This is a genomic window from Capnocytophaga catalasegens, assembly GCF_026005215.1.
GTDB lineage: Bacteria > Bacteroidota > Bacteroidia > Flavobacteriales > Flavobacteriaceae > Capnocytophaga > Capnocytophaga catalasegens.
In genome coordinates this window covers 1-94,164 of record NZ_BPMA01000028.1, presented here as the reverse complement: position 1 = coordinate 94,164, position 94,164 = coordinate 1, and the positions used below count along the sequence as shown (strand labels likewise).

The following is a 94,164-nucleotide window of genomic DNA, read 5'->3' as shown; positions in this document are numbered from 1 at the left end:
TTTTAATTACGGATATACAAAATAACGAATAACGATAATAGATAAAACAATAACTATGACTATGTTTATTTTATTTTGGGTATTTGCAATAATGGCTACCTATACAAGTTTTGTAAAAAATAATAAAAAAATAGATGTTAAAACATTGCTTTTAGGTGGTATTTCTGTAAGTATTGCCTTGTATCAGATAGGATATGCTATTGGTAAAGTAATGGCGATAAGTTAAAAGTGTTTTTTAGAGTTTGTGCTTTGACTCTTGCAATTATATACTAAATTTATAACAAAAATTTAGTTTTGTTATATGAAAAGGAAAAAAATATGAGCTTAATATTAACACATTGTGCCGATAGTCTTATCTTTACTTTTATAACTATTCTTGAAAAGGATAAAGATTTAAGAAAAGTTCTATATATCGTACTTGCAGTTCTATTCGTTTTTATGATACTTTATAATACGTTATTAAAAGAAATTTTTCTAACCTAATATTCTAAGAATAGAGAAAGCAAAGAAGATTATTGTAGATAAAACTTTATGGAACTTGTATTCAAAAGTTTTATATTGATAGTTCTTTGTGCAAAATTTACAACTCTTTATCAAAGCGGTTTCTACCGCAGAAACCGCTTTTTTAAAAAAGATAATAAAATAATAAGTAATATAATTGTTTTTCCAAGAGATACAATTAGTTATCTTTTAGTTTATCCATACAAAAATCTCAATCTATTAAATTAAAAAGAGGCTACATAGCTAACCTCTTACTTTTCTTATGCCTAACAATATCATTTACAAAACCGTACTAACTTGTGTAATAGCTGTTTTTATTGCCTTACCGCTAATAAAAATTCCTATTTCGGTTTCGGCACGTGGGCAAGTAAGGTCAGAGCTCGAAAATACGGCTATTACTTCGCTTATAAGTGGTAGGATAAAGGCTATTTCGCTTGTCAAAAACAATCAAATAATAACCAAAGGAGATACGCTTTTGGTTATTACTACCGAAGTTTTGGAAACACAAAAAGAACTTCTACAATCACAATCAACGGACTATCAACTGCAACTGGCAGACCTTACTCAGTTGGTCAAAAACAATTTTACCAATCTCAAAACAGGGCAATATCAGAAAGAGGCTACCTCTTTCGAGGAAAAAAAAGCCCAAATACAGGCACAACTTACCTTGGCAGAAAAAGAACTTGAACGAGCAGACGAACTCTATCAGAAAGATATTATTTCTCACGCCCAATACGAAAAAAATTTCTATGTACATCAAGAACTTCAACGCCAGTTATTTAGCCTTCGTGAGCAACAGTTAGCCACTTGGCAAACTCAAAAAAGAGAGATAGAACGCCTTGTCAAAAATTTGTATTCTGATAAAGAAAAACTCTTACAAGAAGAAAAAAACTATTTCATAGTAGCCCCCATTTCGGGTCGGTTAGTTAATTTTTCGGGGCTTCAAACTGGCAATTTCTTACAACAAGGACAACAAATAGGTGAAATTTCTCCCGAAGAGCATCTCATCACCGAGTGCTTAGTATCACCCAAAGATATAGGTTTTATCAATTAAGGTCAAAAGGTTAATTTTCAGATAGATACATACAACTACAATCAATGGGGCTTGGCACAAGGCATCGTTACAGATATTGACCAAAATATCAGTGTAAATCAGCAAACAGGAGAGTCTTTTTTTCGTGTTCGTTGTACGATACAAGAAAATTTTCTGACACTGCGCAATGGTTATCAAGGGCAAATCAGCAAAGGAATGACTTTGACAGCTCGTTTTTACCTGCAAGATAGAACACTTTGGCAGCTTCTTTTTGACAGAGCCGACAATTGGTTTAACCCGAAACTAATGGATAGTTAAAATGAATGTCAAACAACACGATATTTGCGATTGTGGAGCCGCTTGTTTGGCTTCGGTGGCGGGACATTATGGGCTGAAAATGCCTATTGCAAAAATTAGACAATTATGCCATACTGACAAGCGAGGGACAAACGCTCTGGGCTTAGTAGAAGGTCTTGAAAAAATGGGCTTTAATGCCAAAGGTGTAAAAGGAAACTTGGACGCACTTACTGAAATTCCGCTACCTGCCATAGCTCACATTATATTACCCAATCAGCTACAACACTATGTGGTGATTTACAAGGTTTCCAAACAGAAAATTACCATAATGGACCCTGCTTTTGGCAAAACCGAAGAGCATTCTATTGACGATTTTTCAAAAATTTGGACAGGAATTCTCATCTTGTTAGAACCCAACCAATATTTTGAACAAAAAGACGAAAGCACAAGCCTTTACACTCGTTTTTGGCATCTGGTAAAACCTCACAAAAGCATTTTTTTACAGGCTCTTATAGGAGCTTTGATTTACACAATTTTAGGGCTTTCAACCTCTATATACATTGAAAAAATAACCGATTATGTACTTATTGACGGAAATGTTCGTTTGCTTAATTTACTTTTCGTTGCTATGGTTTTAATTCTTTTAGTTCAGGTATTTATTTCGGTGATAAAGAGCATTTTAGTCTTACAAACGGGGCAAAAAATTGACAAATATTTAATTTTGGGATATTACAAACACCTATTAAAACTTCCCCAGCGTTTTTTTGATACGATGAAAGTCGGAGAAATTATCTCACGAGTGAATGACGCCGTGAAAATACGGGTTTTTATCAATGATGTTTCCATACAGATTTTTGTTAATATATTTATTGTTATTTTTTCCTTTGCACTAATGTTTACTTATTATTGGAAGCTGGCTTTAATCATCGCATTAGTCATTTCGTTTTATGCGTTGGTTTATTGGCTAACCAATCGATTAAACAAAAAGGTAGAACGAAAAATGATGGAAGAGAGCGCCGAACTGGAATCACACTTGGTAGAGTCGTTAAACGCTGTAAAAACAATAAAACAATTCGGAACAGAAACTTTTGCTAACAACAAAACCGATAATCGTTTTTCTATCTTGCTCAAAACCATTTACAAATCGGTTCTCAATTCATTATTTTCGAGCAATTCTTCCGAATTTTTATCGCGTCTTTTTACTATTATTTTGCTCTGGGTGGGGTCTTTTTATGTGATAGAAAGGGAAATCACACCCGACGAATTATTATCGTTTTACGCACTGATTGGGTATTTTACAAGTCCAGTTTCTCAGCTTATCACAATGAATAAAACCATTCAAAATGCCCTTATTGCAGCCGACCGTCTATTTGAAATTATGGATTTAGAGCGTGAAGAAATTACTGAAAAAATAGAGCTATCGGCGCAGGATATCGGAGATATACATTTTAAAAATATATTTTTCAGCTACGGCACTCCACAGATGTTTTTCAAAATTTTACTTGTGTTATCGAAAAAGGAAAAACAACGGCAATTGTTGGAGAGAGTGGCTCGGGCAAAACTACCTTAGCCTGTTTGTTACAGAATTCGTATCCGCTCAAAAGTGGTAAAATCACTATAGGAAATTATGATGTTTCACAAATTTCAAACTATTCGTTACGCTCATTTGTTTCGGTTGTTCCCCAACAGATTGATTTATTTTCAGGAAATGTAATTGAAAATATTGCTATGGGTGATGATTTTCCAAATTTGCAGCGCATTATTGATATAACAAAAAATTTAGGAATTCTTGATTTTGTAGAAAAACTACCTAACGGCTTTCAAACCTATTTGGGCGAAAATGGCTCACAACTCTCTGGCGGACAAAAACAGCGAATAGCCATTGCACGTGCTTTGTACAAAAATCCTGAAATTTTGATTTTGGATGAAGCTACTTCTTCTCTGGATACGGAATCGGAACAAGTTATACAACAAACACTTCAAGATTTCAAAAGTCAAGGCAAAACAATGATTGTCATTGCTCACAGACTAAGCACTATTGCTCACGCAGATACTATTCTAGTAATGCACAATGGACAAGTTGTTGAACAAGGTTCGCATCACGAACTTTTGCACAAGCAAAATCTTTATTACACGCTATGGAATAAGCAGAGTTTGATTTAAGTCTAAAAAATATTTAGTCATATTTCAAAATATTTTTTTTTTGTTTTTGCCAAAGATTGAAAAAAAATTTATAATTTTAGGGCATCGTACAAAACACTCTAATTTTTAGCAAATTATGGAAAATGCATATTCGGCAGAGGAAAGTAAAATTATTACCCAAGAATATAAAGAACTCCTAAGAATTAGCTACCAAACGCTATCTGATGATGACAAAAAGCTCATTCGTAAAGCATTTGACATGGCAGTTGATGCTCACAAGTTTCAACGACGTAAAAGTGGCGAACCTTACATATATCACCCTATAGCTGTCGCCAAAATAGTAGCCTCTAAAATAGGATTAGATGCCATTTCTATTGCATCAGCTTTGCTCCACGATGTGGTTGAAGATACCGAATACACCATTGAAGACATACGAAATCTTTTTGGAGAAACTGTTGCCAAAATTGTACAAGGTCTGACCAAAATATCTCATCTGAGTCGAGATACAGATGTTTCGGTTCAGGCAGAAAACTTCCGAAAAATGCTTCTAACGCTCAATGATGATGTACGTGTTATTCTTATCAAAATAGCAGACCGCTTGCACAATATGCAAACGATGGAGTCAATGCCAATGTACAAACAAGAGAAAATTGCCTCTGAAACCTTGTATATTTATGCTCCATTGGCTCATCGTATCGGGTTGTATAATATCAAAACCGAGCTGGAAGATTTGGGACTAAAATACACCAAGCCCAAGCGTTATTTTTCCATTCTTAGCAAAATTGAAAATTCAAAAGAAGAACAAAATACATATATTGAAGAATTTTCACAAATTATCAAGCAAGCACTTGACAAAGAGGGGATTGATTGTTACATAAAAGGACGCCCCAAATCAATATTTTCTATCTATAAGAAAATGAAAGCCAAGGATATTTCGTATGAAGAAGTGTATGATAAGTTTGCAATCCGTATTGTTTATAAAAGTGATGCTCATAACGAAAAATTTTTGGCTTGGAAAATATATTCTATCGTAACAGACCATTTTCAACCAAATCCTACTCGTTTGCGCGATTGGATTTCAGCACCTAAATCTACGGGATATGAAGCCCTACATATTACCGTTATGGGACCCAAAAGTCACTGGGTCGAAGTTCAAATACGCAGTAAACGAATGCACGAAATAGCTGAAAAAGGATACGCTGCACACTTCAAATACAAGCATGGAGAGCAGAAAGAACAAGGAATAGATGCGTGGCTGAATCGCTTGCAAGAAGTTCTTGAAAATAGTGAAGGCAATGCAGTTGATTTTGTTGAAGATTTTAAATTAAATCTCTACGCGAAAGAAATTTTTGTTTTTACTCCCAATGGAGAATTAAAATCGCTTCCCAAAGGAGCTACTCCCTTAGATTTTGCTTTCAGTATTCACTCTGAAGTAGGCATGCACACACGAGGAGCAAAGGTTAATAATAAACTTGTTCCGCTGAATTACAAGCTCAAAAGTGGAGACCAAGTTGAGATTATTACTGCTGAAAATGCAGCTCCCAGTCAAAGTTGGCTTGATTATGCAACAACGGCTCGTGCATTGTCAAAAATCAAATCGGCACTACGCGAAACCAAAAAAGAAGTTGCCGAAGAAGGCAAGGAAATACTTCGGCGCAAGCTCAAACAACTTAAAATTGTTCTTACAGAAGATGTTGTTAATGAGTTAGTTACGTATTTCAAAGTGAAAACAAGTTTGGATATATTCTATCAAGTAGCAACCAATGATATTAACAATCAGATGCTTAAAGACTTCGCTTCGAGTCGCAATACGTCTATTTTCAGTTTTAATTTCTTCCGAAAAAAATCAGCAGGACAAGAAGTAAAAGATAAAGCGAAAGACAAAAAAGATTACGATTTAATTGTTTTTGGGAAAGATGGAGAAACTCTTGATTATAGTTTTGCCAAGTGTTGTAATCCGATACCAGGTGATAGTATTTTCGGATTTATAACTATCAATGAAGGAATAAAAGTACATAAGAAAAATTGTCCCAATGCACTTTCGATGCATTCAAACTATGCATATCGTATTCTACCCGCTCGATGGATAAAATCAAGTGAACGCGAATATGAAGTTTCTGTAAAGCTGACAGGCATCGACCGAAAAGGATTAGTTGGAGATATTACCAACTACATTCATTCGCACCACAATATTACTATTACAGATATACATTTTAACACTTCGGGAGGTGTTTTTCAAGGAGAAATTACCGTATCGGTTAATAATAATGTAGCTCTTAATTCCCTAATTGATGGACTTTCGGAACTAACAGGTGTTGATAAAGTATTTCGTATCTAAATTTTCAGTACAAACTTAAATTATAATTTAGTATTTTCAATACTCATAACTATTTCATTAACAATAGTTTGTGTAGCATTGGGTAGTGCTAGTTTTTTAATTTCTTCAGACAATGATTTCTGTTTTTGAAGTGAAAAAATTAGTTCGGAAAATTCTGAAACAAAGCGTGCTGTAAGTTCATTTTCTTTTATTAGAATAGCAGCATTATGTTGAGCGATAGCTTGGGCATTTTTGGTTTGATGGTCTTCAGCTACATTGGGCGAAGGGATAAAAATAACGGGTTTGCCAACAATACACAACTCACTTACAGAACTTGCTCCTGCTCGCGAAATGATAACATCAGAAAGGGCATAGGCTTGGTCTATTTTTCTGACAAAAGGAAGCACACGTACATTTTGGTTATCGTATTTTTTGTATATTTCGTAGTACATTTTCCCACATTGCCAAAGTACTTGTATACCTGATTTTTCAAATAAATCTAACTGATTTTCAATAAGTTGATTGATAGCTCTTGCTCCTAAACTTCCTCCCAAGACAAGTAGTGTAGGTTTTTCTTTTTGCAAGGAAAAATGAGCAAATGCTTGTTCTCTTTTTGCTTCTATTTGAAGTAAATCTTGCCGAACGGGATTTCCTGTTAAGAAGATTTTTTCTTTTGGAAAAAAACGTTCCATTCCTTGATAAGCAACGAAAATTTTTTCAGCTCCCTTAGCAATCCATTTGTTAGTAACTCCTGCCAACGAATTTTGTTCTTGAATAAAGTATGGAATTCCTGTCCATTGAGCCATTTTGAGCATTGGAGCAGAAGCGTATCCGCCTGTACCGATAACCACATCGGGGCGAAATTTTTTGATAATTTGCCAAGCTTTCCATAAACTGCTTACAAGTTTCAGAGGAAAGAAAAGGTTATCCCACGTAAGTTTTCGTTGTAATCCTGAAATCCATAAACCTTCAATGGCGTAGCCCGCTTCGGGAACTTTTTGCATTTCCATACGTCCTTTTGCTCCTACGAAAAGGAACTGGGCTTCGGGATAGCGCCGTTTAAGTTCGTCAGCAATGGCTATGGCTGGGTAAATATGCCCTCCTGTTCCTCCTCCTGAAATGATAAATTTTTTCATAAATAAAAGTATTATTTAATCTTGTAATGCGATTTCTTCTATAGTTTCTCTTGCAAGATTATTTTCCGAAGAAATATCTTCACCTTGGTCTGTATGAGTTGGTTGTTTTCTTTTAATATGAGTATTAGTATTTTTTGTCTTGGATTGTTCTCGTGCACTTACCGAAAGAATAATACCCATTGATAAGCACGTCATCCAAATAGATGTTCCTCCACTAGTTATAAAAGGAAGTGTTTGTCCAGTAACAGGAAGTAATCCTACTGAAACCCCCATATTGACAAATGCTTGAAAAACAACAGGAAGACCTGCTCCTAAGACTAATAATTTACCAAAAATTGTAGAGGCTTTGTGAGAGATAACAATGATACGTAAGAGCATCATACAATAGAGGAGAATAAGACCAATTCCTCCAATGACAATTCCAAATTCTTCTATGATAATTGCAAAAATAAAATCTGATGAACTTTGCGGAAGGAAATGCTTCATTACGCTTTTCCCAGCACCTACGCCAGTAAGTCCGCCCGAGGCAATAGCCATTTTGGAGTGGTCAATTTGATAAGTATCTTTATCATCTGGATTGTCCGAAATGAAATTTTCTATACGACTTATCCAAGTATCTACCCGATTGGGAAAAGCATCAGGAAAGGCTTTGGCTGTTAGTACAAACAAAGTCATTAGTAGCGCTCCAATCATACCAATATTAAATAAATATTTGATAGGATATTTGCCAATAATAACAAGGGTAAGAACCATAGAAAATATTATTACACCTGTAGAAAGATTGGCAATTACAACTAGTCCTACTATAATAAAAGTTGGAAGCCAAAGTGCGTAAAAACTCCCTTGGAATGTAATTTGATTGTTGTAATTATCTGCTAAGTATGAAGCAACGTACATCATCAAAAAAATAAGTGCCAATGCCGAAGGCTGAAAGGAAATACCGAAAATATATAACCAACGGCTGGCATTGGCTCCTTCAATAGTGGTTCCTTTCATTAGGGCAACAAAGAGTAAGATTATTGAAATCATTATTCCAATACGCGATATGGGGCGAAAAAAACGATATGGAAAACGATGTACTACAAAAATAATAGCTAATCCGCACAAAATAAGGATAAAATGTCGAGCCAAATACTCCGAAGGTGTACCTTTGCCCACTACATATGTTAAGTTACTACTGGCACTATATACAGGCAAAAAAGAAATAAAAGCAAAGAGAAAAATAATTCCCCATAGTGCCAAATCTCCTTTTAAATATTTTGAAATAAATTGCATTTTGAATATTTTCAATCCGTTGCAAAAATACTATTTTATATTTAAAAATGAGATATTTTTAAATTATTTCGATGTAAAAAAGAATAATATAAGTAGGAGTTTTATCATTTTTTCATCGTCAAAAGAAAAGTTAAATGAATTCATATATTTTTTATAAAGATATTCTAAGAAGTGACATTTTTATTTCAAAAACAAGGTAAATGTTTTTCTGAAAATAAAATTGACAAAAAGTAGCCTTTTATATATAAAGTTTTGATTACAAACATACACATCAATTCATTATTTTTTTGTAACTTGCGACACTTTTAATCACCATTGATTTATGGACGAACAAGAAGAAATAACACCACATACAGAAGAAAATCACCCACAAGAAGTCTCTATTACCAAGATTACAGGAATGTATGAAAACTGGTTTTTGGACTATGCTTCGTATGTGATTTTGGAGCGTGCTGTTCCTGCTCTTGAAGACGGATTCAAACCCGTACAGCGTCGTATTATGCACTCTCTCAAAGAGTTAGAAGATGGACGTTATAACAAAGTTGCCAATGTCGTAGGGCATACTATGAAGTATCACCCTCATGGTGATGCCAGTATTGGTGATGCGATGGTACAAATTGGGCAAAAAGAACTTCTGATTGATACGCAGGGAAACTGGGGAAATATCTTAACAGGCGATGCTGCTGCTGCGCCTCGTTATATCGAAGCCCGCTTGTCTAAGTTTGCCCTTGATGTAGTTTATAGCCCGAAAGTTACTCAATGGCAAAAAAGTTACGATGGACGTAATGACGAACCGATACACCTACCTGTCAAGTTTCCTTTGCTTTTGGTACAAGGTGCCGAAGGTATTGCCGTGGGGCTTTCTACCAAAATTTTGCCTCATAATTTTAATGAACTTATTGATGCATCGATAAAACACCTCAAAGGACAAAATTTTGAATTGTATCCAGACTTTCCAACTGCTGGGATTATTGATGTTTCTAATTATAATGATGGGGAAAGAGGAGGGCGCATTCGCGTACGTGCCAAAATTTCGCAAGAGGACAAACAAACTCTGAAAATCAGTGAGATACCTTTTAGCACAACCACTTCTTCATTGATTGATTCTATTTTGAAAGCCAATGAAAAAGGCAAAATAAAAATTAAAAAGGTAGATGATAATACTTCGGAAAATGTTGAAATTCTGGTACATCTTCCTCCGGGAATTTCTCCTGATAAAACCATTGATGCTTTGTATGCTTTTACTGATTGTGAAACGTCTATCTCACCGCTTTGTTGCGTGATTGAAAACAACCGCCCATTGTTTATCGGGGTGTCTGAAATATTGCGTCGTAGTACTGAGCGAACACTCGCTTTGCTCAAAAAAGAACTCGAAATACAACTGGCAGAAGAGCAAGAAAAATGGCATTTTGCATCATTAGAAAAGATTTTTATCCGAGAAGAAATGTATATTGACTTTAAGTTATATTCGGATAGAGAAACATTGTATCAATATTTGTACAATCGTTTTGAGTCTTTCAAAGCCAGTTTTGTACGAGAAATAAACGATGATGATTTGCAACGTCTTACACAAATTCCGATGATTCGCATCACACGTTTTGATTCGTATAAAGCAGATGAAAATATTGCCAAAATTGAAGAAAAAATAGCCGAAATTAAAGCACACTTAGCAGCTTTAATTCCGTATGCGATTGACTATTTTAAACGTCTGAAAGACACTTATGGAAAAGGGCGCGAACGCAAAACTGAAATTCGTCCATTTGATGATATTGAAGCAACCAAAGTGGTTATGCGCAACTTGAAATTGTATGTTAATCGACAAGAAGGTTTTGTAGGTACATCACTCAGAAAAGACGAATTTGTAGCCGATTGTAGCGATATTGACGACGTAATTGTCTTTACCAGCGAAGGAAAAATGATAATTACCAAAGTTTCTGAAAAAACATACGTGGGTAAAGATATTCTTCACGTAGGAGTTTTCAAAAAGAATGACAAACGTACCGTTTATAATATGGTATATAAAAACGGAAATGACAATTTTGCATATATAAAACGCTTTACCGTAACGGGAATTATTCGTGACAAAGAGTACGAGGTTGTTGAACCAATTCAAGAGCAAAAAGAAGATGACAAAGGCAAACTTTTTTCAGCAAGTAAGCGTGAGAAACAAAAATCATCAGTGCTTTATTTCTCTGCTAACCCCAATGGAGAGGCTGAAATTATTACCGTGAATTTGCGTCAAATGGGTAATATCAAAAAGCTCAAATGGGATATCAATTTTGCCGATATTCTCATCAAAGGACGTTCTTCTCGAGGAAATATTGTTAGTAAATACCCTGTTAAGCGAATTGATTTGAAAGAAAAAGGCGTTTCAACTTTAAAACCTCGTAAGATATGGTTTGACCCTATTGTGCATCGACTCAATACCGACCAACGAGGCAATTTGCTCGGAGCGTTCAAGGGAGAAGACCGCATTTTGCTCATTTCCAAAGAAGGAAATATAAAAACGGTTGTTCCTGATATGTCATTGCATTTTGACCCCAATTTGCTCATTATCGAAAAATGGATTCCCGAAAAACCCATTTCTGTTATTTATTACGAAGGAGAAAAAGACCGAACATTCGTAAAACGATTTTTGGTTGAAAACCCCAATCGAGAGGAAAATGTTATAGGTGAAAATGCCAAATCACAGTTGCTTTTCGTCTCGACAGAATGGCGACCAATGGCAGAAGTTGTTTTTGCAAAAACAAATAAAGCACCTTTGGCAACAAACTTATCAGTCAATTTGGAAGAATTTATCTCAATAAAAGGAATAAAAGCTCTTGGAAATCAATTGACTACGGACAAAATTAAAGAAATTATCTCCTTAGAACCGCTTGTATATCAAGAGCAAGAAGAGGAATTTTCAGAAGAAATTGTAGAAGGAATAATTCAGGAAGAAGAAAATAATGAAACTGAAACCTCGCAAGATATACAAACAAGTTTAGATTTTTAGTATTGTGTATAAAAACTCTCATTCTAAAAATAATAGAATGAGAGTTTTTATAAATTACTTGTAATCAATTATTTAACAATCATTTTTTGTGAGAGTACATCATTGCCTGCTTCTAACAAGATAATGTATTGCCCAGCAGACAGATTGGATTTGTTGAAAGGCAAGATAAACTCAGATTGTGCGGGAAAATCTTCTGGAGCAAAAAGTTCTCGACCAAGCATATCAATCAATCGCACTCGTATAGCAGTAGCTTTACTTAACTTAATGTGTAATTGGTACGAACCTGAATTGGGATTGGGAACAATCAAAAACGATTCGATATTCTTCTGAGCAACAGGTTCTTTTTGTATTCCGATACGATCTTTTTCAACAAATAACGTTTTGTAAATCACTTTATTACAATCACCCAAAGAACCTTTGAGTCCTACTTTATAAGTACCTTCTTTTGAAAAACGTACTTCGGCTTGCTGATCATCTTGCTGAACAATTATCACATTATCAGGGAATTGCCATTGTAGAGCGTCTGTTTTTTTAGAAAGATTGATAAGTTTGAGCGTATAATCATAATATGAAGTAGTAGCTACTAGAAAATCAATATCCAATACTTGTGAGCTTTGTTTTACAACAATTTTTTCGGCAGTTTTACATCCTGCCAAATTGGTTGCCTCTACATAATAATCACCCGCATTGTCTGTCCAGCGATAGGTAGCATTGGGTATTTGTCCTTCTAAATCGAAGGTGTAACTATCGCCTTGGCAAAGAGTAATTTCTCGCTCAATTGATAATTGCAGTTTTTGAGGTTGTACAATTTCAAATGTTTTTTCAATAGCAGGACAATCTCCCTCGTCGCGAAGTACGATTTTGTAAGTACCTGCTGAGAGATTTTTGATGGTTTTTCCGTTTTGAGAAACGCCTTGAGTAATTATATTACCCGAAGCATCGTACCAAGTATGAGAAACACGACCTTTTCCTCCCGATGTTGTTACAGAGACGCTTCCATTTTGGTCGCCATAGCAAGTAAGTTGTGTAACTTGTTCGTTATCAATTTTGGCAGCATCCGGGTACGAAAGCACTACTTGCGCTTGCACGGAACAACCTTTGCTATCACTTACCACAACAAAATATTTCCCTACGGAAAGTCCTGTGGCCGTTTGTGAGGTTTGCCCATCGCTCCACTGGTAGGTATAGGGTGGAGTACCTCCTTTGGGGTGTGCTTTGGCTGTTCCTGAGGTAGGTGCTGAACAACGAATTTCCGAGCTTTCTGTGGTAAGAGATAATCGTTCGGGGAATTTTAGTGTAATGGTACCTGTGGTTTTATTTCCTTTTTTGTCTTCAATAGCTACTTGATAAACACCTTCGGTTAGATTTTCTATCGTTTTTTCTTCACCAAATAGTCTTTGAACCTGCGACCCTTCCAGACGATACCACACATATTTGTATACACCGTTCTTAAAAGGAACTCCTCCACTTACCGTTGCAGAAATCTCACCATCGTTGTTGAGTTTAGAATCGTTATTAGGGTCATCATTGGCTGGATTACACGAAATGGATTTTTTTTCTGATAGAGTAACGATTAAAGGGTCAGGTTCATCAATAAAAATATTACGAGATTCTGTACAGCCATTGCTATCTGTAATAGTAAGGGTATAGTTTCCTTTTTCTAATTGGTTGTAATGAACAATAAAATGATTTTGGATACTGATTTCTGTCAAAGCCGAAGCAACAGTAACTCCTTTGTCAGTAGTTAAAACTACTTGATAAGGAATAGAAGGATTACTAAAAGGCGTGCCTTCGGTTATTTCGGCGCGGATTTTTCCATTTTTCAGTCCAAAACCAGAAACATTGGTTTTGAACGCTCGTGGATTTTCGTTGCCATTGGCATCTTCTTCGGCTATATTTTCATTGACAATCTCAATAGGTGTAGGCTCAGTAATGGTAGCAATAACTTCTACCCCGTCTGGCTCTGGACAATTTCGGCTGTCTTTGATACGGAACTTATAAGTACCTGCCGCAAGAGAGTTAATAGTAAATGACTTGCCAGTAAAGTGTATTTCTTCGTTAGTACCTTCTTTTATATACCGGTACGAAGGTGTCCCTCCAGAAACGGTAACCTTTATAGAACCTTCTTTTGCTCCATAACAAAGATTGTTTGTGATGGTTGGGGTGGCGGTTAGTTCAGCAGGGTCTTTAACCTCAAAAATCTTATCGTAATTATTTCCATCTGAATAAGTTGGTAAATATTTATCAAAAATAGATAGGTCATTAGTTTGTTTCTTCTGCTCGATAGCACCTATAGATTGAAATACATATTCTCCAACAGGGATATCTTCAAAAATGAGTTTTGTATCATTTTCTAACATTTTTTTGGTTTCATTATAATCATACGATTTGAATACTCCTGTGAGATTTTTATAAACCAAAGAAACTCTAAAATATTCATTTGGAAATAACGTTCTATCAAAATTTATTTCTAATTTGCCTTTTCCATTAGGGCAATCAGGGTTGGATAAGTTAAAATCAACTATTTTAGGAGCAGATTGACCAAACGGTTAAATCAAGTATATTGGACGACGCACAAGCATTACCATTGTTATCTTTTGATACAACTCTAAAATAAACTTTCTCTCCTGCCATTTCCAAAGCATTCTGCTTTCCTTTGAGAATTTCTTCTACTGAAACGGATATTGATAATTTACTCCCTTCATCTGTAATATTAGAATTTATATATTTCCAATCTTTATATACTCCATTTTCAAATTTTATAGTATAGAAAATAATACCAACTTCTATCAGGAAAATCATTTTTGGCTGATATTTTTATTTTATCTCCTATGGGTAAAAAAGTATTTTCACCTCCATTAGAGGTTTTAGATTCTATATAATGTATTGGATGAATTTTGTAACGCCCACTTACCCTTATCACGACTTTCTCCCGAATCAAAATATATAGGAGTTTCTTGACAAAATCTTAAAGGATATTTGTCTTTTGGAAATAACGTAACAGTCCATTCCCTTCTTGTTTCATATCCACTACCACAATTACCCCATTCACTTTCTTCACCAAGATTATAAACAGCATTAACATACTCTATGTTCTTTTTCAAACGAAAATCGAACGCAGAAATTTTATTATCTATATACCAATCAGCATGAATACAAGCTCCCAAAAAACAACCATACTTATGTTTTGTAACATAATTTGATAAATTTTCAGAATAAGGATTAGTTTTTTCAATATTTTTAGATTTTGCTTCTATATGAAAACGTGAATAACATTCTCCATCATCAAAAAAACATGAGTTTTCATTTCTTCTACATGAAAAATATAAGCATTTTCTTTCCGTTCTTCATCACTGAGTTTCCAAGGTAAATATTCTTGTCCGAGCAGAGAGTAAGAGAATGTAGCAACAACAATGGAGAGTAAAATTTTTTTCATAAAATGAAAATTTTCTGCAAAATTAAAAAATTTTTAAAAACATTTGTTTATTTTATAAAATTTTTTATCTTATGCGCCATAAAAATAAAAAAACATTTTAACATGAAAAAAATCTTAATTTTAGCAACCGCTATTTTAGCAGTATCATTTACGTCTTGTAGCAAAGACAAAGATAACAAAACAAACCCTCTAATTGGAGAATGGGCACTACTATCAAATGTAGAAAAAGGAGTAGATATCAAAGGTGTTTGTGGAGAATATTCGTATATTATTTTTACTGAAAAAGAAATAGAAGTACACTCTTTTAAAGAGAGAGTGGGGTGTATAGAACAAATCCAAAAAGGGGGTTATACATTATCAAACAACAAAATAATTTTTGAAGCAAATGGAGAAAAATCAAGTGCTTCTTACGTTGTTAATGGAGATTCTTAACAATAACATCAGAGAGTAGTGGAGTTGTTACAACTTACAAGAAAAACGCTCGAAAAACACCACCTCCCTTAGTAGATCCAGATCCTGATACAAACCCATTTGTTAGGAACTTGGGCGTTGGAAACTATAAAAATAAATGGAGCTACAGCGCATCTTGACAAATGTATGATACAAACAACGTATGTTTTTACAGATAAAACATTCCAATTTAATGCCGTTCAAGAAAAGGATAAGTCATCTGATTGTGAAACAATAACAACAAATGGTTCTTATACCGTCTCAGGAAATAAACTTATTCTGAACCAAGGAAATAAAACAGACGAAATGACTTTTTCACTTAAAAATAACGAATTAGCCCTTGAAGGTATTACAGAAGATACTAAAGAACCTATTACAATGATATTCAAAAAACAATAATCATTTTATTAAAACATAAAAACTCCCGTATAGTACGGGAGTTTTTTGTTTTTTGCAGAAAGCCGTAGTTGTCGTATATCGACTTTGTCAAAGTTTCCGACTTTGACAAAGTGTAGTGTGGTTGGTTTAGGGGTAAAAGATTTTTTGCCCCTACGTGGGTGTAAATATTGCGAGGAAAAAATCAAAATAGAAAATAGAATTATAGTTCGGTGTTTTTTACAAAAACGTCAATTTTTTCAGTAGGTGTAGGGGTTTGGTCTTTTAAGATTACTTTTATCAAGTACTGATACGTCGTATCGGGTACAAAATCGGTGTCTTGTACCGAGGTAATGTTTTGTGAAAAACTTCGCCAAAGAGTAGGTTTCTCGCCTTTGATAGCCTTGTAAATCAGAATTTGATCAATCGCTACTTTAAATTCACTCCATCTAAGTTCTATGGCTTGTTTTGTAACACGGCTATTTAATCCGCGTAGTACGCGTGTATCTGAGAGAGGCTTGTGGTCAATATGAATCACTGGTGAAAACTCTGATAGGTTTTGGCTAAGGTCTTCTGCCTGAACCGCATATACATACATTCCCGAAAGGGTAGCAAGTTCTTTATAGGTGTAGCTTTCGCCTCCGTTATTTTTTTCAGAATGAATTTTTGTCCATTGGGTAGCGTCTTTTTCTTTCCGATAAAGGTGATAGCGTGCTACATCATCATCAAAACTTTTTCGCCAAGTAATCTTCCAATGGTTTTTTTCTTGAGAATAGGCTGTAAAAATGGGTGTTGTGGGTGGAATTTTATCTGGTTTACTCAGTTCCAAAATATCCGATTTGGAAGATTCGTTCTTACGAAAATCAATAGCGGTTACATAGTAATACACTTTTGCATTTAGGTTTTTGAGAGATATGATGTCTGTAATGTAGGGTGTTGTGATATGAGAGCCTGTAATACGCATCATTTCTTCTGTTTTTTGATTGCCACGAAACACGTAATAGCCCATCAAATCAGCATCGGTATTGGCTTTTCAGTGCAGTTGTACCACACCAAGTGAATCAATTGTTCCGCTAAGTTCTTGTACAATAGCAGGAGGTGTTTCATCTTCGGGCTGTATGAGCATAGCAAACGAATCTTGCTTCGAGCCATCTTTGCCAAAGGTACGTATTTTATAATAATTGGACGAAGAAAAAGGCAAATGCAATATCTCTCGTTGCGAAACAGGAATATTATCGGTTATTATTTGATAATTCTTATCATCAGAAGCGTGTAGTAGTGCAAAATGCGTGATTTCGTGTTCATTTTCTTTAGGGAAATTCCATAAGATACGATATTGTTTCTTAGTAGTGGGTTGTATTTGTGAGAGCTGGGCTGCTGCACTAAGTGCTTTGAGTCCTTTTCCTGTAAGTGTTTCAGAATAAGGACTATATGAACCAAAAATAGTTTTTCCTCGCAGGCGATACGAAAATTCTTTATTGTTTTCTGAAAGCGAATCAATATAAATCATTGCAGGCGAATTGGCATTTTGATTCATATTGACCACCGGAAGTTCGCTAATAGGTTTAAAAGGAGCTTTTTCTTCGGATTTTTCCAAAAAATAATAACTATACAGATTGCTTAATATTTTATAATCCCACGTAAGAAGCACTTTTTGGTCTTGAAAAAAAGCAGTAAAATCAATCGGAGCGGGCAGTTGTTCGTATTCGCCTAAGCTCCCTATAACCGTAGCCTCATCAAGAGAAAGTTTTTCGCTGGGTAGCAACCGAATTTTGTATAAATATTTTTCGTTGTTTTTGACTTGTTTATCTACATAGCCCCAACCGGCAAATTGAGCTACATCAAAATCTAAATCGGCCGCCATTAGTGCAAACGAAAAACGCTGTTCTATTTCTTTGGCTTTATTGACAATTCCTTCGATAGCATTTTGTCCTGATGCCATTTCTACCTGAAAATCTTCTCCATAAATGGCTTGTGCTACAATGGCAGCATTGTCATTTTGTTCAACCAATGTTTTCCAAGCATTTAACGAAGGGACAACAAAAGTTCCTAAATCCAAGCGTTCGGCAGGAGATAAAAGTGTTCCATTACGCAAAATAGTATAGCGTTCTAACTGAAAACCAATGGTATTAGACTTCTGCCAAGCCACAGGAGAATCGACCGCCCAACGCAAACAAATAGCATCTTTACGGATTTCTCTCACTAATTGCAAAGATGGTTTCTCTTGCGAAAAACAAAGAAAAGTAACTAAAAAAAATAAAAATGAATAAATCTTTTTCATAAAACCTGTCTAACCTTTTCTAAAAAGTAAAAATTCCAAGAAAATTTAGTGTTTTTTGTTTTATTAAGAATTTAAAAATCAAGAAACTTTGGGCAAAGATACAATTAAAAAATGGATTTTACTATATTTGAATATTGGAAAAAGAGGTTTCAAGTCAAAATAAGACTATTATTTACTATCCTTTTGAAAAACTGAAAAAATATTATCAATTGAAAGAAATACCAATGAAAGTCTATTTCAAAAAGCAAAAATCAGTAGAAAAAGTTTAAATAAATCCTATATATTTTTAAAAGACTAATTTCGTCCCATAAACTCTTCAATTTTGGTTACCATATTGGTACTTCCACAAAAGAAAGGTACTCGCTGGTGAAGCTCTTTGGGTTCTATTTCTAAGATTCGGTTAAATCCGTCTGAAGCCTTACCTGCGGCTTATTCCGTTAGAAAAGCAATCGGATTACATTCGTATAAAAGACGTAATTTTCCATTGGGCGATTGTGAAGTAGAAGGATACATGTAAACACCTCCTTTTATCATATTGCGATGAAAATCAGCTACTAATGAACCTATGTATCGAGAAGTATAAGGGCGGTCTGCCTCTTCTTTTTGACAGAATTTGATATAATCTTTTACTCCTTGTGGAAATTTGATATAGTTTCCTTCATTGATAGAATAAATGTTTCCATCGAGTGGGAATTTCATATTGGGGTGTGAGAGATAATACGTTCCGATCGAGGGGTCTAACGTAAAACCATTTACGCCATTACCCGTAGTATAAACTAGCATTGTTGATGAACCATATACGATGTAACCACCGCTACCTGATGTATGCCTTTTTGCAGAAAATCCTGTATTTGCACCTGAGTTCCTGCGGGAGTTATTCTCCGATAGATAGAAAAAATAGTTCCGACCGAAATATTAACATCAATGTTAGAAGAACCATCTAGAGGGTCCAGTAAAACAACATATTTGCTCAATTCGGTGTTTTCACCGCTTTTTATTTCGATAAAAGTGTCGTTTTCTTCGGAGGCTATTCCGCAAACAACCTCCCGTTGCGAAAGGGCATTGATAAAGATTTCATTGGCCAAAACGTCTAATTTTTGTTGTTCTTCGCCTTGTATATTTTGATTGCCTACTTGCCCTATAATATTGGCAATTCCCGCTTTATTTACTTCTCTATTTACAATTTTGGAAGCAATCCGAATGGAACTTATCAGACGTGTCAATTCTCCAGTTGAATATTTGAAATCACGCTGTTTTTCGATGATAAATTCGCCTAATGTTTGTAAAGATTCGTGCATTGTATTTGTTTTTAGAAGATGTTTCAAATATACAATATTTTTTAATAAGCAAATACAATTTTGTACAATTTTTTTGGAGTAAAATTTCTTTTATCTCCCCAAAGTAAATCTTAGCCCCAAACTAAAATTAAAATTAAATGGTTTGTCGGTATAAATGGTTTCTACGGGGGAATTATTTTTGAAAAAATAACTTACACCTGGTTCTGCATAAATACCCCATAGAGGAGTAAAATTATATTGCACGCCCACCGATGTATTTGCCGACCATTGCCAAGGATTTATTTTGACTTTTTCATTTTCGGTCTGCGTTACTTGATTGTCAAAGAAATACGTTTTTTTTGATGTCCCTGAAATATTTTTTTCAGAAAGAACCCCTAGCGAAGAATATAATTCAAAACCTCTTGTATCAAGTATTTTGTATCGGACTTTGAGTGGAATACCTACATAGTGTAATTGTTGTCGGCTTGTAAAATACAGATTATCATCGCCCTCGCGTATATCTGATGCCAAAAAGGTATATGTAACGCCACTCTCTATCCCAAGTCGATTACTAATTTCATAACTGAATAACAATCCTGCTCGAATAGGCAATTGGTGCTTTGTTTTGGTTTCTATTTCTCTACCCTGAGTGGCAAGTGCTCCTAACAACGGGCTATCTTTCCAAGTTGATTCGTCAGAACCAATGCTTGGAAACACATCTTGATTTACTGATTCGCTATTTAAAGACGAACTTGCTCCTCCTGAGGTAAATACTCCAAAAGCCATACGTTTCGGAGCTTTATCAGTGGTTACTTGTGCCATTTCTTCTGGAAGTATTTCTTCACTTGTACGTGATTGAGGTTCATTTTCTAGATTTTCGGTCAAAGTATAATCTGTTTTGATAGTTGCCATTTGCATATTTTTTTGTATCAGAACTACTTTTGAAGTATCAAAATTTGATTTATTTTGAGGCTTTTGTTTTGTGTTTTCCAATGATTTTTTTTCTGCTGAAACGATTTTTTCTGATGTGTTTTGGGTTGTATTTTTTTCAATAAAAATGTTTTTGTTTTTTACAATCGAAGGTGAAGACAGATTATTATTAACATTGTCTTCTTGTTTAGAAACTATTTTTTTTGGCACATCAACCATTTTTATAGTAGCAGAGTCTGTATTTTTGCCCAAATACTGACCGATTGAAAACAAAAGAAATACAATCGCTACTGCCGAGGCTAAGCGTTTTGTCCATAGTAAAGCAATTGTTCGATTGCGTTTGTTTTTTTCTTCTGACATTTTGGTTTGAATTTGTTCCCACAAGTTGTCGGGCTCATCCAGTTCATAGTCAGTCATTTGTTTATGTATATCTTTTAGCCATTCTTCTTTCATAGTGATACGGAATTAAATGTTCGATATTTTCTAATCTTATCCGCCAACAAAGCTTTGGCTCTATGCAATTGAGAGGCAGAAGTACTTTCTTTGATATTAAGCAATTCTGCTATTTCTTTATGACTTTTTTGTTCAATGACATAAAGATTGAAAATAGTTCGATAACCATCAGGAAGGTCTTTAATCATCTGATAAATAAAAGAAGATGGAATACCTTCTGTATTAGGTTCTTCATCAATAATATTCATTTTTTCTTGTCTGAGTTCTACAAACAGAAATTGATTGTTTCGTTTTATAAACCTGAGTGTTTCATTTACCACTATTTTTGTCATCCATCCTTTTAACGAACCTTGTCCTCGGTATTCAAATGCGTTTATTGCCGAGAAAATTTTCAAAAAACTATCTTGAAGCACATCTTTAACATCTTCGCTATCAGTTATATAACGAGAACACACCGCTGTGAGGTATCTGATATAGGAATCATATACCTTTTTCATAGCCTGTTTATCTCCTTTTTGTACGAGGCGTAACAATCTATGTTCGTTCTCGTTTTCTATCATTTTTATTTTTATTGGTTTATTTATAATGAAGTGAGCCTACAAAGCCCACTTCATTTTTTCAAAAAGAACTATCTTTGGAAAATATATTTAGAGAGTTTTTTACCCTCGTCGGTACGAGTATAAACACTTACTTTTGTTAAAAAACAAATTATTTTACAAATAAATGAAAAATATTTGTTCTTGGCAAATTCTAATTTGTAATAATGATCTTTTAGCAACTTTTATATTATAAAATACAAGCATAAAATACTCGCACCAACGATTGGTAAAGTCCCCAAAAATATTTATTTTATTTAACCCATTGTGCATTTTACAAGCTAATAAATTGACTGATAGTTTTTAGATTATTTTATTATAAAATACAACTTCTTACTATCAATTATATTAGAAACTGCAATTTTAATTAAAGAATTATTAGATTTTGTGGAATTTCTATATATTATTATCAAAATATATAAGAAATATAGAGTTTAATAAAATGCAAGTTTATACAAAACACACAATGAGTTAAAAAATTAATTGTTTTACTTTCCTATTTATAGCTATTGGCTTCTCTTTTTTGAGAAGAAAAAGTAGTTAGTTTTTTTTGTATTTCATTTTAATAAAAATAAAAAAGTAGTTAGTTTTTTTTACATATTCAATTTTTATATTTCAACAACCTATAATATTATTGTGAACGAAGTTTTAGGTCAAATTCTATAGATTTGTTACCACTATATGATTTCCAATTGAGTTTTATTTTTACTTTCGATGTATTATCTTGTCGAGGTAAATCATTTAGATTGAATGCTATCAGAACATCTCCTGTATTTCCTCCCACGTTTCCTTTGGCATCATGTCGGAGTTCAACTTCGTAAGGATTTTCAGGGTTAACATTGGTTAGTAAGTTTATGACATGTTTAGCATTTGTTCTTCCCCATCGCGTACGAATTCGCAGAGTTAAGTAGCCGTCTTCTGCTATTGTTACCCAGTCTCTTACAATTTCAAGAGCATCGTTTCCATATATAGAATCATTGCGTGTACCAAGACTTTTTACAGATTTTTTAGTTCTGATACTGTCGATCCAATTGATATGGATATTGTTATTAGTCTCGTTAGTATAATTTACCAAAGCACGCACTTCCTTCGTCCCAAAAGGAGACGATTTTACATTGGTTGGTTTTAGTCTTACTGAATCATTCAGTTGAAGAAAAAATGTTCCATCGGCTTGCGGACGAACAGTTACCAACGCTGTGGGGCGTCTTAGTTCAATAGAATTTTCATCTTTAAGGCAAGATTGTAGTGATACAATTGAGACTAAAATCCCCAATACATAGATTGATAATTTAAACTTATTCATAACTATTTGCTTTAAAGTTAATTCATTATAGTAAATCCCAATATTTGAAAATCTTGCATCAAAAACATAAAATTTTTTTTATTAAGTGCATTTTTGTACAAAAAATAAAGTTTTACTCTTTTTAAAGATAATGAAAAAAGCTACCTTTTTGGTAGCTTTCACGTGTTTAACTAAATATTTTTAATATGACAAAAAATAATTTTTTTAATCTCTTCGACCTGCATATATACGAAAAATCCAGTATAAAAGCATAGCTAACGAACCCAATGCGGCAACAACATAAGTTCTTGCTGCCCATTTGAGAGAATCTTCGGCTCCTGCATATTCTTGTTGAGAAACCATATTTTTGTTTTTAAGCCAAGCCAAAGCTCTATTACTGGCATCATATTCCACAGGCAATGTCACAAAACTGAACAACGTTCCTAACCCAAAGAAAATAACACCTGCTACAGCAATATACCAGCCCCAAATTCCTATTCCTTCGATGCTTCCTAAGATTAAGCCTCCAATAATCATCCATTGAGAGAATTGTGCAGAGATATTTACCACTGGAACTAATTTGGAACGCATTGTAAGCCACTGGTATGCTTGTGCATGTTGTACAGCATGTCCACATTCGTGTGCAGCTACGGCAGCAGCAGCAGCATTTCGTTGATTATAAACAGCTTCACTCAAATTAACAGTCTTGTCCAATGGATTGTAGTGGTCTGTAAGTCTTCCTGGTGTTGAAACAACTTTCACATCGTAAATACCATGGTCGTGTAACATTTTTTCAGCAATTTCCGCACCACTCATTCCGTTGCGAAGGTGTACCTTTGAGTAATGTTCAAATTTGCTTTGTAAGCGTTGGCTAACTAACCAACTAAGGAGAGCAAAACCTCCAATAATAATGTAGTAAATTAACATGTTTATTTCAAAATTAAAATCCAATTTTTTTCAAACTTTGCTACGGCCATTTTTTTGACATTCGCTTTGATTTTAGCTCTATAATCACAATTTTCGTACCAAATTTGCATGACTTGTTCTCGAGCAAGATTTTTTCCGCTTAGCTCGGTCAAAATATAATATCCTTCTGATTGCGTAACTTCTTCTCCTGCAATAATTTGCTCTTTGTATTCGTTCAATTTTTCTTTTAAAGTAGTACAAATATTTATTTCTTCAATAGGTACAAAAAAACGATCACCACATCGATTTTGCGTAATGCGAATTAAGTTAATTGCCTTAAGAAAATATTCATCATCAGAATCGTTTGTGATTGCTTTTTTCAATTGTTCTGCCAATTCTTCATATGAATTGATATTTGAAAAATACAATCCTTGCGAAGAATCTTTTTTACAATTGAAGAAAAAAAGGCACATCAAACAAAATAAAATAATCTTTTTCATAATTCTCTGTTTTAGAGTGCAATATTAAACATTTTAATTTGAAAAAAAAATTTTTACTAGAAATATTTACAAAAATCTTATAATAAATAAAATAAAAAAGCCTTCCCTAAGGAAAGCCTTTCATTGGTTTAACTACTAAACCTGTGTAAAAACAAATATTACACAAAACAACACAACTAAATTTTAAACTTTGCAAGTTTTGCGGTCTGGACGGGACTCGAACCCGCGACCTCCTGCGTGACAGGCAGGCATTCTAACCAACTGAACTACCAAACCTAGTATCGTTTTGCGAGTGCAAAGATATAACAAATTTTAATATTGACAAATTTTTTTTTAAAAAAAGATTCTTTTTTCAAAAGAAATATTGTAATGTATTGAAAATCAATGATTTTCTGTGGTTTATTGTATGTGAAATTTTAAAAGAATAATAAAGATAAAATCAAAGAAGAGATGGTTTGTTTTCAAAATTTGTCAAAAAGTTGTAATTTTGTCCGCAAAATTATATCACACGTATGGAATTAAACTGGAAAGAAATAGGAGCAGTAGCTATTGCACTTTTCCCTATTATTGATATTTTGGGCAATTTACCTATTATTTTAAGTCTTCGACAGAAAATAGGAAGTGTTAATTCAGAAAAATCGGCAATTGTAGCAGGTTTGCTAATGATAGCCTTTTTGTTTGTAGGACAAGCCATTCTGAATTTTATGGAAATACCAATACAAGCCTTTGCCGTAGGAGGAGCGTTTATTTTGTTCATTTTGGCAGTGGAGATGATACTTGGCGTAAGTTTCCACAAAACAGAAATTCCCGATAGTGTATCAATTATCCCGATAGCATTTCCTCTTTTGGCAGGCCCTGGCGTACTTACTACGGTTTTGTCAATGCGTTCGCAATATCTGATAGAAAGTATTATTATAGCAATTGTTATTAATATTGTTATTGTATATGTGGTAATGAAATTGGCGGCTCCAATAGAAAAAATGCTTGGAAAAACAGGAATTATCATTGTACATAAAATATCGGGGGTTATTCTTTTGGCATTGGCTATCAAGTTATTTGCTGAAAATTGGAAAATTCTTCTTCCGTAAAAAATATTATTCAAAAAACGTATGAAATCTATTTTTATTTACTTGATTATCAGTATTGTTTTTGTTTTTTTAATCGGATTTAATAGTACATTTTTAGATTTTAAAAATCTGTTATATGGACAAAGTTTTGTAGCATTGATGTCTATTATTGCTACACTTTGCGCCCTTGTTTTACTTTGGATATTATATTTGGTAAGGAAAATGAGATAATTTTTTTAAGATTTTCTCCAAGGGTTTGTTTCCGAAAAAAATTGTATCTTTACCCCTGAAAAAAATATTTATGAAAAGATTTTTTATTTATTCGTGTTTGCTTATTTTGTTAATAGGGTGCAAAACAAAGAAAGTGGTTTTGACTACTAATCAGATTGATTTTTCGCTCAAAACCAAAGAAATAACGCAATTGCATAAAGAATCGTGTCCGGTATTCAATACTCTTTCGGGAACTTTTTTAGTGTCGTTTGACAACGGAAAAGATCAGCAATCGTTTCCACTGACTTTTCGTATCAAATCAGGAGAAACCATTTGGCTTAGTGCTCCTTTTGGGCTTGCCAAAGTTATTATTACCCCGCAGCAAGTTCAGTTTTACAATAAAACAGAAAATACATATTTTGATGGTGATTATTCGTTTATAAAACATTTTCTAAACCTTTCGTTAGACTATCAATCGGTTGAAAATATGCTTATTGGACAGATTTTTACCAATGAAACTAACAATTGTGTGCCATCAAACGAAGGATATGTGTGTCAGGGGCAAGAAAATATTACGAAAACAAATTTTCTGTTAAATCCGTCTTTTCGAGTGAAAGAAGTTTCGGCATCACAGGCAGTTAATCAACGCTATTTCACGGCAAAATATTCATATCAATCGGTTGAAAATCAATTTTTTCCTTATGAAATATATATTGAAACCCGTAGCGAAGAGAGCCAAGCCAAGATAAACATTCGGTTCAATTCGATTGAACTGAATCAGCCTTTGGGTTTTCCTTACAAAGTTCCTTCGGGATATAAACGCTTAACTTTTGATAACTAATGAAGTTACATTTCTTTTTAATTCTAAGTATTTTCTTTGTGTGGAATGAAGATTTTTGGGCGCAAACCAAGCAACAAAAAGAACTTCAAGACCGCAAAAAAGTTCTTTTGGAACAAATAAAAGAAATGTCAGTATTACGTTCTAAACAAACTCAAGCACGAAAGTCCGTTGCTACTCAAATACAAGAAATAAACGATAAAATACAAGCTCGTACGGAACTTATTCGTATTACCAATCAGCAAGCCAATCTCCTTAATCAAGAGATAAATGGAAATCTACGTCATATAGATGCTTTACAGAAAGAATTAAAGCAATTGCGCAAAGAATACGCAGCTATTATTCGTCAGTCATACAAAAATCGTTCATCAAAGAGCCAAATGCTGTTTTTGCTTTCTTCCGAAACCTTTACGCAAGGTTATAAACGACTTCAATATATGAAGCAATATACAGAATATCGTAAAAAACAAAGCACTCAAATACAGCAGAAGAATGATGAATTGAAAAAAATAAATGAAAATCTTGTTTGGCAACGCAAAGAAAAAGAAAAAATACTTGCCGAAAATAAAATCGTTCAAAATCAACTCACCGATGAAAAAAAACAACAAGAGATTTTGATAGCATCTATTCGCAAAAAAGAAAATGAATACGAAATACAAATTCGCAAAAAGCAAGCACAAGCCAATGCTATTGACAAAGAAATAGAGCGATTGGTACGTATTGCTATTGCAGAAGCCAATGCAAAAACCAAAGTCGAAGCTAAAACAACTTCAACCAAGACCTCTGTTAAAAAAGAAACGCCTACGATTGAGCTAACCCCAGAAGGAAAAACTATATCCAGTAATTTTGAAGCTAATAAAGGTAAATTGATATGGCCTGTGGCACGCGGTTACAAATCACAAGGCTTTGGTACGTATAGCGACCCTGTTTATCCAGATGTAAAACACAATAATAGCGGAGTAACTATTGTTACAGCAGAGAATTCTGATGCTCGTGCTATTTTTGATGGCGAAGTTTCAGCTATTATTGCTGTACCAGGAGGTAACAAAGCTGTACAGGTACGACATGGTAACTTTATCTCTATTTATTATAACTTGACAGATGTTTATGTGAATAAAGGACAGCAAGTTTATGCCAAATCTCCTTTAGGAAAAATATTTACAGATAGTGATGGAAAGACTGAAATGAAATTTTTTCTTTATAAAAATACTACAAAACTTAATCCTGAATATTGGATACATAAGATGTAAAATTTTTTTTATTATTCCTTAATTCTATAATCCAATTTTACTTATGAATATTACCACAAAATAGAAAATACACTCTAATCTAATATATGAATTCATCAAATGAAATTACCCAATGGGTTGATATGTATGCAGATAAATTGCTTAGTCAAGCAAATTTCTTGCTTTCGGACAAAGAAGAAGCTGAAGATGTGGTTCAAGAGGTTTTTATGACAGCTTTCATGTCAATCGACAAATTTCAACGAAAAAGCAATCCTCTTACATGGCTTAAAAGTATTCTGACACATAAAGTAGCTGATTTTTATAGAAATAAATATAAATTTCAACAGGTAAATTTTGATTATTTCTTTGATGATGAAGGCTCTTGGAAGGATAATGAAATAACCAAAGAATGGGAAGATAGTGAGTTTTCATTAGGAACACTTCTTGACGATACAGAGTTTAAAAATGTCTTTGATAAATGTTTTGAAAAACTACCTGAAAAATGGGCAGTCTTAGTAAAAATGGGCTATTTGGAAGAAAAAAAATCAAATGATATTTGTCAGGAAATGCAAATTACAAATACTAATTATTGGAAGATTATGCAGCGTAGTCGCTTGCAACTTAGAAAATGTTTGGAACTAAATTGGTTTGATAAATAATGGCACGTGTGGTAAGTAAAATATTTCATTGGTTTTTTCTTTCGTGTAAAGAAGCAACTTTTTTGATTGAAAAACAACTTGATGGTAGGCTTTCATTCGTAGAAAGAATGCAACTTAAAGGACATTTGTTTTTTTGTAAGATCTGTGTAGCATACAATAAAAAAGCCAAGATTTTGCATAAAATATTACAAAATTATATAAGAAAAGATTTTCAGTATAAATCAGAATCTTGCGAAATGGAAAAATTCAAATATTCTCTCAAAGAAAAAATAAATAACTTTAATACATAAAAAATAGTGTTTTGTTGATTAGAAGTGAATTATAACCAGATAGAAAAGGTATCTAATTCGCTTTTTTTTAATAATAATTGTCAGGTTTTGAAAAAATAAAAGACTAAGAATATGAAAAAAGGTTTTGTTTGGTTAATTTAAGTTGAGTATGTTTATTTAAGCAAAGAAAAGGAAGTTGTAATTTTCACGCTTCCTTTTCTTAAAAGTTATCAAATTTAAAAATTTTATCATCTTAAATAGTTTGAGTTGCAAGAAGACTCCCGCTCCCTTTTACTAATTATTACCACAAAATAAAGTAATTTGTACGAATAAAAAAATTGATTTTATGTTAATAGGGAGTCTTTTTTGCAACTTTTTCAAAAATGGTTGGTATTTTATTAGGTTAAATTTATCAAAGGTTAAAATTTGACAATAAAAAAAATTTTTTACGAAAAAAATTGTATCTTTGTACAAGTTTTCTTAATAATTAACCTTAATAAATAAAATAATGAAAAAAATTATCAAAACAATTCTTCTTGGAACGATATTTATATCGTGTGCCGGACAACAAAAACCATCATTAAATCTGTCCAACAAATCTCAACCAATTGAAATACCTGTTCCTCCTCGACCTACTGGACAACAAGATGTTATCAAACTTACTGCGCCTAAGCTTGATGTTGTACGTGTGGGAGTTATTGGACTTGGTATGCGAAACCCTGTAAAACGTTTGGCACAAGTACCTGGCGTAGAAATTGTAGCGCTTTGTGATCTTGAAGCAGAACGTGTTGAAAAAACACAAAAAGCACTAGAATCACTTAATCTTCCGCGTGCCAAAGGAGAATATTCAGGTAGTCAAGATGCTTGGAAAAAACTTTGCGAACGTAATGATATCGACCTTGTTTATATCGTTACAGATTGGAAAAATCACGCCAAAATGGGAGTTTATGCAATGGAACAAGGCAAACACACAGCTATTGAAGTACCTGGCGCAATGACATTAGACGAAATATGGGCACTTATTAATACTTCTGAAAAAACTCGAAAACATTGTATGCAACTCGAAAATTGTGTGTATGATTTCTTTGAAATGACAACGCTTAATATGGCTCAACAAGGAGTTTTTGGAGAAGTTTTACACACCGAAGGAGCTTATATTCACAATTTGGCAGATTTCTGGAAATATTACTATAATAACTGGCGATTGGATTACAATCAAAAATTTCGAGGAGATGTATATGCTACGCACGGAATGGGACCTGCTTGTCAATTGCTTGATATCCATCGAGGAGATAAAATGAATTATTTAGTTTCTATGGATACTAAACCTGTAAATGGTCCAGAAGTAGTAAAGCAAATGACAGGAAAATTCCCAACAGATTACAAGAATGGAGACCATACAATGACTCTTATTCGTACCGAAAAAGGAAAAACAATCCAAATACAACATAATGTGGTAAATCCACGTCCGTATTCGCGTATGTATCAACTTACAGGAACAAAAGGTTTTGCCAACAAATATCCTGTCGAAGGATACGCCTTAGAGCCTTCACAAGTAGGAAATGATGTTGCCCCCAATCATGAAGATTTGAATTCTCATGGATTTGTTCCCGAAGAGGTTAAAAAGTCGTTGATGAAAAAGTATAAAAGTCCTCTTTTGACCGAAGCTTTAGAAGCTCAAGCTAAAAAAGTTGGCGGACATGGAGGTATGGATTATATTATGGATTATCGTCTTATCTATTGTTTGCGAAATGGACTTCCTTTGGATATGGATGTATATGATTTGGCAGAATGGTCTTCGCTTGCTGAACTTTCAAGAATTTCGCTCGAAAATAATTCTGCTCCTGTCAAAATTCCTGATTTTACACGTGGAAGTTGGAATAAAGTACAAGGGTATCGTTATGCTTTTACCAAAGAAGACCAGAAATAAGACTTCTTAGAGTTTAAAGATCAATAGAAAAGAGAAGTATCAAAATACTTCTCTTTTTGTTTTATCTCAATATCTATATTTCATTTTTCAGCATTTTCGTATCAAAATTTTCTAATTGATAAATTGTAATATTTCATACGATAGAAATGTGATAAATTTAATATAATTCTGTTTTAACTTTTAATATTTGATAACTATTTTTTTAACATAGTACCAAACTAAGCAAAGAGAATCCTTTATTTTTCAAACTTTGCCCAATCAAAAGGCAATATCGTTTTTAATAAAAAAATTTAATGTATCTTCGTTATTACTAATAAAAGAGTATAATTGCTAAATTTTATAAGTCAAATGTAAAAATATATAACTGAAAACCAAATAGTTATATTTTCATATTTTTGATAAATTATTACAAAAAAAAATCATATATTACACTAAACGGACATACAGAAAAAATTTAGATAGGATAAAGTGTTTTAAAGTTTTGAATAATCTAAAAAATTCTTATATTTGAAATAAAGAAAGTCGAATAATTACTACTATTCGGCTTTCTTTATAGATTGTTATGTAATTTAGGTTTAATAGCCTGTTAAATAAATTGAGATTTCTTGTTTAGGAGCATTTTGTTTTTTAACGATTTGCCCGCCTACCAATTCTCCTTCGTAAGCATCAAAGAAATGTAAGGTTTTCGGTGGTAGGTTTTGAATTCCATCTTTCAAAGTAATATTTATTTTTCCTTTCTTAGTTGTATCCATAGTGTAGCTTTCCACCAAATCGATATTTGGGTTATCTATAAAAATATAAGCAGTTTTTTCTCCGTTGAGATACAGTTGTAATTCAGCATTTAGTATTGTATCTGTTTTTATGTCTTCATCATCTTCTGAATCATCTTCGTCATCCTCTCCATCGTCAAAGGAAAAAGAAGAATATCTGTAAACGTTTAATTTAGAAGAAGATTCTTCTTTATCAAAGTAATACGGAGCTTTGTCTGCTTTGAAAACAAGTTCGCTAACTTGCGTTCCTTTTTGCATTTTATTTATTGAATAAATGGGAAGAATGAGTTCTTCTTTTTCTATCAGTTTATCAGAAGAAACAATAATTTTGTACACATCTCCTTCCCCCATTTTTTCTACTTTGATAAATTCTTGATTGTTTTCTACCAAATTTTCCATAAAAACAGGGGTAAGAAAAGTAAGTTCCATCTGTGCATTTGTATTATTTTTATTCACATTCAGAATTGTAATCGTTTTCTTGTCTGGATTGGGAACGATTAGATTATTTTGAGGAGCTGAAAGAGATTTAAAAGTTTTATAAAATTTTGCAATCAGTTGCTCCTGTACTATTTCCAATACAAAATCTTGATAACCTTGCTTTTTGAATACTACTTTTTCGTTAATTTCATTCGCATTTTTTCCGTAAAAATCAGCATAAAACTCTCTTTGGTTTTTTGTCTTCATTTTCAGAAATTCTCCTTTTTGCAATTCAACATCTTCATCAAAAATAACTTCAATATTGTACTGCTTACCTTCTTCTAATAAAATTTTATTGTCTTTGACAATGTCTTTTAAAACCTCATTACCTTGTTTTACTACTATTGAAGTTGGTTTTAATACTTTTTCAATAGGGTCTACAATCGGTTTTCCTTCCTGATTATTGTCTTTGGTACAATTCATCAAAAACAAAAGAATGGGTAAATAAAAAAATATCTTTTTCATCGCTGTAAAATTTTAATTATCTTTAGGTCCTTTATGGTATTTTCCTTCAAAAATACACTTTTCTCCATATAAAAATTCAGTAGCACTGCTAAGCTGTGGAGCAGCATTTCCATTTTTTATCTGGTTTCCATTGATGCTGAAAATCATCATTAAACCATTGCAAATTTGTAAATTTTGGTTTGCTACAAAAGCAGTATTTCCTAATCCTTGTTGAGCGGCTTCTATTGATCTATTCCCGTAACGCTCATTGGGCAAACCTATCATAGATTGATGAACTCTATTATAATCGGACCATTCGTAATCTATGTAATCGGAGGCTTTTTTACCAACATCATCAGTTTCATTAGCTCTTAAAGTATGTCCATAATCATATAATGTTAATAGTTTATCAGGCATTACTTCTTTTATTGCACGCATAAACCAAAGAACAGATATATTCCCTTTTTGTGGCTTTTGTGGTAATTTTTCGTATTTTGCATATTCTTCATCTATATCCCAACCATCTATTCCCAATAGGTCGGCGTATCTTTTGCATTCACGAGCAAATTCCAAGGCTTCGTCATAATTTTGAAAATTATAATAGCCAACTCCTTGGTGATTAGGCAAAATGTCCAAAATTACTTTTATCCCTCTGTCTCGTAAAGGTTTTATGTATTTATCAGGGTCATTTACAATAGGTTGCAATTTTTCATTAAAATAAAGATACCGCTTTCCTGTTTTTGAATTATAATTCATATTAGCAGCGAATAAAACCACCATATCAAAAATAGGTTTTTTGCTATCTTTCAAAATGAATTGACCCATATTACGTATGTCCCAATCGTTGGTTTCGACATAGGCTACCATTTTCATAGGTTCAGTACGATTAGGGCAATTATAAGTTCCAGGCGGCATAGGTTTTTTACTTGTTTCGGAAAGAGCCACATAATCAGCATCTTTACGAACAATTACTGGATGCAACAATGTTTTTCCTTCTACACTAACCGCCAAAGGCAATATATAATTACCTTGTTCTAAGTTCCTGTAATCCTTTATTTTTAATTGAACTTCGCTTGATGTAGCACCTTTTTTGAACGTACCTTTTACAAATTCATAATTTGTATCGGGCAGGAGCAAATAATCATTAGCTCCTTTAAAATCATTGTATTGCTGCACCAATTTTTCAAAATCGGATTTCATCAAAGATATTTCTCCATCTTCTTTCGCCTGATGTCCCAATTCTGCCACAAAAGTATATTCACCATCTTGCGAAAAAGTAGATACAGAAGCCTTAGGGTCTTGTTTGTTTATAAGCGAACTTTCCATAAAAACTCCCGAAGAATTATCAGGTTTAGGCAACTCAAATTTTGGGTCAAAATCATCTTGACAGGCTCCCAAAAAAGCCATAGATAGTATTGTTATAAATATTTTTTTCATTTTAGTTAATTTTAAAAAGAGTTAATCAATTTTTAAAGGACTGGGTTCTTCAAAAATGGTAATTTTCTGGTCTCCGCTTTTACCTGCTTGTCCTTTTAGTTTTAAATTAAATCCATTTCCCGAAGCATCCATAATTTTACTATTAACAACTTCGTTCATTTTCCAATAAGCGTATAAATCAGTATCTTTTTTATCAACTTCGTAAATATTTTCTTTGATTTGTTGTGCTGAACGAGCTGTTTTCCAAACTCTTAATTCAGAAAGTCGGGCTTCAATTCCCCTGCCATCACTATAACTACGTCCTATGTAGAAATTATTTCCTCCTGAAAGGGCACCACTTTTTGTAAATTCAGTTACTTTCTCACCATTTACATAAACAATTGTTTTGCTTCCATTAACTACCAAAGCTATGTGATACCATTTTTTGGTTTTAAACTTCACACCTATATCCACACCATTAGCTTGTAAATGGTCGGGGTCTACTCCTGAATCGCCAAAACGTAACAAAGTTTGTCCTTCAACTCCCATAAAAGTACTAATTCCTGCTTCTCCGGTATCACCGGTACCTCTAAATTTTTCAACAAAAATTAACCCTTCAAGCGTAAAAGATGTATTAGTAAATTTTCCCTTTTCTAACTCGAAATATTCATCGCGAGTTATTTTCACCGTTTTATTTATCAGTCCTTTTACAACTTCAACGGTATAAAATAATGTTTTGGAAGTATTCAAAATGCTCGCTCCGCTTGCGGAATTCATCGTTACGGCAAACATATAGGGCGTATTTTCTTTCAATTGCGAAGAAATATCAACTTTTACACTTCCTTCATCAGATGTTACGCTTCCCGCTTTGATATTCAGCTGCGAAGTCAATGTTATATTCTCTTCAGGAAATGGAAGAAAATTTGTTTTATAAACTTTGTTATACTTTTCAACTTCCTGAGGATTGAGTGTCATCGAAACAGAAACGTCTTTTGAATTTTCTTTGACCAAAGCAACAACAAATTTTTCTTCTTTTTGAAGACCAATCTCATCAGCAGAAGCAGAAATAGTTGTTTTTTGAGAAAAATCGGCTTGTTTTCTGTTTGTACCTTCCAATTTGTAAAGAATCGCTTGTTGGTCGAACAATTCGCCTCCTTCTTTTTCTTCGCTTGAACAGGCTATCATTGATAAAAAGCCTATTGCTATCATTGATAATTTTATAAATTTCATTTTCATTTCAGTTTAAAATTTATTTCGTTAATTGTATTTTACCGATTGCATTTCGCAAGGTTTTAAAGGAAACATTTCCTACAATATCGTGATAATTTTTCTCGATGTGGTAATATGCTACTCCTCCCTTATTAGTAGCGTTCCAGTTAATTACATCGATGGTTCGAGGAAGTCTTCCACTAGGAGCAAAGATTTTGGTGTCTGCAAAGCCTTCTGCCAAATCTTCTTCGCCGAAGTCAACCGAAGGTAAATATCGGAAAGAAGCCCATTTTTGAGCCTGCTCATCAAAATTTTTGAATAACGCTTTTCCTTTTTGGCGATATACAATCCAATTTGCTGAATCAATGGGTTTAACGTCTGTTGTTTCTCCTCTTTCTCCGTATGGATTTTCAATCACTAAAAGAAGATTTTTTCCTTTGCCCGCCTCTTTTGTAATTTCGGCTAAAAAATTATCAAGATTTTCAGCAGAATATACTTCATTCAAATTTTGTGGAAATTCGATACTAACGCCATCAAATCCGTTATTTTTTGCAAATTGAACAACGGTAGTGGCTTGTTGCATTAGTTTTTCTTTTGCTTCTTTAATCAAATTATTTGTAATAGTTTGTTCAATTTGTTGCAATATTTCTTTTTTCTCATCAGCAGAAAGGCGTTCGTTGGTAACCTTCCATTCTTGCTCTTTTTCGGCTTTGCTTGTAGTTATTTTTTGTTCTTTTTCAGCCTCATATTCCTGATAAAAGGTTTCCAATTCAATTCCTACAAGAACTTTGGTTGCTTTTTTCTCTTGAACAAATTTTAAATCATTTTTTAAAATATCATTCATTTGCAAATAATTGTTTTTCAGAACAATTACATCTAAACTATCTGGCGTACTTTTCAGAAAAGCACCACTTTCTTGCCCCCAATTGTAAAACATTCCCATCGTGATAAGTCTGTTTTGCAATTGCGATTTGTATTGTTTTAGTGTCTGAGTATCAATATCTCTTTCAGGTGCAACAATTTCAATCGGTTCGATTTTATTACACGCTACGACAAGTAAAGCTAAGATACATATTATATTTTTCATCGGTAAATGTATTTTTGTTTGTGAATAAACTATTTAGCCCACCAAAGGTCAGTGGCTCCATTGTCAGCTCCTCCTAACAGACTGACAGCTTCTTGAATATTTTTCAGATTGCTTCCTTCATATTCTTTGGTTGAGAAAGGCAATCTACGCATTCCGCCTGTATCTTTTCCGCCATTTTGAGTGATTGATTTGATAAGTCCCCCACTTTTATTTTCAACAGAAGGAAGTAAGTTCGGATATCCTGTTCTTCGCCATTCAGCCCAGCCTTCGTGAGAACCATAAGGGAACATAGCAATCCATTTTTGAGTAATAATTCGAGCCAATTGTTTTTCTTTATCTCCATTGGCATCTGCCCAATTTACTGTAATTGGAGATGAAAAAGATGTGGCATTATACTCTGCTTTTAGCTCATCTACGAAAGCTCCCCGCTGATTGGAATTTGTCAAATAAGTGGTAGCATCGCCAGCTCCCCATTGCTCAAAAGACAATTTTATTCCTTCTTTGTACAAATCCTCCGCAGAACTTCCCATTGCCCAACCATTCAAAGCTCCTTCGGCTTTAAGGAAAGCAACCTCAGCAGCAGACATCCATACGATAGGCGAATTTTTTTGCAAATTAGGCAATGAATAATTAGCTATTACAAAGCCAATATTAGGAGCTCCTAAGCGACATCCGAAGAACTTTTTACCAGCAGTTCGGGTAGAAACTTCTGTGAAATATTTGGCTCGGCGTGGGTCAGAAAACGCATTCATATATTCGGTAATATCAGCACCCACACGAGAGTCTCCCCAAGAGGCACTTACTTTGAAAGTAGGATTGTCTATCGTTTGTAGTTGTGCATTATCAGCATTGGCTACAATTACTCCCTGTGCTACTGCCAATTCGGCATATCTTTGAGCCTCTGCTGGAGCAGCTTTTGACATTCTGATAGCAATTCTTAAAAGAAGAGAATTAGCATATTTTATCCATTTTTGCATATCTCCCTTATAAACATTATCAAACGGGGCATATTCTCTATCGGTAACATCTACTTTTTTCAAACCTTCAATGGATTTTACCAATTCATCACAAAAGCCCAAGTACAAATCCTTTTGAGAATCGTAAGGAACTTGCGATTGTCCCTCTTTCATTTTTGAATAAGGAAGTGGTCCATAAGTATCTGTTAACCAATGTGTAATAGCCACTCGATAAATACTTCCCAAAGCAAAATAAGGCTTGTCATAATCTCCTTTGGAAATCTTTTTCAATTCGTTGTATGCTTTATAGATTTTTGGATATGTATCATCAAAAGGATAGTTTACCCAACCACTACGCGGATTATATGTTTGGTAATCTCCTGTAAATTTGGTGGTTGCATATCCTGAATAAACCGTTGCATACATATCAAAACACATCTGATATGAGTTTTCTTGTTCAGGAAGTACCAATTTTTGCAAGTCAATCAATTGGTTACCTCCCTGTGGAATTCTATCTAATTCTTTACCAGTTATGCCATACTGGTCTCTATTCAAACTCTCAAAATTCTTGGTGCAACTTCCCAAAATAAGAGTGGCAACCATTACTATTATAGTCTTTTTCATTTTTTCAAATTATAAAATTAAAAATCAGCTTTAACACCCAATCCAAAACTACGCTGACTAGGAATCATAAAGTAGTCTAATCCTTGTACATAGTTTCCTGTCGATGAAACGGACTCTGGGTCGAAAGGAGCTTTGTTATAAATCATAACTAAGTTGCGTCCAACTACCGAAAGTGTAAGTCCCATTTGGTCATTCAATATTTTTTTAGGTAATTTGTAAGAAATATATGCTTCTTGCAAGCGGAAATTTGTAGCTGAATAAGTATAATATTGAGCCAATTGATTTTTACCTCGCACCTCAAAATAATTTTTAGGATTTACCCGTAGACCTCCTATCAAAACACCTCCTGCATCACGCGCTAATCCCGAATTTTTAGAAACTCCGTAGTGGTCTAAGGCAGCTTCAGTCATAGAAACGGCAATTCCGCCGATACGTCCAGAAAGCATTGCTCCAAAACTAAAATTCTTGTAAGTAAAATCATTACGCCAGCCTAATGTAAAATCAGGAAGTACACTGCCCAATTTCTCGAAATGCCCATTAGAGAAATCACTTTTAGTTATATTTCCATTTGCATCAACATAAATATTTCCATCAGAATCACGAGTGAAATCGGCATTAGTATATACATCACCCAGAGAACCTCCTTTTTTAAGGACATATCGTAAGGATCCAAATGAATTTTTTACCAGCGATTCCTTACCTTCTTGTTCTCCCGTTACAGGGTTTACGTAATCTTCAACCAACGACATTATTTCGTTTTTGTTGTAACCCATTGTAAAATGGCTGTTCCAATTAAAATCTTTGGTCATTTGAAAATCATATCCCAATCCTAATTCGATACCTCGGTTACGAACATCTCCCGTTTGCAGATAAATTTTATCATATCCTGTTGAAGGAGAAATCTCGGAACTGATAGTTTGATTTTTGGTATTTGTTTGATAGAAAGTAACATCTAATGTTAATTTTCCTTTTAGCCATTTGGAAGCAATTCCTGCTTCGTATGAGTTGGTACGTTCAGGATATAAAGAACCAATAGGGAAGTGAGAAACTGTTTTCCAAGTTTTGGTATCTTGATCAAAACTATAAGTAGGTGTAGTCAATCCTCTATCAAAAGGAGACCCTACAGAACTAAACGCTAATCGAACTTTCATAAAAGACAAAATTGGGTTAATTTTAACTTTTGTATCAGATGAAAGCATATCCGTTACTACAGCAGAAAGTCCCACAGACGGATAGAAGAACGATGAATTGGGAGAGTTTGCTAATTGCGAAGCCCAATCATTACGACCTGTTAAAGTTAAGTATAAGTATCCATTATAACCAGCTTCAAAACTACCAAAAACAGATTGTGTTTGTTCTATCCAACCTGCTTGTCCTGCTTTTGTTTTTTGAGCTCCTTGGTCAATATTAAACGTATTGAATACATTAGGTATACCATTCTCACGAATAGGGCCTGTGTATTGAGAATCATCGTAACGAGTATCTTGTAGCGAAGCTCCTAAGTTGGCCGTAATTACAATATTTTGTTCTCCTAAATTAAAGCGTTTTGAGAAGTTTGTTAAAATATCAGTATAAGTTTGTCTCTCAGTTCCTTGCAATAATCCAAAATAACCATTTTTGCTAACATCTAATGTAGCAGCCGTAGTAGCATAGCGTTTGTCGGTTGATTTGATGTGAGAATTATCTGTGCGTACACGCCCTGCGATGTCCCATTTTTCGGTTTCTGACCATTTTCTCAAATCGTAAGAAACGCCCAATGCAATCATATTACGCTCTCTTTTGACATCACGCAAATTACGATAAGCAACCCAATACGGATTTTGAAGTGTATAATCTCCTGTACCATAACGCCACTCTTGCTCGTAGATTTTTCGTGCAGGATTATATCGTTCAAAAGTACGAGTACTTGCAAGACTCTCACCACGAGGAAGTAAATAAGCTCCTACCAATGGGTTCATATACTCTCCCTGATTTATCATATTTCGATGATCTTGCAAGATATAATTTACAGAACCATCAATTTTCAATTTGTCATTCAACAAATGAGCTGTATTTCTGAATGTAAAATTATAACGATTATATTGGTTGTTAGGAACAATGCCTTCGGCTTGTGTGCTACTTGCCGAAAAATAAGTTTGATTTTTTTCATTTCCACCTGATAAGGAAATATTATTTGTGAAAGTATATCCTGTTTTGAAAAAATCTTTCGGGTCGTACTTTTCTACATTATCAGGAAGTTTAGCTCCCCACGAAGTGATAGTTCCATCACTTCCGTATGTGTTCTGAAATTTAGGTAAGATAAGGGGTGTAGAAATTTCTGTATTTGAAGAAAAATTAACTTGTAGTTTTCCCTCTTTCCCTTTTTTAGTAGTGATAAGAATTGCTCCATTGGCTGCTGCCGAACCATAAAGAGCTGCCGCAGAAGCTCCTGTAAGTACGGTCATACTTTCAATATCTTCTGGGTTAATATCGGCTATACCTTCTGTAGAACCTGTTGATTGAAATCTTCCGCTTCCTTGTGTCATTGTTGTAGAAAATAAAGGAACTCCATCAATAACATACAATGCATTGTTCGATTTTTCAATGGATTTGGCTCCCCGCATTACTACTTTGGTTGCTCCACCAATTCCCGATGAGCTTCTCTGAATAGTAACTCCAGCTACTTTACCACTAAGGCTATTTACAAAGTTTGCATCTTTAACCTTGGTAAGCTCCTCGCTATTTACCTGTTGTACATTGTAACTTAGTGCTTTTTCTTGACGTTTGATACCCAGAGCAGTAACTACAACTTGTTCAAGTTGTTGAGTTTCTTCTTGTAAAATAATTTTTACATTGGAACGAGATTGTGTTACTTGTAGTGTTTGCTCTTTGAAACCAATGAACGAAAATACAATTTCATTTTTGTCATTTGGAACATTGATTTCAAATTTTCCATCAAAATCGGTAGTAACCCCAATATTCGTTCCCTTTACTAAGATATTGACACCTGGCAAAGGCACACCAGAAGCATCGGTTACTTGTCCCGCTATTTTTTTGCTTTGTTGTTGAAAAATACTTGTTTTTAAAGAAAAATCATCAGTTGCATAAACTGAAGATGTTCCCAATCCATACAAAAGAGTGCAAAGTAAGAGCCATCTCACGCCTTCTTGTTTGATTTTTATTAACAAATCTCCCATAAAATAATTAATTAGTTAATGATAAATTATAATTTATAAATGTAGGACAAAATTACGAAAATATTTTCTTTTGACAAAAGAAAAAGTAATAAAAAAGTAATTTTTACCTAATTTAAGTTAGTTTTTATGAGAGAGTGTTGTAAAAATAAAAGACTTCAAGAATTTCCTTGAAGTCTTCAAAAAATTTATAAATGAAAAAAGAAAATTATTATCTACAACTTGCTTTCAAATACTCACGATTCATACGTGCTATATTTTCCAACGAAATTCCTTTCGGACATTCTACCTCACAAGCTCCCGTGTTGGTACAATTTCCAAAACCTTCCAAATCCATCTGATGAACCATATTCATCACACGGTCAGCAGCCTCAATACGCCCTTGCGGAAGCAGTGCAAACTGAGATACTTTTGCTGCAACAAATAACATCGCTGAGGAATTTTTACAAGTAGCTACACACGCTCCACACCCGATACACGAAGCAGCATCCATCGAAAGGTCGGCATCCAGTTTCGGAATCGGGATAGCATTAGCATCTTGCGTATTCCCCGAAGTATTTACCGAAATATATCCGCCCGCTTGTTGGATACGCTCAAAGGCAGTTCTATCTACAATCAAATCCTTAATCACAGGGAAAGCGGTTGCTCTCCACGGCTCGATAGTGATTGTATCACCGTCGTTGAACATACGCATATGCAACTGACACGTAGTAATTCCACGGTCAGGCCCGTGAGCTTCTCCATTGATGAAAAGCGAACACATTCCACAGATTCCCTCGCGACAATCGTGGTCAAAAGCCACAGGCTCTTCACCTTTGGCTACCAAATCTTCATTAAGTACATCCAACATTTCCAAGAATGACATATGCTCGGAAATATCAGTTACTTTATATTCTACCATACGACCTTGGGATTTTCCATCCTTTTGTCTCCATATCTTCAATGTCAAATTCATACTTATTTTTTTTAGGCAATAGGGATTAAGCAATAGCACCTTCCTTATCCTTTTTGCGATTTTACTTTTTTTTTAAGACAAAGTCCGCATTGCGGAGTATGTAAGGGTTAGATAATAGACCGATACTAATAACTAACCCATTTTACATTTTTATTTTCTGAGTTTTATAATTAAAGAATTAAGCATTTTACCTATTTCCGAAATCAAATTTTCAATCAATTGACTATTTTCGTTTGAGATAAATTGCTATTCTCTGGCGATATAGAGTTGGCTTTCCAATTCAAACAATGAACCTCGTGCAACAGACAAAAATTGCAAATAACTTTTGGAAGAACCTCGCCCATAACCTTCCGCTATATTTGACGGAATGGAAACTGCACTCCGGCGAATTTGATTTGTTAATCCAAATTTTTCTTCCTCTGGGAACAAACGAGTTATGCCGTATATTTGCTTAACTAAAATAATTGCCTTTTGCCAAACAATCAACTCTTTGTATGATGAAATTTTGCTCATTGCTATTATTTTTGTTATTATCTATTCCCTAAATTCTATTGCCTATTGCCTAACTCCCTATTGCCTACTTATAACTTCTCTGTGCTAATTTTATATCTTTAAATTCTAATTGTTCTTTATGCATTATTTCTTCGCTTGGGTTGTAGGTACATTTAATCTCATTCGGATTTCCCGTATATTCCCAAATCGATACGTGTGCATAGTTCTCATCATCACGAAGTGCCTCACCATCAGGAGTTTGATACTCTTCACGGAAGTGTCCTCCGCACGATTCATTACGCTCCAACGCATCTTTGGCGAATAGCTCACCAAGTTCTAAGAAATCGGCTACACGACCTGCTTTTTCAAGCTCATTGTTCATTTCGTACATTCCCCCTGGAACTTTTACATTTTTCCAGAAATCTTCACGAATTTCACGAATTTCCTCAATAGCCTCTTTCAATCCTTGTGCATTTCGAGCCATACCTACTTTGTCCCACATTACTTTTCCAAGTTTGCGGTGGTAATAATCTACCGAATGCGTACCTTTATTATTGATGAAAAATTCCAAACGCTCTTTCACCACTCGCTCAGCTTCTTCGAACTCAGGCAAATCCGTAGAGATTTTTCCTGTACGGATGTCAGCTGCCAAGTAATCACCTATGGTATAAGGCAATACGAAATATCCGTCAGCCAAACCTTGCATCAATGCCGATGCTCCCAATCGGTTTGCTCCGTGGTCAGAGAAATTTGCTTCTCCAATACAATAACACCCTGGTATTGTGGTCATTAAATTATAATCTACCCATACGCCACCCATTGTATAGTGCGTTGCTGGATAAATCATCATCGGAGTTTTATACGGATTTTCATCTACGATTTTTTCATACATTTGGAAAAGGTTTCCGTATTTTGCCTCAACGATTTTCTCTCCTCGTTTGATAATTTCTTCTTTGGAAGGATTTTCAATTCCGTGGATTTTACACTGCTCTTTTCCGTAACGCTCAATAGCTGATGAGAAGTCCAAATATACGGCTTCACCCGTAGCATTTACTCCGAAACCAGCATCGCAACGCTCCTTGGCGGCACGTGAGGCAATATCACGCGGAGCCAAGTTTCCGTAAGCAGGATAACGTCTTTCCAAGTAATAATCGCGGTCTTCTTCGGCGATTTCGGTTGGTTTTTTACGTCCTTCGCGGATAGCATACACATCGTCCATTTTTTTAGGAACCCAAATGCGTCCGTCATTACGAAGCGACTCGGACATCAAAGTCAATTTTGATTGATAATCGCCCGAACGCGGAATACAAGTTGGGTGAATTTGCGTAAAGCAAGGATTTGCAAAAAATGCTCCACGTTTGTGAGTTTTCCAAGCCGCAGTTCCGTTACAGCCCATCGCATTGGTCGAAAGGAAATACACATTTCCGTAACCTCCCGTTGCAATTACCACAGCGTGAGCCGAATGACGTTCGATTTGTCCTGTAATCAAATCACGAGCGATAATTCCACGAGCTTTTCCTCCAACGATAACCACATCAAGCATTTCGTGGCGGTTGAACATATCAATTTTTCCACGAGCAATTTGTCGGTTCATTGCAGAATATGCTCCTAAAAGAAGCTGTTGCCCTGTTTGTCCTTTTGCATAGAAAGTACGAGAAACCTGCGTACCACCAAACGAACGATTGTCCAAAAGCCCGCCATAATCACGAGCCAACGGCACTCCCTGAGCCACACATTGGTCGATGATATTTCCTGAAACTTCCGCCAAGCGATATACGTTTGCCTCTCTGGCACGGAAATCCCCACCTTTTATTGTATCATAAAAAAGTCGATAGCTTGAATCTCCGTCTCCTTGGTAGTTTTTAGCGGCGTTGATACCACCTTGTGCTGCAATTGAGTGAGCTCGACGTGGCGAATCTTGGTAAGCAAATGCCTTTACATTATAGCCCAACTCAGCCAATGTAGCTGCTGCCGAACCTCCCGCAAGCCCTGTCCCTACAACGATAATATCAATATTACGCTTATTGGCAGGGTTTACCAAATTGATTTTATCTTTATACTTCGTCCATTTGTCCGCTATTGGACCTTCTGGTATTTTTGAATCTATTTTCTTCATATTTATAAATTATGAATGTGAGAAATTACTAAAAAAATGAAATAAGGCTATAAAAATAAAGCCTCCACAAATGATATAGGAATACCATTTTCCGATAGAAACCAATGTTTTTTGCCGGATTGTGAGAATTCCAACCGATTGCATTGATGATTTGAATCCGTGAAGCAAGTGCAAGCATAAGAAAATAAAGCTAAGCACATATACAGCTACAGTAATAGGATTACTTAGTGTAGCTATAAGGTCTGCATAATAGCGAAAACCTCCATCTATTCCTAATCCTGTCATATCACCTTGTACATATTTTACGTTCATTTCGTGAATCCAAAAATGTTTCAAATGAAGAATTAGGAACATTAGTACGACTCCACCGCTGTAAATCATATTACGTGACATCCAAGTAGAGTTAGCTCCGCCATTGTATTGTACGTAAGCATTTGCTCCACGTGCTTTTCGATTTTGGATTTCTAAAACGAACCCCATTACGAAGTGGAAAATAACTCCCAAAAGCAAAATAGGTTGCATTGCAAACTGAATAAGTGGATTGGTTCCCATAAAGTGGGATAGCTCATTGAATAAATTTTCGCTAAACACCGAGGTCAGATTCACTGCAAAGTGAATAACTAAGAAGATGACCAAAAAGATTCCTGAAAGTGCCATAGCGACTTTTCGAGCAATTGATGTTTTAAATAATTTTGCCATGTAAATATATTATTTTATAAAATTTAAAATTGCGAAACAAAGGTACTACATATTATACGTTTTTACCAAATTTCTATTGATGAAAAAAGGTTTTTCAATCTAATTTATATTTAGTATAAAAAAGGAAAATCAAAATATGATATTTATCAGAAAAACAAGCAGATACTCTATCGTTAAAGTGTTAAAAATGAGTTTTGTAGATAGAAATAATTTTATAAATCATGAATTATTCCTTCTGGATATTATTTTATGGAAGAATAGAATTTGAAAAACGACTAAAAATTTACATTAAAAATTAGATGAAAATATTTAAGTTTATTTAGTTTTCTGTTTTGTTATTTTTAAATATTTGATTATCATATATTTATTTTTTTAATTATAAAATAAAAAAAACGAAAACTTTTTTGTTTTTAAAAGTTTTCTGTGTATCTTTGCACCCGAATTAAAGATATGAATTATGAAAGAGCAAATCATAAAACAAGCCGCAGAAGATTTTATATTGTATGGGTTTAAAACTTTTACAATGGACGATTTGGCAAGTAAAGTCGGGATTTCCAAACGTACACTTTATGAGCATTATCCTTCAAAAACGGATTTGGTAGATGCCTGTGTAACACACTTTTTGACGAATGCCAAAGAGGATTGTTCTTTCGTTGAAGGCAAGGGAAATGTGATTGAAAACTGGTTTGCTTCCAAAGAAAATTTTTTTGAACAATATAAAATCACAAGCAATCGTCCTATCTGGGAACTTAAAAAATACTACGGAAAGATATATGACAAATTGGAAAATCAATTCAGAGAAATTGATGGGCAACGAGTAGAAATATTAGTTAAGAAAGGACAAGAACAAGGGTTTTTTCGAGAAAATATCAATGTGAGTTTTGCTAAATCCTTTTTCTTTGGAATAATGAGTAAAATGCGTGAAGATCCCAATATTTTCCCAGAAACAGAATATTCATTTAGAGAAACTCTTGGGAATTTAATAGAGAGTTTTATCCGAATTTTAGTAAATGAAAAAGGACTTTGTGAGTTGGAACGGATTCTGAAAGAAAAAAATATTTAGACATTTGATTTTTAAAATGAATTGGATTATTTTGATTATTGCAGGGATTTTTGAAATGGCTTTTACATTTTGCTTAGGAAAAGCCAAAGAATCAACCGGGAATGACATGTATTTATGGTATGTAGGTTTTGGAATATGTACTCTAATTAGTATGTGTTTGCTAATGAAAGCTACTCAAACACTTCCTCTGGGAACTGCCTATGCTGTATGGACGGGTATTGGAGCAGTTGGAACAGTTTTGATAGGAATTTTAGTATTCAAAGAGCCAGCTACGTTTTGGAGAATATTTTTTATTGTAACTTTAATAAGTTCAGTTATCGGTTTAAAATATGTATCAAGCTGATTTTTAATAAATTGTATTTTAAATTGAGAAAGAAATATATATACGAAAAGTTATGCCAAATGATTGGCAAAAATAGGAAAAGAAACTTTTTCAAAAAGTAATATTGATGAAATATGGAAAGACATTTATCTGAAAATTTCAATCAAAAGATTTTATATCAGAAATTTAGTAATCTATAGTTTTATAAAAACAAAATAAAATATCATTTTTTAATAATAAAATAGTAAATGAAAAAAATAATATTCAGTGTTTTTGTGCTGATGGGAATGCTGTCTCAAGCACAAGAATTATCTCTAAAACAGGCTATTAGCTATGCTTTGGAACATAAATCCGATGCAGAAAAAGCACGTTTGGCAGTTGAAAAGAGTAATTACCAAATTCAAGAAGTTCGTGCCAATGCGTTGCCAAATGTCTCAGCGACAGGGGCTTTGATGTATAATCCTAAATTACAGGCTACGTATGTAGACGGAAGCAATTTTGGAGCTCCTGGCATTGTGAAATTCGAAATGGGACAAAAATGGAATTCGCAGGTAAATGCACAACTTACGCAAGTGCTTTTTAATCAGTCGGTTTTTATGGGGCTTAAAGCCGCTCGGACGACTCGTGAGTTTTATCAATTAAATCAAGAACTTACTGAAAATCAAATAATTGAAAAAGTAGCTTCGGCATATTATCAAGTATATCAAACCCGAGAAATTCTGAGTAATATCGAAAGTAATTTGGCTTTGACAGAAAAAACAGTTGAAGTAGTTAAAGGGTTGTATGACAATGGATTAGCTAAAAAAATCGATTTGGATAGAACAACGGTAGCGATGAATAACTTAAAATCGGCTAAACAACAGGCTATCAATGGATTACAACTGGCAGAAAATGCACTCAAATTTATGATAGGAATGCCTATTGAGCAGTCTATTTCACTTCCGAAAGAAGGTTTTGAGGTGAATTATGACGTATCTTTTTCAAATAAAGACACTTCGCATCGTATTGAAATTCAAGCTCTTGAAAAACAAAAAGACTTGCTTGAAATCAATACAAAAGTACAAAAAGCAGCTTATTATCCGTCGTTGGCATTGGTAGGGAATTACGGTTGGCTTGGAATGGGACCTAAAAATCCATTGTTTTTTTTCTGAAAAAGATAATGTGTATTGGTCTGATTTTTCGTCAGTTGGGTTGAGTTTGAACATTCCAATATTCAAAGGTTTTGGAACAAAAGCTAAAGTCAGACAAGCACAGGTAGACCTCAAAAGTTTGGAAGCTGAGCTGAAAGATGTGCGTTTGGCAATGGATTTGGCTTATGAAAATGCTCGAAATCAGATAACTAACAGCCTTTTGACAATCGAATCACAGAAAGAAAATGTCAAATTAGCCGAAGAGGTTTTGCTCAACACTCAAAATAACTATCAGCAAGGATTGGCATCACTGACCGATTTGCTCGATTCGGAACGCTCACTATCCGATGCTAAAAATAGCTATACCAATGCTCTGTTAGAACATAAATTAGCTGAAATAGAGCTTCTTAAAGCAAAAGGAGAATTAAAAAATTTAGGAAAATAGATTAAAAAAATCAATATAAAAATTTAGAAAATTAAACAAATGAAAAAGATAATTACAATTTTAGCAGCGGTAGGTGCAATCGGATTTGTAGCTTACAAATTATATGCAAATAAAGAGAAAAATGCCCAAGAGGTAGCTATCGTAGCTGAGAAAAACGCTCAGGTGGCTGTTCGTTCGCAAAAAGTAATCAAAGAAAATGTGAACGATTTGTTCATCGCCAACGGAACTTTTGTGGCGACACAAGACCTCAACGTAGCTGCCGAAATGGGAGGACAAGTGGTGAAAATCTACGTAAAAGAAGGCGATGTAGTAAGTGCAGGACAGACTTTGGCACAAATCAAAGCCGATGCAACAAACGTGGGGTTAGAACAAGCCAAAGCCGTATTGGACAATGCTCAAAATGAGTTAAAACGCTTTGAAAGTGCTTACCAGACGGGGGGAGTAACGCAACAACAACTGGAGCAAATCCGTTTGCAAGTAAAAAATGCACAAGCGAACTATAATTCGGCTCAAATCAATTCAGGATATTCGGTGGTTCGTTCCAAAATCAGCGGTATTGTTAGTAGTAAAAACATCGAAGAAGGTACTTTTGTTGGAGCAGGAACAACTCTTTTCAATGTGGTGAATATCAATGATTTGAAATTGAAAGTAACCGTCGATGAGCATCAAATTTCGCAAATAAAAGTAGGCGAAAAGGCGAAAATCACCCCGAGCGTAGGCGGAAATACCATTGAAGGAAAAGTAACTTTCGTAGCACCAAAATCCAACGGAGCCTTGAAGTTTCCAGTCGAGATTACCGTATCGAACAAAGATAAATCTCTCAAAGCAGGAATGTATGCAACAGTGCAATTTGAATCGAGTGTAGGCTCAGAAAATCAGGTGCTTACGATATCAAGAACTGCTTTTGTAGGAAGCGTAAGTCAAAATAAAATTTTCAAAATCGTAGAAGGCAAAGCCGAGTTAGTAACCGTGAAAAGCGAACGTAATTTCGGAGATAAAGTCGAAATTTTAGAAGGACTTTCCGAAGGAAATGAGGTGGTTACCAGCGGGCAAATCAATTTGGATAACGGCACACCTGTAAAAGTTATTCAGTAATCGTTTTGTCTGATTTTCAAAAAATTGTGTTCATTTTTGTACGTTTGTGGTTAAGTTCAAACTACAAAAGCACATAATTTTTCACAAATATTTTAGTAACTCAAATAAGTAAAATAATCGAATAGAGGGCAAATTACTATTTGCCCTACGAAAAACAAAAATGAAATTAGCAAAAGAACTTGAATTTATCCTAACCTTGGATAAGTTAAAAAATGTACAGCGTCGTAACTATATTTTGGACGATTCGCGTAGGGAAAATTCAGCAGAACATTCGTGGCAAGTGATGGTTTTGGCTCAAATAATGTATCCGTATGCCAAAAATAAGGAACAAATTGACCTATTTCGGGTGATGAAGATGCTTTCTATTCACGATGTAGTGGAAATAGGTGCTGGAGATACATTCGTTTATGACGAAAAAGCGATGGAAGGCAAGTATGAACGCGAATTAGCTTCAGCAAAACGCATTTTTGGCATATTGGACAAGCCTTTGGCATCTGAATTTTTGGCGTTATGGGAGGAATTTGAAGCGGAAAAGTCGCCCGATGCCGTTTTTGCTTCGGCTGTGGATAGAGTAATACCTTTTATTCTGAATGCTCATACTTCGGGTAAAAGTTGGAGAGAAGCCGATGTTAGTGCTGAAAAAGTTCGTAAAATCGTAGGAACAGCAGTTGAAAAAGGTTCAGAAGAGCTGAGCGAATTGTTCGAAATTTTATTGCAAAAAAGCATTGACGAAGGGAAACTCGTGGAGAATAAGTAACAAGTTTTCAAGTAACAAAATCCAAGTTTTAAGTTCTAAGTAACAAGTGAAAATCACGCTGTAAATGAAGAGGTAAAGAAAATATTTTGATAATGGAAGTAAGTAATTATGAAAATAGGTTATTTAAAAATCTGAAAATGATTATTCGTCAAACAAAGGATGCTGTTGCAACACAGGTGAATTCGGCTTTGACGATGATGTATTGGAAGATTGGTAAGACCATAAATGACGATGTTCTGAAAAATGAGCGAGGAAAATATGGAGAGCAAGTAGTGAAAAAAATAGCTTTGCGACTTGTAGAAGAATTTGGAAGCTCATATAGTGAAAAAAATCTTCGCAAGATGATGCGTTTTGCCTTGATTTTCAATGAAGAACAAATTGTCGTGTCACTGATGCGACAATTGAGCTGGACACATTTTACGCTTATTATTCCGATTGAAGACCCATTAAAACGTGATTTTTATATTGAATTTTGTAAAATTGAAAAATGGAGTGTTCGTACATTGAAAGAGAAAATTAACTCACTTTTGTATGAACGAACAACAATAAGCAAAAAACCAGATGAATTAGCACGAAAAGAATTGGATTTGCTTAAAAATGAACAGAAAATGTCTCCTAATTTAGTTTTTAGAGACCCTTATGTATTAGATTTTTTGGAATTAAAAGACGTTTTTTCTGAAAAAGATTTAGAAGAAAGCATTGTTGTTGAATTACAAAAGTTTATAATAGAATTAGGAAGTGATTTTGCTTTTTTAGCTCGTCAAAAACGTCTTGTCATAGATAATAAGGACTACTATATTGACCTTTTGTTTTATCATAGACGATTGAAATCACTTGTAGCAATAGAATTGAAATTGGGAGAATTTGAAGCGTCATTTAAAGGTCAAATGGAACTTTATTTGGCATATTTGAATAAGTATGAACGTATTGAGGGAGAAAATCCTCCAATAGGATTGATTCTATGTTCAGGTAAAAATTCAGAGCATATAGAACTTTTAGGATTGGAAAAAGATAATATAAAAATAGCAGAATATTTGCTGTTGCTCCCAAAAAAAGAAATCCTTTTGGAAAAATTGCATAAATCAATAGAAATAGCAAAAAACAAAGTAATATAAAAATTACAATCTAATGAACATTGAAACTATATACGAATTCTGTGTGGCATTACCTGATGTGAAGGAAGAATTTCCGTTTGGAGAGGATATTTTGGTATTTAAAATACACGGAAAGATATTTTTTCTTTGTTTTTTGGAAGGAATTCCATTGCGAATAAATCTCAAATGTCAGCCCGATTTGGCATTGGAACTTCGGGATTTGTACCCAAACAAAGTTGTGGAGGGCTATTATATGAATAAAAAACATTGGAACACCGTTTTTGTGGAAGATTTGCCTACGGATTTGGTCAAAAAAATGATAATTCATTCCTATGAAGAGGTTTTGTCCAAATTGCCATTGAAAATTCGCAAGACAATTTTGTATGAATTTCAGAAGCCATTTGAAATATTGTAGTTTGAAAAAAAATATGTAGTCCGAAAAATTTAGACATATGAGATAAAAAATAAAATAGTAACACGCTCTAACCTCCTTCTTCTTGGGAGAGGGTTGGGGAGAGGAAAAAATAGTAACATTATGAAAGTAACCTATTTAGGACACGCTTGTGTCAATATCGAAATTAACGGAAAATATTTCTTGGTTGACCCATTTATTTCTGCCAATCCGTTGGCGAAACACATTGATATTTCGGCTGTTAAGGCTGATTATATTCTGCTGACACACGCTCACCAAGACCATATTTTGGACGCCGAAGCCATTGCCAAAAACACGGGAGCGAAGCTGATTTCTAACCCTGAAATATTGGCTCATTACAGAGCATTGGGCTTGGACGGACACGAAATGAACATCGGAGGCTCGCACCGATTTGAAAACGGAAGCGTGAAAATTAAAATGATTAAAGCCGTGCATTCTTCTTCGTTTCCTGATGGAAAATACGGAGGAAATCCAGCTGGTTTTTTAATTGATATCGACGATTTAACTATCTATATTTCAGGAGATACAGCCTTGCATATGGATATGACAATCATTCCACATCAGTACAAAATCAATTTGGCAATATTGCCGATAGGTAACAATTATACGATGGGCGTTCGTGATGCTCTTACGGCAGCGAAATTTGTAGATGCTTATCACACGCTGGGTGTACATTATGACACGTTTGATGTTATCAAAATTGACCACGAGGCATCAATAAACAAATTTGCTGCAGCACATCGTAAATTGCATTTGTTGCCTATTGGTGAAAGTATTGATGTAGAGCAATTTAGATAATAAATCCGTTGCGAAATTCAAATTACAATAGGAGCGACTGATGGAGTAAAAATCATTCGCTCTGGTAAAGAATTGGGTAAAAATTAGACAAAAAATATTTTGTTCTTATATAAAAAAAATGATTTTGAAAACAAAAATAAAATTCGTTTTGGCATTCCTCCTGCTTTCTTCTGCGAAGACTTTTGCGAGTTTGCAAATCCCTTTGGATTCGATTTTGGTGCCTAATCAAGAGCCTCCGAAGAATAGATTCAGCAATGCACTCTCAAAGATGTTTGAACTTGAAGACGAAGACCAAAGAGGCGTGTTCAAGCCTTCGATGTATAAACCGATGTATGTAATTCCGTTTCGGATAACCGACAATGTGAATCGGCAACCACAAAACATCAATCCGCAAAGGGGTAATCCGCCCTACAAAGAATACCAAAATGTGGAAAGCAAATTTCAAGTGAGTTTGAAAACCAAAGTTTGGCAAGACTTCCTCGGATTTAAAGGCGATTTTTGGGTAGCTTTTACGCAACAGGCTTATTGGCAGGTGTATAACGGAGATTTGTCCAGACCTTTTCGGGAGCTGAACTACGAACCTGAACTGATGTATGTGGTGCCACTTCAATTGTCCATCGGCGATTTTAAATGGCAAATGGCAGGACTTTCTATCAATCACCAATCCAACGGAAAAGAACAATTGTATTCTCGAAGTTGGAATCGCATTATCTTGATGAATGCCTTTGAATATAACGATTTTATGTTCATAACCCGATTTTGGAGGCGTATGTCGGAGAAAACGCAAAGCGATGACAATGCCGATATACTCGATTATATGGGAAGGAGCGAACTGACCGTGTCGTACAATTCTAAAAAACATAGTTTTATATTTCTTATGCGTAACAATTTGAAATTCAATAAGAACAATAAAGGTTTTGGCGAATTTACATATATTTATCCCGTAGGAAAAGGAGGTTTGCGGCTATTTGCACAATTATCAACAGGTTACGGAGATTCGCTTATTGAATATAATCACAGCCAAACTTCCCTCGGAGCAGGGATTATGCTATCGGAATTTTAATCAAAATCTAATTATAATTTAATTCATAAATATAACAAAAATAGGAAAATGAATATCATCAAAGCGTCCATTACCCGCCCAAGTGTTATCATAGTGATACTCTCAATGCTGATTATCGGAGGGATTTATAGTTACAAATCGCTTAACTATGAGTTGGTTCCTAATATCGAGGTGAATATGATTACCATATCTACCGTGTACGGAGGAGCTTCACCAAACGAGATTGAAAGTACCGTAACCAAAAAAATCGAAGATGCGGTTTTAACGCTTGAAAATGTTAAAAAAATTCAGGCGTTTTCTTACGAAAGTTTATCTATTGTGATGGTGCAACTAAACCCTGGAGCCGATGTGGATTTCTTACTGAACGATGCACAGCGTAAAATCAACGCCATTCGTTCGGATTTACCTGACGATGCCGATGAGCCTTCGCTGAGCAAATTCTCGCTTTCGGATTTGCCGATTATCAAATTGGGGGTAACGGCTCAAATGTCTTCGCAAGAGCTTTATGATTTAGTAGACAGAAAGATACAACCCGAACTTTCACGTATTTCAGGAGTGGCTCAAGTGGTGGTTATGGGAGGGCAAGAACGCGAAATTCGTGTGAGTTTAGACCCTAAAAAATTAGAGGGCTACGGACTTTCAATCACGCAAGTACAGCAAATTATTGCCGCTTCAAATTTGGATTTCCCAATAGGAAAACTCAAAACGCGTGAGAATAACACCACCATTCGTTTGGCGGGTAAATTCAAAACGGTGGAAGAGCTTCGTAATTTGACCATTGCCTCTCAAAACGGAATAAATATCCGACTTTCAGACGTTGCCGATGTGCAAGATACCGAGCAAGAAGTGGAAAAAATCGCTCGTATTAATCAAGAAAATACCCTTTTGTTACAAATTACCAAACAAACCGATGCTAATGCTGTGGCAGTGAGTGAGTTGGTTCGTGCCAAAATGGGACAAATCGAAGAAATTTATAAAGAAAACAACCTCAAATTAGATTTGGCAAATGACACGAGTGAATTTACCTTGGCTGCGGCAAACTCGGTGGTATTCGACTTAGCTTTGGCGGTGTTTTTGGTGGCTGCGGTGATGTTGCTTTTCTTGCATAGTTTCCGAAATGCGGTAATTGTGATGGTGTCTATCCCGACTTCGCTTATTGCGACTTTTATCGGAATGTTTTTGTTAGGATTTACGCTGAATTTGATGAGTTTGATAGCCCTTTCGTTGGTGGTAGGAATCTTGGTAGATGATGCCATTGTGGTAATGGAAAACATTCACCGACATATGGAAATGGGTAAAAATAAAGTCCGTGCGGCTTACGATGGAGCTATGGAAATTGGGTTTACGGTAACGGCAATTACGCTGGTTATTGTGGTGGTTTTCTTGCCAATAGCGTTAAGTTCAGGATTGGTTTCGGATATTATCCATCAGTTTTGTGTTACGGTAATTATCGCTACAATGCTTTCCTTGTTTATGTCATTTACAACGGTGCCGTGGTTGTATTCTCGCTTCGGAAAATTAGAACATTTGAGCGAAAAATCCTTATTCGGAAGATTCGTACATTGGTTCGAGGCACAACTCAAACGCTTTACACATTTCATAACCAACATTTTAAAATGGTCATTCCGAAATAAATTCGCAACATTTATACTGGTATTGTTGTTGTTTTTTGGGTCAATTGCCTTAGTGCCTTTCGGATTTATCGGAGGAGAATTTTTTCCAAGATTGGATAAAGGAGAATTTGTGATTCAGTTAGAATTGCCAAAAGATGCTTCCGTAGAACAAGCCAATTTTATGACTCAAAAAGCTGAAAATTACGTGCGTCAGCTTCCAGAAGTACAAAAAATGATTACCACCGTAGGACAAACAAGTTCAGGATTTGGAGGAACACAAGCTACGGCGTATAAGTCTGAAATACAGGTGGTTTTGGTGGATAAAAAACAAAGAGCCGACAACACAACCATTTACGCTGCCAAGTTGCAACGCAAGTTAGAAGAGGTTTTGGTTGGGGCAAAAATAACCACCGCTCCTGTGGGACTTATGGGTGTGGAAGACGCTCCGATACAGCTTACCGTAATGGCTGATGAGGTTGAAATTGCCCAAGAATACGCCGAAAAAGTTGCCGAATTGCTCAAAACTATTGACGGAGCTACGGGGGTTGAACTTTCTTCGGAAGACGGAAATCCTGAAATTACCGTGCAAGTGGATAGAGATAAAATGACTTCTCTGGGGCTAAATGTGGCGGTTGTAGGACAAACAATGCGTATGGCATTCAACGGAGATGATAATAGTAAATTCCGTATGGGCGATTCGGAATACGACATTAATATAGTGTTTGACGAAGCCAACAGAGGCAATATCGAAAATGTGAAAAACTTGTTGTTTACCAATGCAATGGGGCAACAAATCAAGTTAACGCAATTTGCCGATGTATCGTTTTCGTCGGGGCCAAGTAAGTTAGACCGATACGACCGTTCGCCAGCGGTTACAGTAAAGGCGAAAGTGGTAGGAAAACCTTCGGGAACAGTGGCTTCGGAATGGGAAGCAAAATTCTCAAAATTAGACAAACCAGGTACGGTGCGATTTATCTGGCAAGGAGATATGGAAAATCAGAGCGAAGGTTTCGGAACGCTTTTGGTAGGATTGGCAGCCGCAATATTGTTAGTATATATGGTGATGGTAATTTTGTACGATAGTTTTTCGCGTCCGTTTGTGGTGTTATTTTCGATACCATTGTCGTTCATCGGAGCCTTATGGGCATTGGCAATAGCTAACCAAACGCTGAACGTATTTACGCTTTTGGGGGTGATAATGCTCATCGGGTTAGTGGCAAAGAATGCGATTATGTTGGTGGATTTTGCCAACCATCGTAAGCAACACGGCGAAGATACCGTAACGGCTCTGATTCAGGCAAATCACGCTCGTTTGCGTCCGATTTTGATGACTACCATTGCGATGGTTTTCGGTATGATTCCCATTGCGATGGCAAGTGGAGCAGGAGCTGAAATGTTCAATGGATTGGCGATTGTTATCATCGGCGGATTGATTTCGTCATTGTTCCTAACCCTTATCATCGTTCCGTTGGTGTATTTGGTGATGGACGTACTGATGGCAAAATTCAAAAAAGGCGAAAAAGTCAATTACGAAAAACAAATGATTGCCGACTACGAGCATATCCACATCAAAGAAGAACACGAACTATAAAAACGTTCATAAGTATTGATATTTCAATATAATTAAAAGCTGTCTAAATTAGATGGCTTTTTTATTTTAGGCTATTTTAATTTCGAATTGTGTAAGTTCTTTGAATTGTAAAAGACGTTTGAGTACTTCATCTTTGGTTAAGGAAAGCATTCGTTCAGTACCAAATTGTTCAACACAAAACGAAGCTAATGTTGATCCATATATAATTGCATTTTTCATATTATTGAATGAAATATCGTCTGTTTTTGCTAAATAACCTAAAAATCCTCCTGCAAAAGTGTCTCCCGCTCCCGTTGGGTCGAAAACATCTTCCAAGGGAAGAGCTGGAGCAAAGAAAATATCTTTTTCATGGAAGAGCAAAGCCCCATGTTCCCCTTTTTTGATGACTACATAAGTTACTCCCATTTGCATAATTTTTTGAGCAGCTTTCACTAATGAACATTCATTACTAAGTTGGCGGGCTTCTTCATCATTGATGGTAATAACATCTACTTGAGCAATGATTTTCAGAAGAGTATCCCACGTATGATTCATCCAAAACCCCATAGTGTCAAGTACAACAAGTTTAGGACGAGTAGGTAATTGAGCAAGTACATCAAGTTGTATTTGTGGATGCAAATTACCGAGCATTATATATGGAGCATCAGTAAAATATTCAGGAATTTTCGGAGAAAAATGTTCCAAAACATTCAGTTGTGTAGTTAGTGTATCGCGTGTATTCATATCGTTGTGATATTTTCCACTCCAAAAAAAGGTTTTTCCTCCGTTAACTATTTCAATATATGAAATATCAATTTCGCGATCAGTTAAAACTTTGAGATACTCCGAAGGATAGTCATCTCCTATAACCGAAACAACGGCTTGTTCTATGTCAAAAAGTGAAGCTGAAATACCTATGTAATTTGCCGCTCCTCCCATTGTTTTTTCTATTTTACCAAAGGGTGTTTCGATAGCGTCAAAAGCCATAGACCCTATTGTTAACAATTTGCTCATACCAGTATTGATAGCTCTAAATTAGGGGGCAAAGATACATTTTTTTATAATAATTTGCGTTATTTTATATTCAACAAAATTATAAATATAATTTGAGTGGTAAAACAAATTAAGTCTTGCTGAAAAGGTTTTTATTAGTTGTTGAAAAAAATTTTAAAAAAAATCATGTTTTTTTGTTGTAAATATAAAATAAAGTACTAATTTCGCCCCTGAAAAGTAATTCATTTTTAAATTTTAATTTAGTATGAAAAAAACAATGTTAAGCCTTATGGCTGTTACTTCATTTGCAGGTGTAGCGTTGGCTCAAAATTTGCCTGATAACCCAGCACCTGGTAAGTGTTATGTGAAATGTATCACAAAAGATGAGTTCAAAGATGTTGAAGAGCGTGTAATGGTCAAACCTGCATACTCTAAACTTGAAGTAGTGCCTGCTACTTTTAAAACCGTTGAAGAACGTGTAGTAATTAAAGAAGCATCAAAAAAATTGGTGTATGTTCCTGCTGTTTATCAGACAATAGAAGTTCCTTATGTTCAAAAAGAAAAAGCCTCTACATTTAAAGTAGTTCCTGCTTCTTTTGGAAAAGAAACGAAAACATTTGAAATTACTCCTAAAACATCAGGATGGGAATACAAAACTTTGGATAATTGCCCTTCTATCAACAAAGAAGCTTGTGTTACTGCGTGTTTTGTAGAATATCCAGCTCAATTCAAATCGATTGATATTACTACTTTGGTACAAGATGCTTCAGTAGAAGAAACACCAATCAACGAAAATTCAGCTACTTACAAAAAGCAAGTTATAAAAACTCCTGCTCGTGTTGATGAAATCGAAATTCCTGCTGAGTATGCAACTATCAAAAGAACAGTAGTTGATGTACCCGCTTCAACCAAAAAAGTAGAAGTGCCTGCTGAATATACAACCATAACCAAAAGAGAATTGGTTAAAAAAGGTGGAGATACTGTATGGGAAGAAGTTGATTGCCGTTTGTTAGAACCTACATTACTTCCTGTATATTATGAATACAATAGCGCTAAGTTGACAAAAGCATCTGAAAAAGTAATTGATGATATGTTGTTGCCTTTGCTTAGAGGGAATAACAAAAGCATTGAAATAATGTCTCATACTGATTCTCGTGGTAATGACGACTACAATATGTCACTTTCTCAACAAAGAGCAAATGCTGTGGTTAATTACCTTGCTTCAAAAGGAATCAATCGTTCAAGATTGGCAGCTAAAGGATACGGAGAGTCTCGTCTGGTTAATAGATGTGCTAATGGCGTTCAATGTTCAGAAGAAGAACACGCTAAAAATCGCCGTACTGAATTCAGAATTTTAGGAAACTAATTTTTCTATTCATAAGATTATACATGGGAAAACCTCTCGAAAGAGAGGTTTTTTCTTTTTGTATAAGGAGATTATGATACAAAATTTTGTATGATTTTATCGACGATAACTTGTGCAAGTTTGGTTTTACTTTCAATAGTCCAACCAGCAATATGTGGTGTAATAATTACGTTATTGGCATTGAGTAAATACGAAAAATCCTCAGGTAATTCTTCTTGAAAGAAATCTTCAAACGAAGATTTTTCGTATTCTAATACGTCTAATCCAGCACCTTTTATTTTTCCTGATTTTAGTGCTTGAACCAAGTCTGTAGTAACTACACTTTTGCCACGAGCGGTATTTAGAAACCAAAAATTTTTCGAAAACTGACTGATAAACAGATGATTAACCATTTGTACGGTAAGAGGAGTTTGTGGTGTATGAAGGCTCACAACATCGGCTTGCTCTTGTAATTGTTTTAGAGAAACTTGAATGGCATTTTCATCGCCAACATCGGGTTTTATATCGTAACAAATCACTTTACAACTGAATCCTCGAAGTTTTTTCGCAAAAGATTTACCCATATTTCCGTAACCAATAATACCGACAGTTAAGTAATCAAGTTCGTATCCGCGATTTTCTTCACGGAGCCAAATCCCTCGCTGAACCTCTGTGTCTGCTTTTTTTATTTTATTCAAAAGAGAAAGAAGTAAGGCAAGCGTATGCTCTCCTACCGCATTTCGATTACCTTCAGGAGCAGAAATAAGCATAACTCCCTTACTTTGAGCATATTGACAATCAATATTTTCTAATCCTGCACCAACACGTCCGATAAATTTCAAATTATGAGCTTCGTCTAAGAATGCTTTATCTATTGAAAATCTACTACGAATAATAAGTCCATCATAAAGAGCTATTTTTTTTAAAATTTCTTTTTTGCTACTTGTATAATCTTCGTGATTTTCAAACCCAGCTTTTGATAATTGTTCTATCATAAGTGGGTGATTTGTATCAATATGTAGTATTTTCATTTTGAAAAATTTGCGACAAAGATACTATTATTTTATTATAATGAGAATTGTTTTTTCATTTCCTTGATTATCAATGATTTTTAAAAAATGCTCTCCTTTTGTTGTTCGGAAAGTCATTTCGTGATAATGTAGTGTTTGTCCCAAAAATTGATCATCTAAGTACCAAAAAACAGAATCTTTGCCCGTGTAGGCTATTTTACTGACAATAGGTTGTGCTAACCCACCAAATCCTGTAGTTTGATAAATAACGCTTCCGTGTTTGGGATAAATAAAATCAAGCACAGATTGCTTGTCAGACGAAGCACAATCCGTACGAAGCGGAGGCAAACTCTTGTAGTTAATGTGATTTTTCTTGTAATACCACTCCATAATTGGTGGCAAAACGAAATAACTTTCGGTACTGATATTTTGCCAAGAATCACAATCGGTATTTACTTGATATTTTTTATCTTTGGAGAGATGAACTAATTTGTGATAATTGCACAATTTTGCTTCGGGAGCTTTGGCAACAGATTTTATCGTTTGTTTGGGACAGATTTCAGAAGCGAGCAACCCGCTATTGGCGCAAATAGTATATGTTTCCAAATCATCTAAAGGAGGTTCAAACCAATTATGTTTAGGCAAAATACCGAAAATATCGAATAGTATTGGAGATGCATTATTTGCTCCTGTTAGTTCTGGACGTCCTTCTCCCGAAGCATTTCCTACCCAAACACTTACTACATAGCCAGCGGTTATTCCTACAGCCCAAGCATCGCGATTTCCGAAACTTGTTCCTGTTTTCCATGCAATACGCTGCGAAGAATTATAATACCGCCAAGCTGAATCATACAACGGTCTGTTTACTTGTGTGAGTGTTTCAAAAGTACGCCATATTGCTCCTGCACTTAATATATTTTTGGTATGTGAAGCACTGGTGGGAGGTAGTTTTTGTTGCAAATGGTATTGTAAAGGCACAAAATATGGGTTTTTGTACATCTTGTTTTGGTTAAAATAATTCAGCTCTGAAGCCATATTGGTATAAGCTTGAGAGATATCCCATAAATTACTTTCGGCACCTCCCAGTATTAACGAAAGCCCGTAATGATCTGGGTGTTTATTGATATTTGTCAGATGATGTTTTTGTAAATGTTCATAAAATCTATATAAACCAAATTTTTGTAGAAGCAGAACAAAAGGGATGTTTAGCGATTTTGTCAAAGCTTCATTGGCAGGGACAGCACCTTCGTAAGTTTGTTCAAAATTTTGTGGCGTATATCCTGAAATATGTGTAGGTACATCGGGAACAATTTCAGAAGGAAGTAATTCTCCTGTATCAAGCATTGCTCCGTACAAAAAGGGCTTTAAAATACTGCCTGTACTGCGTGGGGCTCGGGTTATATCAACATCTTTCTGATGGTCTTTGTCGGTAGGTGTATTCCCGATATAAGCTACTATTTGATGTGTTTTCACGTCAGTAATGAGCACCGCCATATTATACACTTCAAATTGTTTGTACAATGTATAATATTTTGCAACAATCTCATTAACACGTTGTTGTAAGAAAAAATCGAGGGTAGATTTTAGCAGAGTTCCTTGTTGTTCTTGAGCAACTCGCTCTACAAAATGAGGTGCTTCTTGTGGAAGTGGGTGTGGTTTTTCGGGAAGAGGTTCAAGAATTGCTAATTCGTATGTTTGTAGGTCTATGATTTTTTTCTGATAAAGTTTTAAAAGAAGTTTATCGCGTTTTTCTTTCAGTTTTAATTGTCTTGTACCCGGATAGATAAGTCCAGGCGCATTTGGAAGAACTGCGAGTAGGGTACTTTCTGCCCACGATAATTGTTCGGGGCGTAATCCAAAATACCGCCAAGCTGCCATATCAATCCCTACGACATTGCCTCCAAAAGGGGCGTGTGAAGCGTATAAAGCCAATATTTTTTGTTTTGAATAACGAAATTCTAATCGAGTAGCTTGTATGGCTTCAATGATTTTTTCTATGTAAGTTCGATTTGATTTTTGCCGAGCAAGACGAATAACTTGCTGAGTAAGTGTGCTTCCTCCACGCACGATATGTCCTTGTCGAATATTCTGCCCCAGTGCTTTGCCTATTGAAACAGGATTTATTCCCCAATGGTAGTAAAAATATTCGTCTTCATACAAAAGCAAAGCCTTTTCAAACCGAAGAGGAATGCTATCCCGTTCAGGAAACCGCCATTGTCCGTCTAAGGCAATCTTGGCTCCGAGTAATTTTCCTTCTCGGCTTTCTACTATGGTCGAATAAGTTTGATTGAATAATTGCTTAGGAAGGCAGAAAAAATAAGCAATTAAGATGATTCCCAAAAGAATCCATCGGATTTTGTATGTACGAAATATTTTTTTGAAAGGAATGGTCATTTTGGAAAACTAAGTTTCAAGAAAATTATTTTTAATCAACAAAAACTATTTATTTGGATTTTACAGGAATAGCACTTCGCAAATTATCTCCATCGCGTGGGTGCAATTTTGTGAAAACAAAACTCGAAAGTATTGTTAACATTCCCATTATCCAGAATGTATATCGAAAAGAAAGATGCTCCGAATTGTGCGTAAGCCATGAAGAATTGTCCATAAATCGAAGTATAGAAAAACCCAAAGCTACTCCAAAACTAATTGCTAACTGTTGATTTACAGCCACTAAGCTATTTCCGCTGCTTACTTGTATGGGTCGTAATCCTGCAATAGCTATTGAGTTCATCGCGGTGAATTGTATGGAATTGAAAAATCCCAGTAGAAACATTGTAGGAATAAACCAATATACAGGCATTGTTTCGGTAGGAAGCCCCAGAGAGATAATCAACAATCCAATAATTATTGTATTGAAAATCAAAACTTTTCTATATCCAAAGCGGTCTAATATTTCCATTACAGCGTATTTACCTATAAGTAACATTATTGCCATTGGAGCTACGACCCATCCTGAGACAATTGCCGAAGCCCCATATGCGATTTGAATCATAATAGGGACTAACAAGGGTACGGAAGCAATGCCTAATCGGCAAGCCAAATTACCCACAATACCTATACGAAAAGTGCGTACTTGAAATAGTTTGAGTGAGAATAAAGGTCTTTCGTAATTTTTAGCATGTAGATAATAGAAATAGAGTATCAATATACCTAAGAGTAAAATTCCCACAATATAAAATCCGTTTGTTTTACCTGTTAGTTCTAAGGCTATTGAAATAATAATAGAAGCTGTTCCAAAAATAATAAATCCGCGCAGGTCTATTTTAGCATTAGAATCTTTGAAATTTGGCATATAGCGAGCTGTTAGTAACATTGCTATAATTCCGATAGGAATGTTAATCAAAAATATATAATGCCACGAGAAATAATCAACGAAATAACCTCCTGCCAAAGGCCCTATAATGGGACCTAATAGTCCAGGGACTACGGCGTAATTCATCGCTTTGACAAATTCGGCTCGTGGAAAAGCCCTAATGAGAACTAATCTCCCGACAGGATTCATCATTGAACCGCCAAAACCTTGTATTACTCGTGAAATTATCAGTTGAGTTAAATCGGTTGAAAGAGCACAAAAGAGTGACCCTAAACTGAAAGTAAATAAAGCAGTTATGAAGACTTTTTTTGTTCCAAATTTATCAGCAATATATCCACTTATCGGAATAAGAAGCGCCAAAGCCAACACATAACTGATAATGGCCATTTGCATATGTAAAGCCGATTCGCCAAGGTCTTTTGCCATTTGTGGTAATGCTGTATTGAGTATTGTAGAGTCAAGCATTTCCATGAAAATCGAAACAGCTAAGATATAGGGGAGAATCTGCTTTACAGCATCTTTATCTTTCGATGTTTGTAGAAAATTCATTCTGCAAAAGTACAAAAAATTGCATAATAATGCAATGTAAAAGCTAAAAAAGATTTAAAAAAAACAATTTATTGTTTGGCTACTTCTTGCACGCGTTCTACTTTATCATATTTGGAAAGAGTAAGGCGTACAATGCTGTTTTCCAACGCTTTCAGGTCGTGAGGAACGGCTCCTTCAAGAGTTAGTATATCTCCTTTTTCTAACTGAGAAATGTTGCCTTGTACTCCGAAATCAATTTTCCCTTCGAAGATTTCCACCACAATAGGGTAAGGAGTTTGGTGTTCTTTCATTACCTGACCGGCTTGCATAGTAATGCGTATTTCTTTAGAAAAAGAAGTTTCTAAAAGAACTTCTACATTGGGTTTATCAACTTTGTAAGTTATGTTTTTGGTTAAAGAATTTGTTTTCATATTTTATGATTTATAAATGATTTTCTGTTCGTAACATATTGAGTTTGTTATTGAAGACATAGGCGATAGATTGCGCTCGCATTTTAACTTCTTCGGCTTTTTCACCTTCAAATTGACTATCAATATTTTCAATAAAAATAGCTACCCAACGATCAAAATGTTTCTCTTCGATAGGTAAAGGAATATGTTTTTCAAACGGATTACCTCTGTAATTACCTTCACTAAATAGAATTTTGTTCCAAAAAGCATACATTGTAGGGAGGTGTGTTTTCCAATTTATTTTAGCAAAATCATTGAAAATATAAGACAATTCGGCATCTTGATTGACTTTGTCATAAAACGTATCAACCATTTGTTTAATGTCATTTAGGTTTTGAATATCTTTCATTTGGAATAAAATAAGATACAAAAGTATTATTTATTTTTTGAAAAGCAAAATAAATTTTTTTAATAAATTCATATTCTTTTGATTATCAATAATTTATTATATATAAATAAAAAAGAATATTTTTTTGATTATCATAAAAATATTTGTATCTTTGTCGGACATAAAAACTAAAAGAATGGAAAAAATAAAAGGTCTCATCAATGCTCCATTTACACCTTTTTATTCAAATGGAGAAGTAAATTATCAACCTATAGAAAAATATATTAAGTTACTCATTAACAATGGCTTGAAAGGTGTTTTTATCAATGGTTCTTCAGGCGAAGGGTATATGCTTACCGATGAGGAACGTATGAGGCTTGCTGAAAAATGGGTGGAATATTCTCCGAAAGATTTTAAAGTAATTGTGCATGTGGGAAGCACGTGTGTAAAATCAAGCCAGGTATTGGCGCAACATGCCCAACAAATAGGCGCTTTTGGAATTGGAGCAATGGCTTCTCCGTTTCCTAAAGTAGGACGCATTGAAGAATTGGTCAAATATTGTGAAGAAATAGCCTCAGGAGCACCTTCTTTGCCTTTTTATTTCTATCATATTCCTGCTTTTAATGGTGTGTATTTGTCAATGTTAGCACTTTTACAAGCGGTCGATGGGCGTATTGATAATTTCGCTGGAATTAAATATACTTACCAAAGCCTTTACGAATATAATCAATGCCGTTTGTACAAAAATGGTAAATACGATATGCTACATGGGCAAGATGAAACTATTCTTCCCTGTCTTGCTATGGGAGGCGCACAAGGTGGTATCGGAGGAACGACCAACTATAATGGGCGTAACTTGGTTGGAATTATTCAGGCGTGGGAAAAAGGTGATTTGGAAAAAGCGCGCGAACTTCAAAATTTCTCGCAAGAAGTAATCAATGTAATTGTGAAATATAGAGGAAATATAGTAGGAGGTAAGCGTATTATGAAACTTATTGGGCTTGATTTAGGTCCCAATAGAACGCCTTTTCAAAACATTACAGACCAAGAAGAACAACAACTTAAAAAAGACTTAGAAGCAATTAACTTTTTTGAAAGATGTAATAAATTCCCTCAGTAGGGAATTTATTTTTTTGTAGCTTTTTCAATCTGTAAGCCTACTTCAAGAATTCCTTGCAGATTTTCAACTCCTTTGTTCTGCCCAATAGAGCGGTCGGCTTGTTCGATAGAAAATGTATATGTTCCTTTTGAAGGAAAAATAACATTTTCTTTATACCAAAGTTTACTTTCTTTTATAGACATACCTTCGCCGAGCCATTTCCCATCGGGTGAAGCCATTTCGTATTCTAATGTATCTGTAACTATTTTGTTATCAGGTGTTTCCATTTTGGTGATTAAAAAAATATTGCTATACGGATATTGTTCATCATTGCGTAGCATAATATACAAATGATGTTTAGAAAGTGTGTCAGTTGTCTGATAACGAAATAAAATAGGCTTGTTTTCGTGCCAACCATAAGGCAACGAAACATACTCTTCGTAAAGAATGCGTTGCTCGCATGAAAGGTTTAAAAAACCGAATAAAATAGGTATTAAAAATCTCATTCTTTGGTTTCTTTTGATTTTTTATGCTGATTTTGAGGAACGTTTTTTTGAGGAAAACGCTTTTTGAATTTGTTTGTATTTTTTGGTTTTTGTTGTATTGAATTTTGTGATTCTACTGCAGAATTTGAAGAATTTTTCTGATTCCAGAATTTTTCTTTTTGCTTGTTTGATTTGTTTTTATCATCAAGATGTTTTGTTTGATTTTCAGAAATTTTAGTCTCTGAATTATCTTTTAGAATATCATTGGTAGAAGATTGTCCGTTATTTGCTTTCTTTTTACCTCTTTTTTTCTTGACTTTTGGAGTGTCAAATCGGGTAAGACTCTCTTGTCCTACAGTATCTTTAAAGTCAAGCGTGGGTTCTACTTCGGTGAGCACTTGTGTGTATTCTTCCAAACTTAATACAGGTTTTTTAGCTTCGTTAAGTGCTTGAATTTCTTTTACTTGTTCTACGGTTAGTTTATGCCAATTGATGAAATCATCATCGTATACAAACCACATTAAGCGTTTGAAAATATCAACTTTTTGGCAAGAGGCAATACCTTTTTCAGTATGAAGTTTAATTTCTGTTTTTGGAAAATCTTTTAAAGCGTCCAAATATGAGTCAAGTTCGTAGTTCAAACAGCATTTGAGTTTGCCACATTGTCCTGCTAATTTCTGTGGATTGAGTGATAATTGTTGATAACGAGCAGCGGCAGTAGTAACTGAACGAAAATCGGTTAGCCATGTAGAGCAACACAATTCACGCCCACATGAACCCACACCACCTAATCGAGCAGCTTCTTGCCGAAAACCAATTTGTCTCATTTCGATACGAGTAGAAAATTCTCTTGCCATATCTTTAATTAGTTGGCGAAAATCAACGCGGTTTTCGGCAGTGTAATAAAACGTTGCCTTTGAGCCATCTCCCTGAAATTCTACATCAGATATTTTCATTTCTAAACCCAATGCTATGGCCAGTTCTCTTGATTTTTTTTGTACAATTTCTTCTCGTTGGCGAGCTTCTTGCCATATTTCAATATCTTTTTGATTGGCTTTTCGGTATATTTTGGGAAGGTTCGGATTCAGCGGATTGCTCTTTTTCTTTTGCATTTGTACGCGAACCAATTCGCCTGTAAGGGTAACAACGCCTACATCATGTCCCGATTGTGCTTCTGTGGCAACAACATCGCCCATTTGCAAAGGTAATTTCTCGGTATTTCTAAAAAATTCTTTACGGCTATTTTTGAAACGAACTTCCACACAATCGAATTTTTCTTGTCCCGAAGGAAGTGAAATATTGGCTAACCAGTCGAAAACAGATAGTTTGTTACAGTTATCAGTTGAGCAAGTTCCGTGATTTTTACAGCCTTTAGCAGGTTTCGATGCGTTATTTGTATGTGTTGTGCAATTATTGCAACTCATTATGTATCAGTTTATTAGTGTATTATTTTTTTACTTTTAACCAAAAAACAAAAGCAAAAAAAGTTTTATTCATAAGAAAATTTGGGTGTAAAATTACTATTTTTTTATCAAAAAAAATCCTTCGAAGAATATTTTTTTGTAACAAACGCTAAAACAGCTCTTTATAAAGTATTTTTGTAATCAAATATTTGATAAAAATTTTGTAGAATTGATATAAAATCATATTTTTGATTTATTTTTGATGTAGTCTCTTGGGGATTTTCCATGAAACTTTTTGAAAGCTCTACTGAAATTAGATAACTCTTGATAGCCTACTCGGAAAGCAATTTCAGAAATATTCAAATCGCTATCCTGAAGCAATAAGGCAGCTTGTGTCATTCGTATTTGTAAAATAACATTGTAAGGTGTTGTGTTCATAATGGCTTTTACTTTTCTAAATAACTGATTCACACTCATATTCAAGTCAGAGGCTAACACTTCAATGCTGAATTCTGCTTCACTGATATGAGTCATTATTATTTCACTTATCTTTTCGATAAACTCTTCCTTCCAGGGATTACCAGCGAGTTTCTTTTTATAAACGTTGATATCGCTGGTTGTGTTGTATAGTTCCCATAGTTTTTCACGTGATGCTAATATATTTTGAATTCTTTTTGTAAGAATTTTTGCCGAAAAAGGTTTTGTGATATAATCTTCTACACCCAAGTTATACCCTTCTACAATTTGCGATTCTTTGTCAAGCGAAGTAAGTAAAATGATTGGAATATGATTGGTTTTTTCGTTGTTTTTAAGCTCTTTTACCATCGAAATTCCGTCGCGTTTAGGCATCATAATATCTGACACAATAAGGTCAGGAATGTAATTGATAGCTCTATCGATTCCTTCTTCTCCGTCACGGGCAAGTATTACCTTAAATTCATCAGAGAGAATACTTTTGATATAATCACGCATATCATCATTATCTTCAATAACCAAAATAATTTCTTCATTGGCATCTTTAATAATTTCTTTTTCAGTTGTATTTGTTTTTGTAGAAGAAGAGTCAATTTGTTGCAAAGTAATTGAATTTTCATCGTGTAATTGAGGTACATTTTCGATAGGTAAAAGCACAGAAAAAGTAGCGCCTTGGTTTATTTCACTTTCTACTTCAATATATCCTTTATGCAAATCGATTAGGTCTTTGGTAAAGGCAAGTCCTAGCCCAGAGCCTTCGTTACGCATTAGTTTTTGCCGTTCTCCTTGTGAAAAAATAGTAAATAATAGTTTTTTCTCTTCGGCTGATATTCCGATGCCAGTATCAGAAATTTTTATCTGCAAATACTTGTTTTCATTTTGAGTTGTTACAGAAATAAGCACTGAAATACTTCCTTTCTCAGGTGTATATTGGAAAGCATTACCAATAAGATTGTAGAGAATTTTGTCCAATTTGTCAGAATCAAACGGCATCCATAGGGCAGGAATTGTACTTCTGATGTTATATTGAATTTGTTTTTCCAAAGCAAGGTATGAGAAGGTTTCGCTTACATTTTTGATGAATTTTACCACATCGTCGTATTGTAAATCAAGCTCCAATTTGTTTTTTTCTAATTTTCTAAAATCTAATAATTGATTTATAAGTCGCATTAGTTTTTGAGCATTACGGAGCATCATTTTCATATTATATCGATTTTTATACTCTACTGAAATAGAATCTTCTTCAATTATCTGATTTAAAGGTCCAATAATTAACGACAAGGGAGTTTTAAATTCGTGTGAAATATTAGAAAAAAACTTAGTTTTCATTTCGTTTATTTCATACATTCGCAAGGCTTCTAATTGTGAAATTCGTATATTTTGTTTATCTCTTTCTTTTTCAGTGTAGTATCTTACAATAAGTACAACAATACCCAAAGCCATTAGTAAATATAACAGATAAGCAAATTTGCTTTTCCAAAAAGGCGGAGTTATAATTAGTTTTATAGTGGTGGGAGCTTCATTCCAAATACCGTCATTGTTTGAGGCTCTTACTTTGAAAACATATTCGCCCGAATCTAAGTTGGTATAGGTTGCAATACGTTGTGAGGTATAAATCCAGTTGTTATCAAACCCTTCGAGCATATAGGCATATTGATTTTTGGAAGAGGCTTTGTAATTTAGTGCTGAAAATTTGAATGAAATGACTGATTGTGAGTGTTTTATCTTTATTTCAGAAGTCTGGTCAATTAACTTGGTGAGTATTCCATTTTTTTCCGGTTTTATAGAATGATTGAAAATTTGAAAATCTGAAATGACAACTTTTGGTTTTGTTTGATTCATCGTTAGTTTGTTCGGATAAAACCTATTGAGTCCGTTTTTACCCCCAATAAGCAGTTCACCATCTTTGGCTTGTGTGAAGGCGTTCAGAAGAAAACCTTGGTCTTGTAATCCGTCATATTCGTTGAAAATCCAAAATTTCTGCTCTTTTATATTATATTTTAGCAATTGCGAAGGAGTAGTCATCCAGAGATTTCCTTGATTATCTTGGGCTAAACCAAAGATAGGGTCAGCATATTGAGTATTATTACGTCGAATGAGTTCAAATTCTTGTGTTTTTTTGTCAAAACGATGAAGCCCACCCTTGGTCCCTATCCACAGAATGCCATCTTTGTCTTCAAGAATGGCTGTTATAAAATCATTTGATAGAGATTTGGACTGATTTTCGCTTGTAGTATATATTTTTTTCAGAACTAAATCGCGTGTGTAGAGTTTTAAACCTCTTTCAGTGCCTACCCATAGTAGCATCTCTTGGTCTCTGTGAATGACCCGAGTTTTATCCTCAGGGTAGATAATATTTTTACTTTCAAAAAGCGATGTAAATACCTTTGTATCAGGATTGTAATTGATAGCACCCAATTCAGTAGCAAGCCAAAGAGAGTTATTCCAGTCTATCTTTATATCATATACATTTCGATAGGTATAGGTTGTCCCCGTAGGCGAAGGAATTGTGATTTGGGAAAAAGAATCATTATGAGGATTGTATTTTATCAAATTATTAGAATAATTTCCTATCCAGATGTTGCCTTCAATATCTTCACAAATAGCCTGATATAGAGAAGAGTTTTTGCTGTAAATTTTTCCAATTGATTTTTTCTCAGGGCTAATTATTTCAAGGTTATTAAGTCCGCCAACCCAGATATTATTTTTACTATCTTTAAGTACAGACATTACTTGTTTTTCTGAAAGAAAATTATTTATTTCCAGTTCTTTAAACTGAGGAGCAACTGGGCTGAAATAATAAATTCCCGAAGAAGAGCTAAGCCATATTAGGTCTGAATTATCTTTGTATATATAATATAAACTTTCGTTTCTAATGATAGGATTTTCAAAATCAGTTATTGTATTCGTTTTTTTGTTGAGTATTTTTATACCTTTGTCAGTTACTATCCATAAATTATTTTTTCCGTCATCAGAAACAGATCGAATATTGATGGTGTTTTGGCAATCTCCACCAATTTTACAAATGTCATATTGTTTATATTCCTTGTTTCTTTCATTGAGCATATAAAGTCCGTTATGTGCTGACCAAACCCAAATGTTTTCCTCTCCATCTTTATAAATTTTAAAAATATGGTTGCATAATTCTTTATCTGTTTTGCCTGAATTCCAGTAAGGGTGTAAATGAAATCTTTTTTCTTTCTTATCAAAACAATAAATACCACCTCCCCACGAACTTAAAATTAAAATATCATTCAAAGCTACGATTCCTGTCAAGGCATTATTCAGTGGCAAAGAAGTGCTTTTGTCTTGAATGTCATAATGAGTGAATTCTTCTGTTTGCGGATTGAGCATATCTAATCCGCCTCTATCGACAGAAATCCAAATCATTCCTGCTTCGTCTTCTACAATTCCTGATACATCGTTGTAACTCAGACTGTTACTACCTTTTTTATTTTTGTAAGTTTTGAACTCACCTGTTTGCAAATTTAATCTGCTAAGTCCATCGCCTTTTAAACCAATCCAAAGGTTTCTTTGACTATCTTCAAATAGACAACGAATCGAATTTCCTCCTATCGTATTAGATACCTGTGGATTATATTTGTAAATGGTAATATCATAGCCATCAAACTTATTCAAACCATCGTCTGTCCCAAACCACATAAAACCTTTGGAGTCTTGAAAAATGCTTGTTATTTCGCTATTAGATAATCCATTGCGGGTAGTAATATGAGTCAAATATGACAATTCTTGCGACAGAAGTGAAAGAGAAAAAAATAGGTTTGCTATGAAAAAAATATTTTTCATAAATGAAACTTTGAAAGATTTTCAACAAAGATAAAGATTTTTTTTCAATTTGAAAAAAAATCTTTATAATGAAACAATAAGAATAATTTGTTAGAAAACTAAACTATTTCGTTTTGGGCAGAATAGAAAATTTGTAGATATAAAACGGATTATTTAGCAAAAATTCTTTATGAACTCTGGGTGACCAGCTATCATCGCCACCTACACCCATTTGAGCATAGTCAATATGAATCCACGTTTTATCCCCTCGGTAGAGTTCTTGTGTCTGTTTTGATTCATTTAGAGCTTTGTCAGAGTAATCTTGCACGTTGAAGTTGAACAATTCGCCCGAAGTGATAAAAAGTTCTGTGTTCCCCGATTGAAGTTTTAACCAACGAGTATCGCTTCTATTTCCATTTTCCGAAGGCATCACATAAGGAAAAAACATATCTTTGATTGTGTTAGAATAAATACCAACAAAAGCAGCTTCTTTTCTGTCAGAATACGATTCGAAAGGACCACGACCATACCATTCTACTTTGTTAAAATCTTTATTTACAGCCATTTGCATACCTACTCTTGCCAAAGCGGGTAATTCTTTTGGAATAGTGAAATACGTTTCAACTTCAATTAAGCCGTTACCATTGATCAGATAAGTAGCTTTTTGTACAATGTTTCCACTATTGGTTTTGATGTGATTCTGAGTTAATATTTTTATTTGTGTATCGCCAATTTGTACAGCTTCTATACTGATAGGGACAATAGTTACGTTGTCCAAGCCTGCTTTACGCCACGCCGAAGCATACGACCTGTCAAAGCCGCCTTCGTCGTTGTCAGTAGGTACTCTCCAAAAAGATGGAACGAGAGCCTCTGTGAGTATTTCTTTACCATTGTATCTTAATTGGCTTAAACTTCCATTTGTTTTATCAAATACCAAAGAAAAGTTTTCTCCTGTAATTTCGATATTTCCAACGGTTGAAACTCGAATTGTTTTCGATGATACGGCAACCATCGGGTTAGAAAATTGGTTAGGGAAGGCAATTTGTTCTTTGCCTACTTCGAAATCTTTTGTTGCCCATCGGGTTGCATTTTTTGCTTTAAAGCTGAAATTCATAAAATATTCGTTGCCATTTTTTATCAATTTGTTGTCAAAAGGAATGGTTATGGCTTTTTGAGATTGTGGTTCGATATTTAATTTGTCTAAAACGCCTTTGGTTACAGATTTCCCATTTTCTATCAATTCCCATTGAAGATAAACGCCATCTGTATTTACAAAATAATTATTGTTGGAAACCAAAACTAACCCTGTATTGATATCAATATCTTTCACGTTAAAGTATTGATATACTTTTTTTAGTTCGTGCATTTCGGGTTGAGGAGTACCATCGGCATTAACCATACCGTCATTAACATTAGCTTTGTCAATGTAATTGATGATGTTCCAAAATTCTTTTCCGTTTTTGTCTTTAGTCCGCAGAGCTTGATCCATCCAATCCCAAGTGAATCCGCCTTGGTATCGTATGTTACTGTTGAACAAATTCCAATATTTTCTGAAATTCCCCAAGCTATTTCCCATTGTGTGAGCATATTCACAGACAATAACAGGACGTAAAGGGTCGCTTAGAAACAGGTCGTTAATCTGGTTTAGCCCTGTGTACATATTAGAAATAATATCGTAGCGAGAAAGGACATTGGCATATATCGGATTTTTTGATTCGTAATGAATAGGGCGTTTTTGAGGGTCGAGAGCTCTCATAGCTTTATAAGCGGCATCGAAATTAGTTCCCCAGCCCGATTCGTTACCCATTGACCAGAAAATAATAGATGGGTGATTTTTGTCGCGAGCTACCATATTCACATTACGTTCCACGATGCTTTGTTTCCATTCGGGGCGCTCACCTACGTAGTGTTCTGCTTCCCAAAGTCCGTGGCTCTCTACATTGGCTTCGTCCATTACGTAAAGTCCGTACTCATCGCAAAGGTTGTACCACTCAGGCTGATTAGGATAGTGAGATGTACGAACCGCGTTAATATTGTGAGTTTTCATCAGATGAATATCTCTAATCATCGACTCACGAGTGATAGTTCTGCCGTTATACATATCAAATTCGTGTCGATTGACACCTTTTATTTTGATAGCTTTACCATTAACCAGCAGAAGTCCGTTTTTGATTTCTATTTTTCTGAAACCAACATTTTGAGTAAATGCCTGCAAAGGCTTCCCTGCTGATGTGAGCAATTCTAATCCTAATTTGTAAAGATGAGGTGTTTCAGCTGTCCATTTTAAAGGATTTTGTAATTCGAATTTCATATGTACAGATTTTTCTGCAAGTGATTGAATATCAGTAATATTTTCTTTTTTAGAAGCAATTACTTTGCCTTCGGTATCTTTTAGCGTAGCTTGCAGAATGAAATTGCTTTCGCTCTTGTTATTCAAGTTTTGTACATTGACCTCAATATTCAGCGTAGCATCTTTGTAGTTATTGTCCAATTCGGGATAAACACTGAAATCACGCATTCTTACTTTCGGAGTGGCAAACAGATAGACATCACGGTAGATACCACTTAGTCGCCAATAATCTTGGTCTTCGAGGTAGCTACCGTCTGACCATTTGAAAACTTGCACCATTATTTCATTTTTTCCTTTTTTTAGATAAGGTGAAATATCAAATTCGGCAGGAAGCATTCCGTCTTCGTGATAGCCGACACGTTCTCCATTTACAAACAGATACATAGCCGATTGTACCCCAGCAAAATGAATAAAAACTTGCTGTGAAGTCCATTTTGAAGGTAGTGAGAAAGTTGTTTTATAAATTCCCACAGGAGCATTGTCTTTCGGTACCAAAGGAGGATTCATCTCAAATGGATATTTGATATTGGTAAATATTGGAGGGTCATATTTGTTGCCTTGTAATTGCCAATTGGAAGGAACTTTTATAATATCCCAATTTTTAATAATGTTTCCTTTATAAAAATTATTAGGTACTTGATTAGGGTGTGTAAAATAAGCAAATGACCAATTTCCGTTGAGCAATTTTACCTGTGGCGATTGGCTCAAATCATTACTTCCCCAATTGATTTTTTCAAAAGGAATGTAAGAACTGTGGCTTTTTTCAGTATTTATCTGATTTACAGATTGATTTTCCCAATCGTTTTGAGCTATGGCAAAATGGAAAAATCCTAAAATTAAGCATAATAAATTAAAACGAATTTTCATAATAATATATCAGTTTATATGATTGTTAAAAATTTTTACAAAAATGAATACAGATGAAAATAATAACATATAATTTTATCTCTATTTCAATTCAGTTGTATTAATTTTCTAATACAACAATAATTGAGCGTAAAAAATTAGGAACAACAATTTTCCCATTTTTAATTGGTAAATTGTTTGTCCATTGGTCTGTCCAAGGATTATATAGATTGTAGTGATTATATTTAACATTCACCAAATCAGTTAAAGAAAACGTAAAGTTCGTTTTAGTTTGGGCAGGTATTTCATCTTGAAGTTCTGTTTTCCAGTTATTGGTAGCATCTCGACACCAAATGATGGTTTTATTCTTGCCTTTTAAACCATAACATCTCACATTATCGTGTTCAAAACGAAAAGGTCTGCATCTTTCTTTTATTGGGTCAAATCCTTCAATCGCTGTTTTAAAACGCTGAAAATGGAACCACAGATTCATAGGTTCTATGTAATGATTCCAATGCCAAGTATTTCCTGAACCTGCACTTCCACAGAAAAAAGGAGTAAAAATAAAATCATGAAGCAAAACGCCTTTCGTATCTTTTTTATATAAATTGAAAGCACCTAAGTGATTGGGCTCTACAGCTCCTATTTCATTTATTATTACAGGTTTCATATTACTTTTTGTTAAAAGAAGCCCTTTCTCTATCGCATCAGATATCAAAAGGTCTATTGGTCCTTTGACAATATCATATTGCCCCCATTTGTTACCTTGGTCTAAGTATCTGTGAATGGATAGAAAATCATTTTGAGCAATTTTGGAAAGAGAGAGGTAATGCTCCTCCATATATGGAGCATGCATACTTCCCAAAGATTGTGTAATGAGTTTATCAGGAAAAATGTGTTTTAATGAATCAATTATGATCGGAGTGAAATTTTTCCAACTCGGGTCATCAACAACGGCATCCATTTCGTTCCATAATTCCCAACCGTAAATATATTTATGGTCTTTGTATCGGTCGGATAGCGCTTTAGCTCTTTTAAGGTATGAATTTTTTCCTCTTATGGTATTGACATATTCATCAATATTTTTAAATTGACTACTCAACGCTTGACTATTTGCCCAATTCTCGTTTGGGTGAATTGTTTTGCTAATAGTACGGATGTGTTGTAATGTAAATTTAATGTAAATACCATATTTTTCTGCATATTTCAATAATTGACTTATACGGCTGAATTTTTCTTCACTATAATTACCTGCTGTTGTATCTTCTATTTCCAGAAATTCAGTACTGATCCAAATTCGCATTGAATTACCTCCATTCTCTGAAAAACGCTTGAAGTATTCTTCTACTTGCTGCATATTTCCTTCAGGAAGATAATTAGTAGAAATGGGTATCCACACTTGACCTGCTCTTTCAAAGTATAGTGGATATTTATGACTAACTTTAATTTTGTTATCAACCTCAATATGTGTTTTGCAAGAAACTAAAAAAATAGTAAAAAAAATAACAATTATTCTCATAAATCCTCCGATTTAGTTCCACAAAATAACTAATGTGTCCTCACTATTTATTGTAACATTTTCGCCACTGACTCGGCTATTTTTGTTAGAATATAAAATACTTGGATTTTTATAACGATTGAAAAAACCTTTTAATTTGACCTGCATTGAGGTTTTATTTTTGTTGATAATAACCGAAATTACTTTTTTCCCCGATTTTAAGTTTTTCATCAATAAACCTCTATGATATGTGTCAAAACTAAATTCATTTTTGTTGTCAATATATGGCATAAGAAAAGCCATCAGTGTTTCATAATTATCTACTTTCCTAGCTCCTAAGCCAATGAGAGAGGGAACCCAAACAACTTTGCCTTTGCCGAAAGAATTGACTATACCCAAGTTTTCATTTTGATCGTTTAGGCTTTTTCCACTTTCAACAGAAATGATACCTTTTAGAGCATGAGCAGAAAGATTTTTGTTAGCAAGTTTTAAATCGAAGATATCTTTTTCAAATACAAATTCTGAAACGTTTCCTCCTAACAAATCGGACAACGGGAAATAATTTACCATTTTTGAAATTGCATTTTCATCATAAAACGCCGTAAGTCCATCAACAATCAGTGTGCCTCCGTTTTTTACAAAATGACGAAGTTTGTCATAATATGCCTCAGGAATGGCTATTTGATGAGCCAAAATAATACTTTGTCCTGTATAATCTTTTTCACTAAAAGAAAATTCGTTAAATTCTTTAAAAGCGGGTTGCAATCCTATCTGTGATAAAGCTTCAAAATAACTAATGGCAGATTTGATAACAGCCCCTTGGCTACGAATTTCGAATTTGTTATCTTTCAAATCAGTAGTCATTCGGTTTTCAACCCACATAGATTCCCGATTGTAGAGAATAGTTATAGGGCTATTAACGGGTTTTGCCGTGCTGAATAGTTTTTCGTTCTGCTGAATTATTTTAGCGATTTTGCCAACTTCGACTAACCGGTTTGTGGGTTTATTCTGAAAATCAACCATAGCCCATTCACCAGCTTCAGCACCTGACATGCGAGGATTTAAGCACCAAAAAATAGCTCCTTTACTACCTGTTGCCACCGAAATCCATAGCCATTGTGCAACTTCTTCTTTGGTAGGACAAAAAGGAGCGTAACCGCTGTAAATATTGTTTCCACCTTGGAGTTCTGTCATCAACCAAGGAATTTTTGTTGCTCCCGAAAGAATAATCTCGCTATTTGCTGACATAGCTAGCGCGTATTTTTCACGAGGAAAATAGCCAAAATGCCAACTAGCATGAGCGGAGCCTCCTAAGCTGGTCAAAAAATCGTTCCATGCAGGAAAATCATATTGGGCAACATTGTCAAAAATTTGATGTGTATTGACATGAATAGGATTTTCGGTATCATATTTTCTGATTTCTTTTGTGAGCCATTTCAGATACCAAGTGTTGTAATATAGCAAAAATTGGTTATTATCAAAAGAAAAATGAGGTGTGTCTTTCAACGAATTTTTGACTAAATTTTTTTGAGAATTTTTCCATTCAGAAAAAATTTCTTTTGCAAGAGGATCGTAGATACTACCCCCACCAGGTTCATTGATAGGTACCCAACCATAGAGCGATTTATATTTTTTGAAATGCTCTACCATTGTTTTGATATATTGAGCAATACGCTGCAAGTGATTCTTATCGTAAGGAAATTTGAATCCACCTACATCAGTAAAATCGGTAGCAGGAAATAGATTTGCATACACTTTTATATTGTACTTTTCAGCGTATTTGAATGCTTTGTCAAACAATGAAAAATCCCAATTACCGTTACTATCTTTCATATAGTTTTCAAACATACGAATACGAGTCAATTGCATATTGTTGTCGTTGAGTGTTTTGAACCAACTTTCTATATTTTTGTCCGATTGTCCAGGCTCAATAAAGATTTCTGCACCGAACATAAGTGGGTCATTCTCATTTGTCTGGGCTACAGACAAAGTAGAAAATAATATATTCACACCAAGAATAATAACTTTATAAAATTTTATGTTATTTCTCATAAATAAATTATTTTATTAGTTAAACAAATTTGGATTTATTTCATCATAAATCATTATTGTTGTAAAATCGTTATCGTAGCGTTATTTAATCCCTGAGAAAAGGCTTGGAGCTGTATAGGAGTTTTTGTTTTTCCTGAACGAATAATTACTTGACATTTTCCATTGAAAAGTTTTCTTTGGATGATTTCATTTTTGCCGAAAGTGTCTTTTTCGTGTGAACTTGGGTCGCCATTTCCAACTCCAATAATTTGTGCATCACCTAATAAATTAAAATGAATCAATCCGTTAGCGTTAGGAACTTCTAAGCCTTTTTTATCAACAACACATACATTAACTACCAAAGCATCTTGATTGCCTACCTTCAAACTCTTTTTATGAGGCGTAAGAATAATTTTTGTAGGCTTGCCAGTAGTTGCTACCGATGATTGAATTTTTTGTCCATTTTTTAAACCAACTGCTTTGAGAATACCTTTTTGGTATTTTACTTCCCAGATTAAATGACCAAGTTTGGGCATCATTTTTTTTCCTAAACTTTTTCCATTGAGAAATAGCTCTATTTCATCAGCATTACTATATACCCATACCTTGACCAATTGATTGGGCTGAGCATCAATATTCCAATGTGGAGCGATATGTAACACATCTTTGTCTGACCACCACGATTTGTAATAGTAGTATATGTTTTTAGGAAAACCACAAACGTCCATCACACCAAAGTGCGAATTGATGTTGGGAAATGAAAAAGGAGTAGGTTCACCACGATAATCAAAGCCCGTCCATACGAAACCGCCCATAAATCGCTCGTCAAAAAATGTTTGGTTTAGCCATTGTTCAGCTCTTGAAGCCCAGTTTGTATAACTATAATCTTGATCTAACAGATAAGCATGTACAGTATCTGCTACAAAAACCCCGTTAAAGTGTTCTATTTTATTTATTTCATTTTCAGGAATATATATACCTCGTGTACTTACTGTGCTTCCCACTTCTGTACCAATGATAGGCTGGTTAGGATTCTGATTTTTGTAATCTTCCAATCCGTATAAATTGTAGTTAAAGCCTCGCACAGGAATGACTTCATTTACGCCTTCTTTTTTGTTGCCTACATTTCCTCCATAAGTGCTAGTACGTGAGGGATCTAATTCGTGTTGTTTGGTTATTAACGTTTGTGCAATACGTTTGCCTGTGATTGTTGTCTGAATAAGTTCTTCTTCATTACCAATACACCACATAAATATACAAGCGTGGTTTCTATCTCTTTTTATCAGATTTTCAAATTGTGTTAAATACTCACTGCCACTATTGAGCAATCTTGTTTCATTCATAACCAACATACCTAGACTATCACAGGCTTGTAGTAATTCAGGTGTAGGAGGATTGTGAGCACTACGATAAGCGTTAGCTCCCATTTCTTTCAAAAGATTTATGCGATAATATTGAATTTCATCTAATAGAGCCGTTCCAATGCCTGCGTGGTCTTGATGTACGCAAACTCCTTTTATTTGTACACGTTTGTTGTTGAGATAAAACCCATCGGGTTCATAACGAAAGGTTCTTATACCAAAACGTGTGTGAAGTTCTTCAAGCGTTTCATTATTTGATACAATCTTTGTAACCAATGTGTACAAATATGGATTATCGGTATCCCAAAGAGAGGAATTGTTTATAGATAATTGCTTGGATAGGAATAATTTCCCGTTGGGTTGTATACGAAAAACATCAGAAGTTGCTTCTGTAACAACTTTTTTATTTCTATCAAGGATTTTATATTCCAAATAGAATGTTTTTTCTGTCAAATATTGATTTTTAACAACTATTTCGGTTAAGATTTCTGAGTTTGTACCAATTGATTTAGTCTGTATGTATACATCTTCAGTAGGTGTATAAAGGTTATCAAAGATATTGAGCCACACGTGTCGATAGATTCCAGCTCCTTCATAAAACCACCCCTCGGCTTGTGTGGCATCAACTCTCACAGTAATTACGTTTTCATTTTTAAAATCAATAAAATCAGTTATGTCATACTTCACACCCATATAGCCACTTTGGTAATTTCCTAAATACATTCCGTTAATCCAAATGTGAGCATCACGAAAAATACCATCAAATTGTATTTCAAATCGCTTATCGGAATCTGTTGCCTCAACCATAAATTTTTTCCGATACCATCCAATGCTTGTTTGAGGAAAATCTACTCCGAGTGTTTTATATCCGTGCGAGCAAGAGGCTTCTTTTGAAAAAGGCAATGCCACAGCCCAATCGTGAGGTAAATCAATTTGTAACCAAGTACTATCATCGTACTGAATGCTTGAGAAATTAATTCCCTTTGCTTTCGTTTTTGAAAAATCGTTGTGAATTTTGTAAAACAAGTCCTTCGATGACTCCTTGGCGTGTCCGAAAGTGAATTTCCAATCGTTATCCAATGCTATCTTCTTTCGGACACTTTGACCAAAACCACACTGACTAAATAGTAAAATAAAAAGTACGACAAATAGATTTTTACTTGACATAGAATGTATTATTTTTCCTGATAAATTTTTACCCAATCAACATACATTTTTACAGGATTACCCATTGTTTTTTGGAAGGCATCTAATTGAATACACAAGTGATGCGGATTTTTAAGAATTGCTTTGGGGTCGGTAAGCGTCCATATCAATTTATTATCTCGAAAAATTTTGATAGAATGCTCAGTCCATTCCATCGCCATTATTTGCCATTGGCTTCCATCTGCTTGATGAACAAATTCGTGTTGCTTGTTGTCTACATCATAATGGATAAAAGTTTTGAACGGATTTCGTGAAGAAGAAGTTCCAGTTTCGTAAATATCATTTTCACCATCAACAGGCCATTTTTCACTTTGAGGCCAAGTAAGCACAACGCCACTTGTAGCTTGGCTTGGATCAGGCTCAGTTCTTACTTTGAATTCAAATTTTCCAAACGTATAATTTCTTTTGTGAGCCATTCCTCCAGAAACTATTTTGTTATTTTTCATCTGAGCTGTAACAATAAGCAATCCGTTTTTAACCGAAAATGCTTCGGGTTTTCGTAATCCGTTACCAGCGTGTCCTGGGCTGTCATACATTAGCCATTCAGAGGTATTGACAGAGGAACCATTAAAATTCTCTTGAAAAACGAGTTTCCATTGTTGTTTTTTGTATATTTTCACCCAATCAACCTGCATTTTGATAGGTTTTGTAAATCCTTTTTTCAAATCTTTTTCCACCTGAAAACAAATATGATGCGGATTTTTTGCAATAGATCCTGTATCTTGCATTTTCCAAACAAGATTACCATTTACGTAAAATTTGATGACATTAGGTTCCCATTCCATAGCAATGACGTGCCATTTTGTTTTATCAAAGTTATATGATTTGTGATGTTTTTGGTCTTCCCATTGGTTATTATTGATTAGTTTTCCCCAATGTACCCAACTACTCCAATTATTATCGGTATGATGAGTTTCATAAATATCATTTTCACCATCGGCAGGCCATTTTTCGCTTTCAGGCCAAGTAAGTCCTACGCCACTTGTTGAGTTGTGGGGGTCAGAATCCATTCGTACTCGAAATTCAAATTTGCCATACAAGTAATTTTTCTTGTGAGCTACTCCGCCCGTCATATATCTTTTGGGGTCGGTAGGATGTTTATCTACAGACAAATTCAGAAATCCGTCTTTAACCTGTACTGCTTCACGTCTTCTCATATGCTCAGAATGGTCTTCATTAGGAAAATATTCATCAAGCCAAGAGTTGTCATATATTCCCCAATTATCTTCATCGAGCTTATCCTCATTGAAGTCGTCTTGAAAATCCAAAACCCATTTTGCTTCATTCATTGATGAATTTGCATCAGGTATATCATCGGGTTTATCCATTTCAGTATGATTCTCTTCGTTTTTAATTTCACTAACTTGTTTTTCACAAGCAGATAACATAAAAAGAGCAAAACAAGTAGGAAATATCATTTTTTTGATTAAAATTTTTACATATGTTTTCATTTTAATTGATTTTTTGAGGTTTTTCAAATTTTAGAAAGAGATTTATATAAAATGTTTATTTTTCGACTCTGCTGTATATTTTGACCCAGTCAACGTATAATTTTACGGGATTTGCAGAGGCTTTGTTCAAATCTTTTTCCACCTGGAAACACATATGATGAGGTACTTTGGCAATGGCATCGGAATCTTTTAGTGTCCAAGCGAGATTTCCGTTTATGTATATTTTTATATATTCAGGAGACCATTCCATTGCTACAACATTCCATTGTGTTTTGTCTATGTGGTGGGTTTTCTGATATTTTGAGTCTTGCCATTTTCCGCTACTATCTTTTGTTCCGTAATGAATCCAGGTGTTCCAAAAATCGGTTTCGTACTCAGTTTCAAATATATCAGCCTCTCCATCTTTTGGCCATTGTTCGCTCTCTGGCCAAGTCAGACACACACCACTGGTAGAAGCAGTGGGGTCGTGTTCCATTTTAACTCTAAACTCAAATTTGCCATACAAGTAATTTTTCTTGTGAGCTATTCCCCCAGTCATGTACCGATTGGGGTCGGTGGGGTGTTTATCTACAATTAAGTTCAGAATTCCGTCTTTGACCTCAACTGCCTCAACTCGTCGCATATGTTCAGGATTATCGCTCCAAGAATTGTCATAAATTATCCATTCTTGGTCGTTTAAGGAATTTCCGTCGAAATCATCTTGAAAATCCAGAACCCATTCAACTGGCTTTTCTGGAACGCTATAAGGCTCTGGCGTTTTATTTATTCCCGAATCTTCTTCTTTCTTGCAAGATAAAGCGAGAATACATATTGATATGAAAATGATCTTATTTTTCATCATAATATTTTTTAATTATAATTTTTCTTTAAAATTCAGTTCGCTGATGGTTAGGTCTTCAAAATTATCGTCCCAACAACCTATTTTAATGATAAAATAAATCGTTCCACTTTGTGAAGGCGTAAAGGTTGTTTTGTCTTTAATGCTTGAAAAATCTGACATTAAACCACTTGTAGGCGGATTGGCATTTCCCGAGAAATCATATACTTTATTGTCATTGAAATCACCTCCATTGGTAGGTTCTTGTGAACTAATATAAACTTGTATCCAGCCCCATGCTTTTTCTTTTTTGAAGTCTAACATCATATCGTAGGTATACGTTTTACCTCCTTCTACCTCAACGGATTGATAGATAACGTGATTGTATTTTTTACGTTCATTTCCGTTAGAATAATAGATGTTCTTACCATCAACTATCTTTATTTCGGCATCGTTTGAGATACCTCCATCGATGCCCTGTGGAAGAATTTTCCACGCATCGCCTTTAAGCATCGTTTCAGTGGGAGGTTTGGGGAGCGTTGGAGCTTTTTTGAAAACCAAATCTGAAAGAATTAAATTTTCAAAATTATTATCCCAACTGCCTATTTTAAGAACAAAATACACAACTCCGTTTTGTGTGGCTGTAAATGTTTTTTTATCTTGAATATTTGAGGCTTCAGACATTAAGCTACTCATTGGAGAGGTAATTTTATTAGAAACATCAAACACTCTGTTTTCATTAAAATCTTCAGAGGCAATGGGTTCTCTCGGACTGATATGCAATTGTATCCAGCCCCACGCTTGTCCAGTGATATCTATCATCATATCATAAGTATAGGTTTCACCAGCAACCACTTCAACAGGTTGATAAATAACGTGATTAAACCTTCCTGCCACAGCTCCCGAGCTATAATGAATATTTCTACCATCAATAATTTTTATGTCGGTATCGCCTGTTACTCCTCCAATGTTTTGTGGAAGTATTTTCCACGCATCGCCTTTAAGCATCGTATCAATAGGAGGAGGTGGAGGTGTTGGCAAGAGTTTCGAACCATCAATTACGATGATAGTTGTTGCAAGTTTTGAATTGATATTGCTGTTGTTTGTAATTTTGATTGCCAAAACCATTTTTTTTTCGAAATATTCGGGGTATTCATCGGCAATCTTCTTCATATTTACGTGAAGAAAAAAAGATTTTTCGTTGTTACCAGGCTCTACACTAACACTTTGCGGGAAAGAATAGGTGTCTTCGGGAAGCATAACCGCATTTTCAACCTGTTGGTCAGCTACTACGGAATTAGTTGTTTCCATATCGGCTACGACATTGACAGAAAAACCATTTTTGCTACGACCAGAGTTTTTTACCCCCAGAACGATTTTCATCTGCTTTGTTGTTTCTTCTAAGGTATAATTTTCAATATTTCCATTTTCGAAAGGAACAGGGTACAGATTTGAAAAGCCGCCATTTAGCATCGAAGCCTGAGGCATATAGATAGACATCAGTCCTTCTTGGTCAAAAGCGTCTTTTGAATCGCAAGATACAACGTAAATTGCTGTAAATAATGCAAATAGAATAGATAATTTTTTCATTGTATTTATTTTTAAACTACCAACCAGGGTTTTGTGTTAAAATTCCTTGTGATTTTGCAATTTCAGATTGTGGAATCGGATGGAGATACATTTTTTCTAAAAAAACTCTTTTTTCAACTTCTTTTACATCGTAAGTGAAATGAGTTCCATTTTTTGTAGGGCGAACCCCTCGTAAAGGGCTATTGAGTACTGTTATGGCGTCTTTCCATCGTCTCAAATCCCAATATCGATGTTCTTCAAAGGCAAGTTCTATGCGGCGTTCGTGTTTTACTTTTTCTCTGAATTCGTCTTTTGAACTTGTAGTGATAGGAGGCATTTCAACGCCTGGTCTGCTTCTAACTTTGTTGAGAGCTTCTTCAGCGGTAAGTCCATATCCATTGCTGTTGTTAGGACCGTAGGCTTCGTTCATAGCTTCAGCATAGTTCAGATATATTTCAGCCAAGCGGAAAACAATCCAACTTCTTAATTTTTTTTCATCTTGAATTAAATTGAGATTTTCATTTAAGAATTTTTTCAAATAATATCCGGTCCGAGAAGCATTTTTATTGTTGAAATCATCAGTACCACCTTCCCAGATTTCGATGGTTCTGTCGTTCCACTTGCTATTATTGGTTACAATAGAAAAACCTAATCGGGGATCGCGATTGGCATACGGGTCATCGGGGTTAGGAATACCTTTGTACTCGTAAGCATTTACCAAATTGTGAGAGGGTGTAATCCCGCTATTACCTCCAGCAGTTCCGATAGGATAATTACTTTTTTCCAAATCGTTAGTAGCTCCTTGTCGTATAGCAAAGATGGTTTCTGAGCTTTTTGTGCTTTTATCGCCAATGAATAGTTCACTGTAATTTGGATCTAACGAATACAAATTCAGGCTAAGTAATTCGTTGGCAGCACTTGCCGCAGCTTGCCATTTAGTGGCATCGTTGCCTGGATTAAATAGAGGGCTTGCTGCGTATAGCAAAACTCTTGATTTTAAAGCTAATGCGGCTCCTTTGGTTATGCGTCCGTCCAGTCCAATATCCTGAAAGTCAGTACCCCAGTTAGTAACTAGGCTGTCTTTGGAAGCATCAATTTCGCTGACAATGTAGTCAACCACTTCATCAACACTATTTCGTGGTAAATGTGTATTATCATTTGAGTCTAAAAGATTTTTTACGATAGGAACTCCACCGAAACGTTTCAAAAGTTCGAAATAAAAATAAGCACGAAGCACTCTGTTTTCAAATCGTAAGTATCGGATACTTTTTACATCTCTCTGGTATTCATTGATATCATTAGTAGAGATTAAGTTTCGATTCAGTTTTAAAAACTCAACATAATTCGGATATGTTTCCAAAAAATAGGTAGCAGCTCGTATCCCTTCATAATTATATAGATAGCTATTATCAGGATTGGTAAAAGCATTCCAGCTTCCTTCATTGAAAATCTGTGTAGAAGAAGGCGAATACGTATATTCAGCCTCATCAGAAACAGCAGCAAAAAGATTATTATCTATGGCATATCCTCTGTTTTGCAATCGTGTGTAAGCGGCATAACCAAAATCATAAAGTACTTTATAATTAGTTTGTATTTGCTGGTCTGTGTTATAAATATCTACCTTTGTATCTAATACATCGCAACTTACCAGAGAGCCTATCAGTACAGATATGCTCAAATGTATTATTGAATATTTGCTAATTTTTAACATAAGATAAATTATTTAAGTTATTTACAAAATTTAAAATTTCAAAGAAACACCCATTGTGACAGATTTAAGAGCAGGATATCCTGATAGTACCTCGGGGTCTAAGTTGTAATCAGACATCAATGAAGAAACTGTAAAAGGATTAGTCGCATTCAGATATATACGAACTTTATTTAAACCTGTGTTTTCAATCATTCGTTGAGGAATGCTGTATCCAATTTCTACATATCGAATTCTTATATAATCTGCCTTTTTTATCCATAGGGTAGAGGATTGATAATTGTTATTATTCCCTAACAAAGAAAGACGAGGATATTGAGCTGAACTACGTGTATCAATTCCTTGATTAGGATAATAAGCCCATCGATTTTTGGCTATGGCATATACATTTCCGTTATTTTCAAAAGCAATGGTTTTTAGACGTGCATCGTAAAGTAAATCAATATCTCTGCCTTGTACCCCTTGTACCAAAAGCCCTAAATCAAATCCTTCGTAAGCAAGATTGATAGACCCTGCATACGTTAATGCTGGCAAAAATCCTTTTCCGATTTCAATTCTATCGTATTCATTGATAAATCCGTCTGCATTGATATCTCGATATTTTATATCCCCAGGCATTACGTTGCCAAATGAAGGTTTTGGTAATGAAGAAACTAAGTTTCCATTGGTGTCAAAATCCGAAACATCATAAAATCCTATGGCATCATATCCAAATCGTATTCCGATAGATTTTCCTGTTTTGGCAGATTGTTCTGAAACAGCATCATATTCTGCCATATAATCTATCTTGTTGATAGCATACGAAGCATTTGCTCCAATAGTATATTGTAACTTTCCGATGGAAGAAGTGTAATTGGTAACAAACTCGAAGCCTTTGTTGGTTACTTTACCTAGGTTTTTATAAGGTGGCGTTGCTCCAAATACACCTGATAAACTATAATCGGGAGAAACAATATCCGTATTTTTGTTCAGAAAAGCATCAATAGAAATGCTCCATCTGTTGAAGAATTTGGAATCAATACCAATATTATATTTAAGACTTTTTTCTGCAAAAATATCAGGATTAGGTACATATCGAAGCCCCATTGTATTGTGCCATGTAGGGGTATCATTCCCTGTGGCAAAACCACCTCCGCCTACCGATGAATAATATTTTTGATATAAATATCGTCCGCCATTGTAGTGATCATTGCCCGTAGTACCAACAGAAGCTCTTATTTTTAGCAAATTGATATTTGGATTAGAAACTACATATTTATCATTGAAAATATTCCACCCGAAGGAAAGAGCGTGATAAAATCCAAATCGATTACCTTTAGCATAATTATCAGACCCGCTATAAGCAAAACCCAATTCAGCAAAGTATTTATTTTTGTAATCGTAGTGTATGCGTCCGCTAATATTCTGATAAGCATAATCGTTATTTAAACCAGCAGCTCCGTTCAAGTTAGCATCAATGTGATACAAATATTGCAGATAACTTACGGCGGTTGTTAATGTACTACTACCAAAGTTACGTGAATATCCAGCTCCTAATTGTATTTGTAATCGATTCCATTGGTTGGTTCCGTAGTCGTCTTTAACTTCGTAATTTGTGTCGCGATCGGTAGTTTGTGCCAAACCATTTAATACGCGTGTATAGTTTCTGTAAACGCTTCGCGTGCCTCGTGTCCAAGTACTAAGTGATATTCCCTGATTTATATATAATCCTGGGGTTATAAAGTCAAGTTTTTCTTTCAAATCGAAGTTTGCCGAAAAAGTTCTATCGTGCATGGTCTTAAATCCTAATGCTTGAATAGAAGCATACGGATTATCGGGATACGTTGAGGTTCCCGTATAAGAACCATCTTCATTTTGGTGATTATAGATGATGTTAGGATAGCTCTCCAAGTTTTTCCATAGATTGGAGGTTGAATAATTAGGATTGCTTCTATCTTCGATTCGTCCATTGATATTCACTCTTCCTTCAAATAATTTCAACATACTGAAATCAAGATTGGCTTTGATGGTAAATTGTTCAAACTTTGCATTGGAATGCGAATCATCGGTTCGTACCTTGTAAAGTCCACTATTTCGTGCGTGTCCTAAAAGTACGAAGTATTTGGCTGATGAAGAACCTCCTTTGATGGTTACATCTTGTCTATCCAAAAGCGATGAATTTTTAAGAACTTTGTCGTACCAATCGGTATTGAATTGAATATCGGAAGGAATGTTATAGTAAGTACTCCATAAACCTAAATCATTGCTATAAGCCTCGTTATACAATTGTGCATATTCTATTGCAGATAGTGGTTTGCTAAGTATGGTAGGTTTTTGAAAACCTGTTTGTAATTCTACTCCGATAATCGGTTTGCTTTCTATGCCTCGTTTAGTAGTTATCCAAATAACTCCATGAGCTCCTTTCATACCAAATGGAGCTAAAGCTGCAGCATCTTTCAATATGGTAATTGATTCTATTTCAGAAGGCGATAAATATACCAAATCGCTTTGATAACCATCAATAAAAATAGTGGCTTGTGGATAGTTATAAGAGCCTAATCCTCTGATAGTCAGATATGCATCATTTGCGCCTGGTTCTCCTGAACCTTGTAAAGTAGTTAGTCCTGGAAGTAATCCGAATAAACTATTGGTGAAATTCGTTGAAGGCATTTTCAATAATTTTTCTCCCGAAACATCTGAATAGGAAATCGTAGCAGATTCCTTGGGAATATTCACCAACGTACCTGCAACAAATGTCGAATCGGGAATAAATATCGTAGGGTCATTGGTATTTTGAGCTTGCAAATTGAATATTGAGCAAACAAATACCACGATGCAGAAGAATATGTTATTTTTATATTTCATCTTACTATGTCTTAAATTATTTTCAAATAAAACAAATACAAATTCTTAATAACCAGGATTTTGTATAATATATCCTTTATTTACTTCTCCAATCGGAAAAGGTTCTAAATACTGACTTGGGTCCCAATATCCTGTGTAAAGGACTCGTACCGCATAAGATACATAATCCCAAGGATTCCAACCAGCGTCTTGACCAGAAACGTATTGAAATTCAATACCTTTCTTATCGCCACCGATAATTCCGTTTCCTAAATCAGGTAATTTCCAGTGTTTTACATCAAAAAGACGATGGTTCTCTTCGTAAAATTCAATTGCCCATTCTCTTTGTATAATATTTCTCAGTTTCGTTTTGTTTGTTTCTGTAATGTTAGGAAGACCTGCTCTATTTCTTATTACATTGAGATACTCTTGTGATTTTGTTGCATTACCCAGTTCGTTATACGCCTCAGCAAGGTTTAGGTAAAATTCGGCTAATCGGTACAGAGGGAACTCAAACCAATCTCTTGTGTCAGCCATATACCAGAATTTTACACGTCTTCCAGCACCTTCCGTACCTCCTCTTCCTGCCCAAGTAGAAGCATTGGAAAGCATTTCACTTGACCATTTGTAGGAAGTTGGGTTATTCCACGCTTGTTGTCCAGCAATGGCTGCCGAGGCTTTAAATCGTGCTTCCATTTCGTTGGCTTTTTGTACGTATTCGTTGTAAGAACTCCAATTCTCTCCAGCCCATGTTTGATTAGTTCCATCGGATTTATAGTATTGAGTTAGTTGTAAATAACTCATCGCATTGGCGCCTCCAGATTGCGTTTGTGGACTATAAGAAACCGATGCTTGTTGCGATTTGAAGGCTAATAGAACTTCCTCATTATTAGGAGTAGAAACAGCTGTTCCGTAATCTTTGAAAGGGTCTCCGCTGTCAATAACTCGGTATCCATTAGATGTTGCCCAATTGATAACTTCAAGATTAGCTTCAACAGCACTTTGCCACAAAGAAGGGTCTTCTGCACCAAGCGAAATAAGAGAGTTGTTCGCACCCAAACTCATATAAGGAATGGCACTATTGAACAGAGGTCTTGCGGCAAACATCAGAGCTTCTGCTTTAACGCACATTGGAATTCCTTTGGTTACACGACCTTTGTCGATTCTGTTGTACGAATTAGGAAGGTCGCCTACTGCCAAATCACAGAGCTTTATGATATGGTCAAGAGTTGCACGTACCGAAGCACGAGGAATCATAAGATCAGACTCTACGTTGAGTGTTCCCTCCACAATAGGAACACCTCCGTATCGTTTTAGCATTTCTTGATAACGATAAGCGATAAGTGTAAGCATTTCGGCCTTTATGGCTTTTTTATCAACATCAGATAGGTCAGAAACTTTGTCAATATTTTCTATTACGAGGTAACACTGACGAATGGCTTGATAGTTATAAACAAAACCATCAGGGCTTAAAGGTTTTCCATCTCCTTCATTAGCGGTCATTCCCGAGCGTTGGATTTTCCAAGCATCTTCCCAGTTGAATTTCAAAGCATTCACTTCACCAGAAAGATGAGAAAGTGTTCCGCCTCTAAGTCCGTTGTTTCGGTCATTATCCCAACCCCTTAGAGTAATTCCAGCTTGCAAGCTCATTCCGTAGGCTTGAGCGATAGCCGACAAAGATTTTTGTTTTGTAGCGAAAATAGAATCTACAGTAACATCACTTCCCAATCTTTTTTCAAGGAAATAATCTTCATTTGCACACGAAAAAAGTTGTGAGCTTAGAGTTATAATCAAAAAAATATAATATAGATTTTTCATTGTATTGTATTTTCGTTATGTCTAAATTTAAAACTGAATATTGATACCTAAGTTATACACTCGCGTCATCGGATACAAATATCCAGCAGCGGCTCCGTTTGCGTCTTGTTGCTCGGGGTCATAACCAGGAAGCATCTTAGACCAAGCGTGCAAATTATTTCCACTTAAAGAAAATCTTATGGAAGTAATACCACTTTTTTCCAACCATCTATGTTTTTCTAAGAGATAGCTTATTTCTACGTTTTTTAACTTAATATGGTCTGTAGATTGTAACCAAAAATCACTAAAGGCAACCCCGTTTATGTTGTCTCCTGTACGCAGAGAAGCCCGAGGGAAAGTAGGTGTTATACCTTGTTGAACTTTTTCGGGAGTCCATCTTCCTTCGTATTGATGTTTGAAAGCCGCTCCTTTGTCCATATAAAAAGGATATCGCATATAGAAATCAAGAGGCATAGAACCTTGGGCTGTACCTGTGAATAATATTGATAATCCAAAACCTTTGTATCCTAAATTAAGATTTGCACCAAAATTATATCTCGGGAAGTTTGAATAACCTATCGGCACGAAATCTTTTTCATCAATAATATTATCACCTGTTATATCTACATAACGAATGTCGCCAGGTTGTACTTTGTTTCCGTCGTAACGTGAATAAGGGCGCTGCATTACTTCTTCCCAGGTGTTATAGAAACCATCAGTAAGTAAACCTTTGTATTGACCAATGGAATAGCCCGTAGCATTCATCCATTCAAACTGGTTAGCTGGTTCGTCTCGATATTCGATTTTATTTTTGGCATATGAAACATTAAAACCTAAACTATATGTAAAGTCGTTTATTTTGTCTGTCCAATGAACTTGAACTTCATATCCTTTGTTAGAAACCTCACCAATATTCACAGCAGGCAAATCGGAAGCAACAATTCCAGGAACCGTACCTCTGTACCACAGAATATTATCTCTTTTTTCCTGAAAAATATCTGCTGTAATAGAGAGTTTATCTTTGAACATATGTAAATCTATTCCCAAATTACTTTTTTTGGCTCTTTCCCAAGTTACATTTGGATTACCCACTCTTTTCTCCCACGAACCTGTATAGAATGGGTCTTTAGTACTTCCATTGCTATCTCCAAAATAATATCCTCCGATACCAATTCCTGTATTTTCATAACCTTCAAATCCATATCCCCAAGTACTAGGAAGATACAGAAATCGTCTGCTACCAACTTGGTCATTACCAACCTCTCCGTAAGAACCTCTCAATTTCAGATAAGTTACTATGTTGTTTTCAGGGAAAAATTTTTCGTTGCTAGCAACCCAACCAAGTGAAAAAGCAGGAAAGAAACCAAAACGCTTACCTGGGGCAAAATTTTCAGTACCATTGTAGCCCATATTCACTTCCAATAGGTATCTTCCGTCGTAATCGTAAGTAGAACGAGCGGCAAGTCCCATCAATCCGGCAGGAACGAAATATTCGAGTCCAGGGTCGTGTGTTTTTTGTCCGTTGGCAAGTATAAGAGCTGTAACGCCATGTTTGCCGAAAGTACGTTCGTAATTGGTTGCAAGTTCAAAATACACTCTTCGCCATTTGTACAATCTGAAATTATCTTCAAGTTGGATAGGATTTAAATTTCCCCCAAAGAAGAGAATTTCGGATAAGTTTTTAGGATTTCGTGCAACGGAATACGATGGTACAGATTTTTCTCGTCGTACACCTTTGGAATATGTATCGTTGTATGAAAAGGTTCCTGTTGCCGATAATCCTTTTGTGATATAATCGAAGTTATGTTTTAACTTCAAATTGATGTTTAAATTGGTTTTATAAGTGGTAAGATAAGGACGAGTTAGAAGCCCTGAAAAGATGGTATATCCTGATGCTTTCTTGGCTGTAAGGGGATTAACTCCATCAACAAAACCATGTACTAGATGATTATCTACAATGCCAGGTCCCGTAAAGGGAGGGTTTGCTAATATGTGAACAAGCATGGCTTTTTGCCGAGCATATTCTCCAGTGATATCTCCATCTTGTGAGCTACCTAAAATACCTCCTACTTTGGAAGATACAGCCGTTAGATCAACGGTCAAATTTGTGTTATCAGTAACATCAAAATCTAGATTGGATCTGAAATTATAGCGTTGATATTTAGAATTGATATCAGCGTCGTAATAATCTGTATTTTGAAAAGAACCTCCTTGGTACAAATATCCTAACGAAGTAAAATATCGTGTTTTTTCTGTACCGCCCGAAACATTTAGATTAAACTGAGTTTGTGGTGAATTTCCACCGAAAGCCTCTTTGAAATAATTATGACTTGTGTAATATATAGCGGGACTATTAAGAAGAATTTGTTTTTGTTCTGGAGTTAAATTCATCGCTTCAACTTCATCAGGAGTAAAATCACGATTGTTTTTGAATTTCCATAATTCGTTACGAAACCCTTCTTCACTAAACAACAGATTGAACTTACTTGGGTCATTATCATTTCGTATGGCTTCATTTCTGAAAACCGCATAATCGTATGAGTTCAGAAGGTCTAATTGAGTAGCTAATTGACTTATCCCTGTATTGTAAGTGAGGGTAACCTTTGGCGCTCCTGTTTTTCCTCGTTTGGTAGTAACAATAAGTACTCCGTTAGCACCTTTTACTCCATATACAGCGGTGGCCGAAGCATCTTTGAGCAAATTGATACTTTCTATTTCATAAGGATCCATAGCATCAATTACACTCATTGAACTTTGAATGCCATCTACTACAACCAAAGGCTCTTGGCTCCCCGAATTAAATGTGCTTATTCCTCTAATTCGGATTGTAGTTGAATTTCTCCCAGGTTCTCCACTTGATTGTGTGGAGGTGATTCCTGCGATTCGTCCGACCAAAGCATTTGACACATTGGCTACAGCGTTTTCGGTCAAATTTTTACCCTTCATAGAAGAAATAGCCCCAGTTACAGATTCTTTTTTCTGCGTTCCATATCCTACAACGACTACTTCTTCAAGATCAATCAAAGGATTATCAAGTTTCACATTGATGACACTTTGATTATTAACAGAAATTTTTACATTTTTGTAACCGACGAAGGAAAATTCAAGTACAGCGTTTGGATTAACTAAAGTAATTTGATAATTTCCGTCAAAATCGGTTACTACGCCATTGGTCGTACCAATTTCTACAACATTTACTCCAATTAGAGATATTCCGTTTTCATCTACAACATTTCCTTTTATTATTTTCTTTGTGGGTTGTTTATAATCCGCAAAACAAAATGT

At 34.9% G+C, this 94,164-nt stretch carries 68 protein-coding genes, 1 tRNA gene and 3 pseudogenes; 27 read left to right on the top strand and 45 right to left on the bottom strand.

Going from position 1 to position 94,164, the window contains the following annotated elements:
• Nucleotides 1–55 precede the first annotated feature (55 nt).
• From OO775_RS09080 to OO775_RS09060, 6 genes and pseudogenes are all read left to right on the top strand, one after another.
• Nucleotides 56–226, top strand: a complete 171-nt coding sequence (locus OO775_RS09080; RefSeq protein WP_264846767.1) for a hypothetical protein — start codon at nt 56–58, stop codon at nt 224–226.
• A 537-nt stretch (nt 227–763) separates the two neighbouring features.
• Complete coding sequence (locus tag OO775_RS09075; protein ID WP_264846766.1) at nt 764–1,555, top strand: HlyD family secretion protein; 792 nt, start codon at nt 764–766, stop codon at nt 1,553–1,555.
• Between the two features lie 12 nt (nt 1,556–1,567).
• Nucleotides 1,568–1,852: pseudogene (locus OO775_RS09070) on the top strand (beta-barrel domain-containing protein); the annotation flags it as partial.
• Nucleotide 1,853: 1 nt separating this feature from the next.
• Nucleotides 1,854–3,401 carry a peptidase domain-containing ABC transporter gene (locus OO775_RS09065; RefSeq protein WP_309297247.1) on the top strand — a complete coding sequence of 516 codons (1,548 nt, stop codon included), beginning with the start codon at nt 1,854–1,856 and terminating at the stop codon, nt 3,399–3,401.
• Nucleotides 3,290–3,994 carry an ATP-binding cassette domain-containing protein gene (locus OO775_RS14085; protein WP_309297248.1) on the top strand — a complete coding sequence of 235 codons (705 nt, stop codon included), beginning with the start codon at nt 3,290–3,292 and terminating at the stop codon, nt 3,992–3,994. The genes OO775_RS09065 and OO775_RS14085 overlap by 112 nt, the downstream gene beginning before the upstream one ends.
• Nucleotides 3,995–4,109: 115 nt before the next feature.
• Entirely contained in the window at nt 4,110–6,311 is a 2,202-nt protein-coding gene (locus OO775_RS09060) for a RelA/SpoT family protein (protein ID WP_264846764.1), read from the top strand.
• 20 nt (nt 6,312–6,331) lie between these two features.
• On the opposite strand, the gene murG is transcribed toward OO775_RS09060, so the two are convergent.
• Together murG and OO775_RS09050 are read right to left on the bottom strand one after the other, a co-directional pair.
• Nucleotides 6,332–7,426, bottom strand: coding sequence for an undecaprenyldiphospho-muramoylpentapeptide beta-N-acetylglucosaminyltransferase (gene murG, locus OO775_RS09055; RefSeq protein WP_264846763.1), 1,095 nt, complete (start codon nt 7,424–7,426; stop codon nt 6,332–6,334).
• Nucleotides 7,427–7,441: 15 nt separating this feature from the next.
• Nucleotides 7,442–8,701 (bottom strand): FtsW/RodA/SpoVE family cell cycle protein, encoded by a 1,260-nt coding sequence (locus OO775_RS09050; protein WP_264846762.1) that lies wholly within the window; start codon nt 8,699–8,701, stop codon nt 7,442–7,444.
• A gap of 322 nt (nt 8,702–9,023) precedes the next feature.
• Between OO775_RS09050 and OO775_RS09045 the strand changes: the two genes are divergently transcribed.
• Complete coding sequence (locus tag OO775_RS09045; protein ID WP_264846761.1) at nt 9,024–11,696, top strand: DNA gyrase/topoisomerase IV subunit A; 2,673 nt, start codon at nt 9,024–9,026, stop codon at nt 11,694–11,696.
• A gap of 68 nt (nt 11,697–11,764) precedes the next feature.
• Here OO775_RS09045 and OO775_RS09040 read toward each other — a convergent pair whose 3' ends face one another.
• From OO775_RS09040 to OO775_RS09025, 4 genes are all read right to left on the bottom strand, one after another.
• Nucleotides 11,765–14,056, bottom strand: a complete 2,292-nt coding sequence (locus OO775_RS09040) for a T9SS type A sorting domain-containing protein (RefSeq protein ID WP_264846760.1) — start codon at nt 14,054–14,056, stop codon at nt 11,765–11,767.
• A gap of 166 nt (nt 14,057–14,222) precedes the next feature.
• Entirely contained in the window at nt 14,223–14,498 is a 276-nt protein-coding gene (locus OO775_RS09035) for a hypothetical protein (protein WP_264846759.1), read from the bottom strand.
• Nucleotides 14,499–14,563: 65 nt separating this feature from the next.
• Entirely contained in the window at nt 14,564–14,863 is a 300-nt protein-coding gene (locus OO775_RS09030; protein ID WP_264846758.1) for a hypothetical protein, read from the bottom strand.
• An 86-nt stretch (nt 14,864–14,949) separates the two neighbouring features.
• Nucleotides 14,950–15,132, bottom strand: coding sequence for a hypothetical protein (locus OO775_RS09025; protein WP_264846757.1), 183 nt, complete (start codon nt 15,130–15,132; stop codon nt 14,950–14,952).
• A 102-nt stretch (nt 15,133–15,234) separates the two neighbouring features.
• Between OO775_RS09025 and OO775_RS09020 the strand changes: the two genes are divergently transcribed.
• Nucleotides 15,235–15,564 carry a lipocalin family protein gene (locus tag OO775_RS09020; RefSeq protein ID WP_264846756.1) on the top strand — a complete coding sequence of 110 codons (330 nt, stop codon included), beginning with the start codon at nt 15,235–15,237 and terminating at the stop codon, nt 15,562–15,564.
• A gap of 99 nt (nt 15,565–15,663) precedes the next feature.
• Entirely contained in the window at nt 15,664–15,981 is a 318-nt protein-coding gene (locus OO775_RS09015) for a lipocalin-like domain-containing protein (protein ID WP_264846755.1), read from the top strand.
• 199 nt (nt 15,982–16,180) lie between these two features.
• Here OO775_RS09015 and OO775_RS09010 read toward each other — a convergent pair whose 3' ends face one another.
• The 9 genes and pseudogenes from OO775_RS09010 to OO775_RS08970 all read right to left on the bottom strand — a co-directional run bounded on the left by OO775_RS09010 (nt 16,181) and on the right by OO775_RS08970 (nt 24,458).
• Nucleotides 16,181–16,966: a fibronectin type III domain-containing protein gene (locus tag OO775_RS09010; protein ID WP_264846754.1), complete on the bottom strand. Its 786-nt coding sequence runs from the start codon at nt 16,964–16,966 to the stop codon at nt 16,181–16,183.
• Nucleotides 16,967–16,990: 24 nt separating this feature from the next.
• On the bottom strand, nt 16,991–18,238 hold the full coding sequence (locus OO775_RS09005) for a fibronectin type III domain-containing protein (RefSeq protein WP_264846753.1): 1,248 nt from the start codon (nt 18,236–18,238) through the stop codon (nt 16,991–16,993).
• Between the two features lie 294 nt (nt 18,239–18,532).
• A pseudogene (gene fbp / locus OO775_RS09000) lies at nt 18,533–19,536 on the bottom strand (class 1 fructose-bisphosphatase).
• A 90-nt stretch (nt 19,537–19,626) separates the two neighbouring features.
• Nucleotides 19,627–20,898, bottom strand: coding sequence for an outer membrane beta-barrel protein (locus OO775_RS08995; protein WP_264846752.1), 1,272 nt, complete (start codon nt 20,896–20,898; stop codon nt 19,627–19,629).
• The gene (locus OO775_RS08990; protein ID WP_264846751.1) at nt 20,895–21,458 is read right to left on the bottom strand and encodes an RNA polymerase sigma factor; all 564 of its coding nucleotides are present in this window, start codon (nt 21,456–21,458) and stop codon (nt 20,895–20,897) included. The genes OO775_RS08995 and OO775_RS08990 overlap by 4 nt, the downstream gene beginning before the upstream one ends.
• Nucleotides 21,459–22,125: 667 nt before the next feature.
• A complete protein-coding gene (locus tag OO775_RS08985) occupies nt 22,126–22,797 on the bottom strand; it encodes a NigD1/NigD2 family lipoprotein (protein WP_264846750.1) in 672 nt (223 codons plus the stop codon).
• 204 nt (nt 22,798–23,001) lie between these two features.
• Entirely contained in the window at nt 23,002–23,703 is a 702-nt protein-coding gene (locus OO775_RS08980) for a zinc metallopeptidase (RefSeq protein WP_264846749.1), read from the bottom strand.
• A 2-nt stretch (nt 23,704–23,705) separates the two neighbouring features.
• Nucleotides 23,706–24,182: a hypothetical protein gene (locus OO775_RS08975; protein WP_264846748.1), complete on the bottom strand. Its 477-nt coding sequence runs from the start codon at nt 24,180–24,182 to the stop codon at nt 23,706–23,708.
• A gap of 202 nt (nt 24,183–24,384) precedes the next feature.
• Nucleotides 24,385–24,458 (bottom strand) — tRNA-Asp (locus OO775_RS08970).
• 236 nt (nt 24,459–24,694) lie between these two features.
• On the opposite strand from OO775_RS08970, the gene OO775_RS08965 reads away from it, so the two are divergent.
• The 6 genes from OO775_RS08965 (at nt 24,695) to OO775_RS08940 (ending at nt 30,384) form a co-directional block, all read left to right on the top strand.
• Entirely contained in the window at nt 24,695–25,270 is a 576-nt protein-coding gene (locus OO775_RS08965) for a MarC family protein (RefSeq protein WP_264846747.1), read from the top strand.
• 280 nt (nt 25,271–25,550) lie between these two features.
• Nucleotides 25,551–26,300 (top strand): lipoprotein insertase outer membrane protein LolB1, encoded by a 750-nt coding sequence (gene lolB1 / locus OO775_RS08960; protein ID WP_264846746.1) that lies wholly within the window; start codon nt 25,551–25,553, stop codon nt 26,298–26,300.
• Complete coding sequence (locus tag OO775_RS08955; protein ID WP_264846745.1) at nt 26,300–27,547, top strand: murein hydrolase activator EnvC family protein; 1,248 nt, start codon at nt 26,300–26,302, stop codon at nt 27,545–27,547. Before lolB1 ends, OO775_RS08955 begins: the two co-directional genes overlap by 1 nt.
• An 86-nt stretch (nt 27,548–27,633) precedes the next feature.
• Nucleotides 27,634–28,185, top strand: a complete 552-nt coding sequence (locus tag OO775_RS08950; protein ID WP_264846744.1) for a sigma-70 family RNA polymerase sigma factor — start codon at nt 27,634–27,636, stop codon at nt 28,183–28,185.
• Nucleotides 28,185–28,475 carry a zf-HC2 domain-containing protein gene (locus OO775_RS08945; protein WP_264846743.1) on the top strand — a complete coding sequence of 97 codons (291 nt, stop codon included), beginning with the start codon at nt 28,185–28,187 and terminating at the stop codon, nt 28,473–28,475. The genes OO775_RS08950 and OO775_RS08945 overlap by 1 nt, the downstream gene beginning before the upstream one ends.
• Before the next feature lie 487 nt (nt 28,476–28,962).
• Nucleotides 28,963–30,384, top strand: coding sequence for a Gfo/Idh/MocA family protein (locus tag OO775_RS08940; RefSeq protein WP_264846742.1), 1,422 nt, complete (start codon nt 28,963–28,965; stop codon nt 30,382–30,384).
• A gap of 575 nt (nt 30,385–30,959) precedes the next feature.
• On the opposite strand, the gene OO775_RS08935 is transcribed toward OO775_RS08940, so the two are convergent.
• The 10 genes from OO775_RS08935 to OO775_RS08890 form a co-directional block, all read right to left on the bottom strand.
• A complete protein-coding gene (locus OO775_RS08935) occupies nt 30,960–32,096 on the bottom strand; it encodes a hypothetical protein (RefSeq protein ID WP_264846741.1) in 1,137 nt (378 codons plus the stop codon).
• Between the two features lie 12 nt (nt 32,097–32,108).
• Nucleotides 32,109–33,512, bottom strand: coding sequence for a BT_3987 domain-containing protein (locus OO775_RS08930; RefSeq protein ID WP_264846740.1), 1,404 nt, complete (start codon nt 33,510–33,512; stop codon nt 32,109–32,111).
• A 21-nt stretch (nt 33,513–33,533) separates the two neighbouring features.
• Nucleotides 33,534–34,721, bottom strand: coding sequence for a DUF1735 and LamG domain-containing protein (locus OO775_RS08925; protein WP_264846739.1), 1,188 nt, complete (start codon nt 34,719–34,721; stop codon nt 33,534–33,536).
• Between the two features lie 19 nt (nt 34,722–34,740).
• Entirely contained in the window at nt 34,741–35,787 is a 1,047-nt protein-coding gene (locus OO775_RS08920; RefSeq protein WP_264846738.1) for a glycoside hydrolase family 18 protein, read from the bottom strand.
• A 29-nt stretch (nt 35,788–35,816) separates the two neighbouring features.
• Nucleotides 35,817–37,367 carry a SusD/RagB family nutrient-binding outer membrane lipoprotein gene (locus tag OO775_RS08915; RefSeq protein WP_264846737.1) on the bottom strand — a complete coding sequence of 517 codons (1,551 nt, stop codon included), beginning with the start codon at nt 37,365–37,367 and terminating at the stop codon, nt 35,817–35,819.
• Nucleotides 37,368–37,384: 17 nt separating this feature from the next.
• Nucleotides 37,385–40,543 (bottom strand): SusC/RagA family TonB-linked outer membrane protein, encoded by a 3,159-nt coding sequence (locus OO775_RS08910; protein ID WP_264846736.1) that lies wholly within the window; start codon nt 40,541–40,543, stop codon nt 37,385–37,387.
• 208 nt (nt 40,544–40,751) lie between these two features.
• Nucleotides 40,752–41,495 (bottom strand): succinate dehydrogenase/fumarate reductase iron-sulfur subunit, encoded by a 744-nt coding sequence (locus OO775_RS08905; RefSeq protein WP_264846735.1) that lies wholly within the window; start codon nt 41,493–41,495, stop codon nt 40,752–40,754.
• Nucleotides 41,496–41,741: 246 nt separating this feature from the next.
• Complete coding sequence (locus OO775_RS08900; protein WP_264846734.1) at nt 41,742–42,008, bottom strand: four helix bundle protein; 267 nt, start codon at nt 42,006–42,008, stop codon at nt 41,742–41,744.
• A 64-nt stretch (nt 42,009–42,072) separates the two neighbouring features.
• Nucleotides 42,073–44,103, bottom strand: a complete 2,031-nt coding sequence (locus tag OO775_RS08895) for a fumarate reductase/succinate dehydrogenase flavoprotein subunit (protein ID WP_264846733.1) — start codon at nt 44,101–44,103, stop codon at nt 42,073–42,075.
• Nucleotides 44,104–44,112: 9 nt separating this feature from the next.
• Nucleotides 44,113–44,802: a succinate dehydrogenase cytochrome b subunit gene (locus OO775_RS08890; RefSeq protein ID WP_264846732.1), complete on the bottom strand. Its 690-nt coding sequence runs from the start codon at nt 44,800–44,802 to the stop codon at nt 44,113–44,115.
• A 457-nt stretch (nt 44,803–45,259) separates the two neighbouring features.
• On the opposite strand from OO775_RS08890, the gene OO775_RS08885 reads away from it, so the two are divergent.
• The 10 genes and pseudogenes from OO775_RS08885 to OO775_RS08840 all read left to right on the top strand — a co-directional run bounded on the left by OO775_RS08885 (nt 45,260) and on the right by OO775_RS08840 (nt 56,206).
• Nucleotides 45,260–45,865, top strand: a complete 606-nt coding sequence (locus OO775_RS08885; protein WP_264846731.1) for a TetR/AcrR family transcriptional regulator — start codon at nt 45,260–45,262, stop codon at nt 45,863–45,865.
• Nucleotides 45,866–45,881: 16 nt separating this feature from the next.
• Nucleotides 45,882–46,208 (top strand): DMT family transporter, encoded by a 327-nt coding sequence (locus tag OO775_RS08880; protein ID WP_264846730.1) that lies wholly within the window; start codon nt 45,882–45,884, stop codon nt 46,206–46,208.
• A gap of 227 nt (nt 46,209–46,435) precedes the next feature.
• Nucleotides 46,436–47,762: pseudogene (locus OO775_RS08875) on the top strand (TolC family protein).
• A 39-nt stretch (nt 47,763–47,801) separates the two neighbouring features.
• Nucleotides 47,802–48,857: an efflux RND transporter periplasmic adaptor subunit gene (locus OO775_RS08870; RefSeq protein ID WP_264846729.1), complete on the top strand. Its 1,056-nt coding sequence runs from the start codon at nt 47,802–47,804 to the stop codon at nt 48,855–48,857.
• A gap of 160 nt (nt 48,858–49,017) precedes the next feature.
• Entirely contained in the window at nt 49,018–49,614 is a 597-nt protein-coding gene (locus tag OO775_RS08865; RefSeq protein WP_264846728.1) for an HD domain-containing protein, read from the top strand.
• Between the two features lie 92 nt (nt 49,615–49,706).
• Nucleotides 49,707–50,729 (top strand): PDDEXK nuclease domain-containing protein, encoded by a 1,023-nt coding sequence (locus tag OO775_RS08860; protein WP_264846727.1) that lies wholly within the window; start codon nt 49,707–49,709, stop codon nt 50,727–50,729.
• 13 nt (nt 50,730–50,742) lie between these two features.
• Nucleotides 50,743–51,123 (top strand): MmcQ/YjbR family DNA-binding protein, encoded by a 381-nt coding sequence (locus OO775_RS08855; RefSeq protein ID WP_264846726.1) that lies wholly within the window; start codon nt 50,743–50,745, stop codon nt 51,121–51,123.
• Between the two features lie 120 nt (nt 51,124–51,243).
• Complete coding sequence (locus OO775_RS08850; RefSeq protein ID WP_264846725.1) at nt 51,244–51,939, top strand: metal-dependent hydrolase; 696 nt, start codon at nt 51,244–51,246, stop codon at nt 51,937–51,939.
• A 124-nt stretch (nt 51,940–52,063) separates the two neighbouring features.
• Nucleotides 52,064–53,002 carry a phospholipase A gene (locus tag OO775_RS08845; RefSeq protein WP_373874562.1) on the top strand — a complete coding sequence of 313 codons (939 nt, stop codon included), beginning with the start codon at nt 52,064–52,066 and terminating at the stop codon, nt 53,000–53,002.
• 48 nt (nt 53,003–53,050) lie between these two features.
• Entirely contained in the window at nt 53,051–56,206 is a 3,156-nt protein-coding gene (locus OO775_RS08840) for an efflux RND transporter permease subunit (protein WP_264846723.1), read from the top strand.
• Nucleotides 56,207–56,272: 66 nt separating this feature from the next.
• Here OO775_RS08840 and OO775_RS08835 read toward each other — a convergent pair whose 3' ends face one another.
• Nucleotides 56,273–57,199, bottom strand: coding sequence for a PfkB family carbohydrate kinase (locus OO775_RS08835; protein ID WP_264846722.1), 927 nt, complete (start codon nt 57,197–57,199; stop codon nt 56,273–56,275).
• 244 nt (nt 57,200–57,443) lie between these two features.
• Between OO775_RS08835 and OO775_RS08830 the strand changes: the two genes are divergently transcribed.
• Nucleotides 57,444–58,544: an OmpA family protein gene (locus OO775_RS08830; RefSeq protein ID WP_264846721.1), complete on the top strand. Its 1,101-nt coding sequence runs from the start codon at nt 57,444–57,446 to the stop codon at nt 58,542–58,544.
• 71 nt (nt 58,545–58,615) lie between these two features.
• Here the strand turns inward: OO775_RS08830 and OO775_RS08825 are convergent, their stop codons facing one another.
• From OO775_RS08825 to OO775_RS08805, 5 genes are all read right to left on the bottom strand, one after another.
• Nucleotides 58,616–59,554 (bottom strand): 2-hydroxyacid dehydrogenase, encoded by a 939-nt coding sequence (locus OO775_RS08825; protein WP_264846720.1) that lies wholly within the window; start codon nt 59,552–59,554, stop codon nt 58,616–58,618.
• Nucleotides 59,555–59,581: 27 nt separating this feature from the next.
• Nucleotides 59,582–61,927: a penicillin-binding protein 1C gene (gene pbpC / locus OO775_RS08820; protein WP_264846719.1), complete on the bottom strand. Its 2,346-nt coding sequence runs from the start codon at nt 61,925–61,927 to the stop codon at nt 59,582–59,584.
• Nucleotides 61,928–61,976: 49 nt separating this feature from the next.
• Entirely contained in the window at nt 61,977–63,398 is a 1,422-nt protein-coding gene (locus tag OO775_RS08815) for an MFS transporter (protein ID WP_264846718.1), read from the bottom strand.
• Between the two features lie 68 nt (nt 63,399–63,466).
• Complete coding sequence (locus tag OO775_RS08810; RefSeq protein ID WP_264846717.1) at nt 63,467–63,808, bottom strand: cupin domain-containing protein; 342 nt, start codon at nt 63,806–63,808, stop codon at nt 63,467–63,469.
• A gap of 10 nt (nt 63,809–63,818) precedes the next feature.
• Nucleotides 63,819–64,196: a group III truncated hemoglobin gene (locus OO775_RS08805; RefSeq protein WP_264846716.1), complete on the bottom strand. Its 378-nt coding sequence runs from the start codon at nt 64,194–64,196 to the stop codon at nt 63,819–63,821.
• A gap of 175 nt (nt 64,197–64,371) precedes the next feature.
• Between OO775_RS08805 and OO775_RS08800 the strand changes: the two genes are divergently transcribed.
• A complete protein-coding gene (locus tag OO775_RS08800) occupies nt 64,372–65,295 on the top strand; it encodes a dihydrodipicolinate synthase family protein (RefSeq protein ID WP_264846715.1) in 924 nt (307 codons plus the stop codon).
• A 5-nt stretch (nt 65,296–65,300) separates the two neighbouring features.
• Here the strand turns inward: OO775_RS08800 and OO775_RS08795 are convergent, their stop codons facing one another.
• The 14 genes from OO775_RS08795 to OO775_RS08730 form a co-directional block, all read right to left on the bottom strand.
• Nucleotides 65,301–65,780, bottom strand: coding sequence for a gliding motility lipoprotein GldH (locus OO775_RS08795; RefSeq protein ID WP_264846714.1), 480 nt, complete (start codon nt 65,778–65,780; stop codon nt 65,301–65,303).
• Complete coding sequence (locus OO775_RS08790; protein ID WP_264846713.1) at nt 65,777–67,183, bottom strand: PSP1 domain-containing protein; 1,407 nt, start codon at nt 67,181–67,183, stop codon at nt 65,777–65,779. The genes OO775_RS08795 and OO775_RS08790 overlap by 4 nt, the downstream gene beginning before the upstream one ends.
• 219 nt (nt 67,184–67,402) lie before the next feature.
• Nucleotides 67,403–71,443, bottom strand: coding sequence for a hybrid sensor histidine kinase/response regulator transcription factor (locus tag OO775_RS08785; RefSeq protein ID WP_264846712.1), 4,041 nt, complete (start codon nt 71,441–71,443; stop codon nt 67,403–67,405).
• A gap of 103 nt (nt 71,444–71,546) precedes the next feature.
• The gene (gene lacZ, locus OO775_RS08780) at nt 71,547–74,639 is read right to left on the bottom strand and encodes a beta-galactosidase, LacZ type (RefSeq protein ID WP_264846711.1); all 3,093 of its coding nucleotides are present in this window, start codon (nt 74,637–74,639) and stop codon (nt 71,547–71,549) included.
• Between the two features lie 100 nt (nt 74,640–74,739).
• Complete coding sequence (locus OO775_RS08775; protein WP_264846710.1) at nt 74,740–76,137, bottom strand: glycoside hydrolase 5 family protein; 1,398 nt, start codon at nt 76,135–76,137, stop codon at nt 74,740–74,742.
• 12 nt (nt 76,138–76,149) lie between these two features.
• A complete protein-coding gene (locus tag OO775_RS08770) occupies nt 76,150–78,168 on the bottom strand; it encodes a beta-galactosidase (protein WP_264846709.1) in 2,019 nt (672 codons plus the stop codon).
• Between the two features lie 53 nt (nt 78,169–78,221).
• Complete coding sequence (galA, locus tag OO775_RS08765; protein ID WP_264846708.1) at nt 78,222–80,675, bottom strand: beta-galactosidase GalA; 2,454 nt, start codon at nt 80,673–80,675, stop codon at nt 78,222–78,224.
• Nucleotides 80,676–80,683: 8 nt separating this feature from the next.
• Nucleotides 80,684–82,165, bottom strand: a complete 1,482-nt coding sequence (locus OO775_RS08760; protein ID WP_264846707.1) for a glycoside hydrolase family 16 protein — start codon at nt 82,163–82,165, stop codon at nt 80,684–80,686.
• Between the two features lie 55 nt (nt 82,166–82,220).
• Entirely contained in the window at nt 82,221–83,003 is a 783-nt protein-coding gene (locus tag OO775_RS08755) for a glycoside hydrolase family 16 protein (RefSeq protein ID WP_264846706.1), read from the bottom strand.
• Nucleotides 83,004–83,018: 15 nt separating this feature from the next.
• Nucleotides 83,019–84,572 carry a DUF1735 domain-containing protein gene (locus tag OO775_RS08750; protein ID WP_264846705.1) on the bottom strand — a complete coding sequence of 518 codons (1,554 nt, stop codon included), beginning with the start codon at nt 84,570–84,572 and terminating at the stop codon, nt 83,019–83,021.
• A gap of 16 nt (nt 84,573–84,588) precedes the next feature.
• A complete protein-coding gene (locus tag OO775_RS08745; protein WP_264846704.1) occupies nt 84,589–86,262 on the bottom strand; it encodes a RagB/SusD family nutrient uptake outer membrane protein in 1,674 nt (557 codons plus the stop codon).
• A 30-nt stretch (nt 86,263–86,292) separates the two neighbouring features.
• Nucleotides 86,293–89,103: a SusC/RagA family TonB-linked outer membrane protein gene (locus OO775_RS08740; RefSeq protein WP_264846703.1), complete on the bottom strand. Its 2,811-nt coding sequence runs from the start codon at nt 89,101–89,103 to the stop codon at nt 86,293–86,295.
• Nucleotides 89,104–89,148: 45 nt separating this feature from the next.
• Entirely contained in the window at nt 89,149–90,900 is a 1,752-nt protein-coding gene (locus tag OO775_RS08735) for a RagB/SusD family nutrient uptake outer membrane protein (RefSeq protein ID WP_264846702.1), read from the bottom strand.
• A gap of 27 nt (nt 90,901–90,927) precedes the next feature.
• On the bottom strand, nt 90,928–94,164 hold a 3,237-nt coding region (locus OO775_RS08730; RefSeq protein WP_264846701.1), incomplete at its 5' end, for a SusC/RagA family TonB-linked outer membrane protein.

Coding starts and splice junctions, on each gene's coding strand:
- OO775_RS09060 (WP_264846764.1), top strand. CDS start 4,110: ATGGAAAATGCATATTCGGCAGAGGAAAGTAAAATTATTACCCAAGAA.
- OO775_RS08805 (WP_264846716.1), bottom strand. CDS start 64,196: ATGAAAGATATTCAAAACCTAAATGACATTAAACAAATGGTTGATACG.
- OO775_RS08750 (WP_264846705.1), bottom strand. CDS start 84,572: ATGAAAAAATTATCTATTCTATTTGCATTATTTACAGCAATTTACGTT.
- OO775_RS08940 (WP_264846742.1), top strand. CDS start 28,963: ATGAAAAAAATTATCAAAACAATTCTTCTTGGAACGATATTTATATCG.
- OO775_RS09010 (WP_264846754.1), bottom strand. CDS start 16,966: ATGGGCTATTACGTGTTTCGTGGCAATCAAAAAACAGAAGAAATGATG.
- OO775_RS09040 (WP_264846760.1), bottom strand. CDS start 14,056: ATGTTAGAAAATGATACAAAACTCATTTTTGAAGATATCCCTGTTGGA.
- OO775_RS08735 (WP_264846702.1), bottom strand. CDS start 90,900: ATGAAAAATCTATATTATATTTTTTTGATTATAACTCTAAGCTCACAA.
- OO775_RS08745 (WP_264846704.1), bottom strand. CDS start 86,262: ATGTTAAAAATTAGCAAATATTCAATAATACATTTGAGCATATCTGTA.
- OO775_RS09020 (WP_264846756.1), top strand. CDS start 15,235: ATGAAAAAAATCTTAATTTTAGCAACCGCTATTTTAGCAGTATCATTT.
- OO775_RS08810 (WP_264846717.1), bottom strand. CDS start 63,808: ATGAAAACAAATTCTTTAACCAAAAACATAACTTACAAAGTTGATAAA.
- OO775_RS08770 (WP_264846709.1), bottom strand. CDS start 78,168: ATGAGAAATAACATAAAATTTTATAAAGTTATTATTCTTGGTGTGAAT.
- OO775_RS08975 (WP_264846748.1), bottom strand. CDS start 24,182: ATGAAAAAGATTATTTTATTTTGTTTGATGTGCCTTTTTTTCTTCAAT.
- OO775_RS09045 (WP_264846761.1), top strand. CDS start 9,024: ATGGACGAACAAGAAGAAATAACACCACATACAGAAGAAAATCACCCA.
- OO775_RS08830 (WP_264846721.1), top strand. CDS start 57,444: ATGAAAAAAACAATGTTAAGCCTTATGGCTGTTACTTCATTTGCAGGT.
- galA (WP_264846708.1), bottom strand. CDS start 80,675: ATGTCAAGTAAAAATCTATTTGTCGTACTTTTTATTTTACTATTTAGT.
- OO775_RS08955 (WP_264846745.1), top strand. CDS start 26,300: ATGAAGTTACATTTCTTTTTAATTCTAAGTATTTTCTTTGTGTGGAAT.
- OO775_RS09025 (WP_264846757.1), bottom strand. CDS start 15,132: ATGAAAAAAATTTTACTCTCCATTGTTGTTGCTACATTCTCTTACTCT.
- lacZ (WP_264846711.1), bottom strand. CDS start 74,639: ATGAAAATTCGTTTTAATTTATTATGCTTAATTTTAGGATTTTTCCAT.
- OO775_RS08910 (WP_264846736.1), bottom strand. CDS start 40,543: ATGGGAGATTTGTTAATAAAAATCAAACAAGAAGGCGTGAGATGGCTC.
- OO775_RS08895 (WP_264846733.1), bottom strand. CDS start 44,103: ATGAAGAAAATAGATTCAAAAATACCAGAAGGTCCAATAGCGGACAAA.
- OO775_RS08860 (WP_264846727.1), top strand. CDS start 49,707: ATGGAAGTAAGTAATTATGAAAATAGGTTATTTAAAAATCTGAAAATG.
- OO775_RS08905 (WP_264846735.1), bottom strand. CDS start 41,495: ATGAATTTGACATTGAAGATATGGAGACAAAAGGATGGAAAATCCCAA.
- OO775_RS09005 (WP_264846753.1), bottom strand. CDS start 18,238: ATGAAAAAGATTTATTCATTTTTATTTTTTTTAGTTACTTTTCTTTGT.
- OO775_RS09035 (WP_264846759.1), bottom strand. CDS start 14,498: ATGATTTTCCTGATAGAAGTTGGTATTATTTTCTATACTATAAAATTT.
- OO775_RS08855 (WP_264846726.1), top strand. CDS start 50,743: ATGAACATTGAAACTATATACGAATTCTGTGTGGCATTACCTGATGTG.
- OO775_RS09065 (WP_309297247.1), top strand. CDS start 1,854: ATGAATGTCAAACAACACGATATTTGCGATTGTGGAGCCGCTTGTTTG.
- OO775_RS09075 (WP_264846766.1), top strand. CDS start 764: ATGCCTAACAATATCATTTACAAAACCGTACTAACTTGTGTAATAGCT.
- OO775_RS08740 (WP_264846703.1), bottom strand. CDS start 89,103: ATGAAATATAAAAATAACATATTCTTCTGCATCGTGGTATTTGTTTGC.
- OO775_RS08945 (WP_264846743.1), top strand. CDS start 28,185: ATGGCACGTGTGGTAAGTAAAATATTTCATTGGTTTTTTCTTTCGTGT.
- OO775_RS08865 (WP_264846728.1), top strand. CDS start 49,018: ATGAAATTAGCAAAAGAACTTGAATTTATCCTAACCTTGGATAAGTTA.
- OO775_RS08915 (WP_264846737.1), bottom strand. CDS start 37,367: ATGAAAAAGACTATAATAGTAATGGTTGCCACTCTTATTTTGGGAAGT.
- OO775_RS08825 (WP_264846720.1), bottom strand. CDS start 59,554: ATGAAAATACTACATATTGATACAAATCACCCACTTATGATAGAACAA.
- OO775_RS09080 (WP_264846767.1), top strand. CDS start 56: ATGACTATGTTTATTTTATTTTGGGTATTTGCAATAATGGCTACCTAT.
- OO775_RS08935 (WP_264846741.1), bottom strand. CDS start 32,096: ATGAAAAAGATATTTTTTTATTTACCCATTCTTTTGTTTTTGATGAAT.
- pbpC (WP_264846719.1), bottom strand. CDS start 61,927: ATGACCATTCCTTTCAAAAAAATATTTCGTACATACAAAATCCGATGG.
- OO775_RS08995 (WP_264846752.1), bottom strand. CDS start 20,898: ATGAAAGAAGAATGGCTAAAAGATATACATAAACAAATGACTGACTAT.
- OO775_RS08790 (WP_264846713.1), bottom strand. CDS start 67,183: ATGAGTTGCAATAATTGCACAACACATACAAATAACGCATCGAAACCT.
- OO775_RS08800 (WP_264846715.1), top strand. CDS start 64,372: ATGGAAAAAATAAAAGGTCTCATCAATGCTCCATTTACACCTTTTTAT.
- OO775_RS08930 (WP_264846740.1), bottom strand. CDS start 33,512: ATGAAAAAAATATTTATAACAATACTATCTATGGCTTTTTTGGGAGCC.
- OO775_RS08965 (WP_264846747.1), top strand. CDS start 24,695: ATGGAATTAAACTGGAAAGAAATAGGAGCAGTAGCTATTGCACTTTTC.
- OO775_RS08890 (WP_264846732.1), bottom strand. CDS start 44,802: ATGGCAAAATTATTTAAAACATCAATTGCTCGAAAAGTCGCTATGGCA.
- OO775_RS08880 (WP_264846730.1), top strand. CDS start 45,882: ATGAATTGGATTATTTTGATTATTGCAGGGATTTTTGAAATGGCTTTT.
- OO775_RS08980 (WP_264846749.1), bottom strand. CDS start 23,703: ATGTTAATTTACTACATTATTATTGGAGGTTTTGCTCTCCTTAGTTGG.
- OO775_RS08850 (WP_264846725.1), top strand. CDS start 51,244: ATGAAAGTAACCTATTTAGGACACGCTTGTGTCAATATCGAAATTAAC.
- OO775_RS08885 (WP_264846731.1), top strand. CDS start 45,260: ATGAAAGAGCAAATCATAAAACAAGCCGCAGAAGATTTTATATTGTAT.
- OO775_RS08840 (WP_264846723.1), top strand. CDS start 53,051: ATGAATATCATCAAAGCGTCCATTACCCGCCCAAGTGTTATCATAGTG.
- OO775_RS08815 (WP_264846718.1), bottom strand. CDS start 63,398: ATGAATTTTCTACAAACATCGAAAGATAAAGATGCTGTAAAGCAGATT.
- OO775_RS08755 (WP_264846706.1), bottom strand. CDS start 83,003: ATGAAAAATAAGATCATTTTCATATCAATATGTATTCTCGCTTTATCT.
- OO775_RS08785 (WP_264846712.1), bottom strand. CDS start 71,443: ATGAAAAATATTTTTTTCATAGCAAACCTATTTTTTTCTCTTTCACTT.
- OO775_RS08990 (WP_264846751.1), bottom strand. CDS start 21,458: ATGATAGAAAACGAGAACGAACATAGATTGTTACGCCTCGTACAAAAA.
- OO775_RS08795 (WP_264846714.1), bottom strand. CDS start 65,780: ATGAGATTTTTAATACCTATTTTATTCGGTTTTTTAAACCTTTCATGC.
- OO775_RS08985 (WP_264846750.1), bottom strand. CDS start 22,797: ATGAATAAGTTTAAATTATCAATCTATGTATTGGGGATTTTAGTCTCA.
- OO775_RS08760 (WP_264846707.1), bottom strand. CDS start 82,165: ATGAAAACATATGTAAAAATTTTAATCAAAAAAATGATATTTCCTACT.
- OO775_RS08925 (WP_264846739.1), bottom strand. CDS start 34,721: ATGAAATTTATAAAATTATCAATGATAGCAATAGGCTTTTTATCAATG.
- OO775_RS09050 (WP_264846762.1), bottom strand. CDS start 8,701: ATGCAATTTATTTCAAAATATTTAAAAGGAGATTTGGCACTATGGGGA.
- OO775_RS08920 (WP_264846738.1), bottom strand. CDS start 35,787: ATGAAAAATATAATATGTATCTTAGCTTTACTTGTCGTAGCGTGTAAT.
- lolB1 (WP_264846746.1), top strand. CDS start 25,551: ATGAAAAGATTTTTTATTTATTCGTGTTTGCTTATTTTGTTAATAGGG.
- OO775_RS08900 (WP_264846734.1), bottom strand. CDS start 42,008: ATGAGCAAAATTTCATCATACAAAGAGTTGATTGTTTGGCAAAAGGCA.
- OO775_RS08835 (WP_264846722.1), bottom strand. CDS start 57,199: ATGAGCAAATTGTTAACAATAGGGTCTATGGCTTTTGACGCTATCGAA.
- OO775_RS08870 (WP_264846729.1), top strand. CDS start 47,802: ATGAAAAAGATAATTACAATTTTAGCAGCGGTAGGTGCAATCGGATTT.
- OO775_RS08775 (WP_264846710.1), bottom strand. CDS start 76,137: ATGAGAATAATTGTTATTTTTTTTACTATTTTTTTAGTTTCTTGCAAA.
- murG (WP_264846763.1), bottom strand. CDS start 7,426: ATGAAAAAATTTATCATTTCAGGAGGAGGAACAGGAGGGCATATTTAC.
- OO775_RS08950 (WP_264846744.1), top strand. CDS start 27,634: ATGAATTCATCAAATGAAATTACCCAATGGGTTGATATGTATGCAGAT.